The following is a 114,024-nucleotide window of genomic DNA, read 5'->3' as shown; positions in this document are numbered from 1 at the left end:
GGAGAGCCAGGAAGGAGGAGAGCCAGGAGGGAGGACTACGACGGGAGCGGGCCGCGGTCGACGAAGCTGAAGGTCGAGGACGGTTCGGCGTCGCCCACCTCCTGGACGTAGAGGGCCTTGTCGTCGGTGCTCCACTGCACGTAGCCGTACGAATCGTTGTAGATCCAGTAGGTGGGGCGGCCCTGGTCGTCGGTGCGGTGGGTGGGCAGCAGCTCGAAGAGGGTGGCCTTCGTCGGCGTGCAGACGGCCGGCACCAGCTGCGAACCCACGTCCGGGAGGATCTTCACGCCGACGCAGCGGTCGGTGTCGGCCGGATCGTAGAGGGATCGGATCATGTAGTCGACGCCGAGGGACTCGAGCGCGAACAGCGACTTCGCCCCGGTGCCGTCGCCCGCCTCGACCTCGGACGAGTTCTGCTCCAGCGCGAGGTCACGGTCGATCTCGGCCACGTGGATCAGCGTCTGCCGGTTGCCGCGCAGGATCGCCGCGAGGCGCTCCTCCGGCGTCACCGGCTCCGCGGCGGCGGGCGCCCCGGACGGGCCGGCACCCGGTGACGCGGGAGCGGAGGCGGCGACGCCGGAACCGGCCCCGGTGTCCGCGGAACCGTCCGGCAGGTAGCGCACCGCCGCGCCGACGCCGGCGGCGGCCAGCACCGCGAGCCCGGCGGAGACCACCAGCCACGGCCGGTGCTTCGATCGTACGGAAAGCGGTTGATCTGAATGATCTTGATGGGCCGGAACCGGCGGGGCGGGCGACGGGGCGATCGCCACAGAAGCAGAGGCAGCGGAGGAAGCGGAGGAAGCGAGCAGCAGATCGAGCAGCTCGCGGGCCGTCGGACGCTCCACCGGATCCTTGGCGAGCGCCCGCTCCACCACGGCGACCAGCGAGGACGGGACGCCGGTGAGATCCGGCGGCTGGGTGAGGATGCGCATCGCGGTGGCGGCCGCCGACTCCGCGGCGAACGGAGTCCGGCCGGTCGCCGCGTAGACGACCACGGCACCCCAGGCGAAGATGTCCGCGGCAGGCGTGACCGGGCGGCCGTCCACCGGGTCGAAGCGTTCCGGCGCCATGTACGCGACCGTGCCGACCATCTGATCGGTCCGGGTGTGCTGGCTCGTCGCCTCGAAGGCGCGGGCGATGCCGAAATCGATCACCTTGATGCCGCCGCGGGCGAAGAGCACGTTGCCCGGCTTCAGATCGCGGTGGATCACGCCGGCGCCGTGGATAGCGGTGAGCGCCGTGGCCACCCCGACGGCGACACTGTGCAGCGCCGACCCGGTCAGCGGGCCCTTGTCCCGGATCTCGGCGGCCAGGCTGAGCCCGTCCACGAACTCGACGACCAGGTACGGCGGCTCGTGATCGGGGTCGGCGTCGAGCACCTCGGCCGTGGAGAACGGCGGCACCTGCTGGGCGCGGTTCACCTCACTGCGGAAGCGGCCCCGGAACTCGGTGTCCGCGACGTACTCCGGGCGGACCGTCTTGATCGCCACCGGGCGTCCGGCCGGGTCGCGCCCGAGGAAGACGGAACCCATGCCGCCCTCGCCGAGCCGGCCGACGATGTCGTACCGGCCGAGCCGGGTCAGATCCCCGGGCCGTAGCGGCATGCTCATGTGACGCTCTCCCCCTTCACCGCGGGGAGTGTACCGAGATGGATCATCCAGGGAACGTCAAGGGAGCTCCTCAGTAGACTAGGCGGGAACTCGACTTGACCTCAACCGAACTTGAGGTTTTAACGTTCTCCCGTGCTCCGGACCGACGTGACCGATCTCTTCAAGGCGGCCTTCCGCCGCTACCCGACCGGGGTCGCGGTGATCACCGCGGTCGGCCCGGACGGACCGGTCGGGCTGACCGCCTCGAGCGTCGCGTCGGTGTCACTGGCGCCGCCCGCGCTGTCGTTCTCGGTGATGGGCTCCCGGTCGGCTCGGGCGATCGTCGAGGCGCCCAGCTTCGCCGTGAACCTGCTCGGGCCCGGCCACGCCGCGCTGGCGCACGACTTCGCCCGGACCGGCCGGCCCCGCTTCACCGCCGAACAGGGCTGGGACACGCTGCCCACCGGCGAGCCGATCCTGCCCGGCGCCCTCGCGGCGCTGCGCGGCGCGCCCCTGCACCGGATCCCGGTCGGCGACTCCACCGTCGTGGTCGCCGCGGTGCTCGAGGTGGTCCTCGGCGCCGGCAGCGGGCGGCTCGTCCACCACGACCGGCAATTCATCACACACGAAGGACCTCTCTGATGCGTCTCCCCCGTTTCCTCACCCCGCGCACCACGGTGAGCGCCCACTGCGACCTGCCCTGCGGCGTCTACGACCCGGCCCAGGCCCGGATCGAGGCCGAGTCGGTGAAGGCGATCGCCGAGAAGTACCAGGCCAGCAGCGACCCGGAGTTCCGGACCCGGGCGCTGATCATCAAGGAGCAGCGGGCCGAGCTCGTGAAGCACCACCTGTGGGTGCTCTGGACCGACTACTTCAAGGCGCCGCACTTCGCGAAGTACCCGCAGCTGCACACGCTGTTCAACGAGGCCACGAAGCTGGCCGGGGCGAGCGGCGCGAAGGGCTCGGCCGACCCGGAGGTGGCCGGCCGGCTCCTCGAGAAGATCGAGGAGATCTCCAAGATTTTCTGGGAGACGAAGCAGGCCTGACGGTCGTCCCTCGTTCACGCAATGGACCGACGTTATTGGGTAAACGATTCCGTTTACCCATGTAACACTTTTCCTCCGGTAGATCAGCAACAGGGGAGGAAACATGGCCCGGCGCGTGTTCCTGCACGTCGGCGCCCCGAAGACGGGCAGCACCTACGTCCAGAACGTGCTCTGGAACAATCAGGGCGCATTGCGGGGCGCGGGCATTCTCCTCCCCGGCGGAAACTGGGCCCAGGATCAGGCGATGACCGATCTGCGCGAGGTCGAGTGGCGTGATCCACGGGCCTCGTGGACCTGGCAGCGGCTCGCCGACGAGGCCGCCGGCTGGCACGGCGACGTGATCGTCAGCAACGAGGCGCTCGGCGGGGCCACCCCGGAGCAGGCGGCCCGCGGTGTCGCGGCGTTCGCCCCGGCCGAGGTGCACGTCATCGTGACCGGCCGGGACCTGTGGCGCACGTTCCCGTCGATGTGGCAGCAGAGCATCCGGGCGCGCAACACGTGGACGTTCACCGAGTTCCTGACCGCCGTCGAGGAGGGCCGGTTCCCGACGTTCTGGGAGATGCACACCCCGAACCGGATGCTGAAGAAGTGGGGCGACCTGGTCCCCGCCGCGCAGCGGCACCTCGTCACGGTCCCGCCGCCCGGCACGCCGCACGACACGCTCTGGAAGCGGTTCGCCGGCATCGTGGGAATCCCGGACGGGCTCTGCGACCTCGAGGACCCGACCGCGAACCCGTCGCTCGGCGCCGCCGAGATCGAGGTGCTGCGCCGGGTCAACGGCGCGCTCGGCGAGAAGTTCCCGCACCGGACGCCGTACCAGCTCGTGGTGCAGCGGCACCTGGTCAACGCGGTGCTCAAGAACGGGCGCAACGACGTGCGGTTCGGCGTCGGGCTGGACCGCGCCGGGTGGGTGGCCGACCTGGCCGAGCAGCAGATCAAGGAGCTGCGGGACTACCCGTGCCAGATCGTCGGCGACCTCGACGAGCTACGGCCGGTGAACATGAAGGAGTCGTCGAGCCCGGACGACCTCGACGAGTCCCGGGTCCTGGAGACCGCGATCGAGACGATCGTCGGCATGCTGGAACACGCCGACGAGCTGACCCGGGTGCCGAACGCCGACGGCATCCGCGCCCTGGAGCTGCTGAAGCTCCGGGCCGCCACGCGACTGAAGCGGACGTTGAAGAAGGCCGGCCGCCGATAGGCGGCCGGCCTCCGTCCATCAGGTCAGACCAGGCCGTTCTCGGTGAGGAACGCCTTCGCGACGGTGGCGGTGTCCTGCTTGTCCACCTGGACCTTGGCGAGGTAGGCGGTCAGGTTCTCGGTGGTGAGCTTCGCCGAGACCGCGTTGAGGGCGCCCGACACGGTGTCGTTGTTCGCCTCGGTGCGGATCAGCGGCAGGATGTTCTCGGCGAGGTAGAGGTTCCGCGGGTCCTCCAGGACCACGAAGCCGTTCGTCGTGATCGACGAGTCGGTGGAGAAGATGTTGCCGACGTCGATCTTGCCGTCCTTGAGCGCGTTGACGGTCAGCGGACCGCCGGCGTCGAGCGGCTTGAACTCCTTGAACTCGACGCCGTAGAGCTCCTTGAGGCCCTTGAGACCCTGGTAGCGCTCGCCCCACTCGGGGCCGGCGCCGATGGTGAGCTGGCCCGCCACCGGCTTGAGGTCGTCGATGGTCTTGAGGTTGTGCTTCGCGGCGGTCTCCTTGGTGACCGTCAGCGTGTCCTTGTCCTCGGCGCTGGACTGCTCCAGCACCTCGGTGCCGGCCGGCAGCACCTTCTTCAGCGCGCCGAGCACGTCCTCGGGCTTGCTGACGCCCTCCGGCGCGCCGCCCGGGGAGAGCGCCGCGAGCAGGGCGCCGTTGTATTCGGGGAGCAGGTCGATCGAGCCGTCCTGGAGCGCCTTGAGGTAGAGCTCGCGGGCACCGATGTTGAACGAGCGCTTGACCTCGACACCCTTGGCCTCGAGGGCCTGCGAGTAGATCTCGGCGAGCAGCTCGCTCTCGGCGAAGTTCGCCGAGCCGACGGTGACCGCGCCGCCGGAGGACGACCCGCCGGTCTCCTCGGCCAGCGGATCCTCGTCGGCGCCGCAGGCCGCGAGGGAGAGGGCGAGAGCGAGACCGGTGATGGCGGCCCCGACCGTACGTATGCGAGACATGGAAGTACCTTTCGAGGGTCAGGTGGTGCTCTTCTGCGTTCTGCCGGACAGGCCGGGTGAGACGACCGAGCGCTGCACGAGCGCCAGCACGAGGTCGAGCACGACGGCCAGCACGGCGACGACGATGGCGCCGGCCAGGACACGGGAGTAGTCGTTGACGGCGAGCCCGTCGATGAGCAGCCGGCCGAGCCCGCCGAGGCCGACCGACGCGGCCACCGTGGCGGTGGCGATCACCTGGAGGGCCGCGCTGCGGAACCCGCCCATGATGACCGGGAGGGCCATCGGGAACTCGACCCGGAACAGCACCTGCAGCGGGCGCATGCCCATCCCCCGGGCGGCGTCCACGACACCGTGGTCGACGGCGCGCATCCCGGCGTAGGTGGAGGTCAGGATCGGCGGGATGACCAGCACGGTCAGCGCGATCAGCACCGGGAGCAGGCCCAGGCCGAGCAGCGTGACCATGAGCATCAGCAGGCCCAGGGTGGGCAGCGAGCGGCCCGCGTTGCCCGCGTTGATCGCGAGGAACGAGCCGCGGCCGGTGTGCCCGATGTACAGCCCGACCGGCAGCGCGATGATCACGCCGAACAGCAGGGCGAGGGCCGAGTAGCCCAGGTGCGAGATGATCAGCTGCGGGAAGCCGCCGGGGGTGCTGAACTGCCAGTGCTCCGGGTCGAGCAGGTAGGTGAGGTTCACGCCGCGCCTCCCCGCTGGAACCGGGCCCACGGGGTGACCGCCCGCTGGATCAGCACGATGACCAGGTCGGCGAGGCCGGCCAGCAGCACCGACAGGATGATCCCGACCAGGATCGGCTCCAGGTAGAACAGCTGGAACCCGCGGGTGAAGAGCTGGCCGAGGCCGCCCACGCCGATCAGGGCGCCGACGCTGACGAGGCTGATGTTGGCGACCGTGGCGACCCGCAGGCCGGCCAGGATCACCGGCAGCGCCACCGGCAGCTCGACGTCGAGGAGGCGGCGCACCCGGCGGTACCCCATCGCGGTCGCGGCCTGGGTGATGGTCGGGTCGACGGATCTGAGGCCGTCGGCCACGGTACGGGCGAGCAGCGCCACGGTGTAGATGGTCAGCGCCACCACGATGTTGATCGGCGACAGCACCTTCGTGCCGAGCAGCACCGGCAGGAACACGAACAGGGCCAGCGACGGGATCGAGTAGAGCACGCCGCAGGTGTTCACGAGCGGGTGGTAGAGCCAGGTGAAGCGCACGCCGAGGTACCCGATCGGCAGGGCGATCACGAAGCCGAGCAGGACCGGCAGCAGCGCGAGCCAGACGTGCTGCTGCAGGGCCGTCAGGACGGTCTCGTAGTTGTTCTCCAGGTACTGGATCAACGCCGGCGCTCCATCAGGTGATCCACGAGGTCGTGGTGCAGGACCACGCCGTCCGCCTTCCCCGACTCGTCGACCCGGACCGCGATCCCGACCGGCGAGCTGATCGCCAGGTCGGTGACGACCCGCAGCGAGTCGGTGACCCGGAAGACCCCGCCGAGGTCGCCGGCGTCACGCCAGCGCACCGGCCGGCCCGCGTCGTCGAGCTCGAGGCCGGGCGCCTCCTCGATCGGCCGCACCGGCAACGCGGCCGCCGAGTCGAAGGACAGGCTGCGCAGACCCCGGTCGCGGCCGACGAACTCGGCCACGAAGTCGTCGGCCGGCTTCTCCAGCAGCTCCTGCGGCGCCCCGAACTGGGCCAGCACGCCGCCCTGCCGGAACACCGCGACCCGGTCGCCCAGCTTGATCGCCTCGTCGATGTCGTGCGTCACCAGCGCGATGGTCTTGCCGAGGTCCTGCTGGAGGCGGAGGAACTCGGCGTGCAACTGGCCGCGCACCACCGGGTCGACCGCGCTGAACGGCTCGTCCATCAGCATGACCGGCGGGTCGGCCGCGAGCGCCCGGGCCACGCCGACGCGCTGCTGCTGGCCGCCGGAGAGCTGGGCCGGGTAGCGCTTCGCGAACTCGGGGGCGAGCCCGACCCGGTCGAGCAGATCCAGGGCCGCGGTGCGGGCCTCCCGGCGGGTCTTGCCGAGCAGCACCGGCACGGTGGCGACGTTGTCGAGCACGGTCCGGTGCGGGAACAGGCCCGCGCTCTGGATGACGTATCCGATGCCGCGCCGCAGGGTCGCCTCGTCCTGCGCCGCGACGTCCTGCCCGTCGATGAGCACCCGTCCGGAGGTCGGCGTGACCATCCGGTTGATCATGCGAAGCGACGTGGTCTTCCCGCAGCCGGACGGCCCGACCAGGGCGGTCAGTTTCCCGGTGGGCAGTTCGACGGAGAGGTGGTCGACTGCCGTGCTGCCGCCGGGGTAGACCTTCACGACGTCATCGAATGTGATCATGCTGCTCCTGGCGGTAGCTTCTGAATACTGCTATTCATACTTGCGGTGTAGTGAATAGGATGTCAACCGGCGTGTGTTGGGGGCCGCTATGCAGGGCTTTGGCCCACTCGATGGACACTCGCTCTCCGTCGAAGGTCTGGTGGCGATCGCCACCGGCGCCGCCGACGTCACCGTCGACCCCGCCGCGCTGACCCGGGTGGAGACCCGGCACGCCATCCTCCAGGCCGCCCTCTCGCACGGCGCCGTCTACGGCGCGAACACCGGGGTGGGCGCGAACCGGCACGAGGCCGCGGGCGAGCCCTCCGAGCACGCGCTGCGCCTGTTGCGTAGCCACTGCGCGGGCGTCGGCCCGGAGGAGGACGACGTCACGGCGCGGGCCGCCATGACCGTACGCCTCAATCAGATCCTGGCCGGGGGCTCGGGCATCTCCCGGCGCGTCGCCGAAGCTCTTGCGGCGGCCCTGCACCAGGGCGCCGTCCCGGCCCTGCACCCGTGGGGCGCCATCGGCACGGCGGACCTCTCGGCGCTGGCCGAACTGGGCCTCACCCTGGCCGGGGAGCGCCCCTGGCGGCACGGCGCCGGGCCGATCACCACGATCGACGCGACCGACGCCCTCCCGATGATCAGCTCCAGCGCGCTCACCGTGGCGACCGCGGCGCTCGCCCTCGCCTCCGTGCAGAGCCAGCTGCGCGCCTCGATCGTGGTGGCGGCGCTCTCCTTCCTGGCGCTGCGCGGCAACCCGGAGGCCTACGACCCCGCCGTGCACGAGGCGCGGGCGCACCCCCAGCAGGCCCGGGTCGCCGCGACGCTGCACGCCCTGGTCTCCGGGTGCGGGCCGGCCGCGCGCATCCAGGACCCCTTCGGCCTCCGCGTCGTGCCGCAGGTCACAGCGCCGGCGGTGCACGCGGCCCGGGAACTCGGCGGCGTGCTCACCGCCGAACTCAACGCGGCCGTCGAGAATCCGCTGGTCACCGACGACGGCGTCCTGCATCACGGGCAGTTTCACACCGCAACCCTAGCCACCGCCCTGGACGCCATGCGTAGCGCTTTCCTACCGGTTCTATCTCTTTCCTCGGCGAGGCTCGGCCTGCTCATGCGCCCGGATCTGACGGGTTTGCGGGCATTCCTGGCGGCCGGTCCGCCGGGCAGCTCGGGCCTCATGATCAGCGAATACGTGGTGCAGGACCTGCTCACCCAGATCCGCGTCGGCATGCAGCCCACCGCGGCCGGCACACTCTCCATCTCGCTGGGCCTGGAGGAGCACGCCAGCTTCGCGACACAGGGCGCCCGCTCCCTGCGCACCATGACCGCGCTCGCCCCGATGATGCTCGCGGCCGAACTGGTCGCCGCCGTCCGGGCGCTGCGGATGGCGCCGGGCCGGTTGCCGGCCGGGCTCGCCCACGAGGCGTTCGAGCTGGCCGACAAGTCCCTCGCCGCCGACGAGGACGACCGCCCGCTCGGGCCGAGTCTGGAGCGGGCGGCGGCCCTGCTGCCCCTGCTGGGCGAGCTCTAGGGTGGTCCGGCCAGGCGTTCCGCTTGCGCTCCTTCCCGGGTACGCGGGAACGCCCGCCCTCGCCGGCCTCCGCGTGTCGACTTCAGGTCCGATCCTCGCCTCAACTCACCACGCAACCACCAAACCACCGCCGCGTGTCGACTTCAGGTTCAATCCGCACCCCAACTCAACACGCGATCACCACATCACCGCCGCGTGTTGAGTTCGGGTCCGATGCGCGCCTCAACTCAACACGCGATCAGTCGACGCGGGGTCAGGGGACCGGGGCGTCCAGCGGGCGCAGCTCGTCGGCGTAACTGACGGCGTGCCGGCGCAGCACCCCGGAGGGGCTTATCGAGTACTGGCCCATCCGCCACAGCGGCGGCGAGTAGGCGTGGATCGACACCGAGCCGTCGACCGCGCCCGCCATCCGGTGGATGTGGTCGGGGCCGAAGGCGAACGCCCGGCCGGCCGGCACGACGCGGGTGACCGGCTCGCCGCCCATCCGCGGGTTCGACTCGGACACGGCGCCGCGGGTGACCGCGACCGCGCCGGACGAGATGTCGTGGTCGTGCCAGCCGGTGTCGTCCTCGACGTTCCAGCACAGCACCCAGACGTCGATGTCGCCGTCGCGGTAGAGGGACGCGAAGTGCCGCTTCCCGGTGTCGTGCCGGACCAGCGATTCCCACAGCTCCGGGCGGGCGGCCAGCTCGGCGACCCAGCTCCGCAGCTCCTGCGGGGTCAGCGCCCGGCCTGGCAGGGCGGGCAGGCCGGGCGTCATCGCGGCTCCCCGGTCAGCAGGCGGTGCGGGTTCGCGGTGAACACGGCGTGCGTGAACGCGTCGCCCAGCCCCGGCTCGCACGGCTCCGCGTAGGGCCGGTCGGATCCGTGCACGATCCCGTCGACGCCGACGACCCGGACCATCGCGTCGATGGCGCGGGTGCCGTAGGAGCTGGTCTCGTAGAAGACGTTCGGGTCGACGACGCCGAGCGCGCCGCCGCGGGCCGCGAGGCGTTCGTGGTGCAGCGGCGCGAGACCGGCGAGGGCGACGAACGCGATGCGCAGCGCCGGATGCCGCTCCCGCCCGCAGACGTGCCAGGCCAGCCACGACTGGTGGAGCTGGCTCACATAGGGCACCAGCGCCGGCCACCAGGACGGCAGGCCGGGCGGGCAGGCGGGCGCCGGTCCGGGGTGGACCAGCAGCGGTTTGCCGGCCCGTTCCAGCTCGCCGAGCAGCGGCCCGAGGCGTTCGATGGCCGCCGGGTCGGTGAGCGCCGTGGCCGGGAGTTGCAGCCCGACGACGCGTTCCTCACCGAGCACCGTGGACAGCGCGCCGGGATCGGGATCGGTCACCGAGGCGGCCGCCCAGACGCGGAACGGGTCCGGCAGCCCCAGGGCGCTCTCGTGCCACACGTCGATCAGCCCGGCGCCCTCGGCGGCCGGCAGGTGCTCGATGCCGAGCGGGCTGGAGAGCGAGACCGCCGCGATCTCCCTGCCCTCCGCGAGCTCCGCGGCGCGCCGCAGGCTCACGTCGTGGTCCTTCGCCTGCACCGGGTACGGGTCTTCGCCCGCCAGATGAAGCGTCCAGTCCCGCAGGTAGGGGTAGGCGTCGCGGCTCCGCAGCGCGTCCAGGAAGCGCTCCGGCCACAGGTGTTGGTGGCAGTCGGCGAGACGAGGGGGAAGCGCTTCACTCACCCCCCAAGTGAAGCGCTTCCCCCTCGGTCCCGGCAACCCCGTCCCAGCCCCCGGACGGTGTTACTCTCTGTCGATGCCGCGGCGACGTACCCTGCAGGACCTGGCCGACGCCGCGGGTCTCTCGCTGGCCGCCACGTCCTACGCGCTGCGCGGCGTCCGCGGCTCCCCCGCCACGATCCTCCGGGTCCGGCAGCTCGCCGACGAGCTCGGCTACACCGTCGACCCGATCGCCCGGGCCCTCGCGAGCGGCCGCACCGGCGCGGTCGGCGTGAGCGGCTCGCTGCGCGACCTGTGGCAGCAGGACCTGTCGGTGATGGTCACCCAGTCGCTGCGCCGCCGCGGCCGGTACGCCATGATCGCCGACGCGGACGCCGACCCGGCCCGGGAGCGCCTCATCGTCGAGCAGTTCGTGGCGCAGCGCGTCGACGGCGCCGTGGTCTCCCCGGTCGACCCGTCGGCCGGGTACTGGCGCCTGCTCGACCCGGCCGTCGCCGTGGTGGCGATCGGCGACGCGCTGACCGACCGCCCCGGGACCGGCAGTGTCCTGTTCGACAACCGGTACGGCGTCCAGACCGCCCTCGCCCACCTCGCCTCCCTCGGTCACCGCCGGGTCGGCCTGCTCGCGCCGGCCCTGCCGTCCACCCCGGGCCGGCCCGCCGAGGTCCTCGCCGTCGAGGTGAGCGCCGCCCTCGGGCTCGACCTCGCGATGGTCCCGGCGCCCGCCGCCACGGCCGAGGCCGTCGCCGTCCTCGCGGATCTGCTGTCCGGTCCGGACCGTCCCACAGCGGTCTTCTGCCTGAGCGACTCGCTGGCGTTCGCGGCCTACCGGGCGGCGCGCGAGGCGGGCGTGCCGGTCCCCGGCGAGCTGTCCGTGATCGGCTACGACGACCACCAGCTGGCCGGCCTGGTCAGCCCCGGCCTCACCACGATGGCCTGGGACGAGGACGCGATCGTCGAAGCCGCGGTGAGCCAGCTGCTCGCCCTGCTCGACGACGGCCCGCCGCCGGACGGCGCCGCGCCGTCCCCGATCTTCCGCCCGGAGCTGGTGGTCCGCGGCTCTACCGCTCCGCCAGCATCCCGATGAGCCGCTCGACGTCCCGCCCGAACGGGCGGTCCGCGGTCGCGGCGGGCAGCCGCTCCGTCATGCCGGACAGTTCCGGCGGGACGGCCGGGCCGCCCAGCAGGGCCGCCTGGTGGACGGCGAGAAGCTCGCAGGCCACGATCTCGCGGAGGCCGTCCAGCGTCTCGGCCAGGCACTCGGCCGCCTCGAAGCCGAAGCTCTGCACGTCCTCCTGACCCGCCGACGTCTCCATCGGGCCGATCAGGGCGGCGCCGGTGAAGCGGCGCAGGCGGTGCGCCGTACCGGCCGCCCGCTTGTGCACCGCCACCATGCCGGCGTGCACCCCCGGCGCGTCGGAGAGCTGCCGGGGCAGCCCGGTGACCAGCGGGTCCAGCAGGCGGTGCAGGCGGGACGCGCCGAGCTCGGCCAGGTGGGCGAGCGCCGTCGCGAGGGTGCCGGCCGCCGCCACCAGGTCGGTTCCGGCGAAGCCGGCGCTGCCGACGAACCGGCCGTCCAGGAACGCCGGGGAGTCGGTCACGCAGGTCAGGGCGCGGTCGACGGCCGCTTCCAGCCCGGCGGCGGCGCGGGTCGCGACGGCCAGGGCGGGCGCGCTCACCCGGAACGAGACGGGCGCCTGCAGCGCCCCCGGTGGTCCTTCGCCGCGGGCCGCTTCCAGGTCCGCCATGATCGTACGGAGTTCCGGGTCGCCCGCTCCGAACGCCGGGTGCCACGGGTCCGGGGTCGCCCGGGCCACCGCGTGCTCGGCCGCCACCACGGCGGTGACCCGCGCGATCAGCGTCCGGGCGTCCTCCGCGGCGAGGATCGCGAGCCCGGTCAGCCCGGGAACGCCCTCGAGGAACGCGACGCCCTCCTTCGGACCGAACGAATACGGTCGCAGCCCGGCGGCATCGAGGGCCGGCCCGGCGTCGGTGGCACGACCGTCCGCGTCGAGCACCTGACCGATGCCGATCAGCGCGGCCCCGGCGTGCGCGAGCGGGATGATCTCGCCGGCCGCCCCGGAGCCGCGCGCCGGGATCGCCGGGGTCACGCCCGCGCCGAGCAGCGCGGCCAGGTGCCGGCAGAGCTCCGGCGAGGCGCCGGCGGCCGGGTGCAGCAGGGTCCGCAGGCGTACGGCGAGGAGCGCCCGCGCCGCCGTCGCGTCCAGCCACGGGGCCGAGCCCACCGAGCGCCCGGCCATCAGCGTGTTCTGGTGGCGTTCCTGCGCCGCGGCGTCGAGCCGGACGCCGGCGAGCGCGCCCATCCCGGTGTTGACGCCGTAGACCGGCCGGTCCCCGGCGAGGGCGGCCGTCACCAGGGCACGGGTTTCCCGTACCCCCGCCAGAAGGTCGTCCGAGAGCGCGAGCCGGACCGTCCCGCGCGCCACCCGGGCCAGCACGGCGGGGGTGAGGTCGTCGGGCCGGGTGACCGTCATCGGCAGCGCGGCATCGGGGTGGGTGACCGTCATCGGCAGCGCGGCATCGGGGCGGGTGACCGTCATCGGCAGCGCGGCGTCGGGGCGGGTGATCTTCATCGGTAGCGCAGCATCGTGCCGGCGCCGGCCGCCTCGGCGCGGGTCAGGATCAGGTGGCCGAGCGCCACGTCCAGGATCGACAGGCCACGGTGCCAGAAGAGGATCCGCTCGGCGGCGCTCTCCCGGCCCGGCTTCCGGCCGCTGACGATCTCGCCGAGCTGGGCGTGCAGCGTCTCCTCGGTGAGCCGGCCGGTGTCCACGTGCGCCCGCAGCGCGCCGAACCGCCCGGACCGCGACTCCCGCCAGTCGTCCACGACCACCTTGTCCATGACGTCGAGGAGGTCGAGCTCCACGGCGCTCACGGTGCCGTACGGGACCACGAACGCGCCGGGCCGGACCGCGGCGGTGCGCAGCAGCGGCGCCGGTTTCTCCAGCCGGGACGCCTCCACCAGGATGTCCGCGCCGTCGTAGACCTCGTCGGTGGTGGCGACCACCCGCACCGGGGTGGACGTGACCTCGCGCAGGCGCGCCGCGAAGGCCTCCCGCGACTCCGGGCGCCGGCTCGTCACCCGGATCTCCTCGAGCGGGAACAGGCCGTCCAGCATGGTGACGTTGGCGAACGCGGTGCCGCGCGCCCCGACGTGCCCGAGGATCTTCGAGTCCGGGCGGGCCAGGTACTTCGCGCCGACCGCGGTCATCGCGCCGGTCCGTACCTCGGTGATCAGCGTGGCGTCCATGATCGCCTTGGGCACGCCGGTGTGCGGGTCGAGCAGCGTCAGCATGGCGAGCTCGCTGGGCAGGCCGTGCCGGTAGTTCGGCACGAAGTCACCGACCACCTTGACGCCGCTCAGACCCCGCTCGCCGAGCGTGGAGACGTGCCCGCGCAGGATGTTGAAGTGCCCGGCGCCACCGTTGTCCGGGACGAGGTGGGTGCGCGGCTCGAAGACGGTGAGCCCGCGGCCGTGCGCGTCCACGACGGACTCGACAGCGGCGATCACCTCGGCGTTCGTGATCTCCAGCCCGTCGATGTCGGCGCCGTTCAGGAACCGCATCCAGATCTCGGCCACCGGCGGCCTCCCCGTCGCTTCGTGAAAGGGCTCGCTGAATCAACACATGCACCCTATCGGATTTGTGTTTTAGGATATTCAGCCATGGCGCCCGAGGACTGGCTCGTGAACCTGGCGCGGCAGCATCGCCTCTCCCCCACCCAGCGGCAGATCGTGCAGCGGATGATCGGGATGTTCCCCGAGGTGGCGTTCCTCTCCACCATCGAGATCGCCGAGCAGGCCGGGGTCAGCCAGCCGTCCGTCACCCGGCTGGCGACGGCGCTCGGCTTCGCCGGTTTCCCGGAGTTCCGGTCGGCGCTGAGGGAGGCGGTCCTGGCCGGCGTGCCGTCGCCGAGGTCCGCACCCGATCACCACCCGGATCGGCTTCACCCCGGTATCGCGGCCATCGAGCAGGAGTGCGCCAACCTCGGCAGCCTCCGCCGCGAGGTCACCGGCGACCGGATGGCGGCGGCGGTGCGCCTGCTGGCCGGGTCGTCGCCGCTCGGCGTGATCGGCCTGCGGGCCTCCGCCGCTCTCGCCGACTATTTCGGATATTTCGCCCGGCGCATCCTGCCGGCGGTCGTCACCTGCACCGACGCCGCGACGGTGGCCGACTCCGTCCTCCAGTGGCACCAGCAGGGAGCCCGGGCGGTGCTGATCTTCGCGATGCCCCGCTACCCCGCCGCCACCGTCACGGCGATCCGCCTGTCCCGCAGGCTCGGCCTCGCCACGGTGGTGATCGCCGACAGCGCCCTGGCCCCCTTCGCCGCTGAAGCCGGCATCCTCCTCGTCACCCCGGTCGCCTCCGGCCTGGTCTTCGACTCGCACGCCGCAGCCGTGGTCCTCTCCATCACCCTCCTCGACGCCATGGCGGCCCTCCACCCGCAGCGGACCCAGCAGCGCCTCGAAGCCCACGAGTCCCTGATCGACACCTGGATCCACGACACCTGACCTTCCCCGCGCCACCCTCACCGCGCCACCTCCCCCGCGCCACCTCCCCCGCGCCACCCTCACCGCGCCACCTCCCCGCGCCACCCTCACCGCGCCACCTCCCCCGCGCCACCCTCACCGCGCCACCCTCCCCGCGCCGCCCTCCCCGCGCCCGCCTCCTCACGCCGCCCTCCTCAGGCCGCCGCGACGAGAACCCACGGCGCGCCGTCTTCCATGAGCCGGGGTGCCGCCGCCGGGCCGGGTGGTGGCGACGGGACGGTTGGCGGCGACGGGCCCGGTGGTGGCGACGGGCCGGGTGGCGGCGACGGGCCGGGTGGCGGCGACGGGACGGCCGGAGGTGTTCGCCTCGGCGGGGTGTAGTGGGCGGGGACTGACAGGAGGAGGGCGCGACCACTCACTCAGGTGGCCCGGCGCCCGGCTCGCGGTCCGGACGCGCCAGCGGCCGGCGAGCGGTGGCGGGCACCTCGGCGGGAGCTGCGGCCGGGGCCACCCACCCCGCTGCGACATGAATTTGATCTTGATAGGGGCGGTGGGGTGGCGTTCACGATGTGGCAGGCTTTGTCACACCGATGGAAGAAGGGAACCTCGCACACATGCAGCAGGTGAAAGCGGTCATCGCACGGGCCAAGGGCGCGCCGGTGGAGCTCGTGACGATCAACGTTCCCGATCCCGGTCCCGGCGAGGCCGTCGTGAAGATCCAGTCCTGCGGGGTGTGCCACACCGACCTGCACTACCGCGAGGGCGGCATCAACGACGAGTTCCCGTTCCTGCTCGGCCACGAGGCGGCCGGGATCGTCGAGGCGGTCGGCGACGGTGTCACGGGTGTCGCGCCCGGCGACTTCGTGGTGCTGAACTGGCGGGCCGTCTGTGGCGAGTGCCGGGCCTGCAAGCGCGGCGACCTGCACTACTGCTTCAACACGCACAACGCCACGCAGAAGATGACCCTGGAGGACGGCACCGAGCTGTCGCCGGCGCTGGGCATCGGCGCGTTCGCGGAGAAGACCCTCGTGGCGGCCGGTCAGTGCACGAAGGTCGACCCTTCCGCCAGGCCCGCGGCGGTGGGTCTGCTCGGCTGCGGCGTGATGGCCGGCATCGGCGCGGCCATCAACACCGGTGGCGTGACGCGCGGCAAGTCGGTCGCGGTCATCGGCTGCGGTGGCGTGGGCGTCGCGGCGGTCGCGGGCGCGGCCCTCGCCGGCGCCTCCCCGATCATCGCGGTGGACATCGACCCGGCCAAGCTGGAGGCGGCCCGCAAACTGGGCGCCACCCACGTCGTGGACTCGTCCAAGACCGACCCGGTCGAGGAGACCAAGAAAATCGCCGCCTCGGTCTATCCGGGCGCCGACGGCGCTGACGTGGTGATCGAGGCGGTGGGCCGGCCGGAGACGTGGAAGCAGGCGTTCTACGCCCGTGACCTGGCCGGCGTGCTGGTGCTCGTGGGCGTGCCGACGCCCGACATGAAGGTGCCGGACCTGCCGCTCATCGACGTGTTCGGGCGCGGCGGCGCGCTAAAGTCCAGCTGGTACGGCGACTGCCTGCCGTCCCGGGACTTCCCGATGCTGGTCGACCTCTACCGTCAGGGCCGGCTCGACCTCGACGCGTTCGTGACCGAGGAGGTCGGCATCGAGGACGTCGAGGCGGCGTTCGCGAAGATGCACGGTCCCGCGGCCGCGGGCGAGGCGCCGGTGCTGCGTTCGGTCGTGGTCCTGTGACGGCCCGGGTCGACCACGGGGTCGTGGCGGGGACGTTCAGCCTGGACGGGCAGACGTACGACGTCGACAACAACATCTGGGTGGTCGGCGACGACAACGACTGCGTGGTCATCGACGCCCCGCACGACGTCGACGCCATCCTCGCCGTCGTCGGCGGGCGCAAGGTCGTCGCGATCGTCTGCACGCACGCCCACGACGACCACGTGCGGGTCGCGCCGGCCCTGCGGGAACGGACCGGGGCGCCGATCTTCCTGCACCCCGGCGACCGGCCGTTGTGGGAGCTGACCCACGGTACCGACGAGGTGTGGGACGCCGACCTCACCGACGGCGCGGAGATCGCGGTCGGCGGTACCACGCTGACCGTGCTGCACACGCCGGGGCACGCGCCGGGGGCGGTCTGCCTCTACTCGTCCGAGCTCGGCGCCGTGTTCACCGGGGACACGCTGTTCCAGGGCGGGCCGGGGGCAACCGGGCGGTCGTACTCCGACGCGGACCTGATCGTCGACTCGATCAAGGCGAAGCTGTTCGCGCTGCCGGAGGAGACGGTCGTGCACACCGGGCACGGCGACGACACGACGGTCGGGGCCGAGCGGGAGCGGCTGGCCTGAGCCGTCGCCCTGTCGAGCGATCTTGAACGCGTTCCCACCCTCCCCGCGCGATCTTGAACGCTTGACCACCCCGCGCGCGCGATCTTGGACGCGCGACCACCCCGCGCCTGCGATCTTGGACGCGCGACCACCCCCGCGGCGCGATCTTGGACGCGGGACCACCCTCTGAGCGATCTTGGACGCCTGGCCACCGAAAACGGTGGTCACGCGTCCAAGATCTGGCGGAAGGTGGGGACGCGTTCAAGATCGCGTGGCTGCGGTGGGGACGCGTCCAAGATCGCGCGGCGGCGGTGGGGACGCGTCCACGATCGCGCGGGGGCGGTGGGGACGCGTTCAAGATCGCGCGGCGGCGGGTGGGGACGCGTTCAAGATCGAGGGTTGGTCAGCTGTCGAAACCGAAACCGACCGCGTCCATCGCCCTCAACCACAGGTTCCGCCGTCCCCCGTTGGCGTCGGCGTGCGCCAGCGACCGCCGGGTCAGCTCCACCCCGGCCCAGCGGACCGGCTCGGGCGGGAACGGCAGCGGCTTCGAGCGCACCATCCGGGTGGCGGTCCGCTCGGTGGTGAGACCGTCCAGCATGTCGAGCATCACGTCGGCGCCGAAGCGGGTCGCGGCCACGCCGAGCCCGGTGTATCCGGCCGCGTACGCGACTCGGCCGCCGTACGCCCGCCCGAAGAACGCCGAGAACCGCGTGCACGTGTCGATGGCGCCGCCCCACGCGTGCGAGAAGCGCAGGCCCTCCAGTTGCGGGAACGTGTCGAAGAAGTGGTCGGCGAGCCGGTGGTACGTCTCCTGCCGGTGCTCGTGCGACGGGTCCAGTTTGCCGCCGTAGTGGTAGATGGCGTCGTACCCGCCCCAGAGGATGCGGTTGTCGGCGGTCTGCCGGAAGTAGTGGAACTGGTTCCCGGAGTCGCCGAGGCCCTGCCGGTTCCGCCAGCCGATCGCCGCGAGCTGGTCGGCGGTGAGCGGCTCGGTCATCAGCGCGTAGTCCCAGACCGGGATCGTGTAGAGCCGGGTCCGCTTCACCAGCGACGGGAACACGTTGGTGCCGAGGGCCACGTGCCGGGCGCGTACCCGGCCCAGCGGCGTGCGCACCGCCATGCCGGCGCCGTCGCGGGCCAGCTCGGTCGCGAACGTGCCCTCGAAGATGCGCACACCGAGCCGCTCGGCCACCTCGGCGAGTCCCCAGGCCAGCTTCGCCGGGTTGACCATGGCGGTGCCGGTGCGGTCCCAGGCGCCGGCCAGGAACCGCGGCGACCTCACTTCGGCCTGCACCGCGTCGTGGTCCATGAACTCGACGCCGACACCCTGCGACCGGGCCAGCTCTACGCCCTGGCGCAGCGCCTCGACCTCGTGCGGCGCGGTCGCCACGTCGAGGGCGCCGGTGCGCTCCCACTCGCAGTCGATGCCGTACCGGTTGATGGTGTCCTCGATGCCCTGGAGGTTCTCCAGGCCGAGCCGTTCCAGCTCGGCGATCTCGGACGGCCAGCGACTGTATCCGTTCGCGAAGCCGTGGGTGAGGCTCGCCGCGACGAAGCCGCCGTTGCGCCCGGACGCCGCGTGCCCGATCCGGCCGCCCTCGATCAGGACGACGTCACGCTCCGGGTTCCGCTCCTTCGCGTTGATCGCGGTCCACAGCCCGGTGTATCCGCCCCCGACCACCACGAGGTCCGTGGCGAGCTCCCCGGTCAGCGGTCCGCGCACGGCGGGCCGTCCGGGGTCGGCCAGCCAATAGGTGGAGTAACTCACGTCGCTCAATGACTGTCGGTTCATGGGTTGCACCTCGGTGCCGAGTTGGGGGGAGCACTAACATTGGTCGGTTGCCCGAGCCGGAAATGGGAGAGAAATTGCGAGCCCGAGTGGCGCTGACCCCCGAGCTGATCGTCGACGCGGCGAGCCGCCTGGCCGAGAACGCCGGCGCGGACGCGCTGAGCATCCGGGCCCTGGGCAAGGAGCTGGGGGTCGACCCGACCGCGGTCTACCGGCATTTCCGGGACCGTGATCAGATCGTTCTGGAGGTCGCCGACCGCCTGCTCGGCGCGATCGTCGACGGTCTCCCGGACGATCTCGCCTGGCGTGCCCGGCTCGAATGGCTGGCCCAGGAGATGGTCCGCTCGTTCGTGGCGCACCCGGCGATCGCCCCGATCCTGGCGCTGCGGACCACCCGCCGGCAGGGCGAGTTCCGCCTGGCCGAGGAGATCCTGGGCGCCCTGCGCGAGGCCGGCCTCTCCGACGAGAGCGCCGCCGTGCAGCACCGCGTCTTCGACGACACCGTGATGTCCTACGCCGCGATGATCAGCGCCTACACCGCGATGGACGCCTCGAGCCGCGAGGGCGACGAGTCGGCCTGGTCCCGCGAATACCGGGCGCTGCCGGTCCGCCGCTACCCGAACATCGCCGCGGCCGCCCAGCACTTCGCCGGCATCGAGGACGAGACGGTCCTCCAGGAGCTGGTGACAGCCCTCCTCGACCGCGTCGAGAAGCTGGCCGCCGAGCCCGGCTGAGACCTCGCCACCCGCGCCGATCAAGCTGCCCGTGCCGATCACGCCACCCGCGCCGATCACGCTCTCCGTGCCGATCATTCGCTGAGCGCCGATTCCGCGGGCAGCGCCGGGACCGCACGGCCCCGATTCGCCGACCACGATGCCGGAAGGCATGTGACACCCCGTTCCGCAGCCACGCCACCCGCGGCCGCACCCCAAGCATCGCAGTTGTCAGCACCGTTGACAACACCTTTGCCGGGCGGATGTCAGCGGTGTTGACAACAGTCTTGACGCAGCGTGCGGCGTCGTGGCGAAGCTCGCAGCACTCCACCGCCCCACCCAAGATCAAGATCAAGGTCAATGGCATGTCGCAGCGGGGTGGGTGGTGCGGACCGCCGCTCCCGCCGAGGTGCCCACCACCGCTCGCCGGCCGCTGGCGCGTCCGGACCGCGAGCCGGGCGCCGGGCCACCTGAGTGAGTGGTCGCGCCCCTCTCCTGTCAGTCCCCGCCCACCACGCCCCGCCGATCCCGCGGCGCATGCCCGGCCCGTCTGCGGAATCGCCAAGTCAACGAGTGTTTATGTGACATCCGGTGATCGGTAAGCTGAGATCATGACGACTCCGCGGCGCCGGGATGCGGCCGCCACCAGGCAGTTGCTGCTCGACGCGGCGCGCCGGCGGTTCGCTGCCGACGGCTACACCGCCACGTCGGTGCGGGACATCGCCGCCGAGGCGGGGGTGAACGTGGCGCTCATCAGCCGGTACTTCGAGTCGAAGGAGGGGCTGTTCCGGGCCTGCCTGCGCGGGACCGTCGACGAACTCAAGCAGACCGCGTTCGAGGGTGGGCCGCGGGAGCTCGCGGCCCGGATGGCCGGCGCGCACAGCAAGGCGCCGAACCAGCTGCTGCTGCTCCTGCGCTCGTCGGGCGACGAGGCCGCCGAGCGGATCCGGCTGGACACCCTCGCCTCGATAGCGGCACGACTCGCCACCGCCGCCGGGACAAACCCGGAAAATCCGCAGATATCGGTGAACGCCCAGTTCGTCCTGGCCACCGCCCTGGGCGTCGTCATCCTCCGGTCGGCGGGGCTCGAACCCCTGAGCACCGCCGACCAGGATCAGCTGACCGCCTCCTTCGAGAAGGTGATCACCGCGCTGCTGTAGGAACGATCAGGGGAAGACGATCGTGTGGTTGCCGTGCCGGATCACCCGGTCCTCGGCGTGCCACATGACCGCCCGGGACAGCACCGCCCGCTCCACGTCGGCGCCCCGCCGCTGCAGATCCGCCACCGTGTGCGCGTGATTCACCCGGACCACGTCCTGCTCGATGATCGGCCCCTCGTCCAGGTCCTCGGTCACGTAGTGCGCGGTCGCCCCGACCAGCTTCACCCCGCGCTGCTTGGCCTTGGCGTACGGCCCGGCCCCGATGAACGCCGGCAGGAAGCTGTGGTGGATGTTGATGATCGGCACCCCGGCGCGCTCGATGAAGTCGCCGGAGAGGATCTGCATGTAGCGGGCCAGGATGATGAAGTCCACGTTGCCGGCGAGCAGCTGCAGGTTCTGCGCCTCGGCGGCCGACTTGTCCGGCCCCTGCGACGGCACGTGGAAGAACGGGATGCCGAAGGAGCGCACCTCGTCGGCCATGTCCGGGTGGTTCGAGATCACCATCGACACGTTGATCGGCAGGTCGCCGCGGCGGTGCCGCCAGAGCAGGTCGAGCAGGCAGTGCCCGTCCTTCGAGGCGAAGATCGCGACGCGCTTCGGCACCGACAGGTCGCGCAGCGTGTACTCCAGCTCGAAGCCGTCGGCGAGCTGCTCGCGCAGGTCGTTCTCGATGGCCGGGAGGGCGGCCTTGAGGCCGGGCCGGCTGAACACGGTGCGCTGGAAGAACGCGCCGCCGTGCGGGTTGTCGGAGTGCTGGTCCAGCTGCACGATGTTGGCGTCGTGCCGGCCGAGCACCGCGCTGATCGCCGCGACGATCCCGGTCCGGTCCCTGCCGTGCACGATCAGGACGGCCTGGTCGGCGGCGGCGGGCACGGGGGTGAGGGGCGCGGGCGCCTGCTGGGTCAGCGACACGATCGGTGGTCCTTCCGGAAAGTCAGAGCTCGGAGAAGATCCTGCCCGTTCCCGATCGGCGACGGTCCCCCGGGTCCGGGGAATCCCACGAAAGTCACCCGGCGGGCAGCCGCACGGTGAACGTGGTCCCCAGGCCGGGCGTGCTCTCCACGGCCAGGCTCCCGTCCTGGTCGGCGACGATCCGGCGGGCGATCGTGAGCCCCAGGCCGGAGCCGCCGGTGGTGCGCTGCCGCGCCGGATCGGCACGCCAGAACCGGTCGAACACCCGGGACACCTCCTCGGGTGTCATGCCGACGCCGGTGTCCCGTACCGAAAGAAAGGCTCCCGCCGCATCGCGCCCCACCCGGATCTCCACCCGCCCGCCCGCGTCCGTGTAGCGGATGGCGTTGCTCAGCAGGTTGCCCAGCACCTGACGGGTCCGATCCGGATCGGCGCGCACCTCGACCGGCTCGGGGGCGTCCACGACGAGCTCGACGCCGGCGTTCCCGGCCACCGCGCGATGGGCGGTCACCGCTGTCGCCGCCAGCTCGGCCAGGTCGCAGGGCGCCGGCGCGTACTCCAGCTCGCCCGCCTCGGCGAGCGCCAGCACCTGGAGGTCGTCGAGGATGCGGCGCTGCAGCAGGGTCTCCTCGTGCAGCGAGGCGAACAGCTCGGGGCTCGGCTCGATCACCCCGTCGGCCAGCCCTTCCAGGTAGCCGCGCAGGTTCGACAGCGGCGTACGCAGCTCGTGCGCCACGTCGGCGATCAGCCGGCGCTGGCGCTCCTCGCTGCGCTGCAGCGCCTCGGCCATCGAGTTGAACGAGTTGGAGAGCGCGGCCAGCTCGTCCTCCCCGCCGCCGTAGGGCACCCGCACGTCCAGCCGGCCCGCCGCGAGCTGCAGCGACGCCCCGGTGAGCAGCCGCACCGGGCGGCTCACCCGGCGGGCGATCCAGGCCGTGCCGAGCGCCGCCGCCACGACCACGCCGAGCACCGCGAACCCGGCGGGCCGGCCCAGCTCGGTGACGGCCGTGTCCGGCGGCGCCCCGAAGTAGATCTCCACCGGCACCGCGGACGTGGAGAGCGCCGCCTGGGCGAAGGTGGTGGTGAGGCAGTCGTCGTACGCGGGCATCGACAGCCGGCACACCCCGATGTCGGTCCACCAGCTCAGCAGCCAGCCGCGGTCGTCGCGCACCCGGTTGGCCGCGGACGCGGCGCAGGCCGGCTCGGCGGCCAGCTGTTTCACGTCCAGGTACGGCGGCTCGACCGACGCGAGCGTCGGCGGCCAGGGACCCTGCTCGGCCATGCAGCGCACCTTCACGAGCGCGGCCCGGTACTGCGCGAGCTGGTAGAGGGTCTGCGTGCCGGGGTCGCCGGGCGGGATCGGGCCGAACAGGTCGTCCGGCAGCGACGGCATCGCCGGGGACGCCACCGGCGCGCCCCGGTCCCGCCGGGGCCGGCCCGCGGCGTCCCGGCCGTCCCCGGTGAGCGCCGCCGCCGTCGCCAGCTGGCCGGCGGCGCTGACGATCAGCGGGTCCAGCGCCGGCGCCGGGTCGGCCTGCCGGGCCAGCAGCTGCACCGGCCCGGCCGCCCGGCCGTCGAGGTTGTCCGAGTCGGAGAGCACGACCTTGCGGTCCTCGGTGACCACCCGGATGTGCAGGCCGGTCCGGCCGGACATCGCCCCGACCACCGTGTCGATCCCCTCCCACCGGCCGTTCCGGATGCCGAACCGCCGGATCTCGTCGACGATCGCCGCCTCGTGCTCGTCCCGGGCCTGGTCGACCCGGGCCGCCTCGCGCGAGGTCAGGCTGATCGTGAGGTAGGCGGTCGCGCCGATCGCGGTCACCGCGACGACCAGGACCAGCACGAAGATCCGGAGCCGGAAGCTCACTGCTCGGCCATCCGGTATCCCCGGCCGTAGACGGTCTGCACGTACCGCGGCTCGGCCGGGTCCTTCTCGATCTTGCGGCGGAGGTTGACCACGTGCGCGTCGACCGTGCGGTCCGAGACGTCGTTCTCGAAGCCGAACACCTTGTCCAGGATCTGCGCCCGGGTGAAGACCCGGCCCGGCTCGCGGGCCAGCAGCTCCAGGATGCCGAACTCCTTCGCGGTGAGCCGGGTCGGCTCGCCCGCCACCCGCACCTCGAAGCGCGGCCCGTCCACCTCGAGGTCGCCGACCCGCAGCACGTCGGTGTCGGCGTTGTTCCGGGTCCGGCGCAGCAGCGCCCGGATCCGCGCGGTCAGCTCGCGCGGGCTCACCGGCTTCGCCAGGTAGTCGTCGGCGCCGATGTCGAGGCCGAGCAGCATGTCGTTCTCCGCCGAGCGGGCCGTCACCATGACGATCGCGACGTCCGACTCGGCGCGCAGGATCCGGCACACGTCCAGGCCGTCGACCAGCGGCATCATCACGTCCAGCACGATCAGGTCCGGCCTGCGCGCCCGGGCCTGGTCGAGGGCCGCCCGGCCGTCACCCACCGTGAGCACCTGGTGCCCCTCGCGCTCCAGGTAGAGGCGGATCAGCTGGGCATGCTTGGGATCGTCGTCGGCAACGAGAATGCGGGCTGTCACGGGTCGCATTGTGACCTCTCGGGGCGAGCCCGCCCAAGGAATGTCAAGAACCGGTGAGATAGCGATGAGAAAGCGGATCCCTGCCGGAACCGCACAGGTTCTTCACAACCGCCGTCCTACGGTCGCCTTCCCTTTGCGACACCAGGAGACTTCCATGTGCGGCTTGAGCGCGTTCGTCAGCAGCCGGCCCGACGCGGGGCCGCCCGACGCGGACACCACGGCCGCCTTCGAGGCGGCCCTCGCGACCATGCACCACCGGGGACCGGACGACACCCGGATCGAGTACGGCGACGGGTTCGCGTTCGGCTTCAACCGGCTCGCCATCATCGACCGGGAGCTGTCGGCGCAGCCGCTGCACTACGCCGGCCGCTGGACCGTGGTCTTCAACGGCGAGATCTACAACTACCGGGAGCTGCGGGCCGACCTGATCCGCAACCACGACGCGGCCTTCGCCACCGACGGCGACTCCGAGGTGCTCGCCGCGGCCTTCCACCACTGGGGCGAGGCGGCCCTGCCCCGGCTGCGCGGCATGTTCGCGTTCGTCGCGTACGACCACCGCACCGGCACCCTGCACGCGGCCCGGGACGCCTTCGGGATCAAGCCGCTCTACCTGCTGGAGACCGCCGACGGCCTGCACCTGGCGAGCGAGCGCAAGGCCCTCGACCCGTTCGCGGCGCCGGCCGGCAACGCCCTCGACACCGACGCCCTCGCGCACTACCTGACCTTCCAGTACGTGCCGGACCCGCTCACCCTGCACCGGCACATCCGCCGGCTGCCGCCGGGCCACCGCATCGTCTGGACGCCGGGCGGCGGGGTCCGCCAGCACCGCTGGTTCAAGCCGTCGCTGCGTCCGCTGCACGTCCAGCCGGAAGCCGCATACCAGGCGATCCAGGACGCGCTGACCGCGAGCGTGGCCCGCCACATGCACGCCGAGGTGCCGGTCGGCGCGTTCCTCTCCAGCGGCGTCGACTCCTCGGCGATCGTCGCCCTCGCCTCCCGGATCAAGCCGGACCTGCACGCCTTCACCGCCGGCTTCGGGGCCGGCGGCTACTCCGAGATCGAGGTGGCCGCCGACACGGCCGGGCAACTCGGGGTCCGGCTGACGCCGACCGTGGTGAGCGACGACGACGTGCTGGCCGCCCTCCCCCGGATCGTGCGGCTGCTCGACGACCCGATCGCCGACCCGTCGCTGATCCCGCTCTACTTCCTGGCGCAGACCGCGTCCCGGCACGTCACCGTGGTCCTGTCCGGCGAGGGCTCGGACGAGCTCTTCGGCGGCTACAAGATCTACCGGGAGCCGCTGTCGCTGGCCGGCGTGGACCGGCTCCCGCCCGGCGTGAAGCGCGGCCTCAAGCACCTCGCCGAGGTCCTGCCCGAGGGCGTCCGCGGCCGGTCCTTCCTGGAGCGCGGCACCACCCCGATCGAGCAGCGCTACTACGGCAACGCCCGGATCTTCACGCCCGAGGAGAAGGCCCGCCTGCTGCGCTACACCGCCCAGCCGCACACCGACATCACGGCCCGGCTCTACGCCGAGACCGCCGACGTCGACGACGTGGCCTCCATGCAGTACGTCGACCTGCACACCTGGCTGCCCGGCGACATCCTGGTGAAGGCCGACCGGATGTCCATGGCGCACAGCCTCGAGCTGCGCGTCCCCTTCCTCGACCAGCAGGTCTACGCCGCCGCGGCGGGCCTGCCCACCGAGCTGAAGCTGCCCTCCGGCTCCCGCTCCACGAAGCACGCCTTCCGCGAGGCGATGCGCGGCATCGTCCCGGAGTCCGTCCGCGACCGCGACAAGCTGGGCTTCCCCACCCCGACCCGGCTCTGGCTGAAGGGCCCGATCGGCGACTGGGTGGACTGGCTGCTCGCCACCTCCCAGGCTGGCGACCTGATCGACCTGAACTACGCCCGGGGCCTGCTCGCCGAGCACCGCCGGGACGAGGCCGACCGCTCCCGCAAGGTCTGGACGGTCGCGATGTTCTGCCTCTGGCACGCCATCGCCGTCGAGAAGTCCATCACGGTCGAGCCGCCTCAGTGGGTCGGCACCCCGATGGTGGCCTCGCTGAGGTGACGGAACGCGATCGCGTCCTCCACCTCGAGGACACGGCCGGGAACACCGGTCCGGCCGGACCGGTCGTCATCCGGCCCGGCACCGTGGTCAGGCCCGCGAGCGCCTCGGTCCGGCGGCGGTGCCGGCGGCCTCACCCGCCGCCGGCGTCGTCGTGCCCCCGGCCGCGGCCGGATCAGGCCCGGCCGCCGTGGTCGAGGTAGCCGGCGATGCCCTCCTCGACGGCGGCCTCGTGGAGGGCGTCGTGGTGCCGCTCGATGACCGGGGCGGCGCCGCCGGCCAGGGTGCGGACCTCGGCGCTGTCGCCCTCGGCCACCGCGGCCTCGACCATGGCGAGGGACTTGCGGTGGGCGGCCAGCTGGGTGGTGATGAAGTATTCGTCGAAGGTGTCCGGGCCGGCCGCCTCGTAGCCGCGGGCCAGGGACTGCTGCTCCTCGTTCGGCTCCGGCGGGAGCGGGACGCGCAGCTGCCGGGCCACCTGGGTGAGCTGGCCGTCGAGCCGGATGTGGTCGCGCATGAAGGTGACGGCCAGGCCCTTCACGACCGGGTCGGCGGATTTGGTGAAGGCGATCCGGCCCGCGGCGATCTCGGCGAGGTTCACCTGGTGGGCGGCCGTCAGGAAGGCGGCGTCGCCGGGGTAGGCGGCCGGGGCGGCGGTGGCGGCGGTGGCCGGTGCGAGCAGGGTGGCGGTCAGGCCGACGGTGGTGGCGAGGTGCCGGAAGTTAATCACGAATGCAGGGTATGCAGCCGTGATGCGCGTTTTGTGCGGATACTTCGCGGCGTGGCCCCGCGGGGCCGATGAGTTCCGGGGCCGCGGCGGGTCGTACCGGGTATGGCGACGTTCTTCCCGGTGGCGACCGGGATCGGCCGCGCGGAGATCCCGGCCCTGTGCGCCGATCTGGCCGCGCTCCTGCGGGGCCGGGCGCCCGGGATGGTGACCTGCCGGCTCGCCGGGCCGGGACGGCCCGGCGTCGCGACGGTCGAGGCGCTGCTGCGGCTGCGGCTCACCGCCCGGAGGTACGGGTGGCAGCTCCGCCTCCACGACCCCACGCCGGATCTGGTGGCGCTGCTGACGGTGCTCGGCCTGGCCGACACCCTGACCGACGCCCTGACCGACGACGAGACCTGACGAGATCCGACGAGACTCAGGGAAGGCGGGCGGGGAGGCCGAAGAGCGGGAACAGGCGGGCCGTGTCGAGGAAGTTGTTGACGCCGGCGATGCGGCCGCCGGAGATCTCCAGCACGATCAGCGCCCACGGCTCGTGCCCCTCCCCCGAGGCGGCCACCCGGTATTGACCGAACGCCGGCAGCCCGCTCGCGGCCGTCGGCACGAGCCGGGAGCCCTCGCAGCCGCTGCCGGTGCCGCTCATCCACGCGGTGATGTCGTCGTGGCCGCGCAGCCAGAGCGGCAGCGGCGGCATCGACAGGGTGGCGTCCTCGTGCAGCAGCGCGGTGAGGGCCGTGAGGTCGTACTCCTCGAACGCCTTCACGTAGCGGGCCAGCAGCTCGCGCTGATCGCCGTCGAGAGGGCGGTAGACGTCGGAGGAGGCCGGGCCGGAGGCGGCGATCGTGGCGCGGGCCCGCTGCAGGGCGCTGTTCACGCTGGGGACCGAGGTGTCGAGCAGCTCGGCCACCTCCTGCGCCGACCAGGCGAGCACCTCGCGCAGGATCAGCACGGCCCGCTGCTTGGCCGGCAGCAGCTGGAGCGCGGCGACGAAGGCGAGCCGCACCGATTCCCGCTCGGCGATCACGTGCGCTGGATCCGTACGCTCGAAAAGCCTCTCGTCCGGAACCGGCCCCACCCAGATCTCCTCGGGTCTCGGCTCGCCCGGGTCGGTCGCCCGGCCGGAACCGGCCGGGCCCAGATCCATCGGCCGCACCCGGCGCTGGGCGCTGCCCAGCATGGTGAGGCACACGTTCGTGGCGATCCGGTAGAGCCAGGACCGCAGCGCGGACCGGCCCTCGAAGCCCTGGTAACCCTTCCAGGCCCGGATCATCGTGTCCTGCACGGCGTCCTCGGCCTCGAAGCCGGACCCGAGCATCCGGTAGCAGTACCCGGTCAGCTCCGGGCGGAACGCTTCCAGCTGTGCCTCGATGTCGGTCACGCTGCGAATCTAGCCGACCGGAAAATTCCCGCGCCACCACCGATGAGTCCGCGCCACCCGCCGGGTCTACCGGGCATGGCTTACGCAGACGTGAACGGCATCAACCTCTACTACGAGATCCACGGTTCGGGCCGGCCCCTCGTGCTGCTGCACGGCGGCCTCGGCTCGGGCGAGATGTTCGGGGCGAACCTGGACCGGTTCGCCGCCGATCACCAGGTCATCCTCCCCGACCTGCAGGGACACGGCCGGACCGCGGACGTGGACCGGCCGATCGACACCGCGACGATGGCCGACGACATCGCCGCGCTGATCACCCACCTGGGCCTGGAGAAGCCGGACGTCGCAGGCTTCTCGCTGGGCGGCGGCGTGGCGCTCCAGGTCGCGATCCGGCACCCGGAGAAGATCGGCCGGGCCGTCTCCGGTTCGGCCGGGATCCGGCGCGACGCCATCCATCCGGAGATCCTGGAGCAGCAGGGCCAGGTCACCGGCGCGGCCGTCGAGTACATGAAGGACACCCCGATGTACGAGTTGTACCAGCGGGTCGCGCCGCACCCGGATCACTTCCCGCGTCTCCTCGACAAGATCGGCGAGACGATGGCGAAGGACTACGACCTCACCGAGCAGGTCCGCGGCCTCCAGGTCCCGACGCTCATCATGGCGGCCGACGCGGACATGTGCCCGCCGAGCCACTTCGTCGAGGTGTTCGCGCTGCTCGACGGCGGGCAGCGGGACGGCGGCTGGATGGGCGAGGGTCGTCCCAAGGGCGGGCACGCCCTCGCCATCCTGCCGGGTCTCACCCACTACAACGTGGTCGACTCCCCGCTGTTCGCCTCCACCGCCCTGGCCTTCCTCGATCAGCCGGCGCAGTAGGCGCGCAGGTGCCGGGCGGTCAGGGTGTCCGCTGCCACCAGGCCGGCGGGGGTTCCGGTGAAGACCACCCGTCCCCCGTCGTGCCCGGCGCCCGGGCCCAGGTCGACGATCCAGTCGGCGTGCGCCATCACGGCGAGGTGGTGCTCGATCACCACGACCGTGTTGCCGGCGTCGACCAGCCGGTCCAGGAGGGCCAGCAGCTGATCGACGTCGGCCAGATGCAGGCCGCTGGTCGGCTCGTCGAGCAGGTAGGTGGCGGTGCCACCGCCCATATGGACGGCGAGCTTGAGGCGCTGCCGCTCACCGCCGGACAGGGTGTTGAGCGGCTGCCCGAGGGTGAGGTAGCCGAGGCCGACGGCGGCCAGCCGGTCCAGGATGAGGCGGACCGGCCTCTCCGTGAAGAACTCCAGGGCGTCGGTGACCGGCATGGCCAGCACCTCGCTGATGTCCCGGCCGCGCAGTTTGTAGCCGAGCACCTCGGCGGTGAACCGTTTGCCCTCGCACTCCTCGCAGACGGTCGCCACCCCGGCCATCATGGCGAGGTCCATGTAGACCAGGCCGATGCCCTTGCAGTTCGGGCAGGCGCCCGCCGAGTTCGCGCTGAACAGGGCCGGCTTCACGCCGTTGGCCTTCGCGAACGCGGTGCGGACCGGGTCGAGCAGGCCGGTGTACGTGCCCGGGTTGCTGCGCCGGGAGCCGCGGATCGCCGACTGGTCGACCACGATGACGCCGTCCCGCTGCGGCAGGGCGCCGTAGATCAGCGAGCTCTTGCCGGAGCCGGCCACCCCGGTCACGACGGTGAGCACGCCTTGCGGGATGTCCACCGAGACGTCCCGCAGGTTGTGGGTGTTCGCGTCGCGGATCGGCAGCACCTCGGTGAACGGGCGGACCGCCGGCTTGAGACCCACCCGGTGCCCGAGGTACCTCCCGGTGACCGTGCCGGAGGACCGCAGCCCCGCCACGGTCCCCTCGAACTGGATGCGCCCGCCGGCCGGCCCCGCGCCCGGTCCGAGATCGATCACGTGGTCGGCGATCGCGATGGTCTCCGGCTTGTGCTCGACCACGAGGACCGTGTTGCCCTTGTCGCGCAGCCGCAGCAGCAGGCCGTTCATCCGTTCGATGTCGTGCGGGTGCAGGCCGACCGTGGGCTCGTCGAAGACGTACGTGATGTCGGTGAGCGGCGAGCCGAGGTGCCGGACCATCTTGACCCGCTGCGCCTCACCGCCGGAGAGGGTGCCCGACTCGCGGTCCAGTGACAGGTAGCCGAGTCCGATCTCGACCAGTGAGTCGAGGTTCTGCCGCAGCGCCGCGAGGACCGGCGCGACCGACGGCGCGCTGATCCCGGCGAGGAAGTCCGCGAGGTCGCTGACCTGCATGGCCGAGCACTCGGCGATGTTGCGCCCGTCGATCCTCGAGGCGAGCACCTCGGCGCGCAGCCGGGTGCCGTCGCAGTCCGGGCACTTCTGGAAGGTCACGGCACGGTCGATGAACGCGCGGATGTGCGGCTGCTGCGCCTCCCGGTCCTTGCTCAGGAACGACCGCTGGACCTTGACGACCAGGCCCTCGTAGGTGGTGTTGATCCCGGCGATCCGCATCTTGGTGGCCGGCTTGTGCAGGAAGTCCTCGAGCTCGGCCGGGGTGAAGTCGCGCACCGGCTTGTCCGGGTCGAACAGCCCGGACTCGGCGAAGCCGCGGACGTACCAGCCGTCGACCGTGTAGTTCGGCACCGTGATCGCACCCTCGTTGATCGACTTCGAGACGTCGACCAGCTGGGCCACGTCGATCGTGGACACCCGGCCGAGGCCCTCGCAGCCCGGGCACATCCCCTCGGCGTTGAACGAGTAGGCCAGGGCGCTGCCCGCCCCGGGCTCGCCGAGCCGGGAGAAGACGATCCGGAGCAGCGTGTACGCGTCGGTGGCCGTCCCCAGCGTGGACCGGGCGTTCGCGCCCATCCGCTCCTGGTCGACCACGATGGCGGCGCTCAGGTTGTGCAGCGCGTCCACGTCCGGCCGCGCCGGGCTCCCCATGAACGACTGCAGGAACGCCGAGTAGGTCTCGTTGATCAGCCGCTGCGACTCGGCCGCGATGGTGCCGAAGACGAGCGACGACTTGCCGGAGCCGGAGACCCCGGTGAAGACCGTCAGCACCCGTTTCGGGATGTCGACGGAGACGTTGAGAAGGTTGTTCTCCCGGGCGCCGCGAACCTGGATGGCTTCAGTCACCCGGCGAAGCTACCGTGCGAAGCGGTCAGAGGCTGACCGCTATCCCTCGGCGAGCGCCGCTATCCGGCCCGGCGCCGGGCCCGGCGCGCCGCCAGCTCGTCGCCCTCGCTCGGCTCCTGCGCGACGTCGCGGCCCACCGGCTGCGGCGCGGCCGGCTCGGCCGGCAGGTGCGACAGCGAGCCCTGGATCTCCTTGAACGCGCCGCCGATCGCGATGCCGAACACGCCCTGCCCGCCCTGGAGCAGATCGACGACCTCCTCCGGCGAGCGGCACTCGTAGACCGTCGTGCCGTCCGAGATGAGCGTGATCTCGGCGAGGTCCTCGACGCCGCGGGAGCGCAGCGTGTCGATCGCCCGCCGGATGTTCTGCAGCGAGACACCCGCGTCGAGCAGGCGCTTCACCACCTTGAGGACCACCAGGTCGCGGAAGGAGTAGAGCCGTGAGGTGCCGGAGCCGGTGGCGTCCCGCACGCTCGGGACCACCAGGGTGGTCCGGGCCCAGTAGTCGAGCTGGCGGTAGCTGATACCCACGGCCTGACACGCCGTGACCCCGCGGTACCCGACCGAGCCGTCCTCGCCGACGAGTGGGCCTTCAAGAGGCTGCTCGTGCACGCGAATACCTCCCCCTGCCCAAGAACTTTCAGGCGGTGTGCCGGTTCACCTGGACTTCACGAGCGTATATCTCAGCCCCGGCGGAAACAGGGAGGTAACCGCACGACACGCCGCGTCCGGGCGAGCCTTTCCTTCGGCGAGCGTCGATAAGTCAGACGCTTCGGCCTGCGCCATCCCTCTTAACCGGCGAAGTCCTCGGGGCGGACCTGATCGAGGAACTCGCGGAACTTCTCGACCTCGTCCTCCTGCTCGTCCGGGATCACGATGCCGGCCTCGGTGAGCACCTGGTCCGCGCAGCGGATCGGCGCGCCCACCCGCAGTGCCAGGGCGATCGAGTCGCTCGGCCGGGCCGACACCCGCAGATCGTCACCGATCAGCAGATCGGCGTAGAAGACGTTGTCCTTCAACTCGGTGATCTCGACGGCCTTCAGCGGCGCGTCCAGCGCGGTGAGGATGTCCCGCAGGAGATCGTGGGTCAGCGGACGGGCCGGCTTGACCCCCTGCTGCTCGTACGCGATGGCGGTCGCCTCGACCGCACCGATCCAGATCGGGAGGTAACGGTCGCCGTCGACCTCCCGCAGCAGAACGATCGGCTGGTTGCTGGGCAGCTCCACCCGGACCCCGACCACGCTCAGCTCGCGCACCGCCCGCCTCCGTGTTCGTCGTTCCCCTGGCTGTCACGAATCGCCCAGCCGCCCCTCACCTGCACGGTACACGCATACACGCGGTGCCCGATCCGTGCGGCATACCCCGCAAAGGGTAGGCCGAACCGGGTCAGCGGCCGAGTTCGCCGCGCAGGCCGGAGCGGACCAGTGCCGCATGCAGCCGCTGCGAGAGCGCCTGCAGGTCACGTGCCGTCTCGGCGGCCCGGGCCCGGGCCGCCGGGTCCTGCTGGCGCGCGAGCGGCGCCAGCAGCTGTGTGAACAGGCCCACTTCCCGGTCCGCGGCGTTGCGGAACGCGCGCAGGTGACGCGCCTCCAGCCCGTACCGGGTGAGCCCGACCACGGCCTCCACGATGATCACCGCGTCGGCGTCGTACCACCCCGGCGGGCGAGCCGTGACCAGGCCCATCTGCTCCAGCTCGGCCAGCAGCCCCTCGCCCACGCCGGTGCGTTCCAGCATGTCCGCCTTCGGGATGCGGGTGTCCGCCGGGTCGGCGGGACGCTGGGCGCCCACCGCCACCAGCGTGGGCCGCTGCGGCACCGCCGGTTCCTGCTCCATCCGGTCCAGCTGCTCGCGGATGACCCGCAGCGGGAGGTACTGGTCCCGCTGCGCGGTCAGCACGAAACGCAGCCGGGCCACGTCGTTCCACGAGTACTTGCGGTACCCGGAGGCGGTGCGTTGCGGGTCGACAAGACCCTCCGCCTCCAGGAACCGCAACTTCGAGATCGTGGTGTCGGGGAACTCGGTGCGCAGATGTGCCAGCACCTCCCCGATGCTCATCAGCGCACCTTCACGCCCGGACGCTGCGCCCGAGGCTCCGGGGTCACGCGCGGCCGCCCCCGACGCGTTCACGCCCGGCCGCCCTCGCCCTCCGGCCGCGGACCGGCGATGAACACCAGACGGAACTTGCCGATCTGGACCTCGTCGCCGTTGCTCAGGGTCGCGGCCTCGACGCGCTCCCGGTTCACGTACGTGCCGTTGAGCGAGCCGACGTCGCGGACCGTGAAGGTGCCGCCGTCGCGGTGGAACTCGGCGTGGCGACGGGAAACCGTCACGTCGTCGAGGAAGATGTCACTGTCCGGGTGCCGCCCACTGGTCGTCACGTCGTGGTCCAGGAGGAACCGGGCACCCGCGTTCGGTCCCCGGCGGACCACCAGCAGCGCCATCCCGGGCGGCAGCGACCCGGACATCCGGGCCGGCACCACGTCGGTCTCGGGTCCCTCGAGCACCTCGTCAAGGGCGCCAAGGTTCAGCGTGGACGTGACGTCGAGTGGGGGGAACTCGTCGTCTGGGCGCGTCATCGGACCACCTCACGGATCAGTAGGTCGCCGGGGCCGTCCGAGGCCCGACGCACGACTATCGGTTTCAAAGGAATAACAGTTCTGCGTGTAGTCCCCGCGAGCCTAGTCAGCGCCAATATCGCTGAGCAACAAGACTCGCGGAGACCGATATACGCTTTATCAGCTCTCGGTGAGCGCGCGGTACGCCGCCGCGTCGAGCAGCGAATCGAGCACCGACGCATCGTCCGGCGCGATCTCCACGAGCCAGCCGGCCGCGTAGGGTTCGCCATTGATGATTTCCGGCTCGTCCGCGAGAGTGGCGTTCTTCGCCACGACGGTGCCCGATATCGGCGCGTAGATCTCCGAGACGCTCTTCGTCGACTCGATCTCCCCGAGCGAGTCGCCCGCCTGCACCACGGTGCCCTCGTCGGGCAGCTGCACGAACACGATGTCACCGAGCGCGTCCTGCGCGAAATGGGTGATGCCCACCCGCACCGGGCCACTGCCGTCACCGGCGACCCACTCGTGCTCCGCGGTGTACCGCAGATCCTCAGGAATCAACGCTTCCTCCGTTTTTCACGAAACCGGACGCGCGTACTGCAAGGCTGTCGCCTTACGCACCTCGGTCACTTCGACCATGGAGCGCGAGTCCATGGTCACGCTACCGTCGTCGTTCTTCACCGACGCGACCACCCCGCCCGGGATCTGCAGCGCGGTGCTCATGGTCGCGGCCGGGCCGATCACCAGAAGACGGAACGTGCCCGTCAGATGCACGCCGTCAGCGATGATTCCACCGCCCTGGGCATCGACGAAATAGGTCTGCGCCACGACGCGCACGGCGACGCCGTTCTCGCCGTTCAGCTGCATCACCTCACCGCCGGAACCGCGCAGTTCCTGAACGGTGTTGAGAATGTCGGACGCCTTCACCCGCTGCAGGGTGATCTCCAGTCCCGGACCGCGGCCCGGGACGGTCCCGGCGAGCAGCCCCAGCTCCTCGCTGCGCTTGCTCGCCTCGGCGAGGGCCGCCTCCCGGCCCTGCACGCCCGAGTTGAGCTGCTGGCGGGTCGTCTCGAGCGCCTGGATCTCGGAGAGCAGCCGGCTGTCCTGCGCCTCCAGGTCGCTGAGGATGCGCACCAGGTCCTCCTGCCGGGCGGTCGCCAGCCCGTGGTCCGCGTCGTTGCTGCGCAGCTGCACCACGAGCGTGAACCCGAGCAGCGCCAGCAGCACCCAGATCAGCGTCCCGGCGGGCGCCGGCCGGCGAAGGGTGCGCTTCGGTTCCCTCGTACCCGCAGGCTCTTGATCTGGATCTTGATTGGGCTCTGCCTTCTCGTGATCAAGATCATTCTTTGCGGGTACGGGTTCAGCCGCGTCCTCCTTTTCACCCGAAGGAGGGGGCGCCTGCTTCTCGTCCGCGAGCTCGTCCCGATCGGTCATCGCAGTACCGTCCTATGCCCGGAAGAGGTGCCGGCGGATCGCCGCGACATTACCGAAGATCCGGACGCCGAGCACCACGACGACGCCGGTGGAGAGCTGACCGCCCACGCCCAGCTGATCGCCCACATAGACGATCAGCGCCGAGACGAGCACGTTCGAGATGAACGACACGACGAACTGCTTGTCGTCGAAGATGCCGTCCAGCTTGGCGCGCACCCCGCCGAACACGGCGTCGAGCGCCGCCACCACCGCGATCGGCAGATAGGGCACCAGCTCCGGCGGCACGGCCGGGTGGAAGACGATGCCCAGCAGGACACCGGCGAGCAGAGCGAGTACGGCGATCATCGGCCGCCTTCCGACGCAGAGCCGGACGGCACGGGGGATCCGGAGCCGTCCGGCGACGAAGAGGAGGAGCCCGACGGCGCGGGCGGAGGGGTGCTCGGAGTCGCGACCCGCAGCTTCAGCTCGGTCGCCGCCTCCAGCGTCACGTCTTTCACCTCGGTCGCGTCGAACGCCATGCCGTAGCGCGCGACCAGGGTCTCGAAGAAGTGCCCGGCATAGCCGGACCGGAAGTCGCCGGCCAGGTCGCCCGGCCCGATCGCGACCACCTCGTACGGCGACGCGACCGGCTGCACGTTGACCAGGATCGCCTCGCCGGCCTGCCGGATCGTCGAGGTCGCGGTGAGCCGCTGCCCGTTGATCGCGATGGCCTCGGCGCCGGCGCTCCACAGCGCGTTCGTGGCGAGCTGGAGGTCGGTGTCCTTCACCCGGCTCTCGGTGCGCCGCTCCCCGGTCACCGGGTCGACCGAGGTCGGCCCGTCGGACAGGGTGATCTTCGCGCCGTCGCCGTGCACCGTGGCGAACCCGGTGGCCGCCTCCAGGTCGCGGAGCCGGGCCAGGGCCGCGCCGGTCAGCTCCTTCTCGCGCAGGCCGGCGACCTCCTCGGCCAGCTCGTCCGCGCGGGCCTGGAGATCGGCCGTCTCCTCCCGGCGGTTCTCCACCTGGTCGACGAGCTCGTCGCGGGCCACCGTGCGGGCCGGTTCCTCGGCGACCGTCTGCTGGTACGCGACGACCAGCAGGAAGCCGATCACCAGGAGCATCAGCGCGGTCGAGCCGCTCGCCACCCGCCTCGCCACGCCGGTGCGGCCGCGGCCCTCGGCCTTGCGGGCGGCCGCGTCGGCGTACCCGGGATCGAGGGGATTCTGGAACAGGGCGGTCAGGAAGTCCGGGCCGTACGTCCGCTTGCCCGAGCCGCCGTCCGGATCCGGAACCGTCACGACGGGACCGGTGCTTCCCGGTCCGACCGGAGCAGCCGGACCGTCTGGATCAGGTAGAGCGCGGCGGCCGCCCAGTAGAGGCCGAGCGCCCACCAGGCCAGACCCCAGCCGGTCGGGTACGCCCAGCCGGCCCACTCCGGGACCGCCTCGGCGAGCAGGATGATCGGGAACGCGGCCAGCAGCAGGAACGTGCCGGTCTTGCCGACGTAGTGCACCGGCGGCGGCCCGAACCCGTGCCGGCGCAGCACCAGCAGCGCGACCCCGAGCACCACCTCGCGGGCCAGCAGCGCCGCGGTCAGCCACCACGGGATGACCTCGCGGACCGTGAAGCCGATCAGCGTGGCCAGGATGTAGAGCCGGTCCGCGAACGGGTCGAGCAGCTCACCGAGCCGGCTCACCGAGTTCATCCGGCGGGCGAGGTAGCCGTCCACCCAGTCGGTCGAGCCGCCGATCGCCAGCACGATCACCGCGGCGACGTCGTGGTTCGGCACCAGGAGCAGATAGAGGAAGAGCGGGACGCCGAGCAGCCGCAGGAAGCTGATCACGTTGGGCAGGGTGAAGATGCGGTTGGAGGTCTCGATGGACGGCGCAGGCTGCTGCGACATCACGCCAGTCCTCTCCCCCTCGGCCCGGGCCCCCGCTCGGCACCTCGACTCACGACCTCGCCGGATCGCTCGCCGGGCAACTATAACCAGCCGCGTTGCCCCCGCCGACGCGCAGTCACCACCACCACACCCTTTAAGGCATCCTAGGAGGCTAGGTCATGTGGCGACCACCCGGTCGCGTGACCGCCGGCTCAGTGTCGCCATTCACACGATCGGGGTTCGATCTCCGTTTCCTGAGCCCACAAGGGACGGACGGCGATCACGGCCGGTGACGCCCGCTTGGCAAGGCGTCAATTGAAACGTCAAGCTGTACGTCGTGTTACCCGTGACTCATGCGATCCGCGACGTCGAGCACGCGCGGCAGATGCTGAACGACCACTTCTACACGATGGACGTCGACGTCCTGGCCACCCGGCCGGACTGGACGGCCACGTTCGCGGTGGGCGGCGACGACGCGGTCACGGTCGGGGATCTCCATTTCGGCATGGACGTGGCGGTCCGCGCCGGCGAACTCGGCGCGTACCACGTCAACATGCCGCTCGCCGGTCACATGGCGTTCCACCAGGGCAGCGACCGGACCCACCTGGCCACCCCGGCGAACGCCGGCGTCTACCGGCCCACCGGCGACACCGTCGTGGACCACTGGGCCGGCGACTGCCGGATCATCGCCGTCAAGATCGCGCGGGCCGAGCTGGAGAACCAGCTGGCCCGGATCCTGGACGCGCCGATCCGCGGCCCGATCGACCTGGCCGCCGACCTCGACCTCACCCGCGGCGCCGGCGCGGCCTGGGGACGGCTGGCCCGGATGATCGCGGCGGACACCAGCGAGGCCGGGCTCACCCTGCACCCCGTGGTCGGCGCCCGGCTGCGGGAAACCCTGGTCAGCGGCCTGCTCACGGCGACCGGGCACCGCTACCGGGACGCCATGGAACAGCACCGCCCCGCCCTCGCGGCGCCCGGCGCGATCCGCCGCGTCGTCGAGGCGATGCGGGCACAGCCGGGCCGTCCTTTCACGGTGGCCGACCTCGCCCACATCGCCGGCGTCGGCGTGCGCTCACTACAGCAGAGCTTCCAGAGGTACGTCGGCATGCCACCGATGACCTACCTGCGGCAACTCCGGCTCGGCCTGGTCCACGACGAGCTGCGCCAGGCCGCGCCGGGCACCACCGTCGCGCAGGTGGCGTACCGCTACGGTTTCACCCACCCGAGCCGCTTCGCCGCGGCGTACCGCCAGCGCTACGGCACCTCCCCCTCCGACACCCTCCGAGCCTGACCCACCGCCCCTCCCGCTCGCGCCCTCCCGCCCGCGCCGGCCTCCCCACTCGCGCCGGCCTCCCCACTGGCGCCGGCCCGCCCGCTCCGCCCGACCCCACCCCTTCCCGATCTTGATGATCCGCACAGGAACGGGGCAGCGCCCTCTCACAAGATCGGGAAAGGGTGAGCGGGCAGGCGCGAGCTGGCGGGCGGACGGACGGAATCGATCTTGATGATCTGCGCAGGAACGGGGCTGCAGCGCATCACAAGATCGGAGAGAGGCGGGTGGGTGCGGGGCAGGCGTGCGGCGGGTGCGGGCAGGCGTGCGGCGGGCAGGCGTGCGGCGGGCAGGCGTGCGGCGAGGGTAAGGGCGGGGCGGGTCAGCGGCGGCCTCGGCGGGCTCGGACGTAGTCGTCGATGACGTAGCGGCCCAGCTCGGACGCGTCCGGGCTGAAGACGCGGCCTCCGTTGCGCTCGGCTATGCGGCCGACGAAGCGGCGCAGGCCCGGCTCCTCGCCCAGCATGAACACGTTGAGTGTGGCGCCGTACCGGGTGAGCTGGTCCACCTCGCGGACCGTGGCCTGGACCGTCTCGGCGAGCGGCGGCCACCAGAACATCGCCTCGCCGTCCTCTTCGAGGTGCGCGGTCGGCTCGCCGTCGGTGACCACCAGGACGACCGGTTCGGCGCCCGGGTGCCGGCGCAGGTGCCGGCCCGCCAGCATCAGGGCGTGCTGGAGGTTCGTGCCCTTCTCGATCGTCGGCTCGATCGCGGCCAGTTCGCCCTGGTTGAGCGTCTGCGCGTACTTGCCGAAGCCGATGATCTGGAGGGCGTCCTGCGGGTACTTCGTGGCGACCAGATGGGACAGCGCGAGCGCGGTCTGCTTCATCGGGCCCCATCGGCCGTCGGCGAACATCGAGTAGGAGAGGTCGACGCAGAGCGCCACCGCCGCGGAGGCCCGCCGTTCGGTCTCCGCGACCTCGAAGTCGTCCGGTTCCAGGCGTACCGGAAGGGTGTGAAGGTCTCGGGAGGCGGCCCGGCGGCGGACCGCGTTGCCGATGGTGCGGACCACGTCGAGCGGCTGGTCGTCGCCGAACTCCCAGCGGCGCGACGAGCCGATCAGGTCACCGGCGGCGCCCGCGTCGCGCATGTCGTGCTCGCCGCGCTTGCCCTCGGTGACGTCGGAGAAGATCCGCGCGAGCGCGGTGTGGCCGAGCCGGCGCAGCGCTTTCGGCGAGAGCGTGAGGCCCTCGGCGTCGCGCTGCACCCAGCCCTGCCGGCGGAGTTCCCGTTCCAGCTCGCGCAGCCGGCGCAGGTCGTCGCCGGCGCCCCGGCCGAGCTGCCGTTCCACCGCCTCCACGTCGACGTCGTCGAGGGTGGCGCCGGGATGTTCCTGGCCGAGCTGGTCGATCAGCTCGTCCAGGTCGGCGATCTCGCCGAGCGCGGACGCGGCGTCGCCGTAGCCGAGGTCGCCCGGGCCCCGCATCCGCTCGCCGCGACCCCAGTTCATGCCGGGGCGCAGCGCCTTCAGGTTGTCGGTGAGCTCGGCGAGCTGCCCGGCGAGCGGGCCGTCGCCGAGCGCCTGGGCCATCAGGTTCTGCAGCTCCTCGCGCTGCTGCGGGCTGAGCGAGCGCATCAGGCGCTCGGCCGCGGCGGCCTGCCGGGCCAGCGAGTCGATCAGCTCGTCGACGTCGCGGGGGTTGTCCGGGAAGAACCGGCCGTGCTTGTCCATGAAGTCGCGGAAGGCGTCGTCGGTGTCCTCACCCCGGGCGTGCTGGTCGAGCAGCCGGTTGAGATCACCCACCATTTCCGAAATTTCAGACATGTCGCCCTGCTGCAGCGCCTGCTTCATGCCGGCGAACCGCTGCGAGACGACCTCCTGCCGCAGGCCTTCCAGGATCTGCTGATAGATCTCGCGGGCTTCGGAAGATGTCCAATTATATCCGGACAAGTCCGAGACCGCCTGCGACACCGACCGCGGCAGGCTGTCCAGCTGCGCCTCGGCGAACCGCGCGTCGTCGTCGTCGCGGGCGGTCAGCGCGTCCCGCTCGGCGGCGAGGGCCTGGTCGAGCATCTGCCGGGCCCGGGTGACCGCGCCGTCCAGGTTGCCCCGGCGCAGCGCCTCGCGACGCAGCCGCTGGGCCCGGGCCCGCAGCTCGTCCAGTCCCCGGCCGTCCCGGGGACCCTGCCGGATCAGGTCGCGGAGCGCGTCCCGCAGGCTGTCGCCGCGCATGACCCGGTCGCCCATCTCGTCGACCGCGGCCCGGACGTCGTAGGGCGGGGCGAGCGGATCGGGCCCGTCCCGCCACTCCCCATAGCGGAAGACCGGCATCGTCAGCTCCCGTAGAGGGTGCGGCCGTCGTCGGTGCGCTCCTTGGCGAGCCGTCTCGTCAGGTGCAGCCCCTCCAGGACGAACTCGACGCCGGACGCCGCCTGCCCCGGGCTCGGCGCGTCGCCGAGGCCGAGCCGGTCGAGCACCTTCGCGAGGCCGGGCACGGTGCCGATCTGCGTGAGCAGCTCCTCGGCGCTGACCAGCTCACCGGTCTGGATGATGGCGCCCTCGGCGACCAGCGCGGTGAAGCCGGACAGGTCGAGGCCGGCGAGCCGGGCCCGGAACGTCTCGGCCGTGGCGACCCGGAGCAGGTGCGCGAGGATCTCGGTCTCCCGGCCCTCCTCGCCGCTCTCGAACTCGACCTTGCCGCGCAGCGTCGAGGTGACCGAGACGGCGTCGCAGATGCGGGCCACCGCCTCGCGCTCGCCGCGCAGGCCGGCCCGGCGCAGCGCGGACGCCGCGACGGTCTCGGCGGCCGCGATCGCGAACCGGGCGGAGACGCCGGAGCGGGCGTCCACCGACGGCGACTCGCGGACCCCGCGGGTGTAGCGGGCCAGCACGTCGACGAGGTGCTCGGGGACGGCCGCGACGAGGGCGGCCTCCTGCCGGATCAGGGCGGTCTCGAGCTCCAGGTCGACCGGGTAGTGGGTGCGGATCTCGGCGCCGAAGCGGTCCTTCAGCGGGGTGATGATCCGGCCGCGGTTCGTGTAGTCCTCCGGGTTGGCGGACGCCACGAGCAGCAGGTCGAGCGGGAGGCGGAGCTGGTAGCCGCGGACCTGGATGTCGCGCTCCTCGAGCACGTTGAGCAGCGACACCTGGATGCGCTCGGCCAGGTCGGGCAGCTCGTTCACCGCGAAGATGCCCCGGTTCGTCCGGGGCACCAGGCCGAAGTGGATGGTCTCCGGGTCGCCGAGGGCACGCCCCTCGGCCACCTTGATCGGGTCGACGTCGCCGACCAGGTCGCCGACGCTGGTGTCCGGGGTGGCGAGCTTCTCGCCGTAGCGCTCGGACCGGTGCAGCCAGGAGATCGGCAGCAGGTCGCCGGTCTCGTCGGCCAGCCGGCGGCTCGCCGGGGTGAGCGGGTGGTAGGGGTGCTCGTGCAGCTCGGAGCCGGTGATGAACGGCGTCCACTCGTCGAGCAGGCCGATCAGCGACCGGATCAGGCGGGTCTTGCCCTGGCCGCGCTCGCCGAGCAGGACCATGTCGTGGCCGGCGAGCAGGGCCCGCTCCACCTCGGGAAGGACGGTGTCGTCGTAGCCGACGATGCCGGGGAAGCGCGGCTCGCCGCTGCGCATGCGGGCGAGGAGGTTGTCGCGCAGCTCCTCCTTGACGGTGCGGAACTCGTGCCCGGTGGCACGCAGCTCGCCCAGGGTGCGCGGCAGGTCGGCGGGAGGAATGGGTGTGATCGCGGAAGGAGCCTCTGTCACCGCAAGAACGCTACTCCGCGTTGGCAGCAATCCACGACTGTGACGCCGGACGCGTCCAGGGCCGCGAGATTGGCTCTGGTCCCGCCGATTGCCGCGGCGCAGGCTCAGCGTCATGACAATCATTGATCGGTACGTGGCATTCAGCGCTGATCCGCAAGGGGGCAATCCGGCCGGGGTCGTGCTCGACGCCGGCGCCCTGACCGACGCCGCGATGCAGGAGATCGCCGCCGAGGTGGGCTACTCCGAGACCGCGTTCGTGACCGGCCGGGACGCCGGCGGCAAGCTCCGGGTGCGCTACTTCAGCCCGCTCGCCGAGGTGCCGTTCTGCGGGCACGCCACGGTCGCCACGGCGGTCGCGCTCGGCGACGGCGACCACGTCTTCGTGACGAACGCGGGCGAGGTCCCGGTCCTGGTCGCCGCCGGGGTCGCGACGCTGACCAGCGTGGCGCCGTCGGTCGCGGCGCTGCCGGCCGAGGATCTGGCCGCCCTGCTGGCCGCGCTGAACTGGTCGGACGGCGATCTCGACGACGCGCTGCCGCCCCGGGTCGCCTATGCCGGGGCGTACCATCCGATCCTCGCCGTGACCAGCCGCAAGCGCCTCGCCGAGCTGGACTACGACGTGCCGGCGCTGAAGGCGCTGATGCTCGATCGCGGCTGGACCACGGTGCAGCTCGTGCACCGCGATGCCGAAGACCTCTTCGATGTACGGGACCCGTTCCCGGTCGGCGGCGTCTACGAGGATCCGGCCACCGGAGCGGCGGCGGCCGCGTTCGGCGGTTACCTGCGTGAGCTGGGGATCGTCGCCGCCGACGCCACCGTCCACCTGCGCCAGGGCGACGACATGGGCCGGCCGAGCCGGCTCACCGTCCGTCTCGTCGCCGGGTCGCCGGGCGTGCGGGTCAGCGGGAACGCGGTCCCTCTCCCCTCGCCGGCGGAATAACTTCTCCGGGCCGGGGGCTGGTGACAGTCATGACGGCAACCTCGTTCGACCCGCGCACGCTGCTCGCGGAGAGCCGGCTCGGCATCCTCGCCACCATCAAGGCGGACGGCCGGCCCCAGCTCTCCCCGGTCACGCCCCACTACGACGCCGAGGCCGGGGTCATCCTGGTCTCGATGACCGAGGGGCGGGCCAAGACGGTCAACCTGCGCCGCGACCCCCGGGCCACCCTCGAGGTGACCAGCTCCGACGGCTGGTCCTGGGCCACCGCCGAGGGGATCGCCACGCTCACCGGGCCGGGCACCGATCCGGACGGGCCCGAGGTGGAGGCGCTCGTCGACTACTACCGGCGGGCCGCGGGCGAGCACCCGGACTGGGCGGAGTACCGCTCGGTCATGGTCACCGATCGGCGGGTGCTCATGACGATGACCGTGGATCATGTGTACGGGGCCAGCCTGCGCTGATTTCCGGACGGCTCCCGGGAGCTTTTAGGATGTCGCCTGATGAGCGCCACCATGATCGCCCGGGAACTCGCCGCGGGGCACGGCGACCGCACCCTCTTCGCCGGGCTCGACCTCGTGGTCGCCCCGGGGGACGTGATCGGTCTCGTGGGGGTGAACGGCGCCGGCAAGACGACTCTCCTTCGTACCCTCGCGGGGTTGATCCCCACGGAGAGCGGAAGCGTCTCGCTCAGCCCGCCCGCCGCCAACGTCGGATATCTCCCGCAGGAGCGGGAGCGACGCCCCGGCGAGACGGTGCGGGGATTCCTCGCCCGCCGGACCGGGGTGGCCGCGGCACAGCAGGCCATGGACGCCGCCGCCGACGCCCTGGCCGCCTCCTCCCCCGGCGCCGACGACCTCTACGCGGTGGCGCTGGAACGCTGGCTCGACCTCGGCGGCGCCGACCTCGACGAGCGGTCCGACGCGTTCGACCTCGGCTTCTCGCTCGACCTGCCGATGACCGCGCTCTCCGGCGGGCAGGCGGCCCGGGTCGGCATGGCGTCGCTGCTGCTCAGCCGCTACGACCTCTACCTGCTCGACGAGCCCACGAACGACCTGGACCTGGACGGGCTCGCGCAGATCGAGGCGTTCGTGCAGGGCCTGCGGGCCGGCGTCGTGGTGGTGAGCCACGACCGGGAGTTCCTGACCCGGACCGTCACCAAGGTCCTCGAACTCGACCTGGCCCAGCAGCAGGTTCATCTGTACGGCGGCGGCTACGCGGCCTACCTGGCCGAACGCGAGCGGGCGCGCTCGCACGCCCGGGCCGCCTACGAGGAGTACGCCGACAAGAAGGAGGATCTCCTCGAACGGGCGCGGACGCAGCGCGCCTGGATGGACAAGGGCGTCCGGAACGCCCGCCGCAAGGCGCCGGACAACGACAAGATCGCGAAGAGCCAGCGGGGCGAGACCAGCGAGAAGCAGGCCGCCAAGGCCCGGCAGACCGAGAAGATGATCGAACGTCTCGAGGTCGTCGAGGAGCCCCGCAAGGAGTGGGAGCTCCGGATGGAGATCGCGGTGGCGCCCCGGGCCGGGGCGGTCGTCGCGGTGCTCAACGACGCGGTCGTGACCCGCGGATCGTTCACCCTCGGCCCGGTCAGCCTCCAGGTCGACTGGGCCGACCGGATCGCCATCACCGGCGCCAACGGCTCCGGCAAGTCGACGCTGCTCGCCGCCCTGCTCGGCCGGGTACCGCTCGACTCCGGCACCCGGCACCTCGGCCCGGGCGTCGTGGTCGGCGAGGTCGATCAGGCGCGCGGGCTGTTCCTCGGCGACGAGCCCCTGGTCCGGGCGTTCGGCGCCGCCGTGCCGACGTTCCCGGACGCCGACGTCCGCACCCTGCTCGCCAAGTTCGGCCTGCGCGCCGCGCACGTCCTCCGCCCGGCCGGCACCCTCTCCCCCGGCGAACGCACCCGGGCGGCGCTGGCCCTGCTCCAGGCGCGCGGGGTGAACCTGCTGGTCCTCGACGAGCCCACCAACCACCTCGATCTGCCGGCCATCGAACAGCTGGAGTCGGCGCTGGCGAGCTACACCGGCACGCTGCTGCTGGTCACCCACGACCGCCGGATGCTGGAGGCGGTGTCGACGAACCGTCACCTGGCAGTGGACGCCGGCAAGGTCACCGGCTGACGGCGGTCGCGCCCGTGCGGCCGGCTGTACCGCAGGGCTGGGTTCGCGCCCGAAATGTCGCTCTCCCGCACAGCCAGGCTTCACTGGCTGTACGGCAGGGCTGGGTTCGCGCCCGAAATGTCGCTCTCCCGTACAGCCAGGCTTCACTGACTGTACGGCAGGGCTGGGTTCGCGCCCGGAATGTCGCTCTGCGGTACAGCCGGTGGTGGGTCAGCAGGCGAACTTGAAGCGCTCGTCGGGGCCGATCTCCGTGGCGTCGGAGCGGACCACATCGGTGCGGCGGCCGCCACCACCCACGGCCGTCAGGTAGTTGCCGCTCGGGGTGCGGATCGCGGACCAGCCGCCGGCGATCGGCACGACGCCCATCTTCTCGGTGGCGCCCACCGCGGTGGCGTCCGTGCGGATGGCGCCGGCGCGGAGGCCGCCGCCCTTCACCACGCTGATGTAGTTCCTGCTGGCGGTCCGCACCGCGAACGTGGTCGGGCTCAGGGCGATCAGCTGGAAGCGCTCCGAGGCGCCGACCGTCGTGGCGTCGGTGCGCACCACGTCGGCCGCCCGGCCGCCGCCGTCCACCGCTGTCACGTAGTGGCCGCTGCGCGTCTGGATACTGCAGCTCATCGCGGCCGGGGCGGCGGCCGAGGCGGGGATGGCGGCCGCGGCGGGGGCGGCTGCCACGGTGGGGGCGGCTGCCGAGGCGGGGGGCGGCGACGAGGGCCGCGGAGACGGCGGCGGTAGCACCGATACAGAGAACACGTGCCATGAGACAACTCCCAATATGCCGGATTTGTCCGATAAGGCTATGGCATATCTGTTATGGGGATGCGGATCGCGGCGGGAGTGTCCGCCGCCGGTACTCGCGGGGCGACTGGCCGGTCACCCGTTTGAAGGCGTTGCTCAGGGCGCTCTCCGAGCCGTACCCGGTGGCCTGCGCGATCACCGCGAGCGTGTCGTCGCCGCGCCGGATGCTCGCGGCGGCCAGTTCGATGCGCCAACCGGTGAGATAGTCGAGGGGCCCGCGCCCCACCGTCCGCCGGAACCGGGCGGCCAGCGTCGACCGCGACACCGCCGATTCACGAGCCAGGTCGGCGACGGTCCACGCCCGGGCCGGCCGCGCATGCAGGGCCCGCAGCGCCGGCGCCACGACCGGGTCGGCCAGCCCGGCCAGCAGCCCAGGCCGCACGGAGGCGGCCGGCCCCGAGGCAGAAGAGCCCGGCGCGTGGTGCAGGCGCAGCATGTGGATCAGCATGATCTGGGCGAGGTGGGCGGTCACCAGGGCCGACCCCATCGCGCGCTCCCTCAGTTCCTCGTCGATGCGGTCGAGGGACCACCTCAGCGTCGCGGCGGCGGGGGTCGCGCCGGGGACGTGCAGGACCGGGGGCAGGGCGTCGAGCAGCAGATCGCGGGCGCGGTCGCCGAAGTCGAAACGGCCGCCTATCACCCGTACGGAATCGGTCTCTCCGACATGGACCACTCCCTCAGCCGCCGCCTGGAAGAGCGGGCCTGCCGGGACGGGCGGCACGCCCGGACCGCTGGCCAGGGTGAACGCACGCGGCTGAACCATCAGGAAGCAGTCGCCCTCGGCGAGCGGGATCGGCGACGGGATGCCGGAAACGGTCAGCAGGCAGCTGCCGCGGACTACCGCGTTGAACTTGACGGCGGGTGGCGGCGCGAAGTCGAGCGCCCAGTCGCCGCCGGCCGCGAGGGAGACCGAGAGGCTGCTGGTGACGCCGACGAGGGCGAGCACATCTTCGAGGGGATCGTGGACGCTCACGCAACTATGCTGGATCAGGGAGCATTCAGAGTCCAGTCGATCGAGCCTATCTTTGCCTCATGACACCTTTCGACCAGCACTCCACCGCCGCCGACGTCCTCCAGGGTGTCGATCTCACGGGCCGCCGCTTCCTGGTCACCGGAGGCGCTTCCGGCCTGGGCGCCGAGACGATCAAGGCGCTTCGGTACGCCGGAGCCGACGTGGCAGCGCCTCCCCGCCGGGACCTCGACCTCGCCGACCTCGACTCGGTCCGGGCGTTCACCGGCGCACTCCGGGGAAGCCCCCTGCACGGGGTGATCGCGAACGCCGGGATCATGGCCCTCCCCGAGCTCACCCGCGCCGCGAACGGCTGGGAACTGCAGCTCGCGGTCAACTACCTCGGCCACTTCGCGCTGATCACCGGCCTGGAGCTGACCGCGGACGCCCGGGTCGTCATGGTCAGCTCCGGCGGGCACCTGATGGCCGGCGTCGACTTCGACGATCCGCAGTTCGAGCGGCGGCCCTACGACCCGTGGATGGCCTACGGTCAGTCGAAGACCGCGGACGTGCTGCTCGCCGTCGGCCTGGCCCGGCGCGGGATCACCGCGAACGCGCTCGCCCCGGGCCGGATCCACACCGGTCTGCAGCGGCACCTGCCGGCCGCGACCATGCGGGCCATGGGCGCCATGGAAGCGGACGGCACCCTGATCCAGGCCGACGGCTTCAAGACGCCGGAGCAGGGCGCCGCCGCCTCGGTGCTGCTCGCCGCGTCACCACTGGTCGACGGGGTCAGCGGCGCCTACTTCGACGAGGACCTGCAGGAGGCCCCGGTCGTCCCGGGCGGCGCCGGCCTGCACGCGGGCGTCGCCGGCTGGGCGGTCGACCCGCAGAACGCCGAGCGGTTGTGGGAGCTGGGCACGAAAGCCCTGGCCTAACGGAGGCCGGCCGCCATCGCGAAGAGGTGGCCGAGCACGGCGTCTCCCGAGGTGCGGAGACCGTCATGCTCGTACTCATTCGTCACCCATGTCCGGACATTTCCGATAAAGTCGGCCGTCGCTAGCGACAACCCCGCGTCCACGTACATGTCATCGGCATAGACGGCCGCCACCACCGGCACCTCGTTCACCGCGAGCCGATCGAGCGAGTAGAGCGGCGGCCAGTCCTCGGCCTCCGCCAGCAGCTCGGCGGCCCCGGCGAACGGGCGCAGCGCGGCGATCTCCTCGAACATCCAGGGATACATCATCTCGCCGGTGAAGAGCAGCGGCGTCGCGTCCTCGGCGAACTCCGGGTGGGCCGCCAGCGCCCGCGACGCCGCCCACCGGGTCGGCCGGCAGGGACCGCCGTAGCAGTACTCCTGGAGGGCGAAGAGCGGGGTGTCGACGAACCCGGTCTGCTGCATGACGTCGTAGAGGAACGTGCCGGACAGCTCCGAGCCGTGCAGGGCCTCCTCGAGGAGCCAGTGCACCTGGGCGTACCCGTAGCTCATCCCGAACGCGTTGCCGAGCAGCCGCAGCCGCCGGGCGGTCAGCCGGTCGCCGTCCGGCAGCCGGACGTCCGACGAGGACAGCAGGTCGGCGACCGCGCGGACGAGCCCCACATCGGACGGGAACGCCCGGTAGAACTCCGCGTTCTTGGCGGCGACCCGCGGGTAGGTCCGCGCGTAGACCTCGTCGCCGGTGGCGGTGAGGCCGGGCAGCCCGCCGGTCACGTAGCAGGTGCGCAGCCCCTGGGGCGCCGCCGACAGGTACGCCATGGTGATGAACCCGCCGTAGCTCTGCCCGAGCGTGTCCCATTTCGATCCGCCGGCGACCCGTTCCCGCAGGATCTCGGCGTCGGCGACGATGCTGTCCGCCCGGAACAGTTTCAGGAAGGCGGCGAGCCGGTCGGCGGGCATGTCCCGCACGGTCCGGGCGGTGATCGGCGTGCTCCGCCCGGTGCCGCGCTGGTCGAGGAGGAGGACCCGATGGGTACGGGTCGCCAGCGCCAGCCAGCTGTCCGCCCGCACCGGCCGGGGCGCCTTGCCGCCCGGCCCGCCCTGGAGGTAGAGCAGCCAGGGCAGGTCGTCGCCGGCGCGATCGGCGGCCACCACCTCCCGGGCGAAGATCTCGATGCCGGCCACCCCGGGTTTCCGGTGATCGAGCGGAACGGTGACGGTGTGGTCGGTGAACCGGAGTCCGGGATGAGCGATCACGCGCCCACCCTACGACCCGGCCACCGTGAAGGGGGCGCTGATCGGGCTCTCGTTCCCGGACCGGTCCAGCGCCGACAGGCAGTAGGCGCCGCCACCGGCCGGAGGCTTCGGATCGGTGACCGCGGTGCCCGCCCGCCCGGTCGAGACCAGCGAACCACCGCGGTAGAGAGCCCAGCTCACCCCTGCGGCGCGGGCCGTGAACCGCAGTTCGCCACCGGCCCCGCGTTCGGCCGCCGTGATCGCCGGCGCCGGCGGCGGGGTGGCGGGCAGGCGCGCCATCCGGGGCAGCAGGGCCGGCGTCGCGTAGTGCTTGGCCCGGTACCGGGCGACGGCGCCGAGCGGGTTGTCCCGCACCTGCTTCGCGCTGAAGTGGACCTGGCCGTTCACGCCGTACTCGTCGTTGAGCCGCATCTGCCGGTCGAGCTCGGCCGGATCGCTCCAGTCGCCCTTCTCGCCGACCCGGTAGTCGGCCATCCCGATGTAGAGCTGCACGCCGGTGCCCTTGACCGTCTTCGCCCACCAGGGCAGCACCTTGGCGTAGTCCGCCTTGCCGAAGCCGATCGTCCAGTAGAGCTGCGGGACGATGTAGTCGAGCCAGCCCTCGCGCACCCACGTACGGGTGTCCGCATAGATGGCGTCGTAGCTCTCCAGGCCGCTGGTGTCGGAGCCCTCGCCGCCGTTGCGCCAGATGCCGAACGGGCTGATCCCGAACTTCACCCACGGCTTCAGCTCGGCGATCCGGGTGTGCATCTCGCGGACCAGCGTGTTGACGTTCTCCCGCCGCCAGTCGGCCCGCGACTTCCCGCCCCCGTACTTGGAGAAGGACGCGTCGTCCGGGAAGTCCTCGCCCTTCTCCGGGTAGGGGTAGAAGAAGTCGTCGAAGTGCACGCCGTCGACGTCGTACTTCTCGACCGCCTCGAGCATCGCGTCCTCGACGAACTTCCGGGCCTCCGGGACGCCGGGATCGAAGTAGAGCCGGCCGGTCTTCCCGGTCGGATAGGAGATCCGCCAGTCCGGGTGCGCCTTCAAGGGATGGTGGGGCGCGAGCTTCGCGAGGTCGGTTCCGGCGCCTGCCGGGGCGGGCTGGGTGCCCCGGTACGGGTTGAACCACGCGTGGAACTCGAGATTGCGCTGGTGCGCCTCGTCGATCATGAACGACATCGGATCCCAGCCGGGGTCGCTGCCGTCGAGCTTGCCGGTCAGGAAGTTGGACCACGGCGCGTACTTCGACGGCCAGAACGCGTCACCGCTCGGCCGCACGTGCACGAAGATCGCGTTGTGGTTCTGCGCCACCGCGACGTCCAGCCAGCGGAGGTACTCCTCCTTGACCTTCTTCTCCGGCAGGCCGGGCTTCGACGGCCAGTCGATGTTGTAGACCGTGGTGAGCCACATGCCGCGCAGCTCCCGCGGCGCCTTCACGGGCACGGTCCCGCATCGGCCGTCCTGGACCGGCGCCGGCGCGGCCACCACCGGCACCGGCCGGGCGGCGAACTCGAGCGGCTCGTAGAGGGAGGCGCGGACCAGGCCGACGCCGAGGACGCCGGCCGCGAACAGGACGGCGGCCAGGAGCAGGGCGAGACGTATCGGGGGGCGTCGCAGCATCAGAGGACCGAACGGTAGACCTCGAGGGTGTCCTCAGCGATCCGGGCCCAGCTGAAGTGGTCCACGGCACGGCGCCGGCCGGCCTTGCCCATGCTCGCGGCGAGCGCCGGGTCGCGCAGCACGCGGGTCAGCGTCGCCGCCAGGTCGGCCACGAACCTCTCCGGGTGCACCGGGGTCCCCGTACCGTCCTGGACCTGCTCGATCGGCACCAGCAGGCCGGTCTCGCCGTCCTTGACCACCTCGGGGATGCCGCCGGTGGCGGTCGCCACCACGGCGGTCTCGCAGGCCATCGCCTCCAGGTTCACGATGCCCATCGGCTCGTAGATCGAGGGGCAGACGAAGACCGTCGCGTGCGTGAGGACCTGGATGACCTCCTGCTTCGGCAGCATCTCCTGCACCCAGATCACGCCCTGCGGGTCGCGCGCCTCGCGCAGGTCCCGGGCCAGCGCCTCGACCTCGGCGGCGATCTCCGGGGTGTCGGGCGCGCCCGCCAGCAGGATGATCTGGGTCTCCGCGGGAAGATCATGACAGGCCCTCATCAGGTACGGCAGGCCCTTCTGCCGCGTGATGCGACCCACGAACACGACACTCGGCCGGTTCCGGTCGATGCCGAGCCGGTCCACCACGCCGGTGCCGTGATCCGGTGAGTAGAGGGCGGTGTCGATCCCGTTGTAGACCACCTGGATCCGGTCGGGGTCGACCGACGGGTACGCGCGGAGCACGTCCCGCCGCATCCCGCCGGAGACCGCGATGATCGCGTCGGCGTTCTCGATGGCGGTCCGCTCGCAGAACGACGACAGCGCGTACCCGCCGCCGAGCTGCTCGGCCTTCCACGGGCGCAGCGGCTCCAGGCTGTGCGTGGTGATCACGTGCGGGATGCCGTGCAGCAGCTTCGCGGTGTGGCCCGCGAAGTTCGCGTACCAGGTGTGGCTGTGCACCACGTCGGCCCCGGCGGCGCCGTGCGCCATCTCGAGGTTGACGCCCATGGTGCGCAGGGCGGCGTTCGCCCCGGCCAGCTCGGCGACCTCCGGGTAGGCCGTGACGCCCTCCTCGGCGCGCGGCGCGCCGAAGCAGTGCACCCGCACGTCGGCGAGACGCCGCAGGTCACGGGTCAGGTATTCGAGATGCACCCCGGCGCCGCCGTAGACCTCCGGCGGGTACTCGCGGGTGATCAGGTCGGCGCGCAGGCGTGGAGTCCCGGAATCGGTCACGGTTCGCAGGATAGCCAAAGCGCGGCGCGGTCGCGGCGGTCGCGGTCCGGAACCACAACCTCGCGGCAACCGTCGGTGCAACCGGGATGAGCTGAGATGTGTACGTGCACATCCCGTCCCTCCCCCGCGTCGCGGCCTGGCAGTACGCCCTGGCCGCCGGCCTCGTCGCGGTCCTCGCCACGCAGCTGACCACGGGCGGGGAGGGCGGCGCCGCCTGGCTCACGCTGCAGGCCGCGGGCCTCGCCGTGACGATGGGAGCGGCGATCCGGCGGCGCCGGGCCGCGACGCAGGTCTCGCCCGCGGCCGGCGCGGGCGCGGCAGGCGCGGGCGCGGCAGGGGCGTCGCCGGCCGGGTGGTGGCTGCTGATCGGCGGGCAGGTGGCCGCGCTCGCGGTGAACGCCTTCTGGATCGTGCGGGACGCCGTCGGCGCGCCGGGCCCCGGCGACGTGCCGATGGGCATGTCGCTGACCGCCGTGTGGGCGCTGCACGCGGCCGGCGCCTACCTGCTGACCCGCAAGCGCCGGCGGACCGGCAGCGCGGCCGAGAGCGGCGCCGAGTTCGGCGCGATGGTGCTGTTCCTCGCGATGCTGGCCTGGTCCTTCGTGGTGATGCCGTACCTCGGCGCCCCCGAGTACCGGCAGGTCGACGACGCCATGGCGACCCTCTACGCGGTCCTCGACCTGACGCTGCTCGCCACCGTGGTGCGCGGCTTCGCCTCGGTGTGGCGGACCCCGGCCCGGCTCGTCGCGGCCGGCGGCGCGGCGCTGCTGGCCCCGCACCTGGTCTACGCCGCGTCGTCCGGCTCGGGCACCGTGCCGTTCCTGCCGGGCGGCTTCGGCTTCCTGGCGATCCAGGTGTGGAGCGTGCTGCTGACCGCCGCGGCCCTGCACCCGGACGCCGGCCGGCTGGGCGCCCGCGCCGCCGCCGGCACCCGGCTGATCGGCCGGAGCAAGCTGGCCGGCCTGGTCACCGTCGCGGTGGCGAGCCCGCTGCTGCCGATCGCGGGCGGGTACGCCACCGGCGCCGGCACCGGCCACGAGGTCGTCGTCCCGGCGCTGATCACGGCGGTGCTCTGCGCCGTGCTGCTGGTCCGGATCGCCATCCTGGTCCGGGTCGGCCAGCGCCGGGCCGCCGAGCTGGCCGCGGCCCTGGCCGAGCAGGAGACCCTGCAGCGCCGGCTCGTGCACCGGGCCGGGCACGACGGGCTCACCGGCCTGGCGAATCGCGACCTGCTCACCGAACGGCTGGCCGCGGCCGGCGACCGGCCGTACGCCCTGCTCATGGTCGGCCTGGACGGCTTCAAGGCGGTCAACGACACGTACGGCCACCCGGTCGGCGACGCCGTGCTGCGCCTGTTCGCGGACCGGCTCGCCGCGGCCGCGCCCGAGGCGGATCCGGTGGCCCGGCTGTCCGGCGACGAGTTCGGCCTGCTGATCGCGGATCCGGCCCTCGCCGACGCGGTGGCCGCGCGGGTGCTGGCCTCGGTCGCGGGCTCGCCGTTCGTCGTCGGCGACCGGCGCATCCTCCTCGGGCTCAGCGCGGGCGCCGCCGCGGGGACCGGGGAACCGGGTGCTCACGACGTACCTCTGAAGGGCTCTGACCCGGCGGCGACCCTCGGCGATGCGGATCTCGCGCTGCGGGCTGCGAAGCAGGCCGGAGGCGCCCGGCTCACCTGGTTCGACGAGTCGCTGCGGGCCGAGCAGACCGCGCGGGCACGGATCGCGGCCGGGCTGCGGCAGGCGCTCGCCGACGACGCGCTGCACATGCACTACCAGCCGGTCGTGGAGACCGGGACCGGCCGCACGCTCGGGGTGGAGGCGCTGATGCGCTGGCGCCGGGACGGCGAGATGGTCCCGCCGGCCGTGTTCATCCCGGTCGCCGAGCAGACCGGCCTGATCGGCGCGCTCGGCATCCGCGCGCTGCGCCTGGCCTGCGCCGACGCGGCCCGCTGGCACGAGCGCTACGGCATCTACCTGACCGTGAACGTCTCCACCCACCAGCTGCGCGACCCGGGCTTCGCCCGCACCGTGCTGGAGATCCTGGCCGAGACCGGCCTGCCGGCCCGGGCGCTGGTGCTGGAGATCACCGAATCGGTGCTCATCGACGCCGCGGACACCGGGGTGCTGGACGCGCTGCGGGCCGAGGGTATCCGGATCGCCATCGACGACTTCGGGACCGGGTACTCCTCGCTGGCCTACCTGCACCGGCTGCCGGTCGACATCCTGAAGATCGACCAGTCGTTCATCCGCCGCCACCAGGACCCGCCGCGGCCCCAGGACGTGAGCCTGACCAGGGCGATCCTGGAGCTGGCCCGCAGCCAGGACCTGGTGACCGTGGCCGAGGGCGTGGAGACCGCGGCCCAGGCCGAGCTGCTGCGCGAGCTGGACTGCCCGCTGTCGCAGGGATACCACTTCAGCCGCCCGGTCGAGGCCGGTGAGATCGAAGCCCGGATGCGGGCGACGACGCCCTCGCCGGTACGCTGAATCGCAAGTGCCCAGCAGGCGCAGCAAGATATTTCCAACCGCCCTTTCGGGTGGCGAATGGGCGGCCGGACAATTAGCGTCCTTCCCATGGCTGTCAAGGTGCTTGCGATCGTTCTGGCTGGTGGGGAAGGCAAGCGCCTGATGCCCTTGACGGCTGACCGGGCCAAACCCGGTGTGCCATTCGGCGGCATCTATCGCATGATCGACTTCGTTCTCTCGAACCTCGCGAACGCGGGGTATCTGAAAATCGTCGTGCTGACGCAGTACAAGTCGCACTCGCTCGACCGGCACATCTCCAAGACGTGGCGGATGTCCACGCTGCTCGGCAACTACGTCACCCCGGTGCCCGCCCAGCAGCGGCTCGGCCCGCGCTGGTTCGCCGGCTCGGCCGACGCGATCTACCAGAGCCTCAACCTGATCAACGACGAGTCGCCGGACTACGTGATCGTCTTCGGCGCCGACCACATCTACCGCATGGACCCGAAGCAGATGGTCAACGACCACATCGCCTCGGGGGCCGCGGTCACGGTGGCCGGCATCCGGCAGCCGCTGTCGATGGCCGACCAGTTCGGCGTGATCGACGTGGCCGAGGACGGCAAGAAGATCAAGGCGTTCCGGGAGAAGCCGAAGGACGCGACCGGCCTGCCCGACGCGCCCGACGAGGTCTACGCGTCGATGGGCAACTACGTCTTCACCACCCGGGCGCTCTGCGAGGCGGTCTCCGCCGACGCGCAGAACCCGGACAGCAAGCACGACATGGGCGGCAACATCATCCCGATGCTGGTGGAGCGCGGCGAGGCGAACGTCTACGACTTCCGCGACAACGACGTGCCCGGCAGCACCGACCGCGACCGCGGGTACTGGCGCGACGTGGGGACGCTCGACTCCTTCTACGACGCCCACATGGACCTGATCGCCACCCTGCCGATCTTCAACCTGTACAACCACGACTGGCCGATCCTGACGAACTACGGCGCCTGGCCGCCGGCCAAGTTCGTGCACGGCTACGACGACCGCCAGGGCCGCGCCATCGACTCGATGATCTCCCCCGGTGTGGTGGTCTCCGGCGCGCTCGTCGAGCGCTCGGTGATCTCGCCGAACGTGCGGGTCAACTCGTGGGCGCACGTCGACGGCGCGGTGCTGATGGAGGGCGTCTCGGTGGGCCGCCGCGCGGTGGTCCGCAACGCGATCATCGACAAGAACGTGGTGATCCCGGAAGGCGCGCAGATCGGCGTCGACCTCGACCGCGACCGCAAGCTCTACACGGTCAGCGACAACGGCATCGTGGTGATCGGCAAGGGCCAGCGGGTCGAGCTTTAGAGGAATTTACGCTGGCCACTGGCCATTCGTAGGCTGAGGCGGTGGACTTCACCACCGCCACCCGGCACCTGTGTGCCGCGGCGTACCTCGACGAGGACTTCCGGGACACCGCCCTCCGCGAGGTCTACCGGCAGCCGCGCCGCGCCGTCGCCCCGTCCTACGGGTTCACCCTCGGCCCGGTGCTCGGCCACTGCCTGCGGGCCCGGACCGTCGCGCTGATCCGGGACGGCCTGGTCGTCGCGATCGTGGCGGCCGCCGTGCTGGCCCGCTCGTTGCCGGTGCTGCTGCTGGTGGCCGGCTGCTCGACCGGCTGGCGGTTCTGGTGCCGGCGCCGGCTGCGCCTGTTCCGGCCCGGCAGCGCGCCCGCCTCCCCGGTCGCGACTGCCCGGCTGCGCGACGTCGAGCGGCTCCAGTACGGCAACACGGTGATCCACGACTTCCACCCGTACGCCGGCGCCGGCGAGGTGATCGGCGACTGGGGTGTCGCGCAGCCGCTGCCCCAGCCGCCCCCGTTCGCGGCCGACGAGCTCGTCGCCCACCTGGGCATGTGCCTCGGCGCGCTGGCCGGCGGCCCGGGCGCCGCCGCCACCGGCTCGATCACCGGCCTCACCGTCACCGACCGGGTCTTCCTGGCCGGCGACGAGGCGCGCCGGCCGCACCCGATGCTCTCCCCGCACGAGATCAGCCGGATCATCCGGAACCCGGCCCCGGAGGCCCGGCACCACCTCGCCTGCCAGGTCGTCTCGTCCGGCGGCGAGGTGGTGACCACCGTCCACGTGCACGTCGCGCTGCAGGCCCGCTCGCTCTACCTGGAGGCCGTCACGACGGTGCTGCTGCCCTGCCTCGACGCCTACCGGGTGGCCGACCGGGAGGATCAGCCGTCCTGGTGGCGGGTGCTCGGCGAGGGGGTGGCGTCGGCGCCGGCGGTCGCCCTGCGGGCGCCTGCCCGGCTGGCCGGGGCGATTCCCGGCCTGCGCGTCCGGTCCCGGTCCGTGCCGGGCGTCGCGCCAGGTCTCGATCAGGGTGCGATCCTGGGCGTACGGGAGATCGCGGCGTCCTCCGGCCCGGACGTGCTGGACCGGCACCCCGACGTGCGCAAGCACCAGCGGCTGATAGAGCACCGGGCCGTGCTGGCCGTCCGGGACTTCCTGGAGGCCCGCGGCGTCGCCTGCGCCGGCCTATCCCCGGCCCCGGAGCGTGTGTGACGGGCTCACCCCGAAGCGCTCCCGGTAGGAGCCGGCGAACCGGCCCAGGTGGGTGAACCCCCACCGGTACGCCACCTCGCTGACGCTGACCTGCCCCGGATCGGCGCGGGACAGCTCGCCGTGCACGCCGTCGAGGCGCAGCCGCCGCAGATAGGTGAGCGGCGGCACCCCGACGTGCTGGCGGAACGACTCCTGGAGCACCCGGACGCCGACCCCGGCCACGAGCGCGAGGTCGCGGATCGTGTACGGCCGGGACGGCTCGGCGTGCATGACGTCGAGCGCCCGCTTCACGGTCCGCGGGCGCAACGGTCCCTGCAGGCCGGCCGGCTCCTCGCCGTACGGGTGCTCGAGGCTGAGCGCGAGGCCGCTCACCACCATGTCCCGCCAGCGGGCCGCCATCCGGGGCCGGCTCGCCAGCCCGTCCGAGTCGCGCAGCTCGGTCAGCAGCAGCCGGACCAGCGCCGCCCAGGTCCGCCCCGGCCCGTCCACCAGGTCGAAGCTCGCGCCGAGCGGCAGCGGCGAGACGACCTGCTGGTCGATGGCCGCGTCGAGCTCCCGCTCCAGCGCGGCCCGCTCCACCTTCACGCTGAGCAGCCGGCAGCTGCCCGGCCAGTCCAGTTCGATGTCGCCGGTCGGCCGGTAGACCACGGCCCGGGTGGGATCGGCGTAGATCACCGTGCCCCGGTGCCGCGACCGGAGCATCCCGGAGAGCGGCACCAGCACGTGGTACGCCGTCTCCAGCGCGCCGATCGACACCCGGATGTCCGTGCCGTACCCCACCTCGCCGAGCGTGATCGGGCCGAGCAGCACGACGTCGGCGCTGAACAGGAAGCGCGCCGGGTCGCCGACCGGCTCGATCCGCAACGGTCCGTAGTAGAGCTTGCGGCAGAACGCCCGAGCCTCGTCCACGTCGGTGGTGCGCAGGGTGACGTGGACCGGGGTCTCCGCCCCCGGGGTGACGGGGCTCACCATGGCGTCCAGACTAGACCGAAAGCAGTGTCCTCCCGGGGACAGCCGTGGCGGGCCAGGTGAACTCGGCGACCGCCCCGCCGCGCACCTCGACCTCGGCGAGCGGCTCGTCGCCGGCCTGCCAGATCAGGTACCGGCCGGCCGGCAGCGCGTCGAGGACCACGCAGAAGGTGACGCCGCCGCGGACGTACCGGGCCCGGACCGCCGCGTGGGTGCGCTCGGCCGGCGCCGCGACCGGGCTGACCTCGATCTCGTGGCCGTGCAGGTGCCCCGGCGTATCGATGATCAGCGCGCCGATGTCGCCGCCGATGTTCAGCATCACGGTGCCCTGCCCGGACGGCGCGAGCGTGTGGTGATGGTGGTGGTGGCCGGGTCCGTGGGCGTGGCTGTGGGTCACGAGGGGTTTCCGAATCCGTCGAAGGGGGTCCCCAGGAAGGGGAACTTCTTCAGCAGGCCCGCACTGGCGTCCTTGATGCTCAGGCCCTGCTCGACCAGGGCGGCCGCGGCGTCCGGCTCGAAGTCGGCGTTCACCAGCGGCACGGTCGCGCCGGCGATGGCCCGCAGCGAGATCGAGACGACGTCGTCGGCGATCCGCCGGCCGTTCGGGAAGCCGGCCAGGTCGCCGCCGACCACGCCGAACTTGTTCTCCTTCTCGGCCGGCGGGATGGCCGTGTTGAGCCGCAGCATGTCGGCCTGCAGCTCGCCGGTGTTGTTCTGGAAGCCGTCGATCAGGCCGTCCGGGATGCCGGTCAGCAGGATCGCCAGCAGGTCGGCGCGCGGCTCCTTGGTCTTGTTCAGCGCGTCCAGGTTGTCGAAGAGGCCCGGGTAGAGCACCGGCAGCAGCGCGCCGAGCTCCGGGGTGGCGACGAACTCGGCGAAGCGCTTGTCCTCGCTCGGCGGCAGGCTGTTCCACCTGTCCTTCTCCGCCATCGGGACGATGACCTCGTTGAACAGCGGGTTGCCGAGCCGGGAGACCTGCACCTGCGGGCCCACCACGACGTCGTTGCCGTTTTTGTTGTTGCGCACCTCGACCTGCCGGCGGCTCGCCGAGGTCCACACGCCGATGACCGCGCCGGCGTCGCGCCCGCGCACCCGCTTCTTGCCGTCCCGGCGGACCATGTGCAGCGGGATCTGGATCGCGATGCTGTGCACGTTGGTCTTGTCGGTGGCGTTGACCGCCTTGCCGGCGTAGTTGAACAGGTTCTGGCCGACCAGGTGCTTGTCCTGGAACGGGCGCAGCGTGCCCAGGTCGAAGATGGCGCCCAGGTCGACGAAGAACGCGTCGGCGCGCTGGCCGGCGAAGACCTTCTCGCCGGTCTTCAGCCGGTGCACGGCGTCCTCGGCCAGCTTCTCGTAGTCCGGGATCGAGAGCGGGCCGACGTTGCAGGGCGGGCAGGGCAGGTTCTTCGCGAGGACCGTGCTCTTGCCGTGCGAGTCGACCTTGGTGACCGAGTAGAACTGCCGGCGGTTCCAGTTCTCGCTGTCGAGGGACTCGATCGGGCCGGTGTTGTAGAGGAAGGTCCGGTCGTTGCGCAGTTCGGTACGGAACCGGAACTGGTACGTCACGTCCGGGCGGGCGTCGCCGTTCGCGTCGATGTGGATCTCGTAGAGCACGTCGTCGCCGAACTCGAAGAAGTTCGGTCCGCTCGCCGGGAGCTGGAGCGGCACGTAGTTCGCGATCAGCGTGACGGTGTCCGGGTCGTCGGGGCTGACGAAGGCGTACAGGTCGGAACTGTCGGCCACCGGGTCCTTGCTGATCTCCGGGGCTTCGCGGTGGGAAGACATGGTCGCGTTCTCCTCGGTGTCAGCGGCCCGCGGCCTTGAGCAGCTGGGCGGCCAGCTTCTTGTCGGTGATGGTCAGCCGCTTCTCGCCGGAGAAGACGTCGAAGGTGCCCTCGCTCGCGTCGCGCAGGGAGAGCACCAGCGGCTTGCCCTTCTCCCTGTCGTCACTGCCGTTCTCGCCCGCGAGGCTGAGCCCCGCCACCGAGGCGGCCGAGACGCCGACGCCGGTCGCGGCGAGGGCGAGGACCTTGCGGCGGGACAGCCACGGGCGGGACTGGCTACGGTAACGAACCCGACTCATGCTTGGCCTTTCGTCGTGCTGTTCGGGGGGACCGGAAGGGCGGTGCATTGTCGACGCCCGTCAGTACGAGATCCACACACCGGCGGTTCAACTCTTTTTGCGCCGCCGGGCCCGATCGAGGACCGCACCCGCGATGACCAGGGCCGCCGTTGTGAGCGCTCCCAAAATCAGCCAGTGACCGAAATCGACCATCGTGGTGCCGCTGCTCGCCGGAGCCGCCTCGATCACCGGCGGCGCGGAGGGCGTCGCCGTCGGCTCCCGCGTGGTGGGTACCGGGCTCGGGGCCTCGCTCGTCGTCGTCACCGCCGCCTTCTTCACGGCGGCCGACTTCTTCGCCGCGGCCGACTTCTTGACGGCGGCCGGCTTCGGCGCCGGGAAGTCCAGATCCGAGCAGGAGTAGTAGGTGTCCGGCGTGCTCGACGTCTCCCACACGACGTAGAGGAGGTGCCGCCCGGTCCGCTCCGGCAGGGTCACCTTCATCCGGTACGCGCCCCCGGTCAGCGGCGGGTCCGCGATCGCGGCGATCGGCTCCGATCCGAGGTCGTCCCAGCCGAGCTTCTCCGCCGGCCGATATCCGGGATCGGTGATGTAGATCCGGAAGGTGCCCCGGTGCGGGATCGTGCCGCGGTAGGAGACCGAGAGCCGCTGCCCGGACTTCACGTCGGTACCCGGGAAGTCGTCCCGGGGCAGGTCGAGGCCGCGGTAGAGGTCGATCCCGGCGCTGCACAGTTCCCCGTCCGGCACCCGGTCGCGGTCCCTGCCGTTCACGTTCGCGAGCCGCACGTTGTCGTACGCCCCCAGCCGGCTGCCGGTGGCCTCGCGCGCGGCGACGCAGGCCGCCGCCCCGGTCCTCGACCCGTTGCCGCCGCAGGCGGCGCTCCGGCTGATCGGCGTGACCGGCGCGCCGTGGGCGAGCGCGGCGGTGGGCACGGCGGGCACCGACGCGAGGACGAGCACCCCCGCGGCGGCGAGACGGCGGACTGACACGGAACACTCCCGGGCACGGCAGGACGCGGCCGGGCGGATTCCCGGCCACCCGGAGGTACGTACTTCGGGCACCGCTCGTTCAGCCGGCCGGAAGCTGTGATTGCATGGCCGATGTCCGGTAAGAACTCAGGAGGATTCATGACCAAGCCTGACGTCGGCCCCATCCCCGACTCCCCCGCCAGCGAACTGCTGATCGAGGACATCGTCGAGGGCGAGGGCCAGGAGGCGAAGCCTGGCGACTTCGTCAGCGTCCACTACGTCGGCGTCGCCCAGTCCACGGGCAAGGAGTTCGACGCCTCCTACAACCGCGGCGAGCCGTTCGGCTTCCGCGTCGCCGGCCAGCAGGTCATCCAGGGCTGGGACGAGGGCGTGGCCGGCATGAAGGTCGGTGGCCGCCGCCGTCTCGTCATCCCGCCGCACATGGGCTACGGCGCCCGCGGCGCGGCCGGGGCGATCAAGCCCAACGAGACCCTGATCTTCGTGGTGGACCTGCTCGAGGTCCACTGATCGCTGCTGTTCGCGAAGGCCCGCCCGGTCCGCCGGGCGGGCCTTCGTGCCGTCCGGGGCGGCCCGGCTCGACGGTGTCAAACGAACGTCTTACGCTGGGTGGGTGGGGTACGAGTGGCTGACAGCGGCACTGGCTGCCCTGCGCGACGTCGAGACGTGGGAAGTCACCGAGGTTCTCTCCGCCGAGCTGCGGCTGCCGATGGCCGCGGAGAGCGCCGGGGTGCACTTCCTGACGATCAGCGGGCGGACCTCGTCCGGCCGGCCGCTGGTCGTCGCGGTGCGGCTTCTCGGCGGGCACCAGCAGCAGATCATCGGGGCCCGCGAGATGACACCGGACGAGCTGGCGCGGTTCGAGGCATGGGAGGCGTCATGACCCAGCAGTACTCCGACGATCAACTCAACGCGGCGGTGGCCGCCTTCGCCGGCGGCAGAGTCACGTACGACGAGGGAGCCCGGGTCACGCTGCCCCCGGCGCCCGAGACCGAGCCGATGGTCCCGCTCGGCGTCCGGGTGCCGCCGGCGCTGGCCCAGCGGGTCCGGGCCGCGGCCGACCAGGCCGGCGTCCCCTACTCCCAGCTGGTCCGCGAGTGGATCGAGCTGGGGCTCACCGAGATGGCCGGCGACCTCACCGTGTCGGTCGCGGTGCTCCGGCGGGCCATCGCGCACGCGGCCCAGAGCGGGCAGGCGGCATAAAAGGCCCGTCGTGCAACCGAACGGGTCGACCATGAGTTCATGGCTGAACAACACCACACCGAGGAACCGCTGAAGGTCCACGGCGACAAGCTGGCCGAGGCGTTCATCCAGGCCCACCTCGTCAACGCCCCGGCGCTGCCCGAGCACCCCAGCACGAAGCTGCCCGGCCGGCACCCGGCCGCCGAGAGGCAGCACGCGCATAATGCGGTGTGACCCCGGTACGCACCGTTCCGACCGCTGACCTGGACGCCGCCGAGCGGGCGGCGCTCCGCGACCTGCTCGACCTGGCGTTCGACGGCGGATTCGCCGACGAGGACTGGGACCACGCGCTCGGCGGCCTGCACCTCACCGTGCACGAGGGCGGGCGGCCGATCGCGCACGCCGCCGTGGTGCAGCGCCGGCTCCTGCTGGACGGCCGGACGCTGCGCTGCGGCTACGTGGAGGCGGTCGCGGTGCACCCCGGCCACCGGCGGCGAGGGCTCGGCGGCGCGGTGATGGCCGCCGCCGAGCGGGTGGTGGACCGCGCCCACCACCTGGGCGCGCTCTCCGCCTCGGACGACGGGCTGGCGCTCTACCGCGCCCGCGGGTGGCGGCTCTGGGACGGCCCGACCGCGGTGCTGGCGCCCTCCGGGGTGACCCTGACCCCGGAGGACGACGGCAGCGTGTTCACGTGGGGGCTCAGCGGCGGCGGCAGCGGGCCGCTCGTGTGCGACTGGCGCGACGGGGACGTCTGGTGACCACCCTCTTCGGCGGCGGCGGGGGTGCCGCCCCGATGCCGTCCTCGTCGAACTCGAACGGGTCGTCGAACGGGGTCACTCGGCCCTCCGCAGCGACGCGCAGCCGGACTCGTCGGGCAGCAGCGGGCGGAACGTCACCGACCACTGCTTGCCGCCGGACTCCCACGGGGTCTGCTGGTTCGCCTTCGCGGCCGCGGCCAGGACGGCGTCCTTCTCCGCGCCGGTGACGGCGAGGCAGTTCACCCCGGCGGTCGCGTTCAGGGCCTCCCCGGGCAGCCGCGGCCCGGGCCAGGTCACCGGCTTGCCGGCGAGGCCGTCACCCGGGTCGGTCCACGGGCGGGCGATCGCGGCGACCTCCTCCGGGGCGTAGGGCTGCGCGTCGGCGCCGAGGCTGGTCAGCTTGCCGACGAAGGTCTTCAGCCGCTCCCGGTCCGCCTTGTTCTCGGCGGTCAGCGCGCCGTCGTCGGGCTGGGCCTCGTTGAGTGCCTCCACCGCGACGGTCTCCGTGCCGTACCCGGTCGTGACCGTGACGACGGTGCTCGGGATGTCGGCGACGCCGGGCCGGCCGAAGTCGGCGCCGGTCTTCACCCCGGCCTCGGTGGCCTCGGCGGCGAGCTGGGTGACCTCCTCCGGCGTGATCCGGGCGACCTGGAGGTTGGGCAGCGCGGGCCCGGGATAGATCAGCGTGGTCGGCCCCTCGGTGATCACGCGGCCGTCGGCGTACACGCTCACGAGCGGCAGGCGACCGGCCAGGAACTGCGGCGGGACGAATCCGCCGCGGTACTGCACGCGCAGCACCACGGCGTCGGCGTCGGCCCGGGCGCTCTCGGTCACCGGGTCGGATGTCGCTCGGTCCGGCGCGGCGCCGGCCTCGCCGGAGGTGCCGGGCTGGGCGCAGGCGCCCAGCAGGACGATGGGGATGGCGGCGGCGGTCAGGAGTCCGCGGGTCAGGGTCATGATGGGTACGACGACCCGAGCGCCACGCCGGTTCCGTCCCGATTCGCATTTTCCCCTAAACGGCGACCCTCGCGCTCCGCCCCTGCACCTCGACCACGTCGCCGGGGTGGAGCTGGCGGCCCCGGCGGGTGTCCACCTCGCCGTTCACCTCCACGTCCCCGGAGGCGATGAGGATCTTGCCCTCGCCGCCCGTCTCGATGAGGTCGGCCAGTTTGAGGAACTGGCCCAGCCGGATCATGTCGCCGCCGATGGAAACGTCTCGCATACGGTCATCATCCGGTACGAGCGACTCCCGAAAACTTCCCGGGCCGCCGTTGAACCATCCGGGCCGGTGATCCGAACTACATGTCGTGAGGCATCTGGGGATGGCCCGCCGTGCGGGCGTGCTGACCGTGGTTTCCGCTGCCGCCGTGCTCTTCGCGGCCGGCCCGGCCGCGGCCGACGTGACAGTGAGCCCGGCGAGCGCGCCGCAGGGCAGTGGAGAGAACCTGACGTTCCGCGTCACCAACGACGGCGCGAAGCCGATCACCGAGGTGACGCTGAGGATCCCGGCGGACTCGCCGATCGCCGAGGTCTACCCGCTCTCGGTGGACGACTGGGCGCCGAGGATCGACTGGCAGAAGCTGAGCCGGCCGCTCGCGCAGATCCACGGCGCGACGCCGGTCGACGAGGTGCCGAGCGCGATCACCTGGATCGCGGTGAACGGCGCCACCATCGCGCCCGGGAAGTCGGCCGACCTGACCGTGGCGCTCGGCCCGCTGCCGACGCTGAGCTCGGTCGCCTTCACGCTGGACTCGAAGTACGCGGACGGCTCGGCCGCGCCGGCCATGCCGCCCGCCACGCTGGCGCTCACCCCGTCGGACGGGACCGCCACGACGAGCCACCACGGCGCCGCCGCCGGCGCGGCCGGGACGGAGCAGCAGGCGGCTCTCAGCCCGCAGGAGCAGGCGGCGTTCAACGAGATCCTCGAGGAGGGCGACGGGCCGTCGGTGCTGTCGCTCACCGGCTGGGCGGTCGCGGCGCTGGCGCTGCTCGGGGCCGGCTGGGCCCTGCTGCGCAACCGGCGCGGCGCCGTCGAGGACCGGCACCGGGCCGAGGAGGAGCCGGACTCCCCCACCGAGCCGGACGAGAACGAGAACGACGCCGAGAAGGAGCCGGTCGGCGCCGGCAGTACGAGCAAGTGGGCCTTCAAGGGCTGAGAGGACTCCGACGCAGGCCGGGTCCTGCGAGCGGGAACCTCACGCGGGTGGGCGTGAGGATGTCGTGGCGAGCGCGTGGGGCGCGGACCACGACCGGCGGGTGGGGCCCCGGGCAAGGCCCGTGATCCGCGCGTCGGGCGGCCGTTCCTTCCGGGGAGCGGCCGCTCCGTCGTACCCATGAAGGTTTTCTCAGACGGTGACCACCCGCTCGGTCCGCAGCGCGTCGATGATCTCGCGCTGCACGCGCTCGGATTCGTCGTGCGGGACCTGGCAGGTGCCGGCGGCGATGTGACCGCCGCCGCCGTAGCGCAACATCACCTCGCCGATGTCCACCGGCGAGCTGCGGTCGATGATCGACTTGCCGCAGGCGAAGACCGTGTTGAGCTTCTGCCGGCCCCAGATGATGTGCACCGAGACGCGGGCCTCGGGGAAGAGCGCGTAGACCATGAACCGGTTGCCCGCCTCGATCACCTCCTCGTCGCGCAGGTCGACGATCACCACGTCGCCGTCGAGGCGGCAGACCCGGTGCAGCTGCTCGACGAAGCGGGCCGAGCAGTCGTGGAACAGCTGGGCGCGCTCGGCCACGTCGGGCAGGGCGAGGATCTCGTGCACGTCCTGGTGCTCGATGCAGGCGTCGATGAGCTGCATCATGAGCTGGTAGTTGCTGATCCGGAAGGTGCGGAAGCGGCCGAGCCCGGTCCGGCTGTCCATCAGGAAGTTCAGCAGCGTCCAGCCGGTCGGGCTGAGGATGTCGGTGAGCGAGTAGTCCGCCGAGTCGGCCTGGTCGACGGCGCGCATGAGGTCGTCGGAGACCCTCGGGAAGCGCTCCCTGCCACCGAAGTGGTCGTAGATCACCCGGGCCGCCGAGGGCGCGTCCGGATCGATGATGTGGTTCGGCAGATTCCCCTCGTTGCGCAGCGTCTCCGAGTGGTGGTGGTCGAAGACCATGTGCGCGCCCGGGGCGTACGGCAGGTTCGTCAGGATGTCCCGCTCGGTGATCTCCTCGACGCCGTCCTGCACGTCCTTCGGGTGCACGAACTTGATGTCGTCGATCAAGTCCAGCAGACGCAGCAGCACGGCGCAGACCAGACCGTCGAAGTCGCTGCGGGTCACGAGCCGGTACTTCACGGGTCCCCCTCGGTTGCCAGACCTTTGATGACCAGACCTTTGGTGCCAGTTTGCCACTTTTTTCGCTATGGCCCTGCTCGCATCCCGGTATGGAGGTGAACCACCGCCTCGCCATCGCCGTAAGGTTCAGACGGACGTAACGACCCGGTCGGAGGACACGCAGACCATGGACCCAGCACCTCAGCTCATCCAGGAGCGCAGCGCACCACCGGCCACGCTGGTGATCTTCGGCGCCTCGGGTGACCTGACCCGCCGCAAGCTCCTACCGGCGGTCGAGAGCCTGGCCCGGCACAACCGGCTGCCCGACCAGTTCGCCCTGGTCGGCGTGGCCCGGACGCCGATGAGCGACGAGCAGTTCGCGGACAGCGCGCTCGGCGGGCTCACCCTCGCCGACAAGCGTCAGCTGGCCGGCGGCATCCGGTACGTCGCCGGCGGCTACGACGACCCGGAGACCTTCAAGCGCCTCGCCGAGACGCTCGACGAGCTGGACGCGCAGCGGGGCACCTCCGGCAACCGCCTCTTCTACCTCTCCACCCCGGCCGGCGCGTTCGAGCCGGTGATCAACGGGCTGGCCGGCGCCGGCCTGAACCAGGAGACCGAGAACACCTTCTCCCGCCTGGTCATCGAGAAGCCGTACGGTCGTGACCTCGCCACGGCCCGCGAGCTCGACGGCGTCGTGCACAGCGCGTTCGAGGAGTCGCAGGTCTTCCGCATCGACCACTACCTGGGCAAGGACACCGTCCAGAACGTGCTGGCGCTGCGGTTCGCCAACTCGATCTTCCAGCCGATCTGGGACCGCTCCTGGGTCGACCACGTGCAGATCACCGTGGCCGAGACGCTCGGCGTCGGCACCCGCGGCGGCTTCTACGAGCACGCCGGCGCGATGCGCGACATCGTGCAGAACCACGTGCTCCAGGTCCTCGCGCTGGCGCTCATGGAGCCGCCGGTCTCGTTCGAGGGCGAGAACCTGCGCAACGAGAAGGTGAAGCTGCTCCAGGCGATCCGGCTCCCCACCGACCGCGACATCGCCGACGCGGCGGTCCGCGGCCAGTACACCCGCGGCGGCACCCGCGAGGAGCTGATGGCCGGCTACCGCGAGGAGATCGGCGTCGACCCGCTGTCGCGCACCGAGACGTACGCGGCGATGCGCCTCAACGTGGACAACTGGCGCTGGGCCGGCGTCCCGTTCTACGTGCGGACCGGCAAGCGCCTGCCGGCCCGGGTCACCGAGGTGGCGCTGCAGTTCCAGCGCCCCCCGCACCTGCCGATCCCGACCAGCCAGCTCACCGAGCTCGACGCCGACGCCCTGGTGCTGCGCATCCAGCCGAACGAGGGCATCTCGCTGCGGTTCGGCGCCAAGGTGCCGGGCCACTCGTTCCGGGTGCGGACCGCGACGATGGACTTCTCCTACGAGAACACGTTCGTCGAGGAGTCGCCGGAGGCCTACGAGCGCCTGCTGCTCGACGCGCTGATCGGCGACGCGTCGCTCTTCATCCGCAGCGACGAGGTGCAGCAGTCGTGGCGGGTCGTCGACCCGATCATCGAGCACTGGGCGAACGACCGGTCGCCGATCCCGACGTACGAGGCCGCCTCGTGGGGGCCGACCGACGCCGACCGGCTCATCGGCCGTAACGGCAGGAAGTGGCGCAACGCCGCCTAGTAGACGCGCGGTCCGAGGCGGGCTCGCATAGGGTGGTCATCAACCTCGATGCCCCTCGAGCCCGCCCCGGCCCCGTTGCAGAAAGTCACCCATATGCAGGTCTCGGTCGCCCACCATCCGCCGAACACGGCCGTGCTCGTGCTGCGCGGATCCCTCGACATCGACACGGCGCCCGCGCTCAAGGCCAACCTCGGCCGGCTCGTCGAACGCCCGGCGCCGCGCGTCGTCGTGGACGTGTCGGGTCTCGACTTCTGCGACTCGATGGGCGTGGGCGTGCTGGTCACGGCGCACGGCCGGGCGTCCGAGCGGGGCGGCTGGGTGCGGCTCGCCGCCCCGTCGGGGTTCCTCCGGAGGCTGTTCGACACGCTCGGGCTGACCGAATACCTGCCGATGTTCCCGGACGTGCAGGAAGCGCTGAAGGACTAGCGGGCTCCGGCTGCCACGGCGTCCAGGGCCGCGACCGCCGCTCCCCGCGCACCGGCCATGTCCAGGTCGGCCACCAGGGAGAACGTCGCGGCCCGGGCCTGCTCGTCGCGGAGCTGGGTGCTCTCCCGGACCGTGTTGAGGAACCACTGCCGGAAGTGCGGGGCGGCCTCCACCACGCCGCCGCCCAGGAAGTAGGCGTGCGGGTCGGTGAAGTTCGCGGCGATCGTGAAGAGCTTGCCGATGGCCCGGGCCTGCTGGGTGAAGACGGCGACGGCGAGCGGGTCGTCCTTCTCGCCGTAGCCGCGCAGCAGCTTCGCCGCCTTCTCGATCGGCTCGCCCGCGAGCGGGTGGTCCGGGAAGCGGGTCAGCCAGTACGGCAGCAGGTTCTTCTTGATGCCGGTGAGCGAGGCGATGCTCTCCACGTCGCCCTCGAAGCCGCAGTTGCAGACCGGGACCGGCTGGCCGTCCTCGAGGACGCCGTGCAGCGGGATCTGGACGTGGCCGAGCTCCCCCGCCATGCCGGCCGCGCCGCGGATCACCTTGCCGTTCTCCACCACGCCGCCGCCGAGCCCGGTGCCGACGATCGCCGAGACCGAGCCCTTCTCCAGCGCCTCCGGGCCGAAGTGCCGGTGGTGTGCGTAGAGGGCGGCCGCGTTCGCGTCGTTGTTGTAGACGACCGGCAGGCCCAGGCGCTTCTCCAGCGCCCCGCGGATGTCGAAGCCGTGCCAGGCCACCATGTTGAAGTTGGTGGCGCCCTTCGACGAGATGACGCCGTTCGCGCTGGCCGGACCGGGGGTGTCCAGCCCGACCGCGCGCACCAGGGACAGCGGGGTGCTGGTCAGCTCCAGGATGCCGGCGAACGCCTCGGCGAGCTGCTCGACGGCGGTCTCCGGGCCGTCCGTCACCCGGCTCGGATTCTCCACGAGACTGCTCACCAGGAACTGCCCGGTGGCGTCCAGCACCGTGGCGTTGTTGCAGGTGCCGCCGTTGTCGAGCCCGACGACGACCCAGGAGGACGGGGTCCGTACCGATTCAGCCTGATCCACGGTCTTGAGCCTACGACGAGGGGCCTGCCGGGGTCACGGGTGCGGGCGGATTGCGGAACCGTTAGACACGGTTGCAGCCGCGCTTTTTCCCTCATGTCGCGCCGAACTCGTCTGGCATGACGGACCCGATCGTTCACCTGCTGCGCCGCGCCACCTTCGGCTTCACCGCGAAGTCCCTGGCCGAGGCCCGCAAGCTCGGCGTCACGGCGTGGCTCGACCGCCAGCTGAACCCGGCCGCCATCGCCGACCAGGCGTGTGACGAGGTGCTGCGGCGGCTTCCGCTCGCGGGCGCTTCCGCGGCCACGGTACGGTCTTCCGTCGCGCAGCACTCGTATGAGGCGTTCGGGCAGCTCGGCCGGGCCGCCGTGGCGCGCGCCGCGTGGAGCGAGCGGCAGCTCTTCGAGTCGGCCGTGATGTTCTGGTCCAACCACCTGCACGTGACCGCCCCCTCCAGCGGCGTCTGGGACACCCGGGCCGACTACGACGCCCAGGTGATCCGCAAGCACGCCTTCGGCAAATACGCCGACATGCTCAAGGCGAGCGCCCGGCACCCGGCCATGCTCACCTACCTCGACCAGCGGTCGTCGACGAAGGCGCACCCCAACGAGAACTACGCCCGTGAGCTCATGGAGCTGCACACGGTGGGCCTGGAATACTCCGAGGCCGACGTGAAGGCGGCGGCCCGGCTGCTCACCGGCATGACGGTCGGCAAGTCCGGCGCGTACGTCTACGACGCCTCGGCCCACGCGACGGGTCCCGTACGCATCCTCGGTTTTGATCATGCGAATGCCAAGGCGGACGGTGAGACGGCCGCGCTCGCGTTCCTCGACCACCTGGCCCGGCACCGGGCCACCGCCGAGCGCATCGCGACGAAGCTCTGCGTCCGGTTCGTCGCGGACGAGGCGCCGGCGTCGCTCGTCACCCGCCTCGCGGACGTCTACCTCGCCAATGACACCGCCATCGTGCCGGTGCTGCGCGCCCTGTTCACGTCGGCCGAGTTCGCGGCGTCGGCCGGCCGCAAGACCCGCACGCCCTTCGAGGACATGATCGCGACGATCCGGGCGCTCGGCCTCCAGCCGTCCTCGTCCGGGGTGAAGGACCTCGACGCCCTCTACAACGCCATGGTCGACGCCGGGAACGCGCCGTTCCGGTGGGCCGCGCCGAACGGGTACCCGGACGTCACGGCCGCCTGGCAGTCCCCGGCCGCGTTCGTGCTGCGCTGCAACCTGCACCTCAACCTCGCCGCCGGCTGGTATCCGAAGCAGCTCACCCGCCCCGCCGACCTGCTGAAGTCGCTGGTCCCGGCGCTGCCGGCCACCTACGGGGCGCTCGTCGACGCGCTCGCGATCCGGCTGATCGGCGAGAAGCTGCCGGCCGCGCACACGGCCGCCGTGCTCAGCGTCGTGTCGAAGCTGCCGAACACTGTGCTGAAGTCGGTCGGCGGCGACGCGCCGTATCTGATCGCGCTCGTCCTCGACTCACCGTCGTTCCAGCTGAGGTGATCACATGCTCTCCTGTGTCGAGCAGGCCGCCGTCCGGCGCCGCACGCTGCTCGGCGGGGCCGCGGCCGGGGTCTTCGCCTCCACCATCGCGGTGGACTTCGCGTTCGCCTCCGGGGTCTACGCCGGCGACACCCTCGTCGTGATCTCCCTGCACGGCGGGTTCGACGGGCTCTCCGCCGTCGCGCCGATCGGCGACCCCGACTACTACCGGGCGCGGCCGACGATCGCCGTACCCAAAAGCACCGTCATCGCCGGGGACGGGACCTTCGGGCTGCACCCGGCGCTCGCCCCGCTGCTGCCGCAGTGGAAGGCCGGCCGGCTCGCCGCCGTCCACGCGGTCGGCCAGCCCAACCCGACCCGGTCGCACTTCGCCGCCATGGAGGCCATGGAGAACGCGGCGCCCGGCACCTCCGAGCGCAGCGGCTGGCTCGACCGGATGCTCGGCGGCACCGGCGCCACCGCACCCCTGGCCGGGGTCTCGATGGGGCGCGCCATGCCGGCCCGCCTGCTCGCCGGCCCCGCCACCGACGTCTCGATGAAGTCGATCGACGCGCTCACCCTGGCCGGCGACGGCAAACGCCCCATCGCCGCGGCCCTGCGCGCCATGTACGCCGACGCCCCCGCCCACCTGGCCGCGCCCGCCCGCGCCGCCGACCGGGCGCTCGCCGCCATGGCCGGCCCGCGCTCCGCCGCCGCCGGCTCCGGCTACCCGGCCACCGAACTCGGCGCCGCGCTCCGCGACGTGGCCCGCCTGATCAGATCGAACGCGGGACTGGTCACCGCGACCGTCGACTGCGGCGACTGGGACATGCACGAAGGACTCGGGCAGGCCGTCAAGGGCCAGCGCATGCACGACAACCTCGCCGACCTGTCCACCGCGCTGGCAGCCTTCACGGCCGACCTCGGCGACACCGTCATGAAACGGGTGACCGTGCTGACGATCAGCGAGTTCGGCCGGCGGGTCGCGGAGAACGGTTCACACGGCGCCGACCACGGCCACGGCAACGCGATGCTCGTCCTCGGCGGCGGCGTTCGAGGCGGCAAGGTGTACACCCGCTGGCCCACGCTGGCCGCCTCGGCCCTGGTCGACGGCGATCTGGCGGCCACCACGGACTATCGCGCGGTGATCGGCGAGATCCTCCAGAAGCGGTGCGGTTTCGGTGATCTGTCCGCGGTCTTCCCCGGGGTCAAACCGTCGTCGTTCGGGCTGGCCGTGGCCCGCTGACCCGGCCCGCCGCCCGGCTGCACGCCAGGGTCGTGGTGGCGCCCGATCTGCCGCCCTCCGTACAGCCACCCGAGCCCGGCTGTACGCCATGGCTGCCTGCACGCCCGATTTGTCGCCCTCTCGTACAGCCACGCCATGCCGGCTGCACGCCACGGCTGCCTGCACGCCCGAATTGTCGCCCTCTCGTACAGCCACCCGAACCCGGCTGTACGCCATGGCTGCCTGCACGCCCGAATTGTCGCCCTCTCGTACAGCCACCCGGGGTCGATTCGCCGCTCTCCAGCACAACTGCAGCCGGCCGCGGGTGGCGGCTGACCGTGCGCCCCGGAACAGCGATGGGTGCAGCCGGGCGGGGACGGGCGGCGCGGGCGGGGACGGGCGGGCGCGGGCCTCGACCGGAGCGGGGCTGCGGTGATCGAGGGCGCTCAGGGGGTGACCGTGCAGTGGCGCGTGAGGCGCCTCGCGGCCTGGAGTGACGCACGTGCCCGCGTCGACGTTGCGGGACGGTTGTCGATGCGGTCGGGGACGGGTTGGGCCTTCGTACCCGATCAAAGGGTTTGAAAAGAGCCGGCGCTCCGGAAAACCGGAGCGCCGGCTCTGGCGCCGTCCCGCCAAGGCCCTGTCAGGACGGCATGCCGGTCAGCGGGCGGCCGAGGTCCGCCGCTTGGACCAGACGTCGAAGGCGACGGCGGCGAGGAGCACCGCGCCCTTGACGAGCATGACCTGTTCGGACTGGGCGCCGAGGAGGCCCATGCCGTTGTTGATGACACCCATGATGAGACCGCCGGTGATGGCGCCCACGACCTTGCCGACACCGCCCTGGACGGCGGCGCCGCCGATGAACGCGGCCGCGATGGCGTCCAGCTCGAAGCTGTTGCCGGCGGTCGGGTTCGCCTGGTTGAGGCGGCCGGCGAAGATGATGCCGGCGAGCGCGGAGAGCACGCCCATGTTGACGAAGAGCCAGAAGACGACCGACTTCACCTTGACGCCGGAGAGCGTCGCGGCCTGCAGGTTGCCGCCGACCGCGTAGATCTGGCGGCCGAAGACGGCGCGGTTGGTGACGACGGTGTAGCCGACGACCAGGGCCGCGAGGAGCACCAGCACCCACGGGAGGTTGCGGAAGCGCGCCAGCTGCACGATCACGAACATGATCAGTACGGCGGGGACGGCGACCTTCGTGATGAACAGCCACAGCGGGTCGACGGCCTGGTGGTACTTGAGCCGGGCGGCCCGGGCGCGGTACTGCACGAACGCCATGGCCGCCACGACCAGCAGGCCGACGATGATGCTGAACAGGTCGGCGCCGCCCAGCGGGCCCAGGGCGATGTTGCCGAGGAAGCCGTCGGTGAAGCCGTTCGCCAGGGTGCGGACCTCGTCCGGGAACGGGCCGATGCCCTTGTTGCCCAGGATCATCAGCGTGATCGCGCGGAACAGCAGCATGCCGGCCAGCGTCACGATGAAGGCCGGGATGCCGAAGTAGGCGACCCAGTAGCCCTGCCACGCGCCGATGATCGCGCCGAAGACGAGCGTGCCGATGACCGCGATCGGCCAGGGGAGATCCCAGTTGACCATCATGACCGCGGCGAAGGCGCCACAGGCGGCGACGACTGAGCCGACCGAGAGGTCGATGTGGCCGGCGATGATGATCAGGATCATGCCGATCGCCAGAACCAGGATGTACGAGTTCTGGACGATGATGTTGCTGATGTTCTGCGGGGCGAGCATGTCGCCGCCGGTGAGCACCGTGAACAGCAGCACGATCAGCGCGAACGCGATGTAGATGCCGCTCTGCTTCAGGTTGAAGTTGAGCTTGAAGGGCGCCTTGCCACCAGGGGCTCCGGCCGGACCCTTGCCGACGGCCAGGTCGGCGTTGGTAGGTGCGACCGTCACGGCGCTACCTCCTGTTCTTCCTTCGTCATGAGGGTCATGAGACCCTCCTGCGTCGCCTCGGCCCGGGCCACCTCGCCGGTGATCCGGCCGGCCGAGAGGGTGTAGATGCGGTCACAGATGCCGAGCAGCTCGGGCAGCTCGGACGAGATGACCAGGATGGCTTTGCCTTCGTCGGCGAGCCTGTTGATGATCGTGTAGATCTCGTACTTCGCGCCGACGTCGATACCCCGCGTCGGCTCGTCCAGGATGAGCACGTCCGGGTCAGTGAAGATCCACTTCGAGAGTACGACCTTCTGCTGGTTGCCGCCGGACAGCTTGCCCACGATCGACTCGACGGTCGGCGCCTTGATGTTCATGCTGGCGCGGTACTCGTCGGCGACCTTGTGCTCCTCGTTGCCGTCGACCCAGCCGCCCTTGGCGAGCTTCGTCAGACCGGCCGCGGAGATGTTGCGCTTGATGTCCTCGATCAGGTTGAGGCCGTAGCGCTTGCGGTCCTCGGTGGCGTACGCGATGCCGTGGTCGATCGCCTCGCGCACGTTCCGGGCCTGGATCTCCCGGCCGTCCTTGATCAGCTTGCCGGTGATGTTCACCCCGTACGACCGGCCGAACACGCTCATCGCCAGCTCGGTGCGGCCGGCGCCCATGAGGCCGGCCAGGCCGACGATCTCGCCGCGGCGCAGGTTCAGGTTGACGCCGCGGACCAGGGCACGGTCCGGCTGGGTCGGGCTGTAGACGGTCCAGTCCTCGATCCGCAGAGCCTCCTCGCCGATGGACGGCGTGTGCTCCGGGTAGCGGTGCTCGAGGTCGCGGCCCACCATGCCCGAGATGATCTTGTCTTCGGTGAGGTCGGCCGTGTCCGCGGTCCAGATGGTCTTGCCGTCCCGCAGGATGGTGACCCGGTCCGAGATGCTCATGACCTCGTTCAGCTTGTGCGAGATGATCACACAGGTGATGCCCTCGTCGCGCAGGCCGCGGAGCAGGCCGAGCAGGTGCTCGGAGTCCTCGTCGTTGAGCGCCGCGGTGGGCTCGTCGAGGATCAGCAGCTTCACCTTCTTGGAGAGCGCCTTGGCGATCTCCACCAGCTGCTGCTTGCCGACACCCAGGTCGATGACCGGCGTGACAGCGCTCTCCGCCAGGCCGACCCGCCGCAGCAGCTCGTCGGCCGCGTGGTTGGTCCGGTTCCAGTCGATGAAGCCGCGCTTGCTCTGCTCGTTGCCGAGGAAGATGTTCTCGGCGATCGACAGGTTGGACGCGAGCGCCAGCTCCTGGTGGATGATGACGATGCCGCGGTGCTCACTGTCGCGGATGCCGGAGAATTCGCAGGCCTCGCCGTCGAACTCGATGTCACCGGAGTAGGTGCCGTGCGGGTAGACGCCGGAGAGCACCTTCATCAGGGTCGACTTGCCGGCCCCGTTCTCGCCGCAGATGGAGTGGATCTCACCCCTGCGGACTTCCAGGTTGACGTCCTGCAGCGCCTTGACGCCCGGGAACGTCTTGGTGATGCCGCTCATCCGCAGGATCGTGTCGGTCATGGACCCTCCTATGGGCCTTCGTGCGCCTCAGCCGTGGAGACCGCGCCCCGCCCGCTGGGGTCGGGCGGAGCGCGGAGCCCGGGTCACTTCAGCTGGTCGGCCGTGTAGTAACCGGTGTCGACGAGCTGAGCCTGGTAGTTCGACTTGTCGACGATGACCGACTCGAGGAGCTGCGACGGGACGACCTTCACGCCGTTGTCGTAGTCCTTGGTGTTGTTGGTGGTCGGGGTCTGACCCTTGAGGACGGCGTCGGCCATCTCGCCGGCGACCTTCGCCAGCTGGCGGGTGTCCTTGTAGATGGTGGAGTACTGCTCACCCGCGACGATCGACTTGACCGACGCGACCTCGGCGTCCTGGCCGGTGACGATCGGGTACGCCTGGGCGGCGGTGCCGTAGCCGTTCGACTTCAGCGCGGAGAGGATGCCGATCGAGATGCCGTCGTACGGGGACAGCACGCCGTCCACCTTGGCGCCGTCCTTGTAGGTGGAGGTGAGGACGTTCTCCATGCGCTTCTGCGCGGTGGCCGGGTCCCAGCGCAGCGTCGCGACCGTCTCGAACTTGGTCTGGCCGCTCTTGACGTTGATGACCTTCTTGTCGATGTACGGCTGCAGCACGCTCATCGCGCCGTTGAAGAAGAAGGTGGCGTTGTTGTCGTCCGGCGAACCGGCGAAGAGCTCGACGTTCAGCGGGCCCTTGGCGCCGGCGTCGCTGCCGTCGGCGTTGAGGACCTTGAGGCCGGTCAGCAGCGAGGTGGCCTGCTGGACGCCGACCTTGAAGTTGTCGAAGGTGGCGTAGTAGTCCACGTTCGGGCTGTTGCGGATCAGGCGGTCGTACGCGATGACCGGGATGTTGTTCTGCTTCGCGTTCTCCAGCTGCGTGGTGATCGCGGTGCCGTCGATCGACGCGATGATCAGGACCTTGGCGCCCTTGGTGATCTGGTTGTCGAGCTGCTGGGTCTGCGTCGGGATGCTGTCCTCGGCGTACTGCAGGTCGACCTTGTAGCCGAGGCCCTCGAGCTGCTTCTTCAGGTTGTCGCCGTCGGCGATCCACCGCTCCGAGGAACGGGTCGGCATGGTGATGCCGACCAGGGCGCCGGCGTTGTCGCCGCCGCCAGCAGCCTCCTGGTCGACGGTCTTCTCGGCGGAGCCGCAGGCGGCCATCGTGGCGACCAGGGAGGCAGCGGTCAGGACCGCCGCGAGCCGGGGGTATTTCACTTTGGATCTCCTCTTTGAGAGCGGTGTTACAGCTTTTCCAGGACGTGCTACAGCGGCCGGTTGAGGCGGTAGTACGCCTGGTTCCAGCGGACCCGGTCGGCGAAGTCGGCCGGGGTGGTGCGGTTGTCGATCATCAGTAGCTCGGTCTGCGCCATCTCGGCGAAGTCGCGCAGCGTCTCCGCGCCGACGGCCTGGGTGAGCACCGTGTGGTGCGGGCCGCCCGCGGTGATCCAGCACTCGGCCGAGGTGGAGAGGTTCGGAGCCGGCTTCCAGACCGCCCGGGCCACGGGCAGGTTCGGCAGCGGCTCGTCCGGCGGAATCACCTCGATCTCGTTGGCCACCAGGCGGAAACGGTCGCCCATGTCGGCCATGCCCATGACCACGGCGGGTCCGGACGCGGCGTCGAAGACCAGCCGGACCGGGTCCTCCCGGCCGCCGATCCCCAGGGGGTGGATCTCGGCGCGCGGCTTGGCGGACGCGATCGTCGGGCACACCTCGAGCATGTGCGCGCCGAGGATCTTAGGCTCGCCCGGCCCGAAGTGGTAGGTGTAATCCTCCATGAATGAGGTGCCGCGCCCGGTTCCGGAACCCATCGCCTTCACGGTGGCGACGAGGACCGAGGTCTTCCAGTCGCCTTCGCCGCCGAAGCCGTAGCCGTCGGCCATGAGGCGCTGGACGGCCAGGCCGGGGAGCTGCCGGAGGCCGCCGAGGTCCTCGAAGTTGGAGGTGAACGCGCCGAAGTCGCCTTCGGTCAGGAACCGCCGCAGACCGGCTTCGATCTTCACGGCGTAGCGGAGGGAGTCGTTGCGTTCCGCGAGCAGCTCAGACGAGATTTCGTACATGTCCGAGATTTCGCTGATGAGCTTGTCGATCTCCGCGTCGGTCGTCGCGTCGACATATTCGACAAGATCATTGACACCGTACGTGTTGACGGAGACGCCGAACTTCAGCTCGGCCTCCACCTTGTCGCCCTCGGTCACCGCGACGTCGCGCATGTTGTCGCCGAAGCGCGCCACCCGCAGGCTGCGCAGGTGCTGCCAGCCGATCGCGGCGCGGGTCCACGACTCGATCCGGGACACGATCGCCGGGTCGGAGGCGTGACCGGCGACGACCTTGCGCGGCACGCCGAGCCGGGCCTGGATGAAACCGAACTCGCGGTCGCCGTGGGCGGCCTGGTTCAGGTTCATGAAGTCCATGTCGATGGTGGACCACGGCAGCGACACGTTGTGCTGGGTGTGCAGGTGCAGCAGCGGCTTGCGCAGCGCGTCCAGCCCGCCGATCCACATCTTGGCCGGCGAGAACGTGTGCATCCAGGCGATGATGCCGATGCAGTCCCGGTCGGCGTTCGCCTCCAGCATGAGACGCTTGATCGCGCCCGAGTCGGTCAGGACCGGCTTGCCGACGATCTCGGCGGGCAGTCCGCCGGCGGCCAGGGTCCGCTGGATCTCAGCGGACTGGTCGGCCACCTGCTGGAGGGTCTCCGGGCCATACAGGTGCTGGCTGCCGGTGAGAAACCAGATCTGTGGTTTCGACATCAGGGGTGTACCTCCGAAGGGGGGCCGGGAGGTGGCGGGGGCCACACTCCGGCGGAGCAGGCCCTAGTGTTATCGCTAACAAAACCCCCGTCAACCCCCGTCGGCAACAACGAGGTAACGGCTCTTTAACCGAGCATCGGTAAGGGCCGGCCGACGCTCTCCCGGACCACCAGCTGGGGTGGCACCACGATGTGATCGGCTGTGCCCGAGTCGTCACGCATCTGACCCAGGAGCAGGCTCAGCGCGGCCCGCGCCACGTCGCCGAAGGCCTGTCGGACGGTGGTCAGCGGCGGAATGAAGTAGGCCGCCTCGGGCACGTCGTCGAAGCCCACCACGCTCACGTCGTGCGGCACCCGGCGGCCGCGCTCGTGCAGGGCGCGCAGGATGCCGAGGGCGAGGTGGTCGTTGGCCGTGAAGATGGCGGTGACCTCGGGCATCCGGGCCAGCATCTGACCGGCGCGGTAGCCCTCGGCGGCCGACCAGTCGGCGGAGAGCAGCGGCGGTACCTCGGCGCCGGCCTCCTCGAGGGTCTGCCGCCAGCCCTGGATGCGGCCGGCCGAGTCGAACCAGTCGGTCGGGCCGGAGACGTGCCAGACCGTCTCGTGGCCGGCGTCCAGCAGGTGCCGGGTGGCCGCCCGGGCCCCGGCCACCTGGTCGACGGTGACGGTCGGCCGGCCGCTCGCCGGGTCGCCGTCGATGAAGACCACCGGCACGTCGGACGGCAGCTCGGCCAGGGCCTCGGCGGCCGACGCCACGTTCGCGATCACGACCAGGCCGGCCACCCGCTGGTCCAGGTGACGGTCCACCACCGCGGAGATCGAGGAGCGGTCCAGCTCGCGCACGCTGCCGACGCTCACCGCGAAGCCGGCGTCCGCCGCGGCCTGCTCGAACTCGGTCAGCATCGAGGCCGGGCCGTAGAGGGTGCTGTTCCGCGCCACCACACCGATCAGCTGCGAGCGGCCGGTCACGAGCGCCCGCGCGGCCCGGTTCGGCCGGTAGTTGAGCTCGGCGATCGCGGCGCGGACCCGGATCCGGGTCTGCTCCTTGACGTTGGGATGATCGTTGAGGACACGCGAGACGGTCTGGTGAGAGACGCCGGCCAGCCGGGCCACATCGGTCATCGCCGGGCTACGGGATACCTTGTCCACTTGCGCACCTCGTCGGGTCCGGTTAAATGAGGGTGTGGCAACGCAATGCGGCCGCCACGTAACGGGAATGTTATCGATAACACCCGGTATTTAACGAGCCCCTATAACGAGGACGTACCCTCAGCAGCGATGGACGGGTCACCAACACTGAACGGCCGCGTCGTGCTCGGGAGCGTAAACGACGAGGGCTTCACCTCGCTGCGCCGCGCCGCGGCCCCTCGCGCCGAACGATACGAGGTGGGGCGCTCGCTGCGCGACCACTCCCCCCGCTCGGAGATGGCGCACTGGCGACCTCCGTCCGATCGGCCCGACCCGGTCGCCCAGGTGGTGGAGTCCCACCTCGGCCGGGTGCCGCACCTCATCCCGGTCCGGATCGGCCGGATGATCGCCTCGCCGTACGCGTTCCTGCGCGGCACCGCCGCCCTCATGGCCGACGACTTCGCCCGGATGCCGCTCACCGGGATCACGCCGGTCATCTGCGGCGACGCGCACCTCGGCAACTTCGGCTTCTACGCCTCGCCGGAGCGGGAGCTGGTCTTCGACCTCAACGACTTCGACGAGGCGCACCCCGGCCCGTGGGAGTGGGACCTGCGCCGGCTCGTCGTGAGCGTCCACGTGGCCGGCCGGGAGAACGGGTTCCGGGAGAGCGCCTGCGGCGACGCCGTGAAGCACTGCGTCGAGTCGTACCGGGAGCAGATCTCGTTCCTGGCCGACCAGCCGCTGCTGGCCCGCTCGTTCGACCAGCTCGACGTCGCGGCGATGCGGTCGGCCGCGAGCCGGGCCAGCTTCCGCGACGAGATCGAGCGGGCGGCACGGCGGGCGCGCCGGCGGACCAGCGACCGGGCCCTGCCCCGCTTCACCGAGCGGCACGACGGCACCGCGCGGCTGGTCGAGGAGCCGCCGCTGATCACCCGGCTGCCCGGCGAGGAGCGCGACCTGCTCGCCGGGGCCCTGGACGGATACCTCAACACGCTGAAGCCGCACTGGGCGCGGATCCTCGGCGGCTACCGGATCGTCGACATCGCGCACAAGGTGGTCGGCGTCGGCTCGGTCGGGCTGCGCGCCTATGTGGCGCTCTGCGAGGGCAGCAGCCCGGACGACGTGGTGTTCCTCCAGCTCAAGGAGGCCCGCCGCTCGGTCGTCGCGAAGCATCAGCACGGCGAGCTCGCCTGGCACCGGCACCAGGGCCAGCGGGTCGTCGAGTACCAGCAGGCGCTGCAGACCGTCAGTGACCCGCTGCTCGGCTGGACCACCGTGGGGGATCAGCAGTTCTACGTCCGCCAGTTCCGCGACATGAAGGGCGCGATCCTGGTCGACGACCTCGACGCGGGCGCCCTGGCCGACTACGCGGGCATCTGCGGATTCCTGCTGGCGAAGTCGCACGCGCGCACGAGCGGGGCGTCGATGATCGCGGGATACGTGGGCGGCTCGGACAAGATGGACGACTCGCTCTGCCGGTTCGCCCGCGCCTACGCCGATCAGGTCGAGTCCGACCACGCGTCGCTGGTCGCGGCGGTGCGCCGGGGCGATCTTCCGGCGGAGACCTTCTAGGGTACGAGGATGAGCGGCGTGATCCCCATCGAGTCATCGGCACTTCTCGACTTCTGGACCGAGCGGCACCTGACCACGCTCACCACGCTGCGGGCCGACGGCTCACCGCACGTGGTAGCGGTCGGCGCCACCCTCGACCCGGACGCCGGGCTGGCCCGGGTCATCTCGTCGGCCACCTCGGCGCACGTCCGGCACATCCGGCGGGGCCAGCAGCGGGTGGCGATCTGCCAGGTCGACGGCCCGCGGTGGAGCACCATCGAGGGCCTCGCCGTGGTCGCCGACGACCCGGGCGCGGTCGCCGAGGCGGAGCAGCGGTACGCCAAGCGGTACCGCACGCCCCGCCCCAACCCGGCCCGGGTGGCGATCGAGGTGACGATCACGAAGATCCTCGGATCCCGGTCGCTGTCACCAGACCATCACGGCTGAGTCGCCGGCCTGCCACAGGTGGTACATCCGGGCGCGCAGCACGTAGCGCCGGCCGGCCCGCAGCTCCACCTCGAGCAGGGCGTTGCGCTCCTCGCCGCTGTCGTCGTCGGCGGCGATCTGGCGCAGCTCGCCGTCGGAGTCCTCGAAGAGCACCAGCACCATGTCGGACGAACCGAACGTCGCCAGCCGGTACGCCCGGGTCTCGTCCGGCACCAGCTCGGCGTCGAACTGCTCGCCCGGCGCCAGATCCAGCGCGCGGGACTCGAAGATCGTCAGGCGGGGCGGGCGCTCCTCCAGGGCCGGATACCAGAAGAGGGCCTGCTCGGCGTCGAGCTTGGAGATGGTGCCGGGCGGGAAGATGCCCTCCCGGTACTCCTCCGGGCTGAGCACCAGGCCGGGCGGGAACTCGTACTCCATGACCGAGTCGGGGTCCCAGCGGGTGCCCTCCACCTCGGCCGGGTCCAGCTTGCGCAGCACGTTGTGGAAGACGTCGCCCGGTGACCAGAAGTTCGGCGGGCCACCGAGGAACTCGTACACGGCCGGCTCGTCCCAGACGATCCCGGCGTTCGGGTTCTGGTGCTCGTGCGGCATGCCGAGGGTGTGGCCGATCTCGTGGCGGGCGGTGCCCCGGCCGTAGTCGTCGCGCAGGTCCCAGCCGAAGTTCATGGTCGGCTCCTGGTACGGGATGCCGAGGATGTCCCGGCCCACGAAGGACCACGAGGTGCCGGGCCGGAAGCCGATCCGCACCTGGGCCTCCTCCAGGTCCCGGACCTCCCAGAAGTCGAGGCCGATCCCGAGGTCCTTCCACTCGTCGAACGCCTCCCGGACCACCTCCTCCTGCGCGTGGTCCCGGGTCTCCGGCATGAACGCGTAGCGCAGCGGCGTCCCGTTCACCCACTTGCTGCGGCCCACGATGATCGCGTGCTGGCGGGCCACCGGCATCTCCGGCGGGAGGACGGGCATGCTGCGGGGCGGTTGGGAGCAGTACGGAAGCCGGCGGATCATGGATGTCCCCCTTCTGGACAAATCGGTCTTTTCCACCGTTCCAGGGATCCGCCGGTCCGCGCCGGGTGTACCCGCCACGACACTCCATAGAGTGGGAGCCATGAGCACCGACCTCGGGCTTCTGCTGCCGGGCCACGACGTGCCGCTCGGGCGGTTCACGACCGTACGGCGCCTGCTCCCGCACCGGGAGCGCCGGATGATCGGCGCGTGGTGCTTCGTCGACCACTTCGGCCCCGACGACGTGCGCGGCCGGCCCGGGATGCAGGTCCCGCCCCACCCGCACACCGGACTGCAGACCGTGACCTGGCTGGTCGACGGGATCATCGAGCACCGGGACAGCCTCGGCAGCCACCAGCTCATCGCGCCCGGCCAGCTCAACCTCATGACGTCCGGGCACGGCATCGCGCACTCCGAGTACACGCCGCCCGACCACCCGGACGGCATGCACGGGCTCCAGCTCTGGGTGGCGCTGCCGTCCGCGGTCCGCTCCCCCGGCTTCGCCCACCACCCGTCGCTGCCCGCGCTCCGGGAGGGCGGGGCGGACGTGACCGTCGTGATCGGACGGCTCGGTGGCGTCTCCTCGCCGGCCACGACGCACACGCCGCTGCTCGGCGCGGAGATCCTCTTCCCGGCGGCGGGCGCGGCCACGCTGCCGCTGACGCCCGGCTTCGAGCACGGGATCCTGGTGATGTCCGGCTCGGCCACGGTCGACGGGCACACCCTCGCGCCGGGGTCGCTGCTCTATCTCGGCGACGGCCGGGACGCGGTCTCCGTCGCCTGCCCCGATGAGGCACGGCTGTTCCTGCTCGGCGGGGAGCCGTTCGACGAGCCGCTCGTCATGTGGTGGAACTTCGTGGGCCGGTCGCACGAGGAGATCGTCGAGGCGCGCACGCAGTGGATGGCCGGTGAGCGATTCGGCACGGTCGAGGGGTGTGCCGCCGCGCCGCTGCCCGCCCCGGAGCTGCCGACCGTCCGGTTGAAGGCCCGGGACCGGCACGGCCGTACCCATTGAGCCTTGACGGCCCGGACGCGGCGGCGGGATTCTCGGGGGTGGACCCGCGCTCCGCAGGTCGTGAGGTGAGCCATGATCCGCTGGTGGCGCTCGCCCGCGCCGCAACCTTCCGGCCCTCCCATCGAGAGACTGGCCGCTGATCTGCGCCGGCTGCTGCGCCTTCATGACGAACTGGCGGCGTCGGCCCACGCCGGCCTCTGCGCCCACCGCCTCTGGGCCGTCGAGGCCGCGATCGCGATGCGGGCCATCGAGGCGGCCACCGCGCTCGGCGTGCGGCATCCGCCGGCGTCGCGGGCCGATCGCCTGACCCCGTCCGAGCTGTCCATCCTGCTGGCCGAGCTGGGGGCGGCCGGGCTGGCGATCCCGGGGCGGTTCGGGCGGTTCACGACCGACGGCCGGCTCTGAGACCGGAAGGGGGAGGCTGGCTGTCACCGCCGGCATGGGTGGGCGGGAGACAGCGGCGACAGCCAGCCGAGGAGGAAAGTCTTCGGTTCAGGGGAACGGCGGCGGGCGCTGGTCCCGCCGCCGTCCCTGGTCCCGGCATCGCGCCGATGGTCACCACCCGCGGAGGAACAAGGGGGGCTTCGTCCCCTGCGGGTCGTCTCGGGCGCGTGGCAGCCGCTTGACTGGGGGCGGCGGCCGCCTGCCGGGAGGTCGGCCGGTGAGACTCGGCTGGGGGGCTCGGTCGATCACCGGACTCGTGTTTCAGGCCCCCTTCATCAGGGCGCCTCAACAACCGTGCCAGGCCGGTGACCCATGATCCGTGGAAAACGTGAGTGGTGTTCGACACGCCCGGGCGTCACCTGTTCAGGGTCGTCCGCGAAGTCGTAGGTCTCCTGTGGAGAAGCTTAAAACGCGCTTAAGCCGGAACCGGCCCCGTCACCACCGTCCAATGATCATCGTTGATCCGGCGTACCTCTCCCGGCGCTCCGGAATCCGTGGCGTTATCACTGCTGAGGGAGTTGAACCGCGAGCGCCCGCCGGACGTATACCCCGATGATCGACGACTCCCGGCGGGCTGCGGCGCCGGGACGGTCGGTCCCCGCGGGCCGCCGCGGGGTCCATGGCAGAGGTCCGCAGCGCGGTAGCGCACTACGCAAATCCGTGATTAACCTTCCACATCCACCACGTGGCAGGCATCGATCCGGGGCGCGAGGGGCGGGCACCGGTGTGCGGAGGTGGGACAGCGTGAGGACGGTGGCGCGGATGCGGCATGCGAGCCGGTTCGGGGCCGCGTCATGTTTCGGGGCCGCTTCTCTTTTCGGGGCCGCTGCATGAGTTACGAAGATGACGAGTATTGGGCCGAGGAGTACGACGAGTACTCGTTCATGCCGCAGTCCGCGGTCATCCAGGAGAAGCACTACTCCCGGCGGACCGCGCCCGACCCGGTGATACCGACCCGGCGCACCGGCGGCGAGCAGGCGACGGCCAGCCGATCCTTCGACGATCAGCGGCCCAGCTGGCTGAACGACCCCGACTTCGTACCGATCGACACCTCGAAGCCGAACCTCGCCGGCGACGACTTCGCCGACGTGGACTTCAACCGTCCCGAGCTCGGTGTCGACTTCGACAAACCGGACTTCCCGATCCAGGACCCGGCGGCCCGGCCCGACCTCCGCCGCGGCGCCGGCGGCGATCGCTACGCCTCCCGCGCCTCGGCCCGCGCCACCGTCGAGAACGACTGGGACGAGACGCCCGCCCAGCGCCCGCTGCGCCGCGAGGGCCGCGCCACCCGCGACGACCGCTGGGACGACGACGACCTGCGCCTGCCGCCCGACGGCCGCACCATCGAGCTGCGAGCCGACGAATACTGGGAGGACGACCGCCGCCGCGAACCTGCCCACCGCGACGTCGCCGGCTTCGACCCCCGCCGCCGCGCCCGCGAGGGAGACCACCGCGACGCGCGTCGCGCTGCGTCCTTCCAGGAGGAGCCTGCGGGGTACGGGCGGAGGGGCGCCCGCTACGACGAGGACGAGAGGCGCCCCCGCGTCCCCGACCCGCGCCTGGGCGATCCCCGAATCTCCGACCCCCGCGGTGTCGATTCCCGCGGCGTCGATTCCCGTGGCGTCGATTCCCGTGGCTCCGAGTCCCGCAACGGGGACTTCCGTGGCGTCGACGAGGGCGACCGCTATGACGGCCGCGGCCGCGCCTGGGAGGACGACGACTTCGGCCCGATCCGTCCCGCGGGCGGCCGCCGCCCGAGGCGGGACGACCTGGAGACCCGGGCGTCCGGCCCAATCCGCCGCGAGGAGCCGGACCCGCGCCGCACACGCCGGGACGAGCAGGACGCGTACTACGACCGCCGCGAGGTGGCCGCCTCCTACGACCGTCCCGAGGCACCCGCCTCCTACGACCGTCCCGAAGTGGCCGCTTCCTACGACCGTCCCGAGGTGGCCGCTTCCTACGACCGTCCGGAACCCCGCCGCGACGATCGGCGCGACGACCGCCGGATGGTGGCCGAGGGCCGGGCTGCCGCTACCGCCGAGGGCCGCGCCACCGTCGAAGGTCGTGCTCCTGTCGAAGGACGGGCGACGGTCGACGGACGAGCCGAGGTGCCGCCTCTCGACGGGGCTGCGAGCGACCCGCTCGACGGGCCGACCATCGGGGTACGGCGGCCGGAGAGCGTCCGCGGGGAGAACCGTCCCGCGTCCCGCCCGGAAGAGTCGCGACGCCCGGAAGAGTCGCGACGCCCGGAAGAGTCGCGACGCCCGGAAGAGTCGCGACGCCCGGAAGAGTCGCGACGCCCGGACGACGAGCCGACGCGGCAGCTCGACGAGGAACGTACCCGGCTGCTCGACGACGTTCGCGATGGCGAGCAGGCGGAGGGCGATGGGCACGGGCGCGACGAGGGCGACGGTCCGCGGGTGGTGCGGCGCGCCGAGGCGCCCGCTCCCCCGAAGGTCGTCAGCCGTTCGGCACCCCCTCCCCCGCCCCGGGTCATCAAGGCGGACCCGCCGGTCGCGCCGAGGGTGGTGGCCGCGCCGGCGCCGGTACCCCCGGCCCGGGTCATCGGTCCCCACGGACCAGCCGAGACGGCTCCGCGTCCGGCGGCGGCCTCGGCCGTCCCGGTGCCGGAGCAACGGCCGCAGGTGGCCGTCTCTCCCGCTACCGCCCCCGTGGCGAGCGAGCAGTCTGTTTCCCCGGCAGGACCGTCCGTTCCGGCGGCTCCGTCCTCCCCGGCGGGGTCGGCCGTCCCGGCGGCACCGTCCGCTGCCGGGCGGCCGACCGTTCCGGCACCGCAGGCCGGCGCTGGACCTCAGCCGGGTACCGCATCGCCGGTCGGCGCAGGGTCGCACGCCGGCGCCGCGCCGCAGCCCGGAACCGGATCGCACGCCGGCGCCGCACCGCAGCCTGCGTCCGCGGCACATGCCGGGGCCGGAACCCATGCCGCAGCCGCGCCGGAGCCGGCGGTAGCGCCGCGTGCTGGGGCAACGCCACACGCCGGGGCGACGCCGCCCGCCGGGGCAGCGCCGCAGCATGGCGCCGGGCCGCAGCATGGCGCCGGGCCGTCGGGTGGGGACGTCGAGGTGCCTCAGCAGCGTTCGCGGAGGTCGCCTCGTACTGCTCATGTGGTTCTGTCGGGTGGGGACGGGCCCTGGGCGATCGTTCCGGATGAGGCGCATCAGGCGCCTGCCGGGGCCCGGCCCGTGTCGCCTGCCGGGTGGGGGCGTCCGCAGGAAGGGGCCGGGGGTGTGCCTTCGGCTGCTACCGCTTGGCCGCCGGCTCGTCCGATGGTTGCGCCCGGCTCGACCGGCGGGCAGGGGGCTTCGGAGACTCCTGTTGTTCCGGTCGGTGGTCAGGGGGCTGCTCCTTCTGGTTGGCCTCCGGTTGTCGCGCCTCAGCCTCTGGGGGCGGCGCCGGGTGGGCGGACCCAGGTACCGGCTGTGGCTCAGCCCGTTCCGCCGGGGTGGCAGCCGCCTCCCGGCTCGCAGCAGGCTTCGAGCATTCCGGCTCAAGGTGGGAGCGGTCCGGCGGCTCCCGGGATTCCTCATCACGGTGGGGTGGAGCTGCCTCCTGCCGCTGGTGCGGAAGGGCCCACCGTTTCGCTGGGGGATCGGCGGATTGCGGTTCCGGTTCAGCCTGGGCCTCGGGACGAGGCGCCGGCCGGGCAGGACGGGGACGGGCGGAAGCAGGGCGGGTCCGAGGACGCACGGGGCGGCGCGGTCGATCCGCCGGCCCGGGAGGAGCCGGCCCGGGAGCAGGCGGCCCGGGAGGAGGAACCTGCGGGGGCGGAGGAGCCGGCGGGGGCGGAGGCTTCCGTCGTACGCGGGAAGGGTGAAGGACCGGGCAGTGCCTGGACCTCGCCGCCCGGCCCGGCCACGACGCAGGCCGCTGCGGAGCCGGACGCGCCCTACATGGATCCGGACGGCACGCTGCACAACCTGAAGCCGATAGGGAAGCTCGCCGTCAGCGGGCCGGATGTGACGCCCCGGTATGCGGACACGGCCTTCGGGGGCGGATGGTTCGCGGCCAAGACGCCGGCGCCGGAAAAGGACGAAAAACCGGAAAAGGACGAAAAGCCAGAAAATGCCGAAACGGCGGAGAAGGAAGAGGGGAGCGCGCCCGAACTGGCTCCCCATCTCCCGCTGACCGCCTCCGACCTGTCGGCCATCCGGTGGCGGCTGGACGGCGCCACGCTGCGGGAGGTCGTCGACGATCGGGAGGCGCTGCGCGAGCTCGGGGAACGGCTCGACGGGCCGCTCGCCGACGAGGCGGACAACATCGTCAAGGCGGGGCTGCTCAGCGTGCGGGCGGAGGTGTACCGGCTGCTCGGCGAGCTCGGCATGGCCGCGGCCGCGAGCCGGCTCGCACTGGCGCACGCCGAGTCGGCGAAGGACCTGCAGTCGGTCGTGATCGCTCAGGCGGAGCTGGCGCACGTGCTGCGGCTGCGCGGGGACTACATCGAGGCGGACCGGCTGTTCCAGCGGGCCGTCGAGGCGGACGTGCCGGCGGCGGTACGCAGCGTCGTGCACGAGAACGCCGGGCGGTGCTGCTTCGACCAGGGGCGGCTCATGGAGGCGCTGGACCACTTCGCCCGGGCCGTGCGTCTCGGCGCGCCGGAGGACACCGACCTGGTGGAGCGGATCGGGGTGTGCCTCGAGTCGGTCTACATCCACGTGATCCGGGACGGGTGGGGGCCCTATCCGCGGAACGGCGCCGAGATCGAGGGCGTCGTGAAGAAGAACGACGCGTTCGACGAGGACACCGCGGAGCGGCCGGTCGTCACGCCGCGGTGACGGCCACGGCGCTCTGCCCTCTGCCCCGCTCCTTGGCCTGGTAGAGGGCGGCGTCGGCGACCCGCTGCAGCTCCTCGGCGGTCCGCGCGTGATCGGGCAGCACCGCGATGCCGATGCTGAGCTTCGGCGGGCCGCAGGGCAGATCGGTGACCGCGCCGACCCGGGCCCGGGCCCGCTCGGCGTAGCGGAGGGCCTCGTCCGGGCCGGCCCTCAGCAGCACCGCGAACTCGTCGCCGCCGAGGCGGGCCACCAGGCGCTCCCCCGGAGAAGGCACGTCGCTCAGCGCGTCCGCCACGGCGCGCAGCGCCCGGTCGCCGGTGGCGTGCCCCCAGCCGTCGTTGATGCTCTTGAAGTGGTCGACGTCGACAGTGATCAGGGCGACCGGGTCACCGCCGCCGGCCGCCGCCCGCACGGTACGGGCCAGCTCCCGGTCGAACGCCCGGCGGTTCGCCACCCCGGTCAGCGAGTCCGAGCTCGCCTGGGCCTCCAGCACCTCGAGCAGCCTGCTGTTGCGTTCGCGCAGGCCGGCCACGACGAACGCGGTCATAGCCATGGCCACGGTGATCGCGAACCAGTCGGCGAGGGCATGGCCGGTGTCGGCCATGTACGAGAACGCCACGGCGCCGTGCCCCGCCGAGATCAGGGCGACGGTCGCGACGGTGAGCCAGCGGCCCAGGAACGACGCCGAGTAGAGCAGCGGCCACAGGTAGAACAGCTGCGGGCCCAGCGTGGTGTCCCGGGTCGCGTAGTTGAGGCCGGTGATGGTGAGCGTGGAGAGCAGGGGCACGGCCGGCCAGAACAGCCGGGGCAGCGCCCGCGGGCGGCGCAGGCAGATCACCCCGATGGTGAGGAAGCCGAGCGCCGCGACCCCGCTCGCCACCAGCTCGACGAGGGGTTCGCCGAGCTTCATGAGCACGCTGGCGACCAGGTTGTAGACGGCGGCGGCCAGCATCAGGTAGGCGACGGCACGGGCGGCGCCGTGCTGGTCGCGTATCCGAAACGGCAAGTCGCTCTCCCTCGGGGTTCCGCCTCATTTTTCGGCGTGCGCGGGCGCGACCTGAGCCGCTCGCCTGCCCAACGTCGCGCCGAGGCTCGCGACGGTCACGAGGACCAGGGCCAGGATTTCGATGCGCCCGAGCCTCTGGCCGAGAACGATCAGTCCGGCGATCGCCGCGGCGGCGGGTTCGAGGCTCATCAGGATTCCGAAGACCCGGGTCGGGATGGTGCGCAGGGCGTTGATCTCGAGGCCGTAGGAGATGACGGAGGAGAGCAGGGCCACGGCCGTCGCGCCGAGCAGGAGTGCCGGATTTTCCGGGATTTTAGTTATCTGTACGGCACCGAAGGGCGCCACGACTACGGCCGCGACGGTGAGCGCCACGGCGAGGCCGCCCGTGCCGGGGACGATGGCGCCGAGACGGGCGCTGAAGACGATGTACCCGGCCCAGCACAGCCCGGCCAGGAAGGCCAGCAGGAGACCCTCGACCGGTGCGCCCGACGTCGCGTCGAGACCGAGGAGGATCACGCCGCCGCCGGCCAGCAGCGCCCACAGGAACTCGGCCACGCGCCGGGACTGCACCACGGCGAGCAGCAGCGGGCCGAGGAACTCCACGGTCACGGCGAGGCCGAGCGGCACGGTCCGCAGCGCCATGTAGAAGATCAGGTTCATCCCGGCCATGACGACGCCGAGCAGGACCGCCGCCTTCCAGGCCGGCTTCGACCACGTCCGCAGGCGCGGCCGTGCGATCAGGGCGAACACGACGGCCGCGATCGCGAGGCGCAGGAAGGTGACGCCGGCCGCGCCCAGATCGTCGAAGAGGGTGCGGGCGACCGCGCTGCCGAGCTGGACCGAGACGATGGCGGCGAGGACCTGGAGCATGGTTCGTCATCCTGGTGTTCGGGGGTGGCGCTTGTCGCTACTCAGTGCGCAAGGCCACCACCGGGTCGAGGCGGCCGGCCCGCTGTGCCGGTACCACGCCGAAGACGATCCCGACGACCGCCGACACCCCGAACGCCAGCGCCATCGACCACCAGGTCAGTGCGGCCGGCACCGGGCTGAGCCGGTCGACGAGCAGCGCGGCCGAGCCGCCGAGCAGCATGCCGAGCACCCCGCCGGTCGTGGTGAGCAGCACCGCCTCGAGGAGGAACTGCACGCTGATGTCGCGGGGGCGCGCGCCGACCGCCTTGCGCAGGCCGATCTCCTTCGTCCGCTCGCGCACCGACACCAGCATGATGTTCGAGACGCCGACGCCGCCGACCAGCAGGCTGATCCCGGCGATCGCGGCGAGCACCCCGGTCAGCACGCCCAGGATGTCGCCGAGCACGCCGAGGATCTGCTCCTGGGTGACCGCCGAGAAGTCGGTGTCCGGGTGGTTCTTCTGGAGCACCGCGACGACGGACGCGCTGAGCTCGCCGATCCGCTCCCGGTCCGGAGCGCGGATCGCGAGGCCGTCGATGCGGGCCGTGCCGAGGAGGCGCTGCGCCGCGGTGACCGGCACGTGCACCTCGCCGTCCCGGTCCACGCCGAGGCTCTGCCCGAGCTGCTCGAACGTGCCGATCACCCGGAACCGCACACCGCCGATGGTGATCTGCCGGCCGATCGGGTCGCGCTCGCCGAACAGGTTCCGGGCCAGCCCGGCGCCGAGCACCGCGACCCGCCGGCCGGTCGCCACGTCCGTTCGCGTGAGGTAGGAGCCACGGTCGAGGCGGCGTACGAAGACATCCGGGGTCGTCTCGAGAACTCCCTGCATGCTCGCGAACGCGCTGTTCCGGCCGGCCCGGACCGTCTCGCCCGAACTGATCGTGACGGCCACCCGCGATCGATCGCCGACCACCCGGGTGACCGCCTCCACGTCGTCCAGCGTGAGGGGCGAGGAGGTGGGTGCGGCGCCGGCTTCGAGCCTTCCGGGTACGACGATCAGCAGGTTGCTGCCGAGACCCTCCACCTGGCGCTCGATCTGCTGTTTCGTGCCGGTGCCGATGCCGACGAGGGCCACCACGGCGGCCACGCCGATGACAACGCCGAGCATGGTGAGGAGGCTGCGGAGGCGGTTGGCCTTGAGGGCGTCGAGGGCCACGCGCCAGGCTTCGGCGAGCCTCACGGCGGCACGATGAGGCCGTCCCTCATCACGATCTGGCGCCGCGCCCTCGCCGCCACCTCCCGGTCGTGGGTGACCAGGACGACCGCCACGCCGTCGGCGTTGAGGGACTCCAGGAGAGCGAGCACCGACTGCCCGGTGGCCGAGTCGAGGTTGCCGGTCGGCTCGTCGGCGAGGAGCACCGACGGGCCGGTGACCAGGGCCCGCGCGATCGCCACCCGCTGCTGCTCGCCGCCGGACATCTGGTTGGGGCGGTGGGTCATCCGGTGGGCGAGGCCGACCCGCTCCAGCATCGCGGCGGCCCGGGCCCGGCGCTCCCGGCGGCCGGCGCCGCGGTAGACCAGCGGCAGGCCCACGTTGTCCTGGGCGGTCGTCCGGGACAGCAGGTGGAACGACTGGAAGACGAAGCCGATCGTGGTGTTGCGCAGGGCGGCCATCTCGTTCGGGGAGAGCTTCGCGACATCGCTGCCGCCGATCAGCAGGGTGCCGGCGGTGGGCCGGTCCAGGCCGCCGAGCAGGTGCATCAGCGTCGACTTGCCGGAGCCGGAGGTGCCGACGATCGCGACGTGGTCGCCCGGCTCGACGGTGAGCGAGACCCCGCGCAGTGCCGGGACCGCGAGGCCGTCGAGTTCATAGGTGCGGGTGACGTCGACGGCGACGATGGCGGTCACGGGGCCTCGTCGCCCGCTTCGACCTGGTCGGCGCCGGAGACCACGATCGCCTCCCCGGCCTCCACACCGGACGCGATCTGCACGGTCTCGTCGCCCTGCACGCCGAGGGTGACCGGGACGGCCTCGAACCGGCCGCCGCGGACCGCCCACACGGTGTCCCGGCCGTCGACGCTGATCACGGCCGACGCGGGGACCGTCACGACGTCCTCGGCCTGCCGGACGGTGAGCCGGACGATCGCGCTCATGCCGGGCAGTGGCCGCGGGTCGGCCGGGGCCAGTTCGAGGCGTACCCGGTAGGAGACGCCGCCCCGCGCCGACGTGGTCGGCAGGAGGTCGGAGGAGCGCACCGTCGCGGCGTACGCCACCCCGGGAGCCGCGTCGAGCTCCACCTCGGCCGCGATGCCCGCCTTCACCAGCAGCATATCGGTCTCGTCGACGTCGGCGGTGAGGCCGAGCTCGCCGGTGTCGACGACGGTCAGGATCGGGGTGCCGGCCGTGACGTAGGCGCCCACCGGGAGGGCGCTGTCGACGCCGGCCTGCGCGGCCGGGACGGCGCCGGCTCCGGCCGCTCCCCCGGCCAGCAGCGCGGACACGTCCGGGCCGGCCGCCGGCCGGGGTCCGCCCCACTGCACCACCCCGGACACCGGCGCCCGCAACGACAACGCCTCCACGGCGGCGTCGGCCAGGGCGTACGATTGCTCGGCCTGAAGCCGCTGCGCGGCACTCAGCGCGCCCACCGCCCGGCTCAGCGACGCGACGCCCCGCTGCACCGACCGCACGGCGGCGGCAGCGGCCTCGGAGGCCTCCCGATACTGCGCCTCGGCCGCCGCGATCTGCTGCTGGAACGCCTTCCTCAGCTCCGGGTCACCGATCTTCCCGGCGGACTCGGAGGCATGAGCGAAGGCCTTTCCCGCGCGCTCGTCGGTGCCGTGACTCACCTCGGCGTAATTCGACGCGACCGGCACCGGAGCGGCCTGGTCGAGTGCCTCCTCGGCGGCGTCCCGCCGCTGCGTGAGTTCCGGCGAGTCGATCACGGCCAGCAGATCGCCCTCATCGACCCGGTCGCCCGAGGAGACCCGCAGCTCGGCGATCGTCCCCGCGGCCGGCGCGGTCAGCGTGGCGGCCGAGCGCGCCGTGACCGTGCCGGGCGCCTCGACGACCTCCTCGACCGTGCCGACGGTGGCCCGGCCGACGCGGATCCCGCTCGGCTCGTCGTCGCAGGAGGCGGCGGTCAGGAAGGGGAGCACCAGAACGGCGATGATCACTATTCGTGGTCGTCGGGACACAGAGGCCACTCTATGTCTCCGGGCGTGAAAAAAGCCGCCCCCGGATCGGGGACGGCTTTCCTCCACAGCCGGATCAGGTGCCGGAACGGCGTCCGTACACCTTCACCGTGGAGCCGATCTTGCCGAGGCTCCAGTACTTCTTGGCGTCCTGCGGGAGCAGGTTGACGCAACCGTGCGAGCCACGCCACATGTCGTGGATGTAGGTGGTGGTCTGGTGGAAGCCACGTCCGCCGATGAACCGCTGCCAGTACGGCAGCCACACCTCGTACGGGTCCGACCACTCCTTCTTGGTCCGCTTGTTGATCTTGAAGGTGCCGGCCGGGGTCCGGTAGCCCTTCATGCCGGTACGGGTGATCGTCGGCTTGACGTGCACCTTCCCGTTCTTCATCACGTACGTCGTCTGGTTGGTCAGATCGACGCAGAACGTGATGCCCTTCTTCTTCGCCTTGCAGGCCGACGTCTTCGTCGACGCCAGTCGCTTGGCGACGTTGAAGGTGGTCGGGCCGGCCAGGCCCTTGGCCGGCTGGATGCCGAACCGCTTCTGGAACTTGACGATCGCCTTACAGTCGGCGGCGGACTGCTTGCCGTCGACCGTAACCGTCCCGTACCCGCCCAGTTTCTTGAGGTAGCCCTCGACCTGCTTCTGGTACTTGCCGGTCGCGCACGACGCGGCAGCCGCCTTGGTGACCACCTTGGTGGTGGCCGCCGGTGCGGCCGCGACGGCACCCGCCGGCGACAGCCCGACCACACCGAGACCACCGCCGACCAGTGCCGCCAACACGGCGCCGGCCATACGTCTCATTGCCAAATCCGCATCCTCCCCAGGAGTGTCGTCCGCACATCGAAGCACAGCCGCCCCACCTGTGACGCCCGGGGAAGGACCGTGACATGAAACCGGTATGCCATCGGCACGCCGGGAGCGCGGTTGAGACTCGGGGAGTAATCCCTGGATCAGCGGGGAGTGGCGAAGTCCTGAACCCAGTACGGAGTGTCGTCGCCGGCGATCGCCAATCCGACACCCATCTGGTCGAGGCGGCAGTCGAGGATGTTCTCCCGGTGGTCCGGGCTGTTCATCCAGTCGGTCACCACCTCGAACGCCGACTTCTGGCCACGGGCGATGTTCTCGCCGTAACGCTTCCACTCGTACCCGGCGTCGGCCACCCGGCTGCCGGCCCGCTCCCCGCGGCGGTCCTCGTGGGCGAAGTATCCGCTCCGCGCCATGTCGGCGGCGTGCCGGTTGGCCGCCTCGATCAGCCGGCGGTCGGCGGTGAGCGAGCCGCAGCCGTGGTTCTGGCGGTTCCGGTTCACCAGGGCGAGGACCTGCTGCTGGAGCGGGGCGGCCGGGCTGTCCGAGATGTCCCGGGCGGTGACCTGGTCCCGCGCCGCCGCGATGATGTCACCGGCCGGGTTGTCGGGCCGGGCTGCGGCGCGGGGGCGGTGAGCTTCACGTGATTTATCCACATTTTTCGGACTTGTCGGGCGGGAGCCGGTGGACGCGTCGGCGCTGTCCGCGCTGTCGGCGCTGTCCGCGTTGCCCGCACTGTCGGCACTGCCGGGCGCGGCTGCCTGCGACGACGAGGACGGCACGGCGGCGGGCGGCGGCGAGCCGGACGACTGCGCGGCGGCCGGCTGCGACGGAGCGGGACTCTGCGAGACCGGATCGGCGGCCGGCACACCCACGCCCGGCGGTTCCTCGGCATCCGGATCCGGCAGCAGCCGCTCCCCGAACAGCTGGACGTCCGGCACGACTGGCGCGTCCGGTGACTGCTGCGCCAGCGCCGTCGCGGTCACGCCACCCGCGGCCAGCGTCGCGGCGGCCACACAGGCCACTACCAGAGGTTTCCGCATGAGTTCGTCGATCCCGTCGGTCAGGGCGTTCCGGCCTTCTCCGTCACGCACGCCGGTTGACCAACGGCCCCTGCCCGGGCCGGTCACTCGGCCATTTCCGGGCCCTAAAGATCAACACCCTTCTTTGGTACGTCGTGAGCTGGGCGAACAGCATCTCCCGCAATACACACGCGTCGCACAATCGCACTGGGAATCGCCCGTATTCCGCCTATCGGGGTAATCCGCTCAGGCGTTATCGGCAACCACCCGGACGGTCCCGCGGTCCCCCGTGCCGCCGCTACTTTTTCGCGGTGCGAAATCGATACCTGGACCTCCTCCGCGCCGTGGCGATCGTCCGGGTGATCGTCTATCACCACTTCGGATGGCCGCTGCTGTCCATCGTGTTCCCGGCGATGGGCGTCATGTTCGCGGTGGCCGGCTCGCTCACCGCGGCCTCCCTCGCCAAACGGCCGGCCGGCGACGTCGTCGTCTCCCGGATGCGGCGCCTGCTGCCTCCGGTGTGGCTGCTCGGCCTGGTCGCGGTGCCGGCGATGCTCTACTTCGGATGGCGGACCGAGGCCGACGGCCAGCACCCGTTCTCGCCGGCGAGCCTGGTCTTCTGGGTCCTGCCGCTCGGCGATCCGCCCGGCAGCGACTCCGGCGCCTTCATCTGGGACGCGCTCTGGTACGTCCGGACGTACCTCTGGCTGGTCTTGATCTCCCCCCTGCTCTATCCGATCTTCAAGCGGGTGGGGTGGCCGCTGCTCGCCCTGCCGCTGCTGCTCATGGTGGTGCTGGAGCGCGGCTCCTTCGGCATGCCGCCCTCGGTGGAGTCGGCGCTCTGGGACCTGTCGACCTACGGCGCGTGCTGGCTCGCCGGCTTCGCCCACCGCGACGGCCGGCTCGGCCGCACCCACCCGTTCGTGGTCGTCACCGGTTTCCTGGCGCTCGCCGGCACCGGGCTGTACTGGCTGGTCCAGGGGCACGCCGAGACCGGCTGGGACCTGAACGAGGTCTCCGAGGCGCAGGCCGTCTACTCGCTCGCCTTCGTCCTGATCGCCCTGCGCTGGCAGCCGCCGATCGAACGGCTCGTCACGAACCCGTCCGTCGACCGTCTCGTGAACCTGCTGAACGCCCGGGCCGTCACCGTCTACCTCTGGCACGGCGCCGCGATCGCCGCGGTCTGGCCCGTCCTCGAATTCGTCAACATGGAGGACCTCGGCAAGTTCGAGGCGCCGATCACCCTCTCCATCACCTTCGCCGTGACCGCCGTGGCCGTCATCCTCTTCGGCTGGGCCGAAGACCTGGCCGCGAAACGCCGCCCCCGCCTCTGGCCGGCCGACCAGACCCCGAGCCGCCCCACCGCCGAACCCCCGGGCCCGATGCCGGCAGGCTGGCCCGAATCCGCGGCTCCCGCCGGCCCCGCAGATCACGAGACGCCGGGCCTGCGCCTGTCCCCCGAGCCGTCAGTCCTGTCCGCACCGCCCGCGCCTTCCGCGCCCGCTGCCCCTTCCGCCTTCTCCGCGCCCGCCGGACATCCCTTCTCCGCTGTCCACTCCCTTCCGGCTTCGGAACCTTCGGCGCCCGGCCTGGGCTCCCAGCCGGCAGCAGCCGGCCCCCATGCCCAGCACCATCCGGCGGCCGGACACGCCCGGCACATCCCGGCGGCGGACGAAGGCCAGCACCCTGCCGATCAGGTCTTCCGCTACTCCGCGGCCGACACCGCCCGGCTCTCCCACACCGCCGGGCTCTCCGCCCCCGGCCTGCGACTGTCCACCACCGACACCTCCCCCGACCTCCGGCTGGCGCCACCGGACGCCGTACCCCCGCAGTACTACGGCCCCCGCCTCACCTCAGCCGCCGACGCCCGGCCCTCCGCCTCCGGCCTCCCCCACGATCGACCGTCGGCCGCCCTCAGCGGGTCCTATCATCCGGCCGGCGACGGGCCGGCCTATCAACCGGCCGGGGACGAGCCGGCCTATCGGACGGCTGGTGACATGCCGATCGCGGGCCGGGCGGCGCACGGCTACCCGGAAGACCCCGAACCGAACGGCTACAGCGGCGTCCCCTGGGCCGGCCACCACACGGGCCATTCCCCAGCGCACTCCGCCGAGGCCGGGCACTCCTCGGCGGAGCACTCGGCGATGCCCTACGCCGGTACCGCACGCGACACCTGGCGACCGGCCCCGCAACGATCAGCCGGCGACCCGGACGACGCCGCGACCATCGGGTACGACGCGCCCTAGAACACCGGTCCCGGCGCGAGGAGGGCGGCCGAGCGCCGGGACCGGCTGTACGCCACGGCTCCCTCCGCGCCCGGGAAGTCACCCCGCAGCCGGACGAGTCCGGCTGCAGCACGCGGCTGTTCCGGCCGGCGTGTCGCGACCATGGACCGCAGCCGAACAAGCCCGGCTGCGGCACACGGCTGTTCCGGCCGGCGGGGACTGCGGCGGGATTGGGAGGGTGCGGGAACTCTGCGAGCCCGGGGACTCGAGGGTGGGAGGGTGAGGGGCCGCCGGGGCGGGAGTGGCGGGCGCCGGGCGGAGGTGGCCGCAGGTGTGGTGCGCCACGGGACGTCGGCTGGTGCGGTCGGGGACGGGCGTCATCCTCGTACGGAAAATGGGTTTGCGGTCCTGGGGTGCAAAGCGAGCGAAGCTCGCGAAAGCGGGCGATCTGGTCGCTAGCCTTTCTCTCGTGGGGGAGGTAGCGGTCGGTGCCCGGGTGATCGCTCTGGTCTTTCAGGCCGGGCCGCTGTTCTGTGCGTTCCCGCTGGACGAGGTCGTGGAGACCATGCGGCCGCTGCGGACGCGGCCTCTCGCCGGGACGCCGCCCTATGTGCGCGGGCTGACCATTCTGCGCGGGATGCCGTCGCCGGTGGTGGACGTGACGCGGCTGCTCACCGGGGAGATCGCGGAGGTGGAGCGGTACGTCGCGGTGCGTGCCGGGCGCGGGGTCGTGGCGTGCGCGACCGGGCCGGTGCTCGGGGTGCAGGAGATCGAGGTGGAGCCGGCGGAGGGGCCCGCCGCGGCGCTGAGCGGCGTGGTGTCGAAGGCGCTGATCGCCGGCGTCGGGCGGATCGGCACGGATCCGCTGGTGCTGCTGCGCGGGGTGCGCGCGGTGCCGGACGAGGTGTGGGAGGCCGCCGGCACGGAGGCGGCCGCATGATCCGGGGAACCGATCTCGCCCGGTTCTGGGAGCTGCTGCAGCGCCGGCTCGGGTGGACACCGACCGACCAGGACGGCGGGCAGACGTCGGCGGTGCTGGCCGAGCGGGCCGCCGCGCACGACATGACCGAGCGCGAATACCTGAACCGGCTCGCGCAGCCCGGCTGGGACGGCGAGACGGCCGAGCTCGCGGACGCGCTCAGCATCACCGAGACCTACTTCTTCCGGCACGGCGACCAGTTCCGGATCCTGCGCGAGGAGGCCATCCCGGCGCGGATCCGGGAGCGGGAGGGGCAGCGGGTGCTGCGGCTCATCTCGGTGGCGTGCTCGTCCGGCGAGGAGGCCTACTCGCTGGCGATCGAGGCCTACCGGGCCCGGCCCGGATCCGATTGGATCGTTTCGGTCACCGGCGTCGACGCGAACCGGCGGATGCTGGAGAAGGCGCGCGGCGCCGTCTACTCGGCGTGGTCGCTGCGGGAGACCCCGGACGACGTGCGGCGGCGGTGGTTCCGGGAGTCCGGGCCGGAGTTCCGGGTGGTGCCCGAGGTGGCATCGACCGTGCAGTTCGTCGAGCACAACCTGGCCGACGAGGCGCCGAACCTGTGGCAGCCCGGCCGGTACGACGTGATCTTCTGCCGGAACCTGCTGATGTACCTCACCCCGGCCGTGGCGGGCCGGCTGATCGAGAACCTGACGTCGTCGCTGGCGCAGGGCGGCTACCTCTTCCTCGGCCACACCGACTCGCTGGGCAGCAGCCCGGAGGGCCTGGAGGTGTGCCACGACGGGGGGACGGTGTACTACCGGCGGTCGACGCCGGCCCCGCGTCCCGCGCCGCCACCTCAGGCCCGGCCGCAGGTGGAGAAGGCTCCGGCCCCGAAGGGGGACTCCTACCCCCGTGCGCTCGACCTCTTCCGGGACGACCGGTTCGCCGACGCGCTCGACCTGCTGACCGAGCCCGAGGGGATCCGGGAGCTGTTGCTGCGCGGCGTGCTGCTGGCGCAGAGCGGCCGGGTCGGCGAGGCGCGGGACGCGGCGCACCGGCTCATGGACGTGGGCGGGCCGCACCCGGACGCGCACCACCTGCTCGGCGTCTGCCACGAGCTGGACTGCGCCGATCAGGCCGTCGCGCAGTACCGGCTGGCCGCCTACCTGGACCCGGCGTTCGCGATGCCCCGGCTGCGGCTCGGCCTGCTGTCCCGGCGGCGCGGCGACGACCGGGGCGCCGTGGCGCACCTGCAGCCGGCCCTGGAGCTGCTGGTGCGCGAGGAGGAGGACCGGATCGTGCTGTTCGGCGGCGGATTCGGGCGGCTGGCGCTGACCACGCTCTGCCGCACCGAACTGGAGGCCTGCGGGGTACGCCGATGACCAGACCGAACGTCGCCGACCGGGTCAGCCGGCTGCGGGACGAGTTCGACCGCTCGTTCGCCGAGCCGGTACGCACCTTCGGCGCGGACAGCGTGGAACTGCTCGCCATCGGCGTGGGCGGCCGGCCGTACGCGCTGCGCCTCTCCCAGGCCTCCGGCGTGCACCCGGACCGGCCGGTGACGGCGCTGCCCACCCCGGTGCCCGCCCTGCTCGGGGTGGCCGGGTTCGCCGGGACCGTGGTGCCCGTCTACGACCTGGCCGCGCTGCTCGGCCACCCGATCCCGGAGCGCCCGCGCTGGCTGGTGCTCACCACCGGCACGCCCCCGCTGGCGCTCGCCTTCCACCAGCTCGACCATCACCTGCGGGTGCCGATCACCGACGTCGTCGAGGGGTCCATCGGCGACGCGGGCCCGCACGCCTACCTGCAGGGGCTGGTACGCCTGCCGGACGGGAACCGGCCGATCGTGGACGTGCCGGCGACCCGCTCTCTCGTACATCAGCTGGCCGGACACCAGCCCACTTCCGAGGAGGCCTCATGATGGCTGGACAGACCTACGGCCGGAAACTGGGCGTCGGCGTGACCGTCACGATCGCGTTCACCCTGATCTCGGTGATCACCGCGGTCATCGCGATGTCGTTCGTGGTGAACGCGAAGGACCGGGTGATCACGGCGGCCACCACGAACCTGGTCGGCGCCGAGGCCCTGGGGCGGATCCTGGACACCCGGCTCGCGGACTTCCGCGGCTACCTGCTCTACCGGACGCAGTCCTTCGCCGACGCGGCCGCGGCCGACCGGCAGCGGTTCCAGCAGCAGCTCGCCACGCTGCGCGGGGCGATGCCGGACACCACGACCCGGACCATGCTGGACCGGGTGGCGGCGGCCGAGGAGGCGCACGCCGAGGCCGTGACGCAGGTGATGAACCAGCGGGCGAACGGCGCCACCATCGAGGAGATCGTCAAGGCCAACGACACCCAGGCGGTGCCGCTGCGGGAGAAGCTCCAGACCGAGCTCACCAGCCTGATCGGCCGGGTACGGATCGACGTGGAGAGCGACCGGAAGGAGTCGACGGACCGGGCCGCCCTGGCCGCCTGGGGCATCGTCGTGCTGGGCGTGCTCACCACGGCCTGCGCCATCGCGGTGGCCTGGCGGCTGGGCCGGGACCTGAAGCGCGAGGTCGGCGCCGCGGTCGGGCACATCCAGAGCTCCTCGGCACAGCTCGAGGCGGCCGCGTCCCAGCAGGTCAGCGGCGGCCGGGACCAGGCCAGCGCGATGAGCGAGATCACCACGACGATCAGCGAGCTGCTGATCACGTCACGGCAGATCGCCGAGTCGGCGCAGCGGGTCTCGAAGATCGCCGAGGAGACCGAGTCGGCGGCCCGGGCCGGGGATGCCACGATCGACCAGACCCGGGCGTCGATGACGGCGATCCGTACCCAGGTGGACCAGATCGTCCAGCACATGCTGGCGCTCGGCGAGAAGTCCCAGCAGATCGGCCTCGTCGTCGACCTGGTGTCGGAGCTGGCCGAGCAGACCAACATCCTGGCGATCAACGCGACCATCGAGGCGAGCGGCGCCGGCGAGTGGGGACGCCGGTTCGCCGTGGTGGCCGAGGAGATCCGCAAGCTCGCGGACCGGACCGCGGCGTCGGCCAAGGAGATCCGGGCGCTGATCGAGGACGTCCGGGGCGCCGTCAACACCACGGTGATGGCGACCGAGATCGGGGCGAAGGCGGTGGACTCCGGCGCCCGGCAGTTCAACGAGGCGACGAACAACTTCCGGGAGATCGTGAAGCTGGTCGCCACCACCAACGACGCGACCCGGGAGATCGAGCTCTCCACGAAGCAGCAGACCACCGCGGTGGAGCAGGTCAACGTGGCGGCCGGCGACACGGCACGGGTGTCGCGGGAGACCGAGGCGAGCGCCGTGCAGACCAAGGCGACCGCGGCGCACCTCACCGCGCTCTCCGGTGATCTGCTGGAACTCGTCGGCTCCGGTAAGCACTGATGAGCAAGGATCCGCTGCGGTACTTCCGGCTCGAGGCGCGGGAGCTGGTCGACCAGATCAGCGCCGGCGTCCTCGACCTGGATCAGCGTCCCGGGCCGGAGCCGGTCGGGCGGCTGCTGCGTGCCGCGCACACGCTCAAGGGCGCGGCCCGGGTGGTGAAGCAGAAGGAGATCGCGGACCACGCGCACGCGTTCGAGGAGATCCTGGTTCCGCACCGGTCCGGGGACGCGCCGCTGGCGGCGGAGGAGATGAGGGAGCTCCTCCGGCTCAACGACGAGATCTCGTCCCAGGTCGCCCTGATGGAGGCGCCTGCTTCCGCGCCACCGCCAGAGAATTCGGAGAAGTCCGAATCGCCGCCGGAGCCTGAACCTCCCGCCCCCTCCCGCGCCTCGTCGTCCGATCTCGACGAGCTCCTGGACGCCGTCGGTGAGGCGAACGCCCAGATGGCACCGCTCCGGGAGGGCCTCGGCACGATGGAGCGCCTGCACCGCTCCGCCGAGACCCTCGCCGACCAGCTGCGGACCGCCGAGCCGGGCACGGTCCGGGCCTCCGCGGTCCGCCTCGCCGGCGAGCTCGGCACCGCGAGCCGCCGGTTCACCGACGCGGTCGACCAGATCGAGCGGGAACTCGACGACGTCCGGGCCAAGGCCGAGGGCCTGCGGCTGGTGCCGGCCGGCTCGATCTTCACGGCGCTGCGCCGGGCGGTCCGCGACGCCGCCGACGCCGAGGGCCGCCGGGTGCGGTTCGCCGCGGCCGGCGCGGACATCCGGATGGGCGCGCACCTGCTCGGCCCGGTCAGCGGCGCGTTCCTGCACGTGGTCCGGAACGCCGTGGTGCACGGCATCGAACCGGAGCGGGAGCGGCTCGCCGCCGGCAAGCCGGCCGAGGGCACGATCAGGGTCGAGGTGGAGCGGCGCGGCCGGTACGCGGTGTTCCGCTGCGTCGACGACGGGCGCGGCTTCGACCTGGCGGCGCTGCGGCGGACCGCGCAGGAGCGGGGGCTGATCGGTCCCGGCGCGCGTCCGCCCGAGGACCAGGAGCTGCTGGACCTGGTGATGCGCGGCGGGATCAGCACGACGTCGCAGGTCACCGAGGTGTCCGGGCGCGGCATCGGGATGGACGCGGTCCGCGAGGTGGCGTCCCAGCTGCACGGCGAGGTGCGGGTCCGCAGCACGCCGGGGCAGGGCGCGACGGTCGAGCTGACCATCCCGCTCACGCTGCTCAGCATGACCGGTCTGATCGTCGAGGCGGGTGGCGCGAGCGCGACGGTCCCCCTCGACGCGGTGCGCGGGTGCCTCAGGCTGAGTGCCGCGGAGGCGGCCACTGCCGCCTCGAGCGGGAGGATTCTGTACGACGGGAGCGCCGCGCCCTTCCTGCCGCTCGCCGAGGTCCTCTACACCGGCGAGGCGGTGCCGGACGTCCAGGGCACCGGCGCCGCCATCGTGGTGGACTGTTCGGCGGGCACGTTCGCGATCGGCGTGGACCGGCTCTGCGGCACGTCCGCCCTGGTGGCCCGCCCGCTGCCGGAGCTGGCCCCGGCCTCCGCGGTGATCAGCAGCGTCTCGGTCGAGGCGGACGGCCGGCCCCGGCTCGTGCTGGACCCGGAGGGCCTGGCCGCGGCGGTCCTGCGCGGGCACGGCGCCGGCGCCCGGGCGGCCTCCTCGGTGACCGCCACCCCGCTGCCGATCCTGGTGGTCGACGACTCGCTGACCACCCGGATGCTGGAACGCAGCATCCTCGAGTCGGCCGGGTACGAGGTCCAGCTCGCCGCGTCCGGCGAGGAGGGCCTGGAGAAGGCCCGGGCCGGCCGCTACGGGCTGGTGCTCAGCGACATCGACATGCCCGGCATCGACGGGTTCACCCTGGTCGAGCGGATCCGCGCCGACCCGAAGCTGACCGGCGTGCCGTGCGTGCTGGTCAGCTCGCGGGCCAGTGCCGAGGACCGGGAGCGCGGCAAGGCCGCGGGCGCCGACGCCTACGTGGTGAAGGGCGAGTTCGACCAGGAAGAGCTGCTGGCCCACATTCGTCGTCTGGTGGTGCGCTCATGATCCGGATTTTGATCGTCGAGGATTCCGTCACGATGCGGCACCACCTGCGGGAGGCGCTCGCGGCCGACCCGGACCTCCAGGTGGTCGGCGAGGCGGTGGACGGCGAGCACGCCGTCCAGCTGGTCGCCCGGCTGCGCCCCGACGTGATCACGATGGACATGATGCTGCCCGGGATCAGCGGCCTGGCCGCGACCGAGCACATCATGGCCGAGCATCCGACCCCGATCCTGGTGGTCTCGTCGGCGGACCGCCAGGAGCTGTTCAGCACGTACAACGCCCTCGCGGCCGGCGCCGTCGACGTGCTGGAGAAACCGCGCGGCGACGACTCGGACGCGGACTGGGGCCTGCGGCTGCGCACCACGCTGCGGATCGTCTCCCGGATCCGGGTGATCACCCATCCCCGGGCCCGGCTCGGCCGGGCCTCCTCCCCCGCCCCCGCCCCGTCCCCGGCGCCGGCGGCGGCGGCGCCGCCGTTCGCCGTGCCGGTCGCCGCGCCGGCGCTGGCCGTCGTCGCGGTCGGCGCGTCCACCGGCGGCCCGGGCGCGCTCACCGAGCTGATCCGGGAGCTGCCGCCGAACTTCGCCACCCCGGTCCTGGTGGTCCAGCACATCGCCGCGAGCGAGCAGTTCGCCGTGGCGTTCTCCGACTGGCTGGCCGGGCAGACCGGGCGCAACGTGCGGTACGCGATCGACGGCACCCCGATGAGCCGGGTCGGCGGCCAGGTGCTGCTCGCTCCCCCGGACCGGCACCTCTACGTCCGGGACAAGATGCTGCGGCTCAGCGACGGCCCGCCGCGGCACTCCTGCCGCCCGGCCGTGGACGTGCTCTTCGAGTCGGTCGCGGCCGAGTTCGGCGCGACCGCGGCCGGCTGCCTGCTCACCGGGATGGGCCGGGACGGCGCGGCCGGGCTGCTGCAGATGCGCAACCGGGGCGCGGTCACGTTCGCCCAGGACGAGGGGAGCTGCATCGTCTACGGCATGCCCCGGGAGGCGGCGCTGATGGGTGCCGCCGCGTACGTGCTGCCGCCGGCCCGGATGGCCGCCCGCCTCGGTGATCTGCAACCCGCCGGAGCCCGGCGATGACACCGACCGTGCTGATCGTCGACGACAGCCTCACCGTGCGGATGGACCTCAACGACGCGTTCTCCGACGACGGGTTCACCACGATCCTCTGCGCGACCGGGGCGGAGGCGCGGGCCGCGTTCGCGGCGGCCGCCTTCGACGCCGCGGTGCTCGACGTGATCCTGCCCGACGCGGACGGCCTGGAACTGTTGACCGAGCTGCGCGGCGCCCGCGCCGGCGTGGTCACCATGCTGCTCTCCAGCGAGAGCGAGGTGGCCGACCGGCTGGCCGGCCTGCGGACCGGCGCCGACGAGTACGTCGGCAAGCCCTACGACGCCGGCTACGTGGTGGCCCGCACCCGCCAGCTGCTCGGCGACGGCACCCCGCAGGCCGCCGACCGGGCCAGCGTGCTCGTCATCGACGACAGCATGACCTTCCGGGAGGAGCTGCGCGAGCTGCTCGAACCCGAGGGGTACGCGGTGCTCACGGCGGCCAGCGGCGAGGAGGGCCTGCGGATGGCGGCCGACCGCCGGCCGCAGGCGGTGATCGTGGACGGCGTGATGCCCGGCATCGACGGCGCCACGGTGATCCGCCGGATCCGCCTCGACCCGGCGCTGCGGGACACCCCGTGCATCCTCATGACGGCGGCCGACGACTACGCCACCGAGATGCAGATGCTGGAGGCGGGCGCCGACGCGTTCGTCCGCAAGCAGCAGGACCTCGCCGTGGTGCTGGCGAAGCTGGCGGCGGTGCTGCGGCAGAGCGCCGAACAGCTGCCGATCGAGTCGCTCAGCAGCCTGCACGGTCCCGGCAAGGTGCTGATCATCAGCGGGAACGACGAGGACCGCCAGGTCTGGTCCGAGGCGTTGCGACCCGAGGGGTACGACACGGTCGCCTCGATCAACGTCGACGAGGCCCTGGAGATGCTGGCCGAGCAGCCGTCGGACTGCATCGTGGTCGGCTTCGACGACGACCTGGAACGCGCCCGGGCCGCCTGCCGGACCATCCGGGAGGTGCCGCAGATCGGCGAGCTGCCCCTCATCGTGACCGGCGACGAGCACGCCATGCTCGACTGCCTCGCGGCCGGGGCCGACGACTACGTGCGGCGGATCGACATCCCGGAGGGGCTGCGGGTCCACGTACGGGCGCAGATCCGCCGCAAGCAGTCACACGACGAGGCCCGGCGGATCCGCGAGGAGCTGATGCGCCGGGAACTCGACGCCGCCGAGGAGCGGGCGGCCCGGCAGCTCGCCGAGACCCGGGCCGCGCTCGTCGAGGAGCTGGAGTGGCGCAACCGCGAGTTGGAGGCGTTCTCCGGCTCGGTCTCGCACGACCTGCGCGGCCCCCTCCAGGTGATCAGCAGCTTCGCCGAGCACATCATGGACGAGGAGGACGGCGAGCCGCTCGGCGAGCAGACCCGGCAGCGGCTCAGCCGAATCCACGCGGCCGCCATGCGGATGGCCGACCTCGTCGAGTCGCTGCTGATCCTGGCCCGGGCCAGCCGGGGCGAGCTGCGCCGGGAGATCTTCGACATGACCACCACGGCGCGTCAGGTGATCAGCGACGTGGCGGCCCGCGACCCGGACCGCACCGTGGAGTACATCGTGGTCGAGGGGATGACCGCGGACGCCGACGAGGGCCTGGTCCGGGTCATCCTGGAAAACCTGATCAACAACGCGGTGAAGTTCAGCCGCAAGGTCGACAACCCGGTCGTCGAGGTGGGCTGGCAGGACGAGAAGTTCTACGTCCGCGACAACGGCGCCGGCTTCCCCGCCGAGCAGGCCGGGCAGCTGTTCCGGCCGTTCGCCCGGCTGCACGACGCCCGCGACTTCCCGGGCACCGGCATCGGGCTCACCACGGTGAACCGGGCGGTGGAGCGGCACGGCGGGGAGATCTGGGCGGAGAGCTCCGAGGGCAAGGGCGCGACGTTCTGGTTCACCCTGCCCCCGTCGGTGGACCACACCGGCACCGAACGCCGCACGAATCCCCGAAAGGCGGCCTGACCCCAGCCGCCCATTCCCGCCGCCCTGCTCCCGCCCGCCCTCCCTCCCGATCTTGTGAAGCCCTGCAGCACCACTCCCGCAACACTTCACAAGATCGCGGAAAAGGGGGCCGGAGGTCCAAGATCGGGCCGACCACTCACCCCCACCACTCCCCGATCTTGTGAAGCCCTGCAGCACCACTCCCGCAACACTTCACAAGATCGCGGAAAAGGGGGCCAGAGGTTCAAGATCGGGCCGGCCAGCCACCCACCACCACCTCCCGATCTTGTGGAGTTCTGCAGGACCGGTCCTGCGGCACTTCACAAGATCGCGGGAGGGTGCGGGGGCCGGAGGGCGAAGGCCAGGCCGGGCGGGGCGGGGGCGGCGGCGGGGCGGAGGGCTAGTTGCCGTAGACCAGGCCGTCGGAGATGACGGTCGGGCGGCCCTTCGTGCCCAGCACCTCGATCATGATCTTGTGCTTGCCGTTGGACAGGTTGCGCGTCCAGACGGCCTGGCGGTACTGGTTCGAGCCGGCCTTCAGGTCCAGCGTGGAGACCTTCTTGCCGTCCACCCAGACGGCGACCTTGCCGGACTTCGGCGTCCTCGCGAAGACCAGCGCGGCGGTGCGGCCGGTGAACGTCCAGGTCAGCTTCCGGCCCTTGGCCGAGGCGGAGAGCGCCTTGCCGCTCAGGTGCGACGACTTCTTCACGGTCGTCCACGCGCCGGTCTTCTTCGCCGAGGTCTCCGCGGTGAGCGACACCTTGCGCTTGATCGCGGCGGCCTTGGTGTTGCCGGCCACGTCCCGGGCGGTGACGGTGTAGGCCGTGGTGCCCGGCTTCACGCTGACGTTCCAGCTCTTCGTGGACGCGCCGAGGGTGGCCGCCCGAGGCTTGCTCACGGTGAACCCGGCGAACGCCGCGTTGTCCTTCGCCGACAGGGTCAGCGTCACCGGCACCGAGGTGGTGCTGTAGGTGCCGGTCCGCAGGTTGACCGCCATCCCGGCGGTCCAGGCCGGCGCGGTCACGTCGCCGACCACGGTGGCGCCGGCCTGGGCGGTGCTGCCGGAGACGTGTACGCCGCGGACCACGACGCTGTGCTTGCCGGCGGCCAGGCCGACCGACGCCGAGCGTGCCGAGTTCGCGACGCTGCTGACCTTCCTGCCGTCGACGTAGATCTCGAAGCGGGCGATCTTGGCGGTCGCCGTGGTGGTCGACCAGGACAGGCCCGCGGTCTTCTTGACGTAGTAGGTGCTGCCGGACTTGCCGCCGCCGGTGACCGGCTTCAGGGCGAGCCCGGTGATCTGCTCGACCGAGAGGGCCCGGATCGCGGCGAGCCGCGCGTAGAGGTTCTTGCCGGGGCAGGCGGTCGCGTCGGCGTCCCGGTGGCCGGAGACGCGCTGCAGGGTGACCTTCGCGCCGGCCTTGTACTTGCCGTTCGTCGAGCCGGCCGTGACCGTGACGCTGCTGGTCGGGTTGTAGCCGTACTTGCCGAGCCGGGCCGCGGCGACCTGGCCGACGACCTTCTCGATGGTGCCGTTCGAGGCGGCCGTCTCGAAGTTGCCGATCACCGCGATGGCCGCGTAGTTGGTGTTGAAGCCCTGGGTGTGCGCGCCGACGACCGGGGTCTCGACGCCGCCCTTGCGGCCCTCGAAGAGCTTGCCGCACTTGTCCAGCAGGTAGTTGTACCCGATGTCGGACCAGCCGTTGCTCTTCACGTGGTAGGTCTGGATGCTCCGCACGATCGCCGCCGACTCCGCGCAGGAGTAGTCGTTGGTGGTCGCGGTGTGGTGCACCCACAGGGCCTTGACCTCGGTGCCGACGTCGATCGACTTCACGATGCGCTCGTCGGCGCTCCAGCCGGCCCGGTTCACGTAGGACGGGAACTGCGCCTTGACCGGGACCGTCGAGGTCGGCACGGGCGCGGCCGTCGTGGTCTTGGCCGGGGTGGCGGACCGCACCGGAGCCGAAGCCGGAGCCGGCGAGGCGGTGGTCTTCGAGGGCGACGCCGCCGGAGAGGGTGAGCTGCTGGAGGCGGCCGGCGAGGGCGACGACGAGGACGGCGCCGGCGAGGGCGACGATGAGGAGGGCGCCGCCGAGGGCGCCGGGTCGGTGGACGCGGACGGATCCACGACCGGCTCACCACCGCCCTGGCCGCCGCTCTTCGTGCCCGGGTCGATCAGGTCGAGGCGCAGGCCGGCCGGAAGTCCGGTCGCACCGCCGGCGATCCGGGCCGCGACGCCGTCCGACGGGCCGACCCAGAGCGGTTCGGTGCCGCCGCGCCGCCCGCTGTCCGCCGCCTCGGCGCCGTCCGGGCCGATGTCCGAGCGTTCGAGGTCCTGCCAGCCGCTCCAGGTGCCGGCCACGCTGCGGGTCTTGACCTGGATGGTGCCGGCCGGCGCGGCGGCCGGGTCGGACCAGGTGACGCCGAGCAGGCTGAACCGCTTCGTCTCGCGTTCCGGGACGTCGACGTCGCCACCGCCGGACTGCGCCGCGATGTCGACGGTGCTCAGGTCGGTCTCGATCTCCGGGGGAGCCGCCGCCGGATCGGGCGGGAGGACGGTGACCGCCTCCGCCACGAAGGCCGGCTCGGCGCTGTCCGGCCAGGCCAGCACCGCCACTCCCCCGCCGGCCGCCAGCACCGCTGCCGCAGCGCCCACCCCGATAGCCAGCCGTCGATTCATCAAACCCGGTCTCCCGCTCCCCAGTGACGATCAGTGAAGATCAGTGAAGATCATGCGGGCGTGAACGCTACCGGACCGTCCGCTCGCAGGCGTCCCCGGATCGAGGGATCGTTATCTGTGAACGGACGGTCACCCGTCGGCTATTCGGTGCCGAGCGCGTTCACCGGGCTCACCCGCGCGGCACGCCGGGCCGGCAGCACTCCGGCCAGGGCGGTCAGTCCCACCAGGGCCAGGAAGACCGCGGCCAATTGCCACACCGGCAGGGCGAGCGGCGCATTCACGCCGGTCGCCAGGACCGCGAGCCATGCGTACGGGATACCGAGCACGATCCCGAGAGCGGCCCCGATCACTCCGTACAGGGCGGATTCGGTCGTGAGCATCGCCCGCAGCCCGCCGCGGGACATCCCGACCGCGCGGAGCAGGCCGGATTCCCGGACGCGTTCCACCACCGAGAGCGCCGTGGTGGCGCCGACCCCTACGATCGCGATGAGCACGGTGAGCCCGATCAGCACGAGCGCGACGGCGAGCAGCACGGTGAGCGCCGTGTTCATCTGGTCGCGCTGGTCGGCGAGCACGGTGACCCGCAGCTCGGGCTGGCCGGCGGAGGCCTGCCGGAGCGCCCGGAGCCCGGCCGTGCGCCCGTCCTCGCCCTCGCGGGCCGCGTCGGCGAGGACGCCGCTCGCGCCGGCCGGGGCGCCGAGCGCCGTGAGGTCGGCCGGGTCGACGACGAGGCCGCTGTGCAGCGGCGCCATGTCGGCGAGGACCGCCACCACCGTGAGCCTCACCTCGCGCCCGCCGGCCGTGACCGTCGCGGTGTCGCCGGTGGTGAGCCCGGCCAGGTCGGCGACGAAGCGGCCGAGGACGACCGAGCCCGCCTTCAGGTCCCCGGCCGAGCCGCTCGCGGTGTCGAGGGCCGCGAGCCGGGGCAGCGCCGCGAGCGACAGGTCGGTGGCGGCGACGTCCTCGAGGCCGCCGACCTTGACGGCGTCGATCCGCCGGTACGGCGTCACCCGGGTCAGGTCGGCGCCGGCCCGGGCCCGGTCGGCGACCGCGGCCGGCAGCGGCCCGCCCCCGGCGCTCCGGAGCTCGAAGTCGGCCGGCGCGGACGAGGCCAGTTCCCGGTCGGCGAGCATCCGGATGGACGCGCCGCCGACCAGCACCCCGGCGATCAGCGTGACGCCGAGCGCCACCACGACGGAGACGGCGGCGGCCCGCCGGGTGCTGCCGCCGACCCCGCCGACGGCGAGCCGGCCGACCGGGCCGAGCCGGCGCAGCGGCCAGCCGGTGACCGCGAGGACCGGGCGGACCAGGGCCGGGCCGAGCGCGATCAGGGCCACGAACGCCAGGCCGCCGGAGACGATCACGCCGAGCAGCAGGGGCTTCGGGTCGTACTCCTGCGGGTCGGGCCCGGGCAGGTTCACCGCGACGTAGCCGGCCACCCCGGCCGCGAGCAGCACGAACGCGAGGCCGGTGAGCCAGCGCGGGAGGCCGATGCCGGGTTTCGCGCCGGTGGTGGCGGCGCTGCGCAGCGCCTCGAGCGGCGCGACCCGGGCCGCCGAGAGCGCCGGGGCGAGGACGGCGACCAGGGTGATCAGTACGGCCAGGGCCACGGTCCCGAGGGCGGCGGGCAGCGGGAAGCCCGGCGACGCGACCTTCCAGCCGAGAGCGCCCAGGATCGGCGGTACGGCGTGGCAGACCGCGAGCGCCGCGACCACCCCGGTGACGCCGGCGACCAGGCCGGTCAGCACCCCCTCGGCGGCGAGCGCCCGGGCCAGCGCGGACCGGCCGGCGCCGACCGCGCGGAGCAGGGCGAGCTGGCGCAGCCGCTGGGCGAAGACGATCCGGAAGGTGGACGCCGCGATCAGCCCGGCCGCGATCACGGCGACCGCCACGAACGCGCCGACCACGGCGAACACCTGGGTCACCTCGCCGGCCGCCTGCTGGGCCTCGTCCAGCCGGACGTCGGCCCCGGTGACCACCTCCGGCTGCTCCGCTCCCCCGGCCACCAGCTTCGCGATCTCGTCGCCGACCACGCCGGCATCGGCACCGCCGTCCAGCCGCAGGTCGATCTGCTCGAGGCCGTCGTCGCCGGTGAGGGCCGCCACGGTGGCCGCCGGGGCGTACCCCTGAAAGCCGAAATCGTCACGCGGGGTGACCACGCCGACCACCTCGAGTGGCACCGCCTTGCCGGTGCCCGCGTCCGCGGAGACCTTCGCGCCGACGGTGAGCCCGAGACGCTCGACGGTCCGCGGCGTCACCGCGATCCGGCCGGGACCGTCGGGCAGCCTGCCCTCGGTCAGCGTGACCACACTGAGCGGACCGGCGCCGGGATCGGCGATCAGGCCGAGATAATCGCCGCCCACCTCGAAACCGCCCACCTCGAGGCCGGCCTCGGCGCGGCCGGTCGCCTCCGCCACGCCCGGCAGCCCGCTGATCCTCGCCAGCGTGCCGGCGTCGAGCGTGCCGCCGCGGACCACCAGGTCCACCGCCTCCGGGGTGCCGGCCAGGCCGTTCAGCACGCTGCGCTCGGTGATCTGCTGGGCCAGCACGGTCGCGTAGACCACGAACGACGCGACCAGCACGGCCAGGCCGGTCAGCAGCATCCGCGCCGGACGGCGGGCCACCCCGGCGAGCTGGGTGCGCAGGAGCGCCCTCATCGGCCGGCCGCCAGGGCCTGCAGGGCGTCGGTCACCGAGGCGGTGTCCGGCCGGTCGATCTCCCCGGCGAGCCGGCCGTCGGCCAGGAGCACGACCCGGTCGGCGTACGCGGCAGCCCCCGGATCGTGGGTGACCATCACGATGGTCTGGCCCAGGTCGCGCACCGAGTCGCGGAGCAGCCGCAGCACCTCCGCCCCGGACCGGGAGTCCAGGTTGCCGGTCGGCTCGTCGGCGAAGACCACCTCGGGGCGGGACACCAGCGCCCGGGCCAGGGCGACCCGCTGCTGCTGGCCGCCGGAGAGCTCGCTCGGCCGGTGGGTGAGCCGGCCGGCCAGCCCGAGCGTCGTGACGAGCCGGTCGAACAGCTCCGGGTCGGGCGCGTGGCCGGCCAGGTCCAGCGGCAGCGTGATGTTGGCCTGCGCGGTGAGCTGCGGCAACAGGTTGAACGACTGGAAGACGAAGCCGATCCGCTCGCGGCGGGCCCGGGTCAGCACCCGGTCCGGCTGGCGGGTCAGGTCGGTCTCGCCGAGCATCACCTGCCCGGAGGTGGCGGTGTCCAGCCCGGCGAGGCAGTGCATGAGCGTCGACTTGCCGGACCCGGACGGTCCCATGATCGCGGTGAAGCGGCCCCGGTCGAAGCCCACCGTGACGCCGTCGAGCGCGCGGACGGCGGTGTCGCCGGACCCGTACACCTTCACGAGGTCCACGGCCGCGACCGCCGTGTGTTCTACCAGCTTCATCTGCATGCCGAGCAGCTTGATCGATACGTTCGGCGGGCACATCGGCCCGCGGACCGGGTTCGGCGCGGTGCCGGGTCTGCCTTTCGGCCGATGGGGGCACCCCGCCCAGCGCTTACGCTGGGTCACGATGCTCACCACGTTCTTCCTCCGTGCCGGTCAGGTCGCCGCCCTCGGCGTGCTCGCGCTGCTCGGCCTCATCGACCTCAACAGCGGCGGGATCAACGGGTCCTACGCGCCGGCCCAGGTGGCGATCGCGGTGGCGGTGGCCGCCGTGTGGCTGCCCCGGCACCGGCACGGCTCGCGCGCGCTGCCGATCGCGGCGATCGTGGTGGCCGGGCTCTCCCTGACGTTCACCCTGCTGCTGCTCTCCCGGCAGACGCTCGGCGGCGTGTGGGGGCTGGCCGAGGCGGCCGCGTTCCTCGGGGTGGCCGCCGTGGTGGCCCGGCACGCGCCGCCCGCCTGGGCGGTGGTCGCCTGCGCCGCGATCGGCCTGGCCGCCGGGACGATGCCGCTGCGCGTCGGGCAGAGCAGCATC

The 114,024-nt window shown here is 72.2% G+C and carries 102 protein-coding genes (1 of these 102 only partly in view); 45 read left to right on the top strand and 57 right to left on the bottom strand.

Annotated features, from left to right (window positions below; all coding sequences use genetic code 11):
* Positions 1-35: 35 nt before the first annotated feature.
* Positions 36-1,610: a protein kinase gene (locus AB0G10_RS29585; RefSeq protein ID WP_360928790.1), complete on the bottom strand. Its 1,575-nt coding sequence runs from the start codon at positions 1,608-1,610 to the stop codon at positions 36-38.
* A gap of 132 nt (positions 1,611-1,742) precedes the next feature.
* On the opposite strand from AB0G10_RS29585, the gene AB0G10_RS29580 reads away from it, so the two are divergent.
* The 3 genes from AB0G10_RS29580 (at position 1,743) to AB0G10_RS29570 (ending at position 3,836) form a co-directional block, all read left to right on the top strand.
* Positions 1,743-2,231 (top strand): flavin reductase family protein, encoded by a 489-nt coding sequence (locus AB0G10_RS29580; protein WP_360928787.1) that lies wholly within the window; start codon positions 1,743-1,745, stop codon positions 2,229-2,231.
* The gene (gene sodN, locus AB0G10_RS29575) at positions 2,231-2,635 is read left to right on the top strand and encodes a superoxide dismutase, Ni (protein ID WP_360928784.1); all 405 of its coding nucleotides are present in this window, start codon (positions 2,231-2,233) and stop codon (positions 2,633-2,635) included. Before AB0G10_RS29580 ends, sodN begins: the two co-directional genes overlap by 1 nt.
* Before the next feature lie 103 nt (positions 2,636-2,738).
* Entirely contained in the window at positions 2,739-3,836 is a 1,098-nt protein-coding gene (locus AB0G10_RS29570) for a hypothetical protein (protein ID WP_360928781.1), read from the top strand.
* Between the two features lie 23 nt (positions 3,837-3,859).
* Here AB0G10_RS29570 and AB0G10_RS29565 read toward each other — a convergent pair whose 3' ends face one another.
* Genes AB0G10_RS29565 through AB0G10_RS29550 form a run of 4 tightly spaced genes read right to left on the bottom strand, consistent with a single transcriptional unit; the run spans position 3,860 to position 7,133 of the window.
* Positions 3,860-4,789: an ABC transporter substrate-binding protein gene (locus AB0G10_RS29565; RefSeq protein WP_360928778.1), complete on the bottom strand. Its 930-nt coding sequence runs from the start codon at positions 4,787-4,789 to the stop codon at positions 3,860-3,862.
* Between the two features lie 18 nt (positions 4,790-4,807).
* On the bottom strand, positions 4,808-5,482 hold the full coding sequence (locus AB0G10_RS29560; protein WP_360928775.1) for an ABC transporter permease subunit: 675 nt from the start codon (positions 5,480-5,482) through the stop codon (positions 4,808-4,810).
* On the bottom strand, positions 5,479-6,132 hold the full coding sequence (locus AB0G10_RS29555; protein WP_360928772.1) for an ABC transporter permease: 654 nt from the start codon (positions 6,130-6,132) through the stop codon (positions 5,479-5,481). The genes AB0G10_RS29560 and AB0G10_RS29555 overlap by 4 nt, the downstream gene beginning before the upstream one ends.
* On the bottom strand, positions 6,129-7,133 hold the full coding sequence (locus AB0G10_RS29550; RefSeq protein ID WP_360928769.1) for an ATP-binding cassette domain-containing protein: 1,005 nt from the start codon (positions 7,131-7,133) through the stop codon (positions 6,129-6,131). Before AB0G10_RS29550 ends, AB0G10_RS29555 begins: the two co-directional genes overlap by 4 nt.
* 88 nt (positions 7,134-7,221) lie before the next feature.
* On the opposite strand from AB0G10_RS29550, the gene AB0G10_RS29545 reads away from it, so the two are divergent.
* Positions 7,222-8,646: an aromatic amino acid lyase gene (locus AB0G10_RS29545; protein ID WP_360928766.1), complete on the top strand. Its 1,425-nt coding sequence runs from the start codon at positions 7,222-7,224 to the stop codon at positions 8,644-8,646.
* A gap of 253 nt (positions 8,647-8,899) precedes the next feature.
* On the opposite strand, the gene AB0G10_RS29540 is transcribed toward AB0G10_RS29545, so the two are convergent.
* Positions 8,900-9,406: a cysteine dioxygenase family protein gene (locus AB0G10_RS29540; RefSeq protein WP_360928763.1), complete on the bottom strand. Its 507-nt coding sequence runs from the start codon at positions 9,404-9,406 to the stop codon at positions 8,900-8,902.
* On the bottom strand, positions 9,403-10,320 hold the full coding sequence (locus AB0G10_RS29535; RefSeq protein ID WP_360928760.1) for an amidohydrolase: 918 nt from the start codon (positions 10,318-10,320) through the stop codon (positions 9,403-9,405). The genes AB0G10_RS29540 and AB0G10_RS29535 overlap by 4 nt, the downstream gene beginning before the upstream one ends.
* 73 nt (positions 10,321-10,393) lie before the next feature.
* Here AB0G10_RS29535 and AB0G10_RS29530 point away from each other — a divergent pair, with 73 nt between their 5' ends.
* A complete protein-coding gene (locus AB0G10_RS29530) occupies positions 10,394-11,404 on the top strand; it encodes a LacI family DNA-binding transcriptional regulator (protein ID WP_360928757.1) in 1,011 nt (336 codons plus the stop codon).
* Here AB0G10_RS29530 and AB0G10_RS29525 read toward each other — a convergent pair.
* Positions 11,379-12,911, bottom strand: coding sequence for an aromatic amino acid lyase (locus tag AB0G10_RS29525; RefSeq protein WP_360928754.1), 1,533 nt, complete (start codon positions 12,909-12,911; stop codon positions 11,379-11,381). The two genes, AB0G10_RS29530 and AB0G10_RS29525, sit on opposite strands and share 26 nt — an antisense overlap.
* Entirely contained in the window at positions 12,908-13,918 is a 1,011-nt protein-coding gene (locus AB0G10_RS29520; protein WP_360928751.1) for an ornithine cyclodeaminase family protein, read from the bottom strand. The genes AB0G10_RS29525 and AB0G10_RS29520 overlap by 4 nt, the downstream gene beginning before the upstream one ends.
* A gap of 84 nt (positions 13,919-14,002) precedes the next feature.
* On the opposite strand from AB0G10_RS29520, the gene AB0G10_RS29515 reads away from it, so the two are divergent.
* The 3 genes from AB0G10_RS29515 to AB0G10_RS29505 all read left to right on the top strand — a co-directional run bounded on the left by AB0G10_RS29515 (position 14,003) and on the right by AB0G10_RS29505 (position 17,168).
* Complete coding sequence (locus AB0G10_RS29515; RefSeq protein ID WP_360928748.1) at positions 14,003-14,848, top strand: MurR/RpiR family transcriptional regulator; 846 nt, start codon at positions 14,003-14,005, stop codon at positions 14,846-14,848.
* A gap of 593 nt (positions 14,849-15,441) precedes the next feature.
* The gene (locus AB0G10_RS29510) at positions 15,442-16,560 is read left to right on the top strand and encodes an S-(hydroxymethyl)mycothiol dehydrogenase (RefSeq protein ID WP_360928746.1); all 1,119 of its coding nucleotides are present in this window, start codon (positions 15,442-15,444) and stop codon (positions 16,558-16,560) included.
* Complete coding sequence (locus AB0G10_RS29505) at positions 16,557-17,168, top strand: MBL fold metallo-hydrolase (protein ID WP_360928743.1); 612 nt, start codon at positions 16,557-16,559, stop codon at positions 17,166-17,168. Before AB0G10_RS29510 ends, AB0G10_RS29505 begins: the two co-directional genes overlap by 4 nt.
* Before the next feature lie 382 nt (positions 17,169-17,550).
* Here the strand turns inward: AB0G10_RS29505 and AB0G10_RS29500 are convergent, their stop codons facing one another.
* Positions 17,551-18,942 carry an FAD-dependent oxidoreductase gene (locus AB0G10_RS29500; RefSeq protein ID WP_360928740.1) on the bottom strand — a complete coding sequence of 464 codons (1,392 nt, stop codon included), beginning with the start codon at positions 18,940-18,942 and terminating at the stop codon, positions 17,551-17,553.
* A 74-nt stretch (positions 18,943-19,016) separates the two neighbouring features.
* Between AB0G10_RS29500 and AB0G10_RS29495 the strand changes: the two genes are divergently transcribed.
* Both AB0G10_RS29495 and AB0G10_RS29490 read left to right on the top strand, forming a co-directional pair.
* A complete protein-coding gene (locus AB0G10_RS29495) occupies positions 19,017-19,673 on the top strand; it encodes a TetR/AcrR family transcriptional regulator (RefSeq protein WP_360928737.1) in 657 nt (218 codons plus the stop codon).
* A gap of 590 nt (positions 19,674-20,263) precedes the next feature.
* Positions 20,264-20,812, top strand: a complete 549-nt coding sequence (locus tag AB0G10_RS29490; RefSeq protein ID WP_360928735.1) for a TetR family transcriptional regulator — start codon at positions 20,264-20,266, stop codon at positions 20,810-20,812.
* A gap of 6 nt (positions 20,813-20,818) precedes the next feature.
* Here the strand turns inward: AB0G10_RS29490 and purU are convergent, their stop codons facing one another.
* From purU to AB0G10_RS29475, 3 genes are all read right to left on the bottom strand, one after another.
* On the bottom strand, positions 20,819-21,724 hold the full coding sequence (gene purU, locus AB0G10_RS29485) for a formyltetrahydrofolate deformylase (RefSeq protein ID WP_360928732.1): 906 nt from the start codon (positions 21,722-21,724) through the stop codon (positions 20,819-20,821).
* A gap of 94 nt (positions 21,725-21,818) precedes the next feature.
* Positions 21,819-23,591: an ATP-binding protein gene (locus AB0G10_RS29480; RefSeq protein ID WP_360928729.1), complete on the bottom strand. Its 1,773-nt coding sequence runs from the start codon at positions 23,589-23,591 to the stop codon at positions 21,819-21,821.
* Positions 23,588-24,277: a response regulator transcription factor gene (locus AB0G10_RS29475; protein WP_360928726.1), complete on the bottom strand. Its 690-nt coding sequence runs from the start codon at positions 24,275-24,277 to the stop codon at positions 23,588-23,590. Before AB0G10_RS29475 ends, AB0G10_RS29480 begins: the two co-directional genes overlap by 4 nt.
* 154 nt (positions 24,278-24,431) lie before the next feature.
* On the opposite strand from AB0G10_RS29475, the gene asnB reads away from it, so the two are divergent.
* Positions 24,432-26,339 carry an asparagine synthase (glutamine-hydrolyzing) gene (asnB, locus tag AB0G10_RS29470; RefSeq protein WP_360928723.1) on the top strand — a complete coding sequence of 636 codons (1,908 nt, stop codon included), beginning with the start codon at positions 24,432-24,434 and terminating at the stop codon, positions 26,337-26,339.
* A 172-nt stretch (positions 26,340-26,511) separates the two neighbouring features.
* On the opposite strand, the gene AB0G10_RS29465 is transcribed toward asnB, so the two are convergent.
* Positions 26,512-27,066: a DUF4142 domain-containing protein gene (locus AB0G10_RS29465; protein ID WP_360928720.1), complete on the bottom strand. Its 555-nt coding sequence runs from the start codon at positions 27,064-27,066 to the stop codon at positions 26,512-26,514.
* 102 nt (positions 27,067-27,168) lie between these two features.
* On the opposite strand from AB0G10_RS29465, the gene AB0G10_RS29460 reads away from it, so the two are divergent.
* A complete protein-coding gene (locus tag AB0G10_RS29460; RefSeq protein ID WP_360928718.1) occupies positions 27,169-27,465 on the top strand; it encodes an STAS domain-containing protein in 297 nt (98 codons plus the stop codon).
* A gap of 16 nt (positions 27,466-27,481) precedes the next feature.
* Here AB0G10_RS29460 and AB0G10_RS29455 read toward each other — a convergent pair whose 3' ends face one another.
* Positions 27,482-28,441, bottom strand: coding sequence for a sigma-70 family RNA polymerase sigma factor (locus tag AB0G10_RS29455; protein WP_360928715.1), 960 nt, complete (start codon positions 28,439-28,441; stop codon positions 27,482-27,484).
* A gap of 75 nt (positions 28,442-28,516) precedes the next feature.
* Here AB0G10_RS29455 and AB0G10_RS29450 point away from each other — a divergent pair, with 75 nt between their 5' ends.
* Positions 28,517-29,311, top strand: coding sequence for an alpha/beta hydrolase (locus AB0G10_RS29450; protein WP_360928712.1), 795 nt, complete (start codon positions 28,517-28,519; stop codon positions 29,309-29,311).
* On the opposite strand, the gene AB0G10_RS29445 is transcribed toward AB0G10_RS29450, so the two are convergent.
* From AB0G10_RS29445 to AB0G10_RS29400, 10 genes are all read right to left on the bottom strand, one after another.
* Complete coding sequence (locus tag AB0G10_RS29445) at positions 29,296-31,533, bottom strand: excinuclease ABC subunit UvrA (protein WP_360928709.1); 2,238 nt, start codon at positions 31,531-31,533, stop codon at positions 29,296-29,298. The genes AB0G10_RS29450 and AB0G10_RS29445 overlap by 16 nt on opposite strands.
* Before the next feature lie 59 nt (positions 31,534-31,592).
* The gene (locus AB0G10_RS29440; RefSeq protein ID WP_360928706.1) at positions 31,593-32,144 is read right to left on the bottom strand and encodes a MerR family transcriptional regulator; all 552 of its coding nucleotides are present in this window, start codon (positions 32,142-32,144) and stop codon (positions 31,593-31,595) included.
* Positions 32,145-32,323: 179 nt separating this feature from the next.
* Complete coding sequence (locus AB0G10_RS29435; RefSeq protein WP_127553215.1) at positions 32,324-32,788, bottom strand: bifunctional nuclease family protein; 465 nt, start codon at positions 32,786-32,788, stop codon at positions 32,324-32,326.
* Positions 32,789-32,918: 130 nt separating this feature from the next.
* Positions 32,919-33,587, bottom strand: a complete 669-nt coding sequence (locus AB0G10_RS29430; protein ID WP_360928703.1) for a MerR family transcriptional regulator — start codon at positions 33,585-33,587, stop codon at positions 32,919-32,921.
* Between the two features lie 68 nt (positions 33,588-33,655).
* Positions 33,656-34,108, bottom strand: coding sequence for an FHA domain-containing protein (locus tag AB0G10_RS29425; protein ID WP_360846783.1), 453 nt, complete (start codon positions 34,106-34,108; stop codon positions 33,656-33,658).
* Between the two features lie 159 nt (positions 34,109-34,267).
* A complete protein-coding gene (gene gcvH / locus AB0G10_RS29420; protein WP_360928700.1) occupies positions 34,268-34,648 on the bottom strand; it encodes a glycine cleavage system protein GcvH in 381 nt (126 codons plus the stop codon).
* A 15-nt stretch (positions 34,649-34,663) separates the two neighbouring features.
* Entirely contained in the window at positions 34,664-35,314 is a 651-nt protein-coding gene (locus AB0G10_RS29415) for a DUF881 domain-containing protein (protein ID WP_360928697.1), read from the bottom strand.
* 219 nt (positions 35,315-35,533) lie between these two features.
* The gene (locus tag AB0G10_RS29410; RefSeq protein ID WP_014445295.1) at positions 35,534-35,866 is read right to left on the bottom strand and encodes a small basic family protein; all 333 of its coding nucleotides are present in this window, start codon (positions 35,864-35,866) and stop codon (positions 35,534-35,536) included.
* On the bottom strand, positions 35,863-36,798 hold the full coding sequence (locus AB0G10_RS29405) for a DUF881 domain-containing protein (RefSeq protein WP_360928694.1): 936 nt from the start codon (positions 36,796-36,798) through the stop codon (positions 35,863-35,865). Before AB0G10_RS29405 ends, AB0G10_RS29410 begins: the two co-directional genes overlap by 4 nt.
* A complete protein-coding gene (locus AB0G10_RS29400) occupies positions 36,795-37,403 on the bottom strand; it encodes a CDP-alcohol phosphatidyltransferase family protein (protein WP_360928691.1) in 609 nt (202 codons plus the stop codon). Before AB0G10_RS29400 ends, AB0G10_RS29405 begins: the two co-directional genes overlap by 4 nt.
* A gap of 325 nt (positions 37,404-37,728) precedes the next feature.
* On the opposite strand from AB0G10_RS29400, the gene AB0G10_RS29395 reads away from it, so the two are divergent.
* Complete coding sequence (locus AB0G10_RS29395; protein ID WP_360928688.1) at positions 37,729-38,676, top strand: AraC family transcriptional regulator; 948 nt, start codon at positions 37,729-37,731, stop codon at positions 38,674-38,676.
* A 361-nt stretch (positions 38,677-39,037) separates the two neighbouring features.
* Here the strand turns inward: AB0G10_RS29395 and AB0G10_RS29390 are convergent, their stop codons facing one another.
* Together AB0G10_RS29390 and AB0G10_RS29385 are read right to left on the bottom strand one after the other, a co-directional pair.
* Positions 39,038-40,987 (bottom strand): hypothetical protein, encoded by a 1,950-nt coding sequence (locus AB0G10_RS29390; RefSeq protein ID WP_360928685.1) that lies wholly within the window; start codon positions 40,985-40,987, stop codon positions 39,038-39,040.
* A 2-nt stretch (positions 40,988-40,989) separates the two neighbouring features.
* Positions 40,990-42,414 carry a sigma 54-interacting transcriptional regulator gene (locus tag AB0G10_RS29385; RefSeq protein WP_360928682.1) on the bottom strand — a complete coding sequence of 475 codons (1,425 nt, stop codon included), beginning with the start codon at positions 42,412-42,414 and terminating at the stop codon, positions 40,990-40,992.
* A gap of 112 nt (positions 42,415-42,526) precedes the next feature.
* On the opposite strand from AB0G10_RS29385, the gene AB0G10_RS29380 reads away from it, so the two are divergent.
* From AB0G10_RS29380 to AB0G10_RS29370, 3 genes are read left to right on the top strand one after another with little or no spacing between them, the layout of a single operon-like run.
* Entirely contained in the window at positions 42,527-43,354 is an 828-nt protein-coding gene (locus AB0G10_RS29380; RefSeq protein ID WP_360928680.1) for a PhzF family phenazine biosynthesis isomerase, read from the top strand.
* A 29-nt stretch (positions 43,355-43,383) separates the two neighbouring features.
* On the top strand, positions 43,384-43,815 hold the full coding sequence (locus AB0G10_RS29375) for a PPOX class F420-dependent oxidoreductase (RefSeq protein WP_360928677.1): 432 nt from the start codon (positions 43,384-43,386) through the stop codon (positions 43,813-43,815).
* Positions 43,816-43,854: 39 nt separating this feature from the next.
* On the top strand, positions 43,855-45,477 hold the full coding sequence (locus AB0G10_RS29370) for an ABC-F family ATP-binding cassette domain-containing protein (protein WP_360928674.1): 1,623 nt from the start codon (positions 43,855-43,857) through the stop codon (positions 45,475-45,477).
* 210 nt (positions 45,478-45,687) lie between these two features.
* On the opposite strand, the gene AB0G10_RS29365 is transcribed toward AB0G10_RS29370, so the two are convergent.
* Together AB0G10_RS29365 and AB0G10_RS29360 are read right to left on the bottom strand one after the other, a co-directional pair.
* Entirely contained in the window at positions 45,688-46,152 is a 465-nt protein-coding gene (locus tag AB0G10_RS29365) for a hypothetical protein (protein WP_360928671.1), read from the bottom strand.
* Positions 46,153-46,288: 136 nt separating this feature from the next.
* Positions 46,289-47,248, bottom strand: a complete 960-nt coding sequence (locus AB0G10_RS29360) for an AraC family transcriptional regulator (RefSeq protein ID WP_360928668.1) — start codon at positions 47,246-47,248, stop codon at positions 46,289-46,291.
* A gap of 59 nt (positions 47,249-47,307) precedes the next feature.
* Here AB0G10_RS29360 and AB0G10_RS29355 point away from each other — a divergent pair, with 59 nt between their 5' ends.
* Positions 47,308-48,162 (top strand): oxidoreductase, encoded by an 855-nt coding sequence (locus tag AB0G10_RS29355; RefSeq protein ID WP_360928665.1) that lies wholly within the window; start codon positions 47,308-47,310, stop codon positions 48,160-48,162.
* Here AB0G10_RS29355 and AB0G10_RS29350 read toward each other — a convergent pair.
* The 3 genes from AB0G10_RS29350 to glgA are packed head-to-tail and all read right to left on the bottom strand — an operon-like array spanning position 48,159 to position 52,231.
* Positions 48,159-49,418, bottom strand: a complete 1,260-nt coding sequence (locus tag AB0G10_RS29350; protein ID WP_360928662.1) for an alpha/beta fold hydrolase — start codon at positions 49,416-49,418, stop codon at positions 48,159-48,161. The genes AB0G10_RS29355 and AB0G10_RS29350 overlap by 4 nt on opposite strands.
* A gap of 9 nt (positions 49,419-49,427) precedes the next feature.
* A complete protein-coding gene (locus tag AB0G10_RS29345) occupies positions 49,428-51,020 on the bottom strand; it encodes a family 10 glycosylhydrolase (protein WP_360928660.1) in 1,593 nt (530 codons plus the stop codon).
* Entirely contained in the window at positions 51,020-52,231 is a 1,212-nt protein-coding gene (glgA, locus tag AB0G10_RS29340; RefSeq protein ID WP_360928657.1) for a glycogen synthase, read from the bottom strand. The genes AB0G10_RS29345 and glgA overlap by 1 nt, the downstream gene beginning before the upstream one ends.
* Positions 52,232-52,335: 104 nt before the next feature.
* Here glgA and AB0G10_RS29335 point away from each other — a divergent pair, with 104 nt between their 5' ends.
* The 3 genes from AB0G10_RS29335 (at position 52,336) to AB0G10_RS29325 (ending at position 57,239) form a co-directional block, all read left to right on the top strand.
* Entirely contained in the window at positions 52,336-54,714 is a 2,379-nt protein-coding gene (locus AB0G10_RS29335; protein ID WP_360928654.1) for a bifunctional diguanylate cyclase/phosphodiesterase, read from the top strand.
* Positions 54,715-54,801: 87 nt separating this feature from the next.
* Positions 54,802-56,034: a glucose-1-phosphate adenylyltransferase gene (gene glgC / locus AB0G10_RS29330; RefSeq protein ID WP_360928651.1), complete on the top strand. Its 1,233-nt coding sequence runs from the start codon at positions 54,802-54,804 to the stop codon at positions 56,032-56,034.
* 41 nt (positions 56,035-56,075) lie between these two features.
* On the top strand, positions 56,076-57,239 hold the full coding sequence (locus tag AB0G10_RS29325; RefSeq protein WP_360928648.1) for a hypothetical protein: 1,164 nt from the start codon (positions 56,076-56,078) through the stop codon (positions 57,237-57,239).
* Here the strand turns inward: AB0G10_RS29325 and AB0G10_RS29320 are convergent.
* From AB0G10_RS29320 to AB0G10_RS29300, 5 genes are all read right to left on the bottom strand, one after another.
* Positions 57,213-58,211 (bottom strand): AraC family transcriptional regulator, encoded by a 999-nt coding sequence (locus tag AB0G10_RS29320; RefSeq protein ID WP_360928645.1) that lies wholly within the window; start codon positions 58,209-58,211, stop codon positions 57,213-57,215. The two genes, AB0G10_RS29325 and AB0G10_RS29320, sit on opposite strands and share 27 nt — an antisense overlap.
* Positions 58,212-58,221: 10 nt before the next feature.
* Complete coding sequence (locus tag AB0G10_RS29315) at positions 58,222-58,605, bottom strand: phospholipase (RefSeq protein ID WP_360928643.1); 384 nt, start codon at positions 58,603-58,605, stop codon at positions 58,222-58,224.
* The gene (locus AB0G10_RS29310; protein WP_360928641.1) at positions 58,602-59,993 is read right to left on the bottom strand and encodes a DUF4331 domain-containing protein; all 1,392 of its coding nucleotides are present in this window, start codon (positions 59,991-59,993) and stop codon (positions 58,602-58,604) included. Before AB0G10_RS29310 ends, AB0G10_RS29315 begins: the two co-directional genes overlap by 4 nt.
* 19 nt (positions 59,994-60,012) lie before the next feature.
* Positions 60,013-60,291, bottom strand: coding sequence for a hypothetical protein (locus AB0G10_RS29305; RefSeq protein WP_360928639.1), 279 nt, complete (start codon positions 60,289-60,291; stop codon positions 60,013-60,015).
* An 87-nt stretch (positions 60,292-60,378) separates the two neighbouring features.
* Positions 60,379-61,278: a lytic polysaccharide monooxygenase gene (locus AB0G10_RS29300; protein WP_360928637.1), complete on the bottom strand. Its 900-nt coding sequence runs from the start codon at positions 61,276-61,278 to the stop codon at positions 60,379-60,381.
* Between the two features lie 138 nt (positions 61,279-61,416).
* Here AB0G10_RS29300 and AB0G10_RS29295 point away from each other — a divergent pair, with 138 nt between their 5' ends.
* From AB0G10_RS29295 to AB0G10_RS29275, 5 genes are all read left to right on the top strand, one after another.
* The gene (locus AB0G10_RS29295) at positions 61,417-61,785 is read left to right on the top strand and encodes an FKBP-type peptidyl-prolyl cis-trans isomerase (protein WP_360928634.1); all 369 of its coding nucleotides are present in this window, start codon (positions 61,417-61,419) and stop codon (positions 61,783-61,785) included.
* Positions 61,786-61,888: 103 nt separating this feature from the next.
* Positions 61,889-62,158, top strand: coding sequence for a hypothetical protein (locus AB0G10_RS29290; protein ID WP_360928631.1), 270 nt, complete (start codon positions 61,889-61,891; stop codon positions 62,156-62,158).
* Positions 62,155-62,478, top strand: coding sequence for a hypothetical protein (locus AB0G10_RS29285; RefSeq protein WP_360928629.1), 324 nt, complete (start codon positions 62,155-62,157; stop codon positions 62,476-62,478). The genes AB0G10_RS29290 and AB0G10_RS29285 overlap by 4 nt, the downstream gene beginning before the upstream one ends.
* Before the next feature lie 39 nt (positions 62,479-62,517).
* A complete protein-coding gene (locus AB0G10_RS29280) occupies positions 62,518-62,691 on the top strand; it encodes a hypothetical protein (RefSeq protein WP_360928626.1) in 174 nt (57 codons plus the stop codon).
* Entirely contained in the window at positions 62,688-63,215 is a 528-nt protein-coding gene (locus tag AB0G10_RS29275; RefSeq protein ID WP_360928623.1) for a GNAT family N-acetyltransferase, read from the top strand. The genes AB0G10_RS29280 and AB0G10_RS29275 overlap by 4 nt, the downstream gene beginning before the upstream one ends.
* Before the next feature lie 75 nt (positions 63,216-63,290).
* On the opposite strand, the gene AB0G10_RS29270 is transcribed toward AB0G10_RS29275, so the two are convergent.
* On the bottom strand, positions 63,291-64,172 hold the full coding sequence (locus tag AB0G10_RS29270) for a hypothetical protein (protein ID WP_360928620.1): 882 nt from the start codon (positions 64,170-64,172) through the stop codon (positions 63,291-63,293).
* Positions 64,173-64,227: 55 nt separating this feature from the next.
* Positions 64,228-64,437 carry an RNA-binding S4 domain-containing protein gene (locus tag AB0G10_RS29265; protein WP_360928617.1) on the bottom strand — a complete coding sequence of 70 codons (210 nt, stop codon included), beginning with the start codon at positions 64,435-64,437 and terminating at the stop codon, positions 64,228-64,230.
* A 100-nt stretch (positions 64,438-64,537) separates the two neighbouring features.
* Between AB0G10_RS29265 and AB0G10_RS29260 the strand changes: the two genes are divergently transcribed.
* The gene (locus AB0G10_RS29260) at positions 64,538-65,371 is read left to right on the top strand and encodes a DUF1775 domain-containing protein (RefSeq protein ID WP_360928614.1); all 834 of its coding nucleotides are present in this window, start codon (positions 64,538-64,540) and stop codon (positions 65,369-65,371) included.
* A gap of 189 nt (positions 65,372-65,560) precedes the next feature.
* On the opposite strand, the gene AB0G10_RS29255 is transcribed toward AB0G10_RS29260, so the two are convergent.
* Positions 65,561-66,499, bottom strand: a complete 939-nt coding sequence (locus AB0G10_RS29255) for an exopolyphosphatase (RefSeq protein ID WP_360928611.1) — start codon at positions 66,497-66,499, stop codon at positions 65,561-65,563.
* 166 nt (positions 66,500-66,665) lie between these two features.
* Between AB0G10_RS29255 and zwf the strand changes: the two genes are divergently transcribed.
* Both zwf and AB0G10_RS29245 read left to right on the top strand, forming a co-directional pair.
* Positions 66,666-68,159, top strand: a complete 1,494-nt coding sequence (zwf, locus tag AB0G10_RS29250; protein WP_360928608.1) for a glucose-6-phosphate dehydrogenase — start codon at positions 66,666-66,668, stop codon at positions 68,157-68,159.
* A 93-nt stretch (positions 68,160-68,252) separates the two neighbouring features.
* Entirely contained in the window at positions 68,253-68,585 is a 333-nt protein-coding gene (locus tag AB0G10_RS29245; protein WP_360928605.1) for an STAS domain-containing protein, read from the top strand.
* Here the strand turns inward: AB0G10_RS29245 and AB0G10_RS29240 are convergent.
* Positions 68,582-69,631 (bottom strand): ROK family protein, encoded by a 1,050-nt coding sequence (locus tag AB0G10_RS29240; protein WP_360928602.1) that lies wholly within the window; start codon positions 69,629-69,631, stop codon positions 68,582-68,584. The genes AB0G10_RS29245 and AB0G10_RS29240 overlap by 4 nt on opposite strands.
* A gap of 116 nt (positions 69,632-69,747) precedes the next feature.
* Between AB0G10_RS29240 and AB0G10_RS29235 the strand changes: the two genes are divergently transcribed.
* Together AB0G10_RS29235 and AB0G10_RS29230 are read left to right on the top strand one after the other, a co-directional pair.
* Complete coding sequence (locus AB0G10_RS29235; protein ID WP_360928599.1) at positions 69,748-71,133, top strand: DUF1800 domain-containing protein; 1,386 nt, start codon at positions 69,748-69,750, stop codon at positions 71,131-71,133.
* Positions 71,134-71,137: 4 nt separating this feature from the next.
* Entirely contained in the window at positions 71,138-72,358 is a 1,221-nt protein-coding gene (locus tag AB0G10_RS29230) for a DUF1501 domain-containing protein (protein ID WP_360928596.1), read from the top strand.
* Between the two features lie 639 nt (positions 72,359-72,997).
* On the opposite strand, the gene mmsB is transcribed toward AB0G10_RS29230, so the two are convergent.
* The 5 genes from mmsB to AB0G10_RS29205 form a co-directional block, all read right to left on the bottom strand.
* Positions 72,998-74,248, bottom strand: a complete 1,251-nt coding sequence (mmsB, locus tag AB0G10_RS29225) for a multiple monosaccharide ABC transporter permease (protein WP_360928593.1) — start codon at positions 74,246-74,248, stop codon at positions 72,998-73,000.
* Complete coding sequence (gene mmsA, locus AB0G10_RS29220) at positions 74,245-75,780, bottom strand: multiple monosaccharide ABC transporter ATP-binding protein (protein WP_360928590.1); 1,536 nt, start codon at positions 75,778-75,780, stop codon at positions 74,245-74,247. Before mmsA ends, mmsB begins: the two co-directional genes overlap by 4 nt.
* An 83-nt stretch (positions 75,781-75,863) precedes the next feature.
* Positions 75,864-76,994 (bottom strand): multiple monosaccharide ABC transporter substrate-binding protein, encoded by a 1,131-nt coding sequence (chvE, locus tag AB0G10_RS29215; RefSeq protein WP_360928587.1) that lies wholly within the window; start codon positions 76,992-76,994, stop codon positions 75,864-75,866.
* Between the two features lie 47 nt (positions 76,995-77,041).
* Positions 77,042-78,529: an L-arabinose isomerase gene (gene araA / locus AB0G10_RS29210; RefSeq protein ID WP_360928584.1), complete on the bottom strand. Its 1,488-nt coding sequence runs from the start codon at positions 78,527-78,529 to the stop codon at positions 77,042-77,044.
* 125 nt (positions 78,530-78,654) lie between these two features.
* Positions 78,655-79,650 carry a LacI family DNA-binding transcriptional regulator gene (locus AB0G10_RS29205; RefSeq protein WP_360929011.1) on the bottom strand — a complete coding sequence of 332 codons (996 nt, stop codon included), beginning with the start codon at positions 79,648-79,650 and terminating at the stop codon, positions 78,655-78,657.
* Between the two features lie 156 nt (positions 79,651-79,806).
* Here AB0G10_RS29205 and AB0G10_RS29200 point away from each other — a divergent pair, with 156 nt between their 5' ends.
* Positions 79,807-81,228 carry a DUF2252 domain-containing protein gene (locus tag AB0G10_RS29200; protein WP_360928581.1) on the top strand — a complete coding sequence of 474 codons (1,422 nt, stop codon included), beginning with the start codon at positions 79,807-79,809 and terminating at the stop codon, positions 81,226-81,228.
* Positions 81,229-81,237: 9 nt separating this feature from the next.
* Entirely contained in the window at positions 81,238-81,654 is a 417-nt protein-coding gene (locus AB0G10_RS29195) for a TIGR03618 family F420-dependent PPOX class oxidoreductase (RefSeq protein WP_360928578.1), read from the top strand.
* Here AB0G10_RS29195 and AB0G10_RS29190 read toward each other — a convergent pair.
* Entirely contained in the window at positions 81,634-82,659 is a 1,026-nt protein-coding gene (locus tag AB0G10_RS29190) for a M12 family metallopeptidase (RefSeq protein WP_360928575.1), read from the bottom strand. The genes AB0G10_RS29195 and AB0G10_RS29190 overlap by 21 nt on opposite strands.
* Positions 82,660-82,759: 100 nt before the next feature.
* Between AB0G10_RS29190 and AB0G10_RS29185 the strand changes: the two genes are divergently transcribed.
* From AB0G10_RS29185 to AB0G10_RS29175, 3 genes are all read left to right on the top strand, one after another.
* Positions 82,760-83,671 carry a pirin family protein gene (locus AB0G10_RS29185; protein WP_360928572.1) on the top strand — a complete coding sequence of 304 codons (912 nt, stop codon included), beginning with the start codon at positions 82,760-82,762 and terminating at the stop codon, positions 83,669-83,671.
* A 72-nt stretch (positions 83,672-83,743) separates the two neighbouring features.
* On the top strand, positions 83,744-84,076 hold the full coding sequence (locus AB0G10_RS29180) for a hypothetical protein (RefSeq protein ID WP_360928570.1): 333 nt from the start codon (positions 83,744-83,746) through the stop codon (positions 84,074-84,076).
* An 869-nt stretch (positions 84,077-84,945) separates the two neighbouring features.
* Positions 84,946-88,908 carry a hypothetical protein gene (locus AB0G10_RS29175; protein ID WP_360928567.1) on the top strand — a complete coding sequence of 1,321 codons (3,963 nt, stop codon included), beginning with the start codon at positions 84,946-84,948 and terminating at the stop codon, positions 88,906-88,908.
* On the opposite strand, the gene AB0G10_RS29170 is transcribed toward AB0G10_RS29175, so the two are convergent.
* The 7 genes from AB0G10_RS29170 to AB0G10_RS29140 all read right to left on the bottom strand — a co-directional run bounded on the left by AB0G10_RS29170 (position 88,895) and on the right by AB0G10_RS29140 (position 95,859).
* Positions 88,895-89,914 (bottom strand): GGDEF domain-containing protein, encoded by a 1,020-nt coding sequence (locus AB0G10_RS29170; RefSeq protein WP_360928564.1) that lies wholly within the window; start codon positions 89,912-89,914, stop codon positions 88,895-88,897. The genes AB0G10_RS29175 and AB0G10_RS29170 overlap by 14 nt on opposite strands.
* Before the next feature lie 24 nt (positions 89,915-89,938).
* Positions 89,939-90,784 (bottom strand): EamA family transporter, encoded by an 846-nt coding sequence (locus AB0G10_RS29165; RefSeq protein WP_360928561.1) that lies wholly within the window; start codon positions 90,782-90,784, stop codon positions 89,939-89,941.
* A gap of 37 nt (positions 90,785-90,821) precedes the next feature.
* A complete protein-coding gene (locus AB0G10_RS29160; protein ID WP_360928558.1) occupies positions 90,822-92,006 on the bottom strand; it encodes an ABC transporter permease in 1,185 nt (394 codons plus the stop codon).
* Complete coding sequence (locus tag AB0G10_RS29155) at positions 92,003-92,674, bottom strand: ABC transporter ATP-binding protein (protein WP_360928555.1); 672 nt, start codon at positions 92,672-92,674, stop codon at positions 92,003-92,005. Before AB0G10_RS29155 ends, AB0G10_RS29160 begins: the two co-directional genes overlap by 4 nt.
* On the bottom strand, positions 92,671-93,960 hold the full coding sequence (locus AB0G10_RS29150; RefSeq protein ID WP_360928552.1) for an efflux RND transporter periplasmic adaptor subunit: 1,290 nt from the start codon (positions 93,958-93,960) through the stop codon (positions 92,671-92,673). Before AB0G10_RS29150 ends, AB0G10_RS29155 begins: the two co-directional genes overlap by 4 nt.
* A 73-nt stretch (positions 93,961-94,033) precedes the next feature.
* Positions 94,034-94,762, bottom strand: coding sequence for a L,D-transpeptidase family protein (locus AB0G10_RS29145; RefSeq protein WP_360928549.1), 729 nt, complete (start codon positions 94,760-94,762; stop codon positions 94,034-94,036).
* A gap of 149 nt (positions 94,763-94,911) precedes the next feature.
* A complete protein-coding gene (locus AB0G10_RS29140) occupies positions 94,912-95,859 on the bottom strand; it encodes a CAP domain-containing protein (RefSeq protein WP_360928546.1) in 948 nt (315 codons plus the stop codon).
* 239 nt (positions 95,860-96,098) lie between these two features.
* Here AB0G10_RS29140 and AB0G10_RS29135 point away from each other — a divergent pair, with 239 nt between their 5' ends.
* The 8 genes from AB0G10_RS29135 to AB0G10_RS29100 all read left to right on the top strand — a co-directional run bounded on the left by AB0G10_RS29135 (position 96,099) and on the right by AB0G10_RS29100 (position 107,433).
* Entirely contained in the window at positions 96,099-98,033 is a 1,935-nt protein-coding gene (locus tag AB0G10_RS29135; protein ID WP_360928543.1) for an acyltransferase family protein, read from the top strand.
* 448 nt (positions 98,034-98,481) lie between these two features.
* Positions 98,482-98,952, top strand: coding sequence for a chemotaxis protein CheW (locus AB0G10_RS29130; RefSeq protein ID WP_360928540.1), 471 nt, complete (start codon positions 98,482-98,484; stop codon positions 98,950-98,952).
* The gene (locus tag AB0G10_RS29125) at positions 98,949-100,316 is read left to right on the top strand and encodes a protein-glutamate O-methyltransferase CheR (protein ID WP_360928537.1); all 1,368 of its coding nucleotides are present in this window, start codon (positions 98,949-98,951) and stop codon (positions 100,314-100,316) included. Before AB0G10_RS29130 ends, AB0G10_RS29125 begins: the two co-directional genes overlap by 4 nt.
* A complete protein-coding gene (locus AB0G10_RS29120; protein ID WP_360928534.1) occupies positions 100,313-100,855 on the top strand; it encodes a chemotaxis protein CheW in 543 nt (180 codons plus the stop codon). Before AB0G10_RS29125 ends, AB0G10_RS29120 begins: the two co-directional genes overlap by 4 nt.
* Positions 100,852-102,321, top strand: a complete 1,470-nt coding sequence (locus AB0G10_RS29115) for a methyl-accepting chemotaxis protein (protein WP_360928531.1) — start codon at positions 100,852-100,854, stop codon at positions 102,319-102,321. Before AB0G10_RS29120 ends, AB0G10_RS29115 begins: the two co-directional genes overlap by 4 nt.
* On the top strand, positions 102,321-104,369 hold the full coding sequence (locus AB0G10_RS29110) for a response regulator (RefSeq protein ID WP_360928528.1): 2,049 nt from the start codon (positions 102,321-102,323) through the stop codon (positions 104,367-104,369). The genes AB0G10_RS29115 and AB0G10_RS29110 overlap by 1 nt, the downstream gene beginning before the upstream one ends.
* A complete protein-coding gene (gene cheB, locus AB0G10_RS29105; RefSeq protein ID WP_360928525.1) occupies positions 104,366-105,451 on the top strand; it encodes a chemotaxis-specific protein-glutamate methyltransferase CheB in 1,086 nt (361 codons plus the stop codon). Before AB0G10_RS29110 ends, cheB begins: the two co-directional genes overlap by 4 nt.
* A complete protein-coding gene (locus AB0G10_RS29100) occupies positions 105,448-107,433 on the top strand; it encodes a response regulator (RefSeq protein WP_360928522.1) in 1,986 nt (661 codons plus the stop codon). Before cheB ends, AB0G10_RS29100 begins: the two co-directional genes overlap by 4 nt.
* Before the next feature lie 379 nt (positions 107,434-107,812).
* Here AB0G10_RS29100 and AB0G10_RS29095 read toward each other — a convergent pair whose 3' ends face one another.
* The 3 genes from AB0G10_RS29095 to AB0G10_RS29085 all read right to left on the bottom strand — a co-directional run bounded on the left by AB0G10_RS29095 (position 107,813) and on the right by AB0G10_RS29085 (position 113,495).
* A complete protein-coding gene (locus AB0G10_RS29095; protein WP_360928519.1) occupies positions 107,813-110,092 on the bottom strand; it encodes an N-acetylmuramoyl-L-alanine amidase in 2,280 nt (759 codons plus the stop codon).
* Between the two features lie 140 nt (positions 110,093-110,232).
* Positions 110,233-112,749, bottom strand: coding sequence for an ABC transporter permease (locus AB0G10_RS29090; protein ID WP_360928516.1), 2,517 nt, complete (start codon positions 112,747-112,749; stop codon positions 110,233-110,235).
* Positions 112,746-113,495, bottom strand: coding sequence for an ABC transporter ATP-binding protein (locus AB0G10_RS29085; RefSeq protein WP_360928513.1), 750 nt, complete (start codon positions 113,493-113,495; stop codon positions 112,746-112,748). The genes AB0G10_RS29090 and AB0G10_RS29085 overlap by 4 nt, the downstream gene beginning before the upstream one ends.
* On the opposite strand from AB0G10_RS29085, the gene AB0G10_RS29080 reads away from it, so the two are divergent.
* Positions 113,494-114,024, top strand: the start of a protein-coding gene (locus tag AB0G10_RS29080) for a histidine kinase (RefSeq protein ID WP_360928510.1). It continues 753 nt past the right edge of the window; 531 of the gene's 1,284 nt are visible here — the first part of the coding sequence; its start codon is at positions 113,494-113,496; its stop codon lies beyond the right edge, outside the window. The two genes, AB0G10_RS29085 and AB0G10_RS29080, sit on opposite strands and share 2 nt — an antisense overlap.

The sequence above is a fragment of the Actinoplanes sp. NPDC023714 genome, from assembly GCF_040639855.1.
Lineage (GTDB): Bacteria > Actinomycetota > Actinomycetes > Mycobacteriales > Micromonosporaceae > Actinoplanes.
Note: the sequence above shows the minus strand (reverse complement) of the source record. Positions and strands in the feature narration are given on the sequence as shown.

Excerpts from the sequence above, each read along its gene's own strand:
- AB0G10_RS29585 (WP_360928790.1), bottom strand. The coding sequence starts at position 1,610 with ATGAGCATGCCGCTACGGCCCGGGGATCTGACCCGGCTCGGCCGGTAC.
- sodN (WP_360928784.1), top strand. The coding sequence starts at position 2,231 with ATGCGTCTCCCCCGTTTCCTCACCCCGCGCACCACGGTGAGCGCCCAC.
- AB0G10_RS29570 (WP_360928781.1), top strand. The coding sequence starts at position 2,739 with ATGGCCCGGCGCGTGTTCCTGCACGTCGGCGCCCCGAAGACGGGCAGC.
- AB0G10_RS29565 (WP_360928778.1), bottom strand. The coding sequence starts at position 4,789 with ATGTCTCGCATACGTACGGTCGGGGCCGCCATCACCGGTCTCGCTCTC.
- AB0G10_RS29550 (WP_360928769.1), bottom strand. The coding sequence starts at position 7,133 with ATGATCACATTCGATGACGTCGTGAAGGTCTACCCCGGCGGCAGCACG.
- AB0G10_RS29545 (WP_360928766.1), top strand. The coding sequence starts at position 7,222 with ATGCAGGGCTTTGGCCCACTCGATGGACACTCGCTCTCCGTCGAAGGT.
- AB0G10_RS29540 (WP_360928763.1), bottom strand. The coding sequence starts at position 9,406 with ATGACGCCCGGCCTGCCCGCCCTGCCAGGCCGGGCGCTGACCCCGCAG.
- AB0G10_RS29530 (WP_360928757.1), top strand. The coding sequence starts at position 10,394 with ATGCCGCGGCGACGTACCCTGCAGGACCTGGCCGACGCCGCGGGTCTC.
- AB0G10_RS29525 (WP_360928754.1), bottom strand. The coding sequence starts at position 12,911 with ATGAAGATCACCCGCCCCGACGCCGCGCTGCCGATGACGGTCACCCGC.
- AB0G10_RS29515 (WP_360928748.1), top strand. The coding sequence starts at position 14,003 with ATGGCGCCCGAGGACTGGCTCGTGAACCTGGCGCGGCAGCATCGCCTC.
- AB0G10_RS29510 (WP_360928746.1), top strand. The coding sequence starts at position 15,442 with ATGCAGCAGGTGAAAGCGGTCATCGCACGGGCCAAGGGCGCGCCGGTG.
- AB0G10_RS29500 (WP_360928740.1), bottom strand. The coding sequence starts at position 18,942 with ATGAACCGACAGTCATTGAGCGACGTGAGTTACTCCACCTATTGGCTG.
- AB0G10_RS29490 (WP_360928735.1), top strand. The coding sequence starts at position 20,264 with ATGACGACTCCGCGGCGCCGGGATGCGGCCGCCACCAGGCAGTTGCTG.
- AB0G10_RS29475 (WP_360928726.1), bottom strand. The coding sequence starts at position 24,277 with ATGCGACCCGTGACAGCCCGCATTCTCGTTGCCGACGACGATCCCAAG.
- AB0G10_RS29460 (WP_360928718.1), top strand. The coding sequence starts at position 27,169 with ATGGCGACGTTCTTCCCGGTGGCGACCGGGATCGGCCGCGCGGAGATC.
- AB0G10_RS29450 (WP_360928712.1), top strand. The coding sequence starts at position 28,517 with ATGGCTTACGCAGACGTGAACGGCATCAACCTCTACTACGAGATCCAC.
- AB0G10_RS29430 (WP_360928703.1), bottom strand. The coding sequence starts at position 33,587 with ATGAGCATCGGGGAGGTGCTGGCACATCTGCGCACCGAGTTCCCCGAC.
- AB0G10_RS29425 (WP_360846783.1), bottom strand. The coding sequence starts at position 34,108 with ATGACGCGCCCAGACGACGAGTTCCCCCCACTCGACGTCACGTCCACG.
- AB0G10_RS29410 (WP_014445295.1), bottom strand. The coding sequence starts at position 35,866 with ATGATCGCCGTACTCGCTCTGCTCGCCGGTGTCCTGCTGGGCATCGTC.
- AB0G10_RS29400 (WP_360928691.1), bottom strand. The coding sequence starts at position 37,403 with ATGTCGCAGCAGCCTGCGCCGTCCATCGAGACCTCCAACCGCATCTTC.
- AB0G10_RS29390 (WP_360928685.1), bottom strand. The coding sequence starts at position 40,987 with ATGCCGGTCTTCCGCTATGGGGAGTGGCGGGACGGGCCCGATCCGCTC.
- AB0G10_RS29380 (WP_360928680.1), top strand. The coding sequence starts at position 42,527 with ATGACAATCATTGATCGGTACGTGGCATTCAGCGCTGATCCGCAAGGG.
- AB0G10_RS29375 (WP_360928677.1), top strand. The coding sequence starts at position 43,384 with ATGACGGCAACCTCGTTCGACCCGCGCACGCTGCTCGCGGAGAGCCGG.
- AB0G10_RS29370 (WP_360928674.1), top strand. The coding sequence starts at position 43,855 with ATGAGCGCCACCATGATCGCCCGGGAACTCGCCGCGGGGCACGGCGAC.
- AB0G10_RS29355 (WP_360928665.1), top strand. The coding sequence starts at position 47,308 with ATGACACCTTTCGACCAGCACTCCACCGCCGCCGACGTCCTCCAGGGT.
- AB0G10_RS29345 (WP_360928660.1), bottom strand. The coding sequence starts at position 51,020 with ATGCTGCGACGCCCCCCGATACGTCTCGCCCTGCTCCTGGCCGCCGTC.
- glgC (WP_360928651.1), top strand. The coding sequence starts at position 54,802 with ATGGCTGTCAAGGTGCTTGCGATCGTTCTGGCTGGTGGGGAAGGCAAG.
- AB0G10_RS29320 (WP_360928645.1), bottom strand. The coding sequence starts at position 58,211 with ATGGTGAGCCCCGTCACCCCGGGGGCGGAGACCCCGGTCCACGTCACC.
- AB0G10_RS29310 (WP_360928641.1), bottom strand. The coding sequence starts at position 59,993 with ATGTCTTCCCACCGCGAAGCCCCGGAGATCAGCAAGGACCCGGTGGCC.
- AB0G10_RS29305 (WP_360928639.1), bottom strand. The coding sequence starts at position 60,291 with ATGAGTCGGGTTCGTTACCGTAGCCAGTCCCGCCCGTGGCTGTCCCGC.
- AB0G10_RS29295 (WP_360928634.1), top strand. The coding sequence starts at position 61,417 with ATGACCAAGCCTGACGTCGGCCCCATCCCCGACTCCCCCGCCAGCGAA.
- AB0G10_RS29285 (WP_360928629.1), top strand. The coding sequence starts at position 62,155 with ATGACCCAGCAGTACTCCGACGATCAACTCAACGCGGCGGTGGCCGCC.
- AB0G10_RS29280 (WP_360928626.1), top strand. The coding sequence starts at position 62,518 with ATGGCTGAACAACACCACACCGAGGAACCGCTGAAGGTCCACGGCGAC.
- AB0G10_RS29270 (WP_360928620.1), bottom strand. The coding sequence starts at position 64,172 with ATGACCCTGACCCGCGGACTCCTGACCGCCGCCGCCATCCCCATCGTC.
- AB0G10_RS29265 (WP_360928617.1), bottom strand. The coding sequence starts at position 64,437 with ATGCGAGACGTTTCCATCGGCGGCGACATGATCCGGCTGGGCCAGTTC.
- AB0G10_RS29260 (WP_360928614.1), top strand. The coding sequence starts at position 64,538 with ATGGCCCGCCGTGCGGGCGTGCTGACCGTGGTTTCCGCTGCCGCCGTG.
- zwf (WP_360928608.1), top strand. The coding sequence starts at position 66,666 with ATGGACCCAGCACCTCAGCTCATCCAGGAGCGCAGCGCACCACCGGCC.
- AB0G10_RS29245 (WP_360928605.1), top strand. The coding sequence starts at position 68,253 with ATGCAGGTCTCGGTCGCCCACCATCCGCCGAACACGGCCGTGCTCGTG.
- AB0G10_RS29235 (WP_360928599.1), top strand. The coding sequence starts at position 69,748 with ATGACGGACCCGATCGTTCACCTGCTGCGCCGCGCCACCTTCGGCTTC.
- AB0G10_RS29230 (WP_360928596.1), top strand. The coding sequence starts at position 71,138 with ATGCTCTCCTGTGTCGAGCAGGCCGCCGTCCGGCGCCGCACGCTGCTC.
- mmsA (WP_360928590.1), bottom strand. The coding sequence starts at position 75,780 with ATGACCGACACGATCCTGCGGATGAGCGGCATCACCAAGACGTTCCCG.
- araA (WP_360928584.1), bottom strand. The coding sequence starts at position 78,529 with ATGTCGAAACCACAGATCTGGTTTCTCACCGGCAGCCAGCACCTGTAT.
- AB0G10_RS29205 (WP_360929011.1), bottom strand. The coding sequence starts at position 79,650 with ATGACCGATGTGGCCCGGCTGGCCGGCGTCTCTCACCAGACCGTCTCG.
- AB0G10_RS29200 (WP_360928581.1), top strand. The coding sequence starts at position 79,807 with ATGGACGGGTCACCAACACTGAACGGCCGCGTCGTGCTCGGGAGCGTA.
- AB0G10_RS29195 (WP_360928578.1), top strand. The coding sequence starts at position 81,238 with ATGAGCGGCGTGATCCCCATCGAGTCATCGGCACTTCTCGACTTCTGG.
- AB0G10_RS29190 (WP_360928575.1), bottom strand. The coding sequence starts at position 82,659 with ATGATCCGCCGGCTTCCGTACTGCTCCCAACCGCCCCGCAGCATGCCC.
- AB0G10_RS29185 (WP_360928572.1), top strand. The coding sequence starts at position 82,760 with ATGAGCACCGACCTCGGGCTTCTGCTGCCGGGCCACGACGTGCCGCTC.
- AB0G10_RS29180 (WP_360928570.1), top strand. The coding sequence starts at position 83,744 with ATGATCCGCTGGTGGCGCTCGCCCGCGCCGCAACCTTCCGGCCCTCCC.
- AB0G10_RS29175 (WP_360928567.1), top strand. The coding sequence starts at position 84,946 with ATGAGTTACGAAGATGACGAGTATTGGGCCGAGGAGTACGACGAGTAC.
- AB0G10_RS29165 (WP_360928561.1), bottom strand. The coding sequence starts at position 90,784 with ATGCTCCAGGTCCTCGCCGCCATCGTCTCGGTCCAGCTCGGCAGCGCG.
- AB0G10_RS29145 (WP_360928549.1), bottom strand. The coding sequence starts at position 94,762 with ATGAGACGTATGGCCGGCGCCGTGTTGGCGGCACTGGTCGGCGGTGGT.
- AB0G10_RS29125 (WP_360928537.1), top strand. The coding sequence starts at position 98,949 with ATGATCCGGGGAACCGATCTCGCCCGGTTCTGGGAGCTGCTGCAGCGC.
- AB0G10_RS29120 (WP_360928534.1), top strand. The coding sequence starts at position 100,313 with ATGACCAGACCGAACGTCGCCGACCGGGTCAGCCGGCTGCGGGACGAG.
- AB0G10_RS29115 (WP_360928531.1), top strand. The coding sequence starts at position 100,852 with ATGATGGCTGGACAGACCTACGGCCGGAAACTGGGCGTCGGCGTGACC.
- AB0G10_RS29110 (WP_360928528.1), top strand. The coding sequence starts at position 102,321 with ATGAGCAAGGATCCGCTGCGGTACTTCCGGCTCGAGGCGCGGGAGCTG.
- cheB (WP_360928525.1), top strand. The coding sequence starts at position 104,366 with ATGATCCGGATTTTGATCGTCGAGGATTCCGTCACGATGCGGCACCAC.
- AB0G10_RS29100 (WP_360928522.1), top strand. The coding sequence starts at position 105,448 with ATGACACCGACCGTGCTGATCGTCGACGACAGCCTCACCGTGCGGATG.
- AB0G10_RS29095 (WP_360928519.1), bottom strand. The coding sequence starts at position 110,092 with ATGAATCGACGGCTGGCTATCGGGGTGGGCGCTGCGGCAGCGGTGCTG.
- AB0G10_RS29090 (WP_360928516.1), bottom strand. The coding sequence starts at position 112,749 with ATGAGGGCGCTCCTGCGCACCCAGCTCGCCGGGGTGGCCCGCCGTCCG.
- AB0G10_RS29085 (WP_360928513.1), bottom strand. The coding sequence starts at position 113,495 with ATGCAGATGAAGCTGGTAGAACACACGGCGGTCGCGGCCGTGGACCTC.